Here is a 113571-nt window from a genome sequence, read left to right on the forward strand (position 1 = left end):
GGATCTTCCGCGAGAAGCCGGCGGTCGCGCTTCAGAACCCCATGCGTTTCATCGAGAAATTCGGCAAGCACATAAGGCCCGCTCAGCGAGCGCATATTGTCATCGAGATAGACCGGCAGGGTGCCCGCCGGATTGAGCGCCAGAAACTCCCGCCGTCTTTCCCACGGTTGCTCCTCCACGAGATCGGTCTGGAACCCGTATTCCGCAAGGATCAGACGAACGAACCGGGATGCGGTCGACATCGGAGAGTGATAGAGAGTTGGCATCGGTACTCAATTTTTACGATTGGTTGTCATGATCGGCATTTGCCGGAAAACTTTTTCAGTTTCGCTTCATCAAGACGCTATAAGAGCTTGGCTACTTTAAAACAAGTTTAACGCAATTGCCTTCCATTGCCACTTTCCCCCTGAAAAGAAGGATACCTCATGGGTGACCAATCGATCATCAGCGCGCTTCTGCTGGGCATTATCGAGGGTCTGACGGAGTTCATCCCCGTTTCCTCCACGGCGCATGTGCTGCTGGCCGGGCATTTCCTCGGCTTCAAATCACCCGGCAACACCTTTGCCGTCCTCATTCAGCTCGGCGCGATCCTTGCGATCCTTCTTGTTTATTTTCAAAAGCTTGTGTCTATAGCCTTGGCCCTGCCGACAAACGCCAAGGCGCGTCGTTTCGTGCTGGCCGTCGCTCTCGCCTTCCTGCCGGCGGCGATAATCGGCGCCCTGGCGCATGATTTCATCAAGACCGTGCTGTTTGAAACGCCGATGCTCATCTGCGTGGTGCTGATCATCGGCGGCGTCATTTTGCTTGCGGTCGACCGCATGCCGCTGAAACCGAAATATACCGACATCATGGATTATCCGCCGTCGCTTGCCTTCAAGATCGGCCTCTTCCAGTGCCTTGCGATGATTCCCGGCACGTCGCGATCCGGCGCCACAATCGTCGGTTCGCTGCTGATGGGCACGGACAAGCGCTCCGCCGCCGAGTTTTCGTTCTTTCTGGCGATGCCGACCATGCTCGGCGCTTTCACTCTCGACCTTTATAAAAACCGCGATGCGCTGAGCTTCGATGACGGCGCGCTGATCGCCGTCGGTTTCATCGCCGCTTTTGTCTCCGGCCTCTTTGTTGTTCGCTCTTTGCTGGATTTTGTATCGCGGCGGGGCTTTGCACCCTTCGCCTGGTGGCGCATCGCCATCGGTTCGCTGGGGCTGATTGCGCTTCTGGTTTTCGGCTGAACCGAGGACGGGAATAACCCCGTCCGCGATGAATGAACAGAAACAGAAAAAGCGCCCCGGAGAACCGGCGGCGCTTTTTCTTTGAAACTTTTAAAAGCCGATCAGTTGGTGCTGATCGAAGCCGTTGCGCAGGGGTCGACGCCATAGGCGGGAGCGCAGCCGCTCTTGCCCGCTGCAACCGTTCCCGGCGCCATGAAAGAACCCGCCAGAACCACTAAAGCCGCACACGCAAAAAAGAGTGCGATAGATCTGCCCATTTTATTATTGCCTTTCAGACGTTCGTTCGCGCGGATCGTGCCGCCGTGTGTGAAGTGAGGGTTCGGGATATGTTTGGAATGTGGCGAATATCAATAAAGCAGCTTGTTGAATACCGGGTTAATGCGAAGTCTTTTCCACAGTTGCGCTTGTGCCACGCTTGCCTGTGGCGGCCGGATGGCCGTTAACTTTTACCCGGCTTTAGAAATCTGCTTTAGTTCATTCTACACCTCCCCTGCAGTTGAGGGGAAAATGCACGAATAGCGGTTTGGTTGCAATTGAATTGCGCAAAAACAAAAAGCGGGAATGGCTCCCGCTTTCGTTGAAATTGCTGGCGCTGCAGGCCTGAGCTTCAGGCCGCTTTGCCTGCGTTTGAGAACTGGCCGTGGGTGCGATATTGCACCATGTAGGACGGCAGGATGGAGGCGACCCGAACGGGGGTGATGCCGATACCCTCCAGCGTCAGGCCGTTCTTTTCCGCGTCGGCGGAAACGACATTGTCCTTTTTCAGCATGGTCACCTGATCGACCGTCAGCGGCGGCTTAATCAGCGGCACCAGCGAAGTGAGCTTGGCGACCGTTGAGGCGATACCGAAAGGCAGGTCGACGAAAGGACGCTGGCGGTACGTTGCGGCTAGAACCGCCTCGAGACAGTCGCGGAACGTCATGATGTCCTGGCCACCCAGTTCGTAAATGGCGCCGGGCTTCAGCTTGCCATCGACGCTGCGGGCGACGGTTTCGGCGACATCCTCGACATAAACCGGCTGGAATTTGGTTTTTCCGCCGCCGATCAGCGGCAGGAACGGCAGGTTACGGGCCATCTTGGCGAATTTGTTGAAGAAATCGTCTTCCGGTCCAAAAATGATCGAGGGGCGCAGGATCACGGCGCCGGGCAGGATGGAATGGATGGCGGCCTCGGCGCGGCCCTTGGTGCGGCCATAACCGGTCTGCGAATTGGCTTCCGCGCCGATGGCGGAAATATGCGTTAGCGTGGCGCCAGCATCACGGGCCGCTTCGGCAATGGCTTTCGCGCCGAATTCCTGGACGGCGTCAAAGGTGTTGCGACCGCTTTCGGTCAGGATGCCGACACAATTGACCACATGATCAGCATCTTCCACGGCTTTGACGATGGAGTCGCGATAACGCAGGTTCGCCTGGGCGAAGGAAATCTGGCCGACATTGCCGAGCGGCTGCAGGAAGCCGGCAAGATCGGGGCGGCGTACGGCGACGCGGATGCGATAACCGCGCTTCGCAAGTATCCGCACGACATGCCGCCCGACAAAACCCGAACCGCCAAAAACGGTAACGAGGGGTGGAAGGTTGGCCAAGGTCATGGGAGGCTCCTCAGAAGCTGTCGATAAAGCGTTTTTCAGTCTCTTAGCCCAAAGCCGCGCGCGCGTGAAGAGATGTTGTCGCAGGGCAGGGGCCGGTTTTGGAAATGCGGTTGACGGCCGTCAAATTCCTTCGACGATCATCAATTCCGCATCTGCTACTTCCTGGCGGATTTTTGCCGCCGCCTGGTATTCGGGAGAGTTGTAGCAGTCAATCGCATGCTGGACGGAGGGGAACTCGATGATAACGTTGCGCGCACGCGCCTTGCCTTCCAGTTCTGTCACCGAACCGCCGCGAGCCAGAAAATTGGCGCCGAACCGCTCGAAGGCGGGCTTGGCTGTGGAGACGTAGTCCTTGTAACGCTCGCTGTCGCGCACATTGACCTGAGCGATCCAATATCCCTTTGCCATTTCATTTCCTCCTGTCGTTACTGATTGGCCGGAAAGCTGGCGCGCAGCATGTCATCAAGAATGGCGCGGGCCGCCGTCTTCGGATCTTCCGCCCGAACGATCGGGCGGGCGACGACCAGATGGCTCGAGCCGGCCTTGATGGCGTCGTAGGGTGTCATCACCCGCTTCTGATCACCAAGATCTGCGCCAGCCGGGCGAATGCCGGGGGTAACGACAGCAAGATCCGGGCCGAGAATTTCGCGCACGGCTGTCGATTCCTCTGCCGAACAGACGATGCCGCCCATACCCGCCTCGCGCGCCTGTTCCGCCCGGCGCAGCACCAGCGAACGGGCGTCCGAGGCGTAACCGGCTTCGGCCAGATCAACGTCATCCATCGAGGTCAGCACGGTGACGCCAAGCAGGCAGAGGCCGGAACCTTCCGCAGCCTTCACTGCGGCGCGCATCGCTTTGGGGTAGGCGTGCAGGGTGAGCATCGACATGCCCATGCGGGCGATGTTTTCGACACCGGAAGCGACCGTGTTGTCGATGTCGAGCAACTTCATGTCGAGAAAGACCTTCTTGCCGCTCTGGACAAGGTCACGCGCGAATTCGAGACCGCCGGCGAATACCAGCTGATAACCGATCTTGTAGAACAGAACCTCATCACCGATTTTCGAGACGATCTCTTCGGCCTGCTGCACAGTCGGAACATCCAGCCCGACGATGAGTTTTTCGCGCGCGGTCATTGTCTTATCCCTGCCATGTTTCCATTGCCGTCCAGTCGCATGTGGGTGACGCGGCTGCAAGTGAAAATTCGGCGATGGAAAAGTGGAACAGATTGCCGCCGCCGGGCGGCTGGTCCTTGCTGCGGCTGATGCCGCGGCCTTCAATATGGCATTTCAGGAGCGTACCCACGCCGCCATGACCAACAAAGGCGATCGGCTGCTGCGGGTCGTGTCGATCGAGAACGGCTTTGACGGCCTCAACGATCCGTGCCTGCGCATCGATGGCGCGCTCCCAGCCGTGAAAACTTTCCTCGGGGTTGGCGAAGAACCAGTCCGCCGCCTTCTCGAATTCCGACGGCGGCAGGAAGCCGGTGGCAGACCGGTCGTTTTCATGCATCGCCTCGACGATTTCTATCCCAGCTCCGGAGGTTTCGGCGAGGATGCGGGCGGTTTCAATCGCCTTGGTTTCGGCGCTGGAAACAATGCGGCGTAATGACCGCGCCCAGGGCAGGCGGCTCGCCTCCCGTGCCCGTTCGGCCCCCCTCTCCGAAAGCCCCCATTCGGGAACGGGGACATCCGCATCGATCTTGACCTGGGGGTGGGTGATGTAGAGCGCATGCATGAAAATCGGTCCTCAAAGGCGATGGAAAGGGCAAATCAACACCCTAACCATTCGTCGCGACCGGGAAATGACGGCCTTGCCTATCCTGTCGGGCAATCAGGCCCGCGTATAGGTCCACAATTGCGCCGGCGGAATATTGCGCACGATAAAATCGAAATGGCGGATATGGTAGAGGTGCGGCTGCGCGACGATCGGGGAGATCGGACCGTAGGATATCTGCACGACGGGACGCCCATGGGGCACACGCTTCAGCAATTCGTCGAGAAGCTTGATACGGGCGGCCATGGGGAAATTCAGCATCGGCACGGCGGAGACGACGCTGTCGAACATCTGACCCTTGTGCTCGCCAAGCGTCGTATCGAGATCGAAGGCGTCGCCATTGATGAAATTGACGCCCGGATAGCTTCTGAGCAGCTGATTGTAGAAATCGGTCGAATATTCGATGGCGGTCAGGTTCTCCGGCTTGATGCCGCGCGCCAGAATGGCCTTGGTGATGACACCCGTGCCCGGGCCGAGTTCTAGAACCGGCAGGCCGGAATGGGGATTGATGACACTCGCCATTTTTTTCGCCGTAATCGACGACGTCGGCACAATGGCCCCGACTTTTTTCGGCTGGCTGACCATACCCTTGAAAAAGCGGATTTCTTCTTCAAATTTCTGTTCAAGCCGTTGCTTCAGGTTAAGTGCCATAGTTCCCTCAGATGCTTTTGGTCATTGTCAAAAAACTGTTACGCAATGTTGATCCCATTTGGCGCAAAAACAAGGCAAAATGTCGTAACTGGAAAAATTCGCCCTACGGTTTGAAATGCGCCGTCGTCGAATCAAAAAAAGCCGGTGAAGGGTTTCACCGGCTTTTTGATGAAATTTGCAGAAAATTCCCGTTTCAAACGCGCATCGGCATCAGAACATAAAGCGCATCATCGCCGGCGGTGTCGCGAACGAGCGTCGGCGAGCCAGCGTCGGCCAGCAGGAAAATCGCATCGTCGCCGGAAAGCTGCGAGGTGATGTCGAGGAGATATTTGGCGTTGAATCCGATTTCCATCGAATCATTGTCATAACCGACGGCCACTTCTTCCGTCGCACTGCCCGAATCCGGGTTGTTGACGGTCAGCGTCAGCTGGCCGTTGGTAAGCGCGAGCTTCACGGCGCGGCCGCGCTCGGAAGAAATGGTGGAGACGCGGTCCACGGCCTGTGCGAAGGTCTGGCAATCGACGCGCATTTCCTTGTCATTGCCAGTCGGGATCACGCGCTGGTAATCGGGGAAAGTGCCGTCGATCAGCTTCGACGTCAGGACGACAGAACCGATGGTCAGGCGGATTTTCGCATCCGAAACTTCGACGGTGACTTCCAGCTCAGGATTGTCCATCAGCTTCTGCAGTTCACCGACGGTCTTGCGCGGAATGATGATGCCGGGCATGCCTTCGGAACCGGACGGCGCATCCACATCGGCGCGCGCCAGGCGGTGACCGTCGGTGGCGACGGCGCGCAGCTTCAGCTCGCCATTGCTTTCGATGGTGTGGAAGAAAATGCCGTTCAGATAATAACGCGTTTCTTCCGTCGAAATCGCAAATTGCGTCCGGTCGATCAGCATCTTCAGATCGGTCGCCTTCAGTTTGAAGGTGTGGCTGAAAGTGCCGGCGGTCAGGTCGGGGAAATCCGTCTCCGGAAGGCATTGCAGCGAGAACTTCGAACGGCCGGAGGCAACGGTCATGGAGGAGCCGTCCGGGTTGGTCGCCAGAAGCACTTCGGAACCATCAGGCAGCTTGCGCACGATTTCATAAAGCAGGTGCGCCGGCACGGTTGTGGCGCCCACCTGCTCCACCATGGCCGGGGTCGCTTCGGTGATTTCCAGATCGAGGTCGGTCGCCTTCATGTCCAGATTGGCGCCGGATGCGCGCAGGAGGACGTTGGACAGGATCGGAATCGTGTTGCGACGCTCGACAACCCGGTGGACGTGGTTCAGCGATTTCAGAAGGTTCGACCGCTCAAGAGTAATACGCATGGACGCTACCGCTTTCAACCGTTGCGAACCGGCCACCGCCGGATCGGCAAGAAGAGTCTTCACCGGCCGCAAAGCCGGACAATGTGGACGGGCAAAATGGCAGAGTTATTGCAGAAAATGCAAGAGCCGAGTGCGTCTGCCGCCGCTCATTTTGCTGCTATACAGCATGATCCACAGGCTGGAACCATCCATGGAGCTTGTTCGCCGGTTTTCTATTGCCCATAAAGAGGGAAAACCGGAGCGACCGGCCGGGAATGATCGGCCAGAATGATTGGAAGCCGTGTGACGGAAGAAATATCGAACAGCGACAACAGAGATATGAAGAGCTTCAGGATCGGGACGGCCACCATTGCCGCGCGGCCGCTGGAGCCCGCCCTCTATCTCGTGGCCACGCCCATCGGCAATCTCGGTGATATCACCATTCGCGCGCTGGAAACGCTGGCCTCCGCCGATGTTCTCGCCTGCGAGGACACGCGCGTCACCCGTATCCTGCTCGAACGTTACGGTATCCGCACCCGCCCGCTCTCCTATCACGAGCACAACGCCAACGAAGCGGGACCGAAGCTCATCGCAGCTCTCGAGGCCGGAAAGTCCGTGGCGCTGGTATCGGATGCCGGAACGCCGCTGGTTTCCGATCCCGGTTACCGCCTTGGTCAACTGGCGCTTGAAGCCGGACATCGGGTCGTGCCGGTGCCGGGCGCATCCGCGCCGCTTGCCGCCCTCGTCGGTTCGGGCATGCCGAGCGACGCCTTCCTGTTTGCTGGCTTTCTGCCCGTGAAGGATCGCGGCAAGCGCGACCGTTTTGCCGCGCTGGCGAAAATCCCGGCCACTCTTATCTTCTTTGAATCGCCGCACCGTATCGGCGCTTCCGTTAAGGTCGCGTCGGAGGTGCTCGGCCGCGACCGCCGCGCCGTGGTCTGCCGCGAACTGACGAAGACTTTCGAGGAATTCCGGCGCGGTACGCTTGGCGAACTTGCAGATTATTACGATGGCGACCGCGTGGTGAAGGGCGAGATCGTGCTTCTGGTAGAGCCGCCCTCCTATGATGAGATCCCCGACATCGAGGATGTCGAGAAGCTTCTGAAGGATCTCGTCGCCACCATGTCGGCCGCCAAGGCCGCGGGGGAAGCGGCGAAGCTGACGGGCCTGCCGCGCAAGGAGCTTTATCAAAGGCTGCTGGATATGAAGGAAACGGATGGCCGTTGAGGGGCGAAGCAATAAAAGGCGCAAAGCCGAGCGACGCGGCCATGCCGCGGAATATTGGGCGGCACTTTACCTGCTGCTGAAGGGATATCGCATCCTCGCCATTCGTTATCGCACCCGGCTGGGGGAAATCGACCTCATCGCCCGCAAGAAGGACCTCGTTGCCATCATCGAGGTCAAGGCGCGGTCCTCAGGCACCGGTGCGGTTGATGCTGTCGGCTTCCATTCGCAGCAGCGCATCCGGGCGGCCGCCGATCTCTGGCTCGCCCGCCGCAAGGACGGCGCGCGGTTTTCGCTGCGTTTCGATATTGTCGCGATCCTGCCGCACCGCCTGCCGCAGCATTTCATCGACGCCTTTTGAGGGGAGGAAACAATGTCCACCGAGCGGGAAAAAATGGCCGCGGGCGAATGGTACAGCTGCATGGATGCCGAGCTGGATATATTGCGCTGGCGGGCGCGAAAGGCCGTCCACCAGCACAATACGATGCCGCCGGATGAGCGCGGGGCGATTGCACCGCTGCTGCGTGCTCTCTTTAATTCTGTCGGGGAAGGCGCATTTCTTGAAGCGCCGTTTCATTGCGCTTACGGTTTCAACATCACGCTGGGCAAGAATGTCTATCTCAATGCCGGCTGCACCATTCTCGATTCCGCGAAGGTCGCGATAGGCGACGGCGCGATGCTGGGGCCTGCGGTGCAGATTTATTGTGCGGAACACCATCTGGATCCGGTGCCGCGGGCGCAAGGCATTGAAATCGCAAAGCCCGTGACGATCGGGCGAGATGTCTGGATCGGCGGCGGAGCGATCCTTCTGGCGGGCATCACCATTGGTGACGGTGCGATTGTCGGTGCCGGGTCGGTGGTAACGCGCGATGTGCCGCCGGGCCTGACGGTGGTGGGAAATCCGGCGCGGCCCATAAAGCGCATAGCCGACTGAGATTTTTGCCATCCGCTGTAATAAATCTGACATGTAACTGTCAAAGAGGCGTCATGGAACGCCTCTATTCGCATCCTCACCCCAATAAATGGTGGAGAGGATTTAGTAATGTTGAAGAAGATTTCCATGGCCGCAGTGGCCGTCAGCATTTCGGCGACGTCTTCCATGGCTGCTACCAACATCACCTGGTGGCACGGCATGGGCGGCCGTAACGGCGAAGTCATCAACGAAGTTTCGCAGAAGTTCAACGAAGCCCAGAAGGAATGCGCTCTGACGCCGGTTTCCAAGGGCTCCTATGAAGAAGCGCTGGCCAGCGGCATCGCTGCTTTCCGTTCGGGCGAACAGCCGAACATCCTTCAGGTTTTTGACGCTGGCGCTGCCACCATCATCAACGCCAAGGGCGCTGTCATTCCTGCCGAAGACCTCATCAACAAGGCCGGTTACAAGTTCGACCGTGACGCCTTCATCAACGGCGTGCGTTATTTCTACGCTGCCGCTGACGGCAAGTTTGTCGGCATGCAGTTCAACTCCTCCGCTCCCATCATGTACGTCAACGACGAAGCCCTGAAGAAGGCCGGCGTCGAAGCCCCGAAGACCTGGGAAGAGTTCGAGAAGGTTGCGCCGAAGCTGAAGGAAGCCGGCTACATTCCTCTCGTTCAGTCGCAGCTGACCTGGCAGTTCACGGAGAACTTCTTCTCCCGTAACAACATCCAGTTCGCAACCAATAACAACGGTTACGACAGCGTCACCGACACTAAGCTCAAGGTCACCGACCCGAACCTCGTCATGATGTTCGACAAGCTGAAGGACTGGAAGGACAAGGGCCTGTTCGCTTATTACGGCGCCGGCTGGAACGACAACCAGAAGCCGTTCGAAGAAGGCAAGGTCGCCTTCTGGATCGGTTCTTCGGGCTCCTTCGGCGGCCTGCAGAAGACGGCGACCATGCCGTTCTCGGCAACCTTCCTTCCCTACTGGGGCTCCATCAAGGGCGCTGGCACCAACTCCTTCATCGGCGGCGCCGCCCTCTTCGCAATGTCGGGCAAGTCTGAAGCCGAAAACAAGTGCGTGGCCGACTTCTTCCAGTTCCTGACCTCGCCGGAAATCCAGGTCTTCTACCACAAGGCGACCGGTTACGTCGCCATCACCAAGGCCGCTTACGAAAAGGCCAAGGCTGAAGGCTACTACAAGGAAAAGCCGGTTGCGGAAGTCGGTATCCAGCAGCTGTCGCTGCCGGGCGGCGAATGGTCGAAGGGTTACCGCCTCGGCTTCTACCCGCAGATCCGCGCCGTCATGGAACGCGAATATAACCGCATCTTCTCCGGCGAAGTCACGCCGAAGGCTGCTTTCGAGATCATCGAGAAGGAAGGCAACGACCTTCTGGCCCGCTTCGCCAAGACGGCTGGCTGATCGATCTTTTCGAAACCAATGACCGTTGTCGAGCCTCCTTTCCAACGGAAGGGAGGCTCGCTTCTGGATAAGGAGGCGCAAGCGTGGCCTATACATCGTCTCAACCGCGCCGGTTTTTCTCCGGTCGGTCCGCAAAGGCTGGAAAACCCGCCAAGCCCGCAGAAGCCGGCATGAAGCGCGTGCAGTTCTCCTCGTCCTTTGTGCCCTATCTGTTTCTGGCGCCGCAGCTTGCGGTGATTTTCATCTTTTTCTACTGGCCATCGGTTCAGGCCATACATTCGTCTTTCTATATCGAAGACCCGTTCGGGTTTGGCGCTTCCTTTGTCGGACTTGCCAATTATTCGGATGCGATCTTCAGCCCCGAATATCTCAGCATCGCCAAATTCACGGTTGTCTTCACCGTGCTGGTCACTTTCTTTTCGCTGGCGCTCGGCCTGCTGCTCGCCGTCAAGGCGGATGCGGTCATTCGCGGCAGCTCGACATACAAGACGCTGCTGATTTCCGTCTATGCCATCGCGCCGCCCGTCGCCGGCCTCATTGGCATGATGTTTTTCGACCAGCATATAGGCCCCTTCGTGAAGATGGCTGCGTTTCTCGGCTGGGACATGAAGGTCGGCCTCAATTATTTCGATACGGCCTTCGCCATGATCGTCGTCGCGGTCTGGAAGCAGATCCCCTACAACTTCATCTTCTTCCTGTCCGGTCTCCAGGGTGTGCCGGTCTCCGTGCGGGAAGCCGCCTCCATCGACTGCCGCTCCGGCTTTCGCCGGTTCTGGACTGTCATCATGCCGCTTCTGGCACCCACGGCCTTCTTCCTGCTGATCATCAACATCACCTATGCGCTCTTCGACACGTTCGGCGTCATCGACGTGATGGTGAAGGACAAGGCAGCCAACAACCCGATCACGCTGGTCTACAAGGTGTTCCTGGACGGTTTCCGCGGCAATGACATCGGCGGCTCTTCGGCCCAGTCCGTCATCCTGATGCTGGTCGTCTTTGTTCTCACCATCATCCAGTTCCGCTTCATCGAAAAGCGCATCCACTACAATTGAGGGAAAGCCAATGTACAAGACAAAACCCCTCGATCATCTGGTGCTGATCATTGGCGCGCTGTTTCTGATTTTGCCTGTTATCGTTGCCTTCATGACGTCCACCCACACGGCGGCGGAAATCCACCGCACCGGTCTGGCGATCGTTCCCGGCGACAATTTCATCGAGACCTACGAAAAGGTATTGACCCAGAAGGGTGGTTTCACCGGACAGGTGACGGGCCTCAACATGGTGCTGAATTCGCTGATCCTCGGCATCGGTTTTGCCGTCGGCAAGATCGTCCTGTCGATGACGGCGGCCTATGCGATCGTCTATTTCCGCTTTCGTTTTGCAACGCTCGCCTTCTGGATCATTTTCACCACGCTGCTTCTGCCGCTCGAAGTGCGCATCATGCCGTCCTACGAGGTGATGAGCAAACTTGGTCTTCTGAACTCTTATACCGGCCTCATCGTGCCGCTTCTCGCTTCGGCGACGGGCACCTTCTATTTCCGGCAGTTCTTCAAATCCGTTCCCGAGGAGCTGCTTGAGGCCGCCCGCATCGATGGTGCGGGGCCGGTGAAGTTCTTCATCGACGTTCTCATTCCGCTGTCGCGCACCATGATGGCGGCGATCTTCATCATCATGTTCGTTTATGGCTGGAACCAGTATCTCTGGCCCATGCTGATGACGACGGATGAAAGTTTCTTCACCCTGATGCGTGGCATCAAGTCGATCCTGCAGGTCTGGGTCGGTTCGCAAATTCCCGATTACAACGAAGCTTTCGCGCTCGCCGTGCTGGCCATGTTGCCGCCGGTGCTGATCGTCGTCATTTTCCAGCGCTGGTTCATCAAGGGCCTGACCGAAAGCGATAAATAAGGAGACCGAAATGGCCGCGATAGAAATCAGTCAGGTCTGCAAGGATTATCATGGCGGCGTGCGCGCCGTGCACCACGTCGATATCGATATCAAGGATGGCGAGTTCATTGTTCTCGTCGGTCCCTCCGGCTGCGGCAAGTCCACGCTTCTGCGCATGGTTGCCGGCCTGGAGGATATTTCCGAAGGCACGGTGAAGATCGGCGACCGGGTGGTCAACCAGACCGATCCGGCCGATCGCGATATTGCCATGGTGTTCCAGAACTACGCACTTTATCCGCATATGTCGGTGCGCGAGAATCTGGAATATGGGTTGAAGAACCGCAAGACGCCGAAGTCGGAGATCGATGCGCGCGTGGCGGAAGCTGCGCGTATGCTGCAGCTCGAACCCTATCTGGATCGCAAGCCCCGCGCCCTTTCCGGCGGCCAGCGGCAGCGTGTCGCCATGGGGCGCGCCATCGTGCGCAAGCCGGCGGCCTTCCTGTTCGATGAGCCTTTGTCCAACCTCGATGCCAAGCTGCGCGTTTCGATGCGCGGCGAAATCAAGCGTCTGCAAAAACGCCTCGGCACCACCTCGATTTACGTCACCCATGATCAGCTGGAGGCCATGACGCTGGCCGATCGCCTTGTTGTGCTGAATGGCGGTCGTATCGAACAGATCGGCGCGCCGCTTGACGTCTACCACACGCCCGCCTCCACCTTTGTCGCCAGTTTCATCGGCTCTCCCGCCATGAATCTGCTGAATGCCGAACTACATGGCGATAGCCTCGCCATCGGTCCGGCGCTCTTTGCGCTCAGTGGTTTCGCGCCTGCCTCCGGCCCGATAACGGTGGGCATGCGGGCGGAGGATTTCCGCCTCGCTACGGCAGGTGAGCAGGGCTTCCCGCTTCGGGTCGATTATATCGAGGAACTGGGTTCGCAGCGTCTCATCCACGGCATGATCGGCGACCAGAGCCTGACAATTGCTTTCCCGCCCGATGTCGAGGTTCCGTCCGCGCTCTCCGTCACGATCGCGCCGGAAAAACTGCACTTCTTCTCCAGCGAAACCGGCAAGCGCATTGCCGGCAAAGCCGAGCAGCTGGCGACGCAGCCCGCGCAAATGGCGACGGCCTGAGCGCACCGCAGAAATCGGCGCGATGACTAAAATTGCGCCGATTGTCAAAACCGCTTTGTTACGATCCCGATGATAGAAGACCTCCAATATTTCACGGGGGTTTTCTAATATGTCCTTCAAAATGATGTTCGCTGCCGCAGCAACCATGGCGGTCCGCACGGTGCCGATATTGCCGGCCTATTTGCGCCGGTCAAAAGACGAGACTGTCGTCAGCGCATCCTGCACCGATCTGCGGCTTCAGCCGGCCCCCATCAATCCGGACTGGATCATTTCCGGTAACCCTCAGGCGCGTGCAGCGGATCACTCCAGAAGCGGCGACCGTGCTTCCAGCACCGCCATGTGGGATTGCACGGCGGGTGAGTTCCGCTGGTTCTTCGGATGGGATGAAACCGTCTATATTCTCGAAGGCGAAGCGCATGTAACGGCAGAAGACGGTTCGATCAGCATCCTGCGGGTCGGGGATGTCGCCTATTTCCCTGCGGGAACATGGGCCACCTGGCGGGTGGATGACTATGTCCGCAAGGTCGCTTTCATGCGCCGTCCGTTCCCCAAGGCGCTGGCTCTCGCCTATCGCGTCAAGAACAAGCTGTTTGCCGGCCGCTCCTATAAGCTGGCCGCCTGAACCCATAAAACCTTCCGGTGGGCGGGGCCGGTGCGGCGCCGCCGACGGAATTGTGAAGGTTCAATAAAACTCACACAAACCACCGCTTGCAGCAGTTGCCTTTGAATGGTCGCTGCCCTACATCTTCAGGGTTTTCTGAAGTATTTCCGGGTTTCTCCCGGTCATGCGGGAAGCTTGAAAAGACGAGGTAATGGGCACGGCGGGCCGGGAAAGCGTCCGCATGCTGCAAGAGGAACATGCGCATGGCGAAGATCAAGAACGTCGCGATCCAGATGGATCATGTCTCCGGCATCAATATCGCCGGTGACTCCACCTTCGCCATGAGCCTTGAGGCGCAGGCACGCGGATACCGGCTGTTCCATTATACGCCCGAGCGCCTTTCCATGCGCGATGGCAAGATTTACGCCACGGTGGAGCAGATGGAACTGCGCGACATCAAGGGCGACCATTTCTCCCTGTCGGAGCCGGAGCGTGTCGATCTCTCGACCATGGATGTCATCCATCTGCGTCAGGATCCGCCCTTCGACATGGCTTACATCACCTCGACCCATCTGCTGGAACGCATTCATCCGAAAACGCTTGTCGTCAACGATCCCGCCTGGGTCCGTAACTCGCCGGAAAAGATTTTCGTCACCGAATTCGCCGACCTGATGCCGAAGACGTTGATCACCAAGGACGCGGAGGAAATCGCCCGCTTCCGCAATGAAATGGGCGATATCATTCTGAAGCCGCTTTATGGCAATGGCGGCGCGGGCGTCTTCCATTCCGCGCGCGACGACCGCAATTTCTCCTCGCTTCTGGAGATGTTCGGGCAGATGTTCCGCGAGCCTTACATCGCCCAGCAATATTTGCCTGACGTCCGAAAGGGCGACAAGCGCATCCTCCTGGTGGATGGTGAACCGGTGGGCGCAATCAACCGCGTACCGGCGGAAAACGATGCCCGCTCCAACATGCATGCCGGCGGCCGGCCGGAACCGACGGAACTGACGGCGCGGGAGAAGGAAATCTGCCGCCGCATCGGTCCGGCCTTGCGGGAGCGCGGTTTCCTCTTCGTCGGCATTGACGTGATTGGCGACTATATGACGGAAATCAACGTCACCTCGCCGACCGGCATTCGTGAGGTGCGCAAATTCGGCGGTGCCGATGTCGCAAGCCTTTTGTGGGACGCGATTGAGAAAAAGCGCGAAGCTCAGGATTTCTGACGCGACCTGTTGTTGGTCCAGCTTTGTTCCATCAGTACAACTAGATACAACTAAAATACATCGTCAGCGGGAGATTGTTCGCTGGATGTTCTTGTTTTATTCTTTGCCCTGTGGCACGTTGCTTGCGGGTGGCTGCAACAGGGCATGATGCTCTGGTGATGCGGCCGGTTTGCGGGGGCAGGCCATGGTGGCAAGGGTTAATACGGTTGCATTTCAGGGCATAGAGGGTGTGCCCGTCGAGGTGCAGGTCATGGTCGCACCCGGAAAAGTGGGCATCCAGATTGTCGGCCTGCCAGACAAGGCGGTGGCCGAAAGTCGGGAGCGGGTGCAGGCCGCCCTGCATGCCTCGGGTCTGGCCTTGCCGGCAAAAAAAGTCACCGTCAATCTCGCGCCTGCGGATTTGCCCAAGGAAGGGTCGCATTTTGATCTTCCCATTGCGCTTGGCCTCATGGCTGCTTTAGGGGCGATACCGGCGGACCTGCTGGGACGTTATGTTGTTCTCGGCGAACTCAATCTTGATGGCACCATCGGTATGGTTTCTGGCGCCCTGCCGGCGGCTATCGGCGCCAATGCGCTCGGCAAGGGGCTGATCTGCCCGGCTGAAAGCGGGCCGGAAGCGGCCTGGGCCGGAGCCGGTATCGATATTCTCGCCCCGCGCAGTCTCATTGCACTCGCCAATCATTTTCGCGGCACCCAGCTTCTGTCGCGCCCGACGCCTGCCATCCGCGCCAATCCGGTCAATCTGCCTGATTTAGCTGATATCAAGGGGCAGGAGAGCGCCCGGCGCGCGCTGGAGGTGGCCGCTGCCGGCGGCCACAATCTGCTCATGGTCGGCCCGCCCGGCTCGGGTAAATCCATGCTCGCAGCCCGCCTGCCTTCCATCCTGCCGCCGCTGGAGGCGGCGGAATTGCTGGAAGTGTCAATGGTCCATTCCATCGCCGGCCAATTGTCCGGCGGCAAGCTTTCGGACCGAAGGCCGTTCCGCACGCCGCACCATTCCGCCACCATGGCGGCGCTGATCGGCGGAGGGCTGCGCGCCAAACCGGGCGAGGCTTCGCTTGCCCATCACGGCGTCCTTTTTCTGGATGAGTTCCCGGAATTTTCGCCGCAGGTGCTGGATGCGCTTCGCCAGCCGCTGGAGACGGGCGAATGCATCATTGCGCGAGCCAATCATCGCGTCAGCTATCCGGCGGAAATCCAGCTCGTTGCGGCCATGAACCCCTGCAGGTGCGGCATGGCGGGAGAGCCGGGTTTCAGCTGCGCCCGAGGCCCGCGCTGTGTGACCGATTATCAGGCCCGCATTTCCGGACCGCTGCTGGACCGTATCGATATCCGCATCGACGTTCCCGCTGTCTCCGCCGCCGATCTCATTCGACCCATGGCGGCTGAGCCGAGTGCAATGGTGGCCGCCCGTGTCGCACGGGCGCGCCTTGCACAGCAAGAGCGCTACGCGGCGGCGGGATTTGCCGCCATTCGCACGAATGCTCGCTGTACGACGACCTTGATAGAAAAATATGCCGAGCCGGATGCGTCCGGGCTGCAGTTGCTGCGCGACGCCGCCGAGCGGATGAAGTTTTCCGCGCGCGGTTATCATCGCATTCTCAAGGTTGCCCGTACGCTTGCCGATCTGGATGGCAAGCAGACGGTTGGCCGCATCCATGTGGCGGAAGCTGTGTCCTATCGTATCGCAGGCGAAAGGCTGACGGCGGCGGCGTAGGAGGTCGCCCTTGGTGCTTTGCCTCAGAAACCATTGTGCCGCCAGCGGGGCCAGCGGCACATCGGGATATTCGCTAATCCGATGCGGGATCGCGCCGCGCTCGAAAGCGTGGCTTAAAGCCCAAGGCCTTCGAAAAGCGCCGTCGAAAGGTAGCGTTCCGCAAAGGAAGGAATGATGACGACGATGTTCTTGCCGGTATTTTCCTCACGCGCACCGACCTTGATGGCTGCCGCCAGCGCCGCACCCGAGGAAATGCCGACAGGCACGCCTTCCAGCCTTGCCGCCAGACGTGCGATTTCGAAAGCCTCATCATTGGTGACGGTGACGATCTCGTCATAAATACCGGTGTCGAGGATGGCGGGCGCAAAACCGGCGCCGATGCCCTGAATCTTGTGGGGGCCGGGGTTGCCGCCGGAAAGAACCGGGCTGTCGGCGGGCTCGACGGCAATCACCTTCACTTCGGGCTTGCGCGATTTCAGCACCTGGCCCGTGCCGGTGATGGTGCCGCCGGTGCCAATGCCCGAGACGAGAATATCGACCGTGCCTTCGGTGTCGTTCCAGATTTCTTCCGCCGTCGTCCTGCGGTGAATATCCGGATTGGCAGGGTTTTCGAACTGCTGCGGAATGATCGCGTCAGGCAGGGTCTCGGCCAGTTCCTGCGCCTTGGCGATGGCGCCCTTCATGCCCTTCGGGCCTTCGGTCAGCACCAGTTCGGCGCCGAGCAGGGCCAGCATTTTCCGACGCTCAACCGACATGGTTTCAGGCATGGTCAGGATCAGCTTGTAGCCCTTCGCGGCGGCGGAAAAGGCGAGGGCAATACCCGTGTTGCCGGAGGTCGGCTCCACCAGTGTGGTCTTGCCGGGGGTGGTCTTGCCCTGCGCTTCCAGAGCTTCGATCATGGCGACGCCGATGCGGTCCTTCACGGAAGCGATGGGATTGAAAAACTCGAGCTTGGCGAGAAGGTTGGCCTTCACGCCCTTCTCCTTCGCCAGCTTGTCGAGCCGCACGATCGGCGTATCGCCGATTGTTTCCGTAATAGAGGAATAGACGCGTCCGCGTCCGGGCTTTCTGGCTTCGGGCATGGTGTTCTCCTGTGTAAAGACCGCAAGATTTGAGCGGCAGAATAGGAGCAATAGCTTTCTCAAGCTAGCGAACGTTCGTCCTAATATCCCCGAATTACAGGAATAATTTCACGATAAATCGCATAAATGCACGAATTTGTTTTACGTGCTGCGGATCGCGATCATGGTCGCCGTTCCCGCCAGAATACCCGCCGCCGTGCGGTTGAGGATCGTCAAGGCGCTCGGCCTTTTCAGGAGGTTACGCGCCTTGGCCGCAAGCAGGATGTAAGGCAGGAGAACCGCCATCAGCACGACAAAGGTGATGGCGAGAAGTGTCGCATATTCCGAAGGGCCGATCATGCGGATATCGATCAGCGTCGGCACCAGCGCCACGTAAAACAGCATGGTTTTGGGATTGCCGAGTGTGATCAGCAGGCCGGAGAGAAACGACATCCGCATGCTGGTGCTTTTCTTCGCCTTCAGCTCCTGTGGCAGCAGGCCGGCGGTCCAAAGCTTCCAGGCGATATAGAGAAGATAGGCAGCGCCCGCGAATTTCAGCACCATGAAGGCTTCCTGAAAGGTCTGCGCGACGAAGGCCAGCCCCAGGATCACACCGGTCAGGTAAATCATGTCGCCCAGCACCAGCCCGAGACCCATGAAGAAGGTTTCCCGAAAGCCTGAACCCAGAGCTCGCGCCACGATCGCCGTCATGCCGGGGCCGGGAATGGCGGCGGCGATGAAGAGGGCGGTAGCATAAGCGAAAAGGGTCGTCAGCGTCATGATAGTGTTTCCCGGAAAATCCGCCAAATCCATAGCGAAATTGCCCGGCAAAGACAATCAGTCCACTCCCTCTGTCCTGCCGCAACGGCAGAACACACGGTCTGATCAAGCGGGCTGCCCAGCGTAGCGGCCAAGCGGTGTGGCTAAACGCCGGTGGAGCCGAAACCGCCGGCGCCCCGCGCCGTCTCGGAGGTCTCCGTCACCTCGCTCACGACAACCTGGGTTACCGGCGCGATCACCATCTGCGCGATGCGCATGCCGCGTTCGATGATAAAAACGTCTTGCCCCAGATTGGCGAGAATGACCTTCACTTCGCCGCGATAATCGCTGTCCACTGTGCCGGGAGAGTTGAGGCAGGTGATGCCGTTCTTGATGGCGAGGCCGGAGCGGGGGCGGATTTGCGCCTCGTAACCCTGCGGAACCTCGAAGATGAAACCGGTCGGGACCAGCGCGCGTTCACCCGGTTGCAGGGTCAGCGTTTCACCGGCGGGCACGGCAGCGCGCAGGTCCATGCCGGCGGCGCCACGGGTTTCGTAGGACGGCAATTCGAGGTCTGTGCCATTGGCGAGACGGACGAGACGGAGAAGGGGGCTATTGTCATTTTGAACGGTCATGCGGCATTAGTTTGCCGAGATCGCGGCAAGGTCAATTGCAAATGCGGGCCTGAAACGCTAGATAGCCCGCAATTCCACAGGATTTGTCAGATGGCCGAAACACTTGCCGAGGCGGTCTCCCGCCGCCGCACCTTTGCTATTATCGCGCACCCGGACGCGGGTAAGACCACGCTTACCGAAAAACTGCTGCTGTTCGGCGGAGCGATCCAGCTCGCCGGTGAAGTAAAGGCGAAGAAGGATCGCATCCAGACCCGTTCGGACTGGATGAAGATCGAGCGTGAGCGCGGCATTTCGGTCGTCACCTCGGTCATGACCTTCGAATATAACGACCGGGTCTTCAATATTCTCGATACGCCCGGCCACGAGGACTTTGCCGATGATACCTACCGCACGCTGACGGCGGTGGATGCGGCGATCATGGTCATCGACGCCGCCAAGGGTATCGAGCCGCGCACACTGAAGCTCTTCGAAGTCTGCCGTATGCGCGATATTCCGATCATCACCTTCATCAACAAGATGGACCGCGAAAGCCGCGATCCCTTCGAGATTCTGGATGAGGTCGAGGAAAAGCTCGCGCTCGATACTGCGCCCATCACCTGGCCGGTCGGTCGCGCCAAAACCTTCTGCGGCGCCTATAATCTCGCCGAAAATACCTTCCGCGGCAACGATACCCAGGTTGACGGGCTGCCGGTCAACGGTCCGCAGGCGGTTGCCGATCGCCTGCCGGAAAATGAACGTCAGCTTTTTGTCGAAGAAACCGAGCTTGCGCTGGAAGCCTGCCGTCCTTTCGACCGTCAGGCGTTCCTCGAAGGCCACATGACGCCGGTGTTCTTCGGTTCGGCGCTGCGCAATTTCGGTGTGCGTGACCTCATCAATGCGCTTGGCGATTTCGCCCCGCCGCCGCGCGATCAGGTGGCGGATACGCGCACCGTCCATGCGGCTGAAGAGAAAATGACGGCCTTTGTCTTCAAGATTCAGGCCAATATGGATCCGAACCATCGCGACCGTATCGCTTTCGCCCGCATCTGCTCCGGCAAGCTGGAGCGCGGCATGAAGGCGCGGCTTGCTCGCACCGGCAAGCAGATGGGGCTCACCGCGCCGCAATTCTTCTTCGCTTCGCAGCGCCAGCTGGCAGATACCGCCTTTGCGGGCGACGTGGTAGGCATCCCGAACCATGGCACACTGCGCATCGGCGATACGCTGACCGAGGGGGAAAACCTCGTATTTCAGGGCGTGCCGAACTTCTCGCCGGAAATCCTGCGCCGCGTGCGTCTGGAAGACGCCATGAAGGCGAAGAAGCTGAAGGAAGCCCTGCAGCAGATGGCAGAAGAGGGCGTTGTGCAGCTCTTTTCGCCGGAAGATGGCTCACCGGCCATTGTCGGTGTTGTCGGCGCGCTGCAGCTCGATGTGTTGAAGGAGCGCCTGATGGGCGAATACGGCCTGCCGGTCTCCTTCGAAATGTCGCGCTTTTCGGTCTGCCGCTGGATTTCCTCCGATCAGCCGGCGGAAATGGACAAGTTCCTCAACGTCAAGCGCGGCGATATCGCCCGCGATCTGGACGGCGACCCGGTGTTTCTGGCGCAGGACGCCTTCTCTCTACGTTACGAATCCGAGCGTTTCCCGGCAATCAAAATGGTTGCCATCAAGGAATATCACGTCGCCAAGGCGGCGTGATATCAGCCGGATTGCACTTTGAATGCCAAGGGCTTAGTTTCCCCTGAAACGGGAAACTGGTCCGGCATCATGACGCTTTCAGGCAGACATATCCTCCTCATCATCTCCGGCGGCATCGCAGCCTATAAGAGCCTCGATCTTATTCGTCGTCTGAAGGAGCGTGGCGCTAAGGTGACGCCAGTGATGACGAAGGGCGCGCAGGAATTCGTCACCCCGCTTGCCGTCGGCGCGCTGTCCGCCACCCATGTCTTCACCGAGCTTTTTTCACGGCAGGATGAACAGGATGTAGGCCATATCAGGCTGGCGCGCGACTGCGATCTCGTGCTGGTGGCTCCCGCCACAGGCGATCTGATGGCGAAGATGGCGCACGGTCTGGCCGACGATCTCGCCTCCACGATTCTTCTCGCGACGGATCGCAAGGTGCTGGTCGCACCCGCCATGAACCCGAAAATGTGGTCGGCAAAGCCCACGCTCCGCAATGTCGAAACGCTGAAAAAAGACGGTGTGTTTTTCATCGGCCCGATGGCTGGCGAGATGGCGGAGAAGGGCGAGGCTGGTTTTGGCCGCATGGCCGAGCCATTGCAGATCGTTGAAGCCGTCGCCGCACTGCTGGATGAGGGGCGAAAGCCTCTGCAGGGTAAAACGGCCATCGTCACCTCCGGTCCCACGCACGAGCCGATTGATCCCGTGCGCTATATCGCCAACCGTTCCTCCGGCAAGCAGGGCCATGCCATTGCGGCGGCTCTGGCGGAACTGGGTGCAAAGGTCACGCTGGTTTCCGGTCCCGTCACGATTGCCGATCCGGCAGGTGTTGAAACAGTTCATGTCGAGCGCGCCGAGGAGATGCGCGATGCGGTGATCTCGAGGCTGCCGGCGGATATCGCCGTCATGGTCGCCGCCGTCGCCGACTGGCGGGTGACGGGTTCATCGGAACAGAAGATCAAGAAGCAACCGGGCGATGCGCCGCCGGCGCTGCAGCTGACGGAAAATCCCGATATTCTCAAAACCGTCGGCCATCATGAAAAGCGCCCGACGCTGGTGGTGGGTTTTGCCGCTGAAACACAGGATATCGAAAAGAACGGCCGGGCGAAGCTGGAACGCAAGGGGGCGGATTATATCGTCGCCAATGATGTCTCGGCGCAAACCGGCATCATGGGCGGGGACCGCAACAGCGTGAAAATCATTTCAGCGGACGGTGTCGAGGCCTGGCCGGATCTGGACAAGACCGAAGTCGCAAAACATCTGGCGGCACTGATCGCGGAGAAACTCGCATGAGCCTGTTCGATCGCAAGACATTCGACAGGGTGCTTGGTGAATGGCCGGGCGTACGCTTCGTCGATCAATGGGACTCGCATGTGGCAAAGGTAGGCGACAAGGTCTTTGCCGTGCTCGGCGAGCGGGAGGACTGGCGGCTGGTGGTGAAATGCTCGGAAGAGAGCTTCGAAATATTGACCTCACTCGAAGGCATTGCTCAGGCGCCCTATTTCGCCAAACGCAAATGGGTCTCGATTGCCGATCATTCACCGCTCGAACAGGAAGAACTGGAGCACTATGTGCGCCGTTCCTATGAGCTTGTCGCCGCCGGCCTGACAAAAAAGCTGCGGGGCGAACTCGGCATCGTGATCGATACCGCACCCCGTCTGTAATTTTCCGTCAGTTGACCTTCTTGTCCTTGCCGATGATCTGGCGGACGCCTTCTTTGGTGAAGGGTTGCAGAAGCTGCGGCACGAACCCCTTTGCGATCTCACCCTTGATGCCGATATCCGTGGACGAGGGCCGGTCCGGGTTGTGGTAGGACCCGAAGATGAGATCGAAGATGACGAGGTTTTCGCCGTAATTGGTGTTGCCTTCCGGAAGCTGCTTCGAATGGTGCCAGCGGTGCAGGCGCGGTGTGCTGAAGATGTAATCGAGCAGCCCCGTTTTCATGTCGACGTTGCAATGGGTCAAAATACCGATGAAGGCGGTCACGGCGCCGAGCCACCAGAAAACCTGAAGCGGCGCACCCATGAAATAGAGCGGAATCTGGCTGAGCGCGATCTTGAACAGGGAGTCGGCCACATGGAACCGACCGGTATTGACGACCCAGAGCCGAACGACGCTGTGATGCAGGGCATGGAACCGCCAGAAGAATACCGTTTCATGCGCGATGCGGTGGGCCCAGTAGAGACCGAACTCGGCAATCGCCACCGCAAGCGCGACCTGGACGATCATTGGCAGATGGGACGGCCAGAGGTCGAACCGCATCGCCGCCAGCGGCTGTAGAACATTCGCGGCGACCATCGGGAAGATTGCCGCGGCGGCGGCAGCGAGTTGCACGAGCCCCTTCGTCAGAAGCGTGTGACCGATGCTGTTGATGGTCTCGCCGTCTCCCTCAAGCCATTCGACCTCATAGGGAATATAACGCTCGAGGAGAAACAGGCTGAGAACAGCGCCTGCATAAACCGTCAGGAAGGCTGCGATCGGATGGTTGCTCGCAAAAGCGAAGTAGGAACCCACAAGGCCGCCGGCGAAAACCAGTGGCCAGGAGGTATAGGAAAGGGTTTCTTTTAATACTTGCGCTTTTGCCATCAAAATCAAATCCCGTCCGGCGTATCCGTCTCTACCATCGGCGCACTTTCGCGCAGGGTCAGAGCAGCCGTTACCCGCATCGATCACCTGTCTAGATCAAAGATCAGGTCCTTATCGCTCCAATGCATTACACAAACATGGCACATCGCGGTGCCGAAATGCTCAGCTTACCCTGATCGCAATATAGAGAAGCGTCAGCGCAATCACCCAGAGCGCTATCCGCCCCCATTTGGTATGTCGCGCTTCCGCCTTGCCGATGGCTTCCGCCGTCTGCGCATCAAAACGCAGGCCGTTCTCGCTCATATACATCAACTCGGAATGCAGCTTTTCCGTCTTGGCGGCAATCTCCGGTGCCGCCTCGGCGAGCTTGAGGGCGGCTTTCACGCCATCCTTCAGATCGGTGACGACGCGTTTCGGGCCGAGATTGTCCCTTATCCAGCCGCCAACGACCGGGTCGGCCGCCTTCCACATGTTGAAGCGCGGATTGAGCATGCGCGACACGCCTTCCACCACCACCATGGTCTTTTGCAGCATGACGAGTTCCGGCCGCGTCTCCATGTCGAAGAGTTCGGTCACTTCGAACAGCAACGTCAGCAACTTGCCCATGGAGATCGTCTCGGCCGGCTGGCCGTGGATCGGTTCGCCAATGGCGCGGATCGCCTGCGCGAAACTGGCTTTGTCGTGGTGGCCTGGCACATAACCGGCCTCGAAATGCACCTCAGCCACCCGCATATAGTCGCGGGTAATGAAGCCGTAGAGGATCTCGGCAAGGAAGCGGCGTTCCTTTTTGCCAAGGCGTCCGGCAATGCCCATATCGACGGCAACGATCTCGCCCTCCGCATCCACGAAGAGATTGCCGGGATGCATATCGGCGTGGAAGAAGCCGTCGCGCAGCGTGTGCCGCAGGAAGGACTGGATCAGCGTATCGGCGAGCTTGTTCAGGTCGTGGCCGGCGGCCTTCAGCCCCTCGATGTCAGACATCTTGACGCCGTCGATCCATTCCATGGTGACGACATCGCGGCCGGTGCGCTCCCAATCGACCTCGGGAACGCGGAAGCCGGGATCGTCCTTGGTGTTCTCGGCAAGTTCGGAAAGGGCGGCGGCCTCGAGCCGCAGATCCATCTCGATCTTCGTCGTCTGCTCCAGCGTGCGCGTCACCTCGACGGGGCGCAGGCGGCGGGCGGAGCGGACGAAACGCTGCTGCAGGTCGGCGATCAGATACATCGCCTCCAGATCGTTCTGGAAACGCTGGCGCACGCCGGGGCGGATGACCTTGACGGCCATCTTGCGCGGGCCTTTTGGTGTGTCCACCATTGCCGGATGGACCTGGGCAATGGAAGCCGCGGCGATCGGATCGCCGAATTCCCTGTAGAGTTCAGACACCGACCGTCCGAGCGAGCCCTCGATATTGGCCTTCGCCGCAGCCGCCGGGAAAAAGGCCATGCGGTCCTGAAGGCTCGCGAGATCGTCGGCGAAGTCGGCGCCCACCACATCCGGCCGGGTCGCAAGAAACTGACCCATCTTCACATAGGAGGGCCCGAGCCGCTCCACAGCCACCGCCAGCCGGTCGCTGCGCTGCGCCCGTTTCGCCTTGCTGCGGGCGAATGGCTTCAGCAGCGCTTTTAATAATTGGGCGGGAGCAGGTAGGTCGTCGGAGGGCAGGGCCAGCACGACGCCTTCGCGCACGAGAACCCAGCCAACCCTTGCGAGGCGGAAATATGCGCCCAAAGTACTCATGCTTATGCTTGTCTCCTGCTTTTACCGGCCATGGTCTTAAAGCTTCCAGCCGGAATGCAGGGCGGCGATGCCGCCGGTGTAATTGGTGTAGGTCACGCGGGAGAAGCCGGCGGTGCGGATCATCGTCGCGAAATCTTCCTGATTGGGGAATTTGCGGATCGATTCGACCAGATATTGATAGGGCTCGGCATCACCGGTGATCATCTTGCCGAATTGCGGAATGGCGTTGAACGACCAGGCGTCATAAACACGGTCGAGCAGCGGCATATCGACTTCGGAAAATTCCAGCACCAGCAGCCGCCCGCCGCGCTTCAACACGCGATGTGCTTCTTTCAGTGCGACATCGATGCGCGGCACATTGCGAATGCCGAACGCGATCGTATAGGCGTCGAATGTATTCGCCTCGAAGGGCAGCTCCTCGGCATTGGCCTCCACAAAGGTCAGATTGTCGGAAAGCTTCTTTTTTGCCGCACGCTCCTCGCCGACGGCCAGCATCGAGCCGTTGATATCGAGAACGGTGGCATGCGCCAGACGGTTGGAGGCCTCGATGATACGGAAGGCAATATCGCCGGTGCCGCCCGCAACGTCCAGAATCTTGTAGGACGGGTCCTTGCGCGGCGAAAGCGAAGAGACCATCGCGTCCTTCCACAGCCGGTGCAGACCGGCCGACATCACGTCATTCATGATGTCGTAGCGCTTGGCCACCTTATGGAAGACCTCGTTGACCAGCCCCTGCTTTTTGCCTTCGTCCACCTTGTGGAAGCCATAGGACGTTTCCATGCCGCCTTGGGCAGTGGTACGGGCGTCAGTCATCGTCTGTCTCCATATTTATTGCGTGGCGGACCATAGCGGAAACGCCATGGCAACGCTATCTGTTGCCGCATCGCCTGGGCGCGACATTTCGCGTGCACTGTATAGACCACATGGTCCTAACGATAAACTGCCGGATAAGCCAGATGCCAGAATTGCCAGAAGTCGAAACCGTCAGACGTGGCCTTGCGCCCGCCATGGAAGGGGCAATGGTCCGCCGCCTCCATCTCGGCCGCCCGGATCTGCGCTTTCCTTTCCCGGAGGATTTCGCGGGGCTGATCGAGGGCAAGACGATCATATCGCTCGGACGAAGGGCGAAATATCTTCTCATCGAGCTGGAAGACGGGCTGACGATCGTGTCCCATCTCGGCATGTCCGGTTCGTTTCGTATCGAGGCGGAAACGGATGAGGCTGGCAAGACGCCGGGTGCGTTTCATCACGCCCGCTCGAAGGACGGCAAGCATGACCATGTCGTCTTTCATCTGGATAAAGGCGAAGAGCGCGTCTGCGTCATCTATAATGATCCGCGCCGCTTCGGCTTCATGCATCTGGTGGAGCGCAACAAGCTCGATCTTTACCCGGCCTTTGCCGAGCTTGGCCCGGAGCCGACTGGCAATGCGCTGAGCGCGGATTATCTGGCCAGCCGGTTTGAAGGCAAAAGCCAGCCCCTGAAAAGCACGCTGCTGGACCAGAAGGTCATTGCCGGCCTCGGCAATATCTATGTCTGCGAGGCGCTGTGGCGCGCGCATCTTTCGCCCCTTCGGGCCGCGGGAACGCTGGTGACGAAAGGTGGCAAGCCCAAAGCGCAGCTCATCGATCTGACGGAGAAAATCCGCGATGTCATCGCCGACGCCATCGCCGCCGGCGGCTCCTCACTACGAGACCATATACAGACGGACGGAACGCTCGGTTATTTCCAGCATTCCTTTTCGGTCTACGATCAGGAAGGCCAGCCTTGCCGGACACCCGGCTGCGGGGGTACGGTTGAAAGGGTGGTGCAGGCCGGTCGTTCGACCTTTTATTGCGCCGCCTGCCAGAAGTAATGCTGCCGGAGTAACGGAGAAGGGGAGACTGCCGTGGACTATGAAACGATACTGGTCGAGAAACGCGATGAGGTGGGTGTCATCACCCTCAACCGCCCCAAGGCGCTCAACGCTCTCAATTCGGTGCTCCTGAAAGAGCTGCGGCACATTCTGTCTTCGTTTTCCGCCGATGATTCCATCGGTGCGATCGTTATTACCGGTTCAGAAAAGGCATTTGCGGCGGGCGCGGATATCAAGGAAATGCAGGGGCTGGATTTTGTCGATGCCTATGTCGGCGATTTTCTCGGTAGCTGGGACGAAGTTGCAGCCACCCGCAAGCCTGTCATCGCCGCCGTTTCCGGCTTTGCGCTGGGCGGCGGCTGCGAGCTGGCGATGATGTGCGATTTCATCATCGCTTCTGATACGGCGAAGTTCGGCCAGCCGGAAATCACCCTCGGCGTCATTCCGGGCATGGGCGGCTCGCAGCGGCTGACACGGGCGGTCGGCAAGGCGAAGGCCATGGACCTGGTTCTGACCGGCCGCATGATGGATGCGGCGGAAGCCGAGCGCGCCGGTCTCGTGTCGCGTGTTGTGCCGGCTGCCAACCTGATGGACGAGGCGGTGGAAGCGGCAACCCGCATAGCTTCCCTGTCGCGTGCCTCCGTGCTCATGGCCAAGGAAAGCGTCAACCGTTCCTTCGAGGTGCCGCTTTCGGAAGGTCTGAGATTTGAAAGACGCTCCTTCCAGTCGCTCTTTGCGACAGTGGATCAGAAGGAGGGCATGGCCGCCTTCGTGGAAAAGCGCAAACCCGCTTTCCGGAATCGCTAAGGATTCGGAATATCGGCGCTTTTAAGCGTTTTGCGCGTTGACGGGCGTAAGCTTTAGCGGTATATGCCCGCCCACGGTTAAGGAAAGCCATCCGGCTTGTCCGAAATTACTCCCGCATTCTTGGGTTACGTGAGGTCTTCGAACGACCCGATCCTATGGTTGCGGAATTTGGTTTGAATTCGAAGAGAGGCATACATGGCCAATACAACTTCGGCGAAAAAGGCGACCCGCAAGATCGCTCGCCGTACCGCAGTCAACAAGGCTCGCCGTTCGCGCGTTCGCGGCTTCATCCGCAAGGTCGAGGAAGCCATCGCTTCCGGTGATCTCGCAGTCGCCACCGAAGCTCTGAAGGCAGCTCAGCCCGAGATCCAGCGCGCCGCCACCCGGGGCGTTCTGCACGGCAACACCGCATCCCGCAAGGTGTCGCGTCTCGCACAGCGCGTTAAGGCTCTTTCCGCCTAATCCGGCTAATCACAAATAATTATTCAAAAAGCCTGGTCTTTTGACCGGGCTTTTTGTGATTCTAACTGCCCGTTAACCATTGCTGCCGTAACGTGACAAACGCATGTCAGATGGACGACAGGAAATTTGCAGTAAAAACAACAGCTTGCTGGAGGTCTCTGGAAAACTCAGGGGCTTTCTCTACGGAAGTCGCGGCTAGTTTTGAGTCAAGAAGATTTTTATTTTTTTGCCAAAATCAGCTCTCAAAAATTGCCAAAATTGAATCTCATTGATTCATAAGCGATTCTGCTTCGCACCCTGTCGATGATGCAAAACGGCCTTTGCGAGTCAATGGCCGATCTGAGTTTTTGCAGAAAAAACGCCATTGATCTCTCCCCACGATCCTGCCTAAATGCATTTCAACAAGGGGTGCGGATCTCAGTCCACAAATTATCTCGATGATCGTATCGACGATATTCACCTTCTTGCTGACGGGTCTTTCGAGGTCCGTTTTTTCAGGTCATGGAGCTTTTTGTGCCGTTTCGGTCTCCGGAACGGGCGGGGGTTTTTTGTCCTCAAGAATGCGCCTTAAGGTTGTAACGAAAGGAGCGTTTTTAGCGTGTCGCAGGCCTCTCCATGAGGGGGAGGGAAATGGGATAACCGGCTCGCAAACAAGTAGTCGCCTTTGGCGTTCTTTCGAGGGGAACGCTTGGGGGCAGAAATAAACGAGGGGGATCCCTGGCGGTCGATCTTTGATCGTCAGGCTATGATTGGCAATTTGAAAGGCGGCAATATGCAATTGAATTTGGCGATGGGTGCGGTGGCTGATGGGGACCGCGCACCAAAGACGCGTGATGCAGCTTGCTCAGATGCGGCAGGGGACAAATCGGCAATGACGCACGATGCGCTGTTTGAACGTTTTAGCGCGCGGCTCAAGGCACAGGTTGGTCCGGAGGTCTATGCAAGCTGGTTCGCGCGGCTCAAACTCCATACCGTTTCGAAAAGCGTCGTCCGTTTTACCGTTCCGACGACCTTTCTGAAGTCCTGGATCAACAACCGTTACATGGACCTGATCACCAACCTCGTCCAGAGCGAGGATCCGGATGTGCTGAAGGTGGAGATTCTCGTCCGCTCGGCCAGCCGCCCGGTCCGTCCGGCTCAGACCGAGGAGAGGGCGCAGCCCGCTGCGGAGGTTGGTGCGGCTCCGCGGAACAAGTCCTTTATTCCGTCTCAGCCCGCAACGACGCCCGCCGCGCAGCCCGCGGCTTCGCAGGCGACCTTGCGTCAGGGCGGTTCCGGGCCGTTGTTCGGCTCGCCGCTCGACACACGTTTCACCTTCGACACCTTTGTTGAAGGCTCGTCCAACCGCGTCGCGCTTGCGGCGGCAAAGACGATCGCCGAAGCCGGCGCCGGCGCTGTGCGCTTCAACCCGCTGTTCATCCATGCGGGTGTTGGTCTCGGCAAGACGCATCTTCTGCAGGCAATCGCCAATGCCGCCATCGACAGCCCGCGCAATCCGCGCGTGGTCTATCTGACGGCCGAATATTTCATGTGGCGTTTTGCGACCGCGATCCGCGACAATGATGCGCTGACGCTGAAGGACACGCTGCGCAATATCGACCTGCTCGTCATCGATGACATGCAGTTCCTGCAGGGCAAGATGATCCAGCATGAATTCTGCCACCTGCTGAACATGCTGCTCGACAGCGCCAAGCAGGTCGTTGTCGCGGCTGACCGTGCGCCATGGGAGCTGGAATCGCTTGATCCGCGTGTCCGTTCCCGTCTTCAGGGCGGCATGGCCATCGAGATCGAAGGTCCCGATTACGACATGCGCTACGAAATGCTCAACCGCCGCCTCGGCTCGGCGCGCCAGGACGATCCGTCTTTCGAGATTTCGGATGAGATCCTGACCCATGTGGCCAAGAGCGTGACGGCGAGCGGACGCGAACTGGAAGGCGCCTTCAACCAGCTGATGTTCCGTCGCTCTTTCGAGCCGAACCTCTCGGTCGACCGTGTCGATGAACTGCTGTCACATCTCGTCGGGACGGGTGAGGCCAAGCGCGTGCGCATCGAGGATATTCAGCGCATCGTCGCCAAGCACTATAATGTGTCGCGGCAGGAGCTGGTGTCCAACCGTCGCACCCGCGTCATCGTCAAGCCGCGCCAGATCGCCATGTATCTGGCCAAGATGCTGACGCCGCGTTCTTTCCCCGAGATCGGTCGCCGTTTCGGCGGTCGCGATCACACCACGGTTCTGCATGCCGTGCGCAAAATCGAGGAGCTGATCTCCGGCGACACCAAGCTTGGCCATGAGGTTGAGCTGCTGAAGCGCCTGATCAACGAAAACAACGCATAAAAGAAGCGGCCCTCGGGCCGCTTTTTTATTGTCTTCTTGTTTATGGGTTAAAGTCGGATTGACGCTGGCGTCAGCAGGCGAGATCGGCTACCACGGCATCCAGAATAAGCATGCCTGATGGTGTGCAGCGCAGGCGGGAATTGCCGAGCCTTTCCACGAAACCATGCTGTAGCAGGAACTCTTCCTTCTCCGGGTCGAGATCGCGGCCGGAAAGGTCGCTCCAGCGGGCGAGATCAATGCCCTCGCGCAGGCGAAGGCCCATCAGCAGCAATTCGTCTGCCTGTTCGTCGACGCCGAGCAGTTCCTGATCGACCATGCCGTGGCCTTCCCGCTCCACGGTTTCGAGCCAGTTTTCCGGGTGGCGTTCGGTCGCGGTTGCGAGCTTGGAAGCGCCCCTCGTCAGGCGTCCATGCGCGCCTGGGCCAATGCCGGCATAATCACCATAACGCCAGTAGGTGAGGTTGTGGCGGCTTTCGGCGCCGGGCCGTGCGTGGTTGGAAACCTCATAGGCCGGCATGCCGTAACGCTCGGTGATTTCCTGGGTCGCCTCATAAAGCACAGCCGAATGCTCGCCGTCAGGCACGATGAGCTTGCCGGCCTTGTGCAGGCCGTAGAAAGGCGTACCTTCCTCAATGGTCAGCTGGTAGAGCGACAGATGGTCGACCGCGTAGGAGACAGCCTCCTTCAGCTCCGCGTCCCATTCGGCCACCGTCTGGTTCGGGCGGGCATAGATGAGATCGAAGGACATGCGCGGAAAAATCTCGCGCGCCAGGCGAATGGCTTTCAGGGCATCGGCAACATCATGCAGGCGGCCGAGGAACTTCAGGTCGCGGTCGTTGAGCGCCTGCACGCCGAGCGAGACGCGATTGACGCCCGCCGCGCGATAACCGCGAAAACGTTCCGCCTCGACGCTGGAAGGATTGGCCTCCATGGTGATCTCGATACCATCGGGCACATGCCAGAAGCGTGCGACGCCATCGAGAAGCGCTGCGACCGTCTGCGGGTCCATCAGGGACGGCGTGCCGCCGCCCATGAAGATGCTGGTCACAACGCGCGGGCCGCTCAGCGTGCGCATATGTTCCATTTCACGGAGAAAGGCAGCAGTAAACCGTTCCTGATCCACCGGCCGGTGGCGGACATGGCTGTTGAAATCGCAATAGGGACATTTGGCCGCGCAGAAGGGCCAATGCAGATAGATCCCGAAACCGGGATCGCCCGTATCCGGCAGAAGCGATGCGCCGGGGGCAGAAAGTTGATGCTCCCCGACCATCGGGTTCATGCCTCCAGGCAGGTTTCTACGAATTTCTTGAAGGCGCGGGCGCGGTGCGACAGTGCAAAGGCGTCGCCATGTTTCCAGCCGTGTTTTTCATCCGAGCTCATCTCGCCGAATGTAGTGTCATAACCTTCGGGCTTAAAGATGGGATCATAACCGAAGCCGCTCGTTCCGCGTGGCGGCCAAACGACAGCGCCCTCCACCTCGCCACGGAAATATTCGACATGCCCGTCCGGCCAGGCAAGGCACAGCACGCTGACAAAGCGGCCGGTGCGGTCTTCCAGCTTCGATGCGCCACGCTCGGCAAGCGCATCCTCGACCTTCTGCATGGCCATGGCGAAGTCGCGGGTGCCGTCGGCCGTCTCCGCCCAATTGGCGGTATAGACGCCAGGCGCACCGTCAAGCGCGTCGATGACCAGACCGGAATCGTCGGACAAGGCCGGAAGACCGGATGCCTTTGCGGAGGCAAGCGCCTTGATGGCGGCATTTTCCTCGAAGGTGGTGCCCGTCTCGTCCGGTTCTGAGAAATTCAGCTCCGCCGCCGATTTGGCGGAAAAGCCGAAAGGCCCGATCAGATCGGCGATTTCGGCGATCTTGCCCTTGTTGTGGCTGGCGACGACGATCGTTCTGGTATCGAGCTTGCGCATCACGTTTTCCTGTCGGCTCAGGCGATAGCCTGTTTCTGAAGGGCGACCAGTTCGCTGCATCCGGCCTTGGCAAGACCTAGCAACGTCAGGAATTCTTCCTCGGAGAAGGGCGCGCCTTCCGCCGTTCCCTGAACCTCGACGATGCCGCCGGAACCGGTGATGACGAAATTTGCATCGGTCTCGGCGGAGGAATCCTCGAGATAATCGAGATCGATCACCGGCTGGTTGGCGAAGATACCGCAGGAGATCGCCGCGATATGGTCCTTCAGAACCTTCTCGACCTTGATCATGTTGCGGGTTTCCATCCACTTCAGGCAATCGTGGAGCGCAATCCATGCGCCGGTGATGGAGGCGGTGCGAGTGCCGCCATCGGCCTGAATGACGTCGCAGTCGATACTGATCTGGCGTTCGCCGAGCGCCTGCAGGTCAACGACGGCGCGCAGCGAGCGGCCGATAAGGCGCTGGATTTCCTGCGTGCGGCCGCCCTGCTTGCCGGAGGCGGCTTCGCGCTTCATGCGCTCATGGGTGGAGCGCGGCAGCATGCCATATTCGGCGGTGACCCAGCCCTTGCCGCTGTTGCGCAGCCATGGCGGCGTCTTTTCTTCCAGGCTTGCGGTGACAAGCACATGCGTGTCGCCGAATTTTACCAGACAGGAACCTTCGGCATGTTTCGAGAAATTGCGCTCGAAGGAAACCTTGCGCATCTGGTCGGTTTTTCTGCCTGAAGGCCGCATATGATCCACTCTCCATGTTGGTTCCTGCCTTCTAAGGTGCGCCCCGGGCTTTTGCAAAGCCAATTTCCATTTTGCCGCGGCGTTGCAACGCATTATATTGATGCGAGCTGGTTTGAACGACAAAGAACGGACGAAATGGGTTTTTCCGCACCGCTATCAAAAGATCAGGCATCATTGCTGGATGAACGGTCTCGGGAAATTTTCCGGCGCATCGTCGAAGGTTATCTCGATACGGGCGAGCCGCTCGGATCCCGCAGCCTGTCGCGGCTGTTGCCGATGTCGCTTTCACCCGCTTCCGTCCGCAATGTCATGAGCGATCTTGAGGAACTGGGCCTCATCTATTCGCCGCATATCAGCGCCGGGCGTTTGCCCACCCAGACGGGGCTGCGTTTCTTCGTCGACGCCTTCATGCAGGTGGGTGATCTGCCGGCGGAGGAGCGGGCAAACATCGACCGGCAGATTGGCCCGGTCGCCGGCCACGAGCAATCGCTGGAAGGGCTGCTGACGGAGGCAAGCCGCATGCTGTCAGGCATGTCGCGCGGCGCCGGCCTCGTGCTGACGGCCAAGAATGACGTCATCCTCAAACATGTGGAATTCATCCGGCTGGAGCCCACCAAGGCGCTCGCAGTTCTAGTCGGCGATCACAATCAGGTGGAAAACCGCATCATTGAGTTGCCCGCCGGCATTTCGTCATCGCAATTGATCGAGGCGGCAAATTTCATCAATGCCCATCTGTCCGGCCAGACGCTGCAGGAATTGCGGACACAGTTCCAGAAGCAGCAGGCGGAACTGCAATCGGAACTCGGTACGCTGGCGCAGGATCTCATCGAGCGCGGTCTGGCCGTCTGGGCGGGGGACAATGAGGAGGGCAAGCTTGGCCGCCTCATCGTTCGCGGACGCTCCAACCTGCTGGAGGGTCTCGCCGGTGAAGAGGATATCGATCGGGTACGCCTGCTGTTCGACGATCTCGAGCGCAAGGAAAACCTTATCGAAATTCTCAACCTTGCGGAAAGCGGTTCCGGGGTCAGGATTTTCATCGGCTCTGAAAACAAGCTGTTTTCGCTCTCCGGTTCTTCTCTGATCGTCGCGCCCTATCGCGATGAGGACAACCGTGTGGTGGGTGCGGTCGGCGTTATCGGCCCCACCAGGCTGAATTATGCCCGTATCGTGCCGATGGTGGATTATACCGCACAGATCATGGCGCGCCTTTCCCGCAAGCAAAGATAGGACAAGCCCGCAAAGGTCAGAGAATGCGGCGAGCTTTTCGCCGCAAGCCTTGATTTTTGCCCGTCAAAGCTCGATATCGGGCGCAACCAACAATATTCAAATCTGGAGAACGTCATGACCGACGATACAAAAAAGCCCGGACCTGACGCGGACGTCGCGGAAGAGTTTGTCGATCCTGCCCTGGCAGGTGAAGAACAGGCCGAAACGGCAGAACCCGATCCGGTCGAGCTGCTCAAGGCTGAGAACGCCGATCTGCGCGATAAATTCCTGCGCCTTGCAGCCGAGATGGACAATCTTCGCCGTCGCACCGAACGCGATGTCAAGGATGCCAAGGCCTATTCCCTGGCCGGTTTCGCACGCGACATGCTCGCCGTTTCCGATAATCTTCGCCGCGCGCTCGAAGCCATTCCCGATGAGCTCAAGACCAATGGCGAAGCCGGTCTCAACGGCCTCATTGAAGGCGTCGAGATGACGGAACGTTCGATGCTGTCGACGCTGGAGCGCCACGGCGTGAAGAAGATCGATGCCGAGGGCCAGAAATTCGACCCGAATTTCCATCAGGCCATGTTCGAAATTCCGAATACGGCGGTTCCGAACAATACGGTGCTGCAGGTGGTTCAGGCTGGTTTCACCATCGGCGACCGCGTGCTGCGCCCCGCCATGGTCGGTGTCGCCAAGGGCGGCCCGAAGGTGGAGACCGCCGCGTCTGCCGAGCCGGGCACCTCGTCTCTCAATGAAAAAGACGCGTAAGACATTTGTCCTTACGTCATAAAAAACGCGCCTTCAGGGCGCGTTTTTTATTGCCGTTAAATTGAGGGGCGGCCTGTGATCAAGCCGCCGTTGCCTGTTCCTGATTGAGGAAGGCGTAGATTGCCGTATCGGAATCGGTCGCACGCAGCTTGGCCACCAGCTCAGGGTCACGCAGGGCGCGTGCAATTCTGGACAAAGCCTTCAGATGATCCGCGCCGGCGCCCTCGGGCGCGAGCAGCAGGAAAACCAGATCGACCGGCTGGTCGTCCAGCGCCTCGAAATCGACCGGCGTTTCAAGGCGTGCGAAAACGCCGGTGATCTGATGAATGCTGTTGAGCTTGCCATGCGGAATGGCAATGCCGTGGCCCACACCGGTGGAGCCGAGCTTCTCACGCTGGAGGATGACGTCGAAAACTTCCCGTTCCGAGACTCCGGTAATTCTGGCTGCCTTTGCGGCCAGCTCCTGAAGCAACTGCTTTTTGGAATTCACCTTGAGGGCGGGAATAATCGCATCTTGTTGCAGCAAATCTGCCAACGCCATTCTCTTTTTCCTTCATGCCATCGAGACGATGCAGGAGGCAGATGCATTTTCGCGCTCTGCCTCCCACGTCTTGTCAGACTGTTCAGCTCTTGATCGTTTCCGCGTCGATCCAGCCAATATTGCCGTCATGACGCCGGTAAACGATGTTGAGATATTCCTTGCCGGGGCTGCGGAAGAGCAGAACCGGTTCGTCGGTCATGTCGAGCGCCATCACGGCGCTGGCGACTGACATTGTCTTAATCTGTTTCGAACTCTCCGCCACAATGGTGGGTGCGTAATCCTCGGGAACCTCGTGGTCCTCATCGGGAATAGCATCCATCACCGTATAGGCGATTTCCTGTGACACGCCATTCGAACCATTGTGATGGTCCTTCAGCTTGCGCTTGTAACGACGCAGGCGCTTTTCGATCCGCTCTGCGGCGGCGTCGAAACTGGCTTGCGGATCATTTGCCTGACCCGCCGCATGCAATACAACGCCCGTATCGAGATGCAGCTTGCAATCGGCGGCAAAACGCGATCCCGACTTCTCCACGGTCACTTGGCCTGAATACCCCCCATCGAAGTATTTGGTAACTGCCAGACCTATATTGTCCTCAATCCGCTGACGGAAAGATTCACCGATCTCCATATGTTTACCAGATACACGCACACTCATGGAAATTTTCCTTTTTGTAGTGATTTGCGAGTACCAGCTTACGTCAAGCCGCGCGCGCATCCAAGCGTTTCGAAGACCTTAAAAAGCCTCCATTTGAATTTTACGCCCATGGACGGTGGAGATGAATCCGTTACAAATGACCTTGCTTACGTGTGCGGCGGGCTTCTAGCCCCTGGCGTGGCAAGAGTCAATGGTGCGGCAAAAAACCGCCACAAACGTGAACGGCTCGTTGCTCAGAAGGCGGAAAGCTTGGCCAGCGCCTTCTTTTCCCGGCGCCTCTGAACGGAGGAGGGGATGTTCATCGCCTCGCGATATTTGGCGACTGTGCGGCGGGCGATATCGATGCCGCTCTTTTTCAGATTGTCGACGATGTCGTCGTCGGAAAGGACCGCCTCGGCGGCCTCCTGCGCGATCATGGCCTTGATGCGGTGACGCACCGCTTCCGCCGAATGGCTGTCTCCGCCTTCAACGGCGCTGATCGAGACGCTGAAGAAATATTTCAGTTCGAACAGCCCGCGCGGCGTCAGCATGTATTTTTTGGATGTCACCCGGCTGACGGTGGATTCATGCATCTTGATGGCGTCGGCCACCGTCTTGAGGTTCAGCGGGCGCAGTTGGTCGACACCATTGACGAGGAAGGCATCCTGCTGGCGAACGATTTCCGTCGCCACTTTCATGATTGTCCGGGCGCGCTGGTCGAGGCTGCGGGTCAGCCAATGGGCCGTCTGCATACATTCGGCCAGAAAATCCTGATCCTCGCCCGCACGCGCCTTATGTTTCGATACCTCGGCAAAGTAACTCTGGTTGATGAGCACGCGCGGCAGGGTCTCGGGATTGATTTCCACCAGCCAGCCACCGGTGGAGGAGGGGCGAACGATAATATCTGGAACGATGGTCTCCGAAACCATCGAGTCGTAACCTGCGCCGGGGCGAGGGTTGAGCGTGCGGATTTCCGCCAGCATGTCGAGGAGGTCTTCCTCATCGACGCCGCAGATTTTTTTCAAAGAGGCGAAGTCGCGTTTCGCCAGAAGTTCCAGATTATCGACGAAAGCCCGCATGGCCGGATCAAGCCGATCCTTCTGGGCAAGCTGGATCGCCAGACATTCGCTCAGGGAACGGGAAAATATACCCGGTGGGTCGAAGCCCTGGAGAGTCTTCAGGACGTGCTCTACCGCCGACGGCGCCGCTCCCAGTCGTTCAGCGACATCATCGACGGCATCCGCCGCAATATAGCCGGTCTCATCGAGCTGACCGATCAGTGCATCGGCGATCATCCGGTCCTCGGCGGCTGATATGGCGAGCGGCAATTGCTGATTGAGATGGTCGCCGAGGCTCTGTCTGGCCGCGACGAAATCATCGAGGTCATAACTTTCCCCGGACTCCTGGCCGGGCATGGATTTCCATTGGCCGGCCAGTTCGGGCGCGTCGGCTTTTCTGGGCTCCGCATCGTCGGGAAAGACGTTTTCGAAGCTGGTATCCAGTTGCTCGCCGAGATTTGCGGCGCGATCGCCATACCAGTCGTCACTGTCTGATGTCACCGTGGCGGATCTCTCCGAGCCTTCGCCGTCCGCGTCGCCGAAACTCTCCGCCTCTACCGGGGTATCGCTGCTCAAATCGCCATCGTTTGCCGCAATTTCCAGCAATGGATTGCGCTCCACCTCCTGCGCGATGAACTGCGTCAGCTCGAAATGCGTCATCTGAAGCAGCTGGATGGACTGCATCAGCTGCGGTGTCATCACAAGAGACTGGTTTTGACGCAGCAAAAGGCTGGCAGACAATGCCATGGCGGACGCGAAACTCCCCTTACAGCTTCTCCATGGCCACAGTTTTCATAAATTTTGCGGAGGCGATGGAACTTGGCCCAAAAATTGCTTTTTTATCTTGTTTGGTCAAGCGTCAGGGCGGGGCGCGATGAAGAATCTTTCGCGCGCCGGTCACGATGATTTTTAGGTCGAAACGACCTAAAATCTTAAATCATGATCTAGATCATATAATTAGAGCGGGATTTCAAGCGAAAACCGCACACACTTTTCGCTATCCCGCTCTGGGTTCAAAGGCTAAAATTATTGCCGAGATAGAGACGGCGTACATCCGGATTGTTGACAATATCATCCGGACGCCCATGCGTCAGAACCTCGCCGGCATGGATGATGTAGGCGCGGTCGATGAGACCGAGCGTTTCACGGACGTTGTGGTCGGTCACGAGAACGCCGATGCCGCGCGCTGTCAGGTGTCTCACCAGATTCTGGATATCGCTGACCGAAATCGGGTCAACGCCCGCGAAAGGTTCATCGAGCAGCATGAAAGTCGGGTCGGTCGCAAGAGCGCGCGCGATTTCCAGACGCCGCCGCTCGCCGCCCGAAAGCGCCACGGCAGGGGATTTGCGCAGCTGCGCGATGTGAAACTCTTCCAGCAGCTCATCGAGCTTGTGGTTGCGCTTGGCTGCGTCCGGCTCATGCACTTCCAGCACGGCGCGGATATTTTCCTCGACCGTGAGGCCGCGGAAAATCGAGGCTTCCTGCGGCAGATAACCGACGCCGAGACGGGCGCGACGATACATCGGCATGGTGGTGACATCATTGCCGTTGATGGCGATCTTGCCGGTATCGACAGGCACCAGGCCCGTGATCATGTAAAAGCAGGTGGTTTTGCCGGCGCCGTTCGGGCCGAGCAGTCCCACGGCCTCGCCACGGCGCACGACCAGTGAAACGCCGTTAACGACACGGCGCGTATTATAGGTCTTCGTCAGACCATGCGCGATCAACGTGCCCTGATACGGCGTCTTGTCGGCCGGGGAGGCCGCGTCCGAGGACCGGCTGCGCCCGCCGCCGAATATCTTTGAAATCGAGGGTATCTTCACGAGGAAAGACTACTGTTTTTTCTGGGACTTCGGATCAAGCATGATCCGAACAGGGCCGCCGCAGCTTTCGAGCTTGGCCTGTCCTGTATTCATCAGGACGGTCAGCTTGCAGCCGGTGAAGACATTCGTGCCCTCAGACAGCACGACCTGCTTGCCCGTGAGAATGAAGGTCTGCGCCGCCATGTCGAACTCACCGTGATCGGCCGTCGCCTTCTGGGTCTCGGACGTCAGATAGACATTATTGTCGACGAAGATTTTTTCGATATTGGCGTCGCCGCTGGTGAGCGATGAACCCTCGCCCTTGTAGTTCACCGTCATCTTGCCGGCCTGAAGGGTGGTCGTTCCCTGCACCACCTTCACATTGCCGGTGAAATAGGCCTTGCGCTCCTGATCGCGAATCTCGAGCTGATCGCTTTCAATCGCGATCGGCTGGTCGCCGGAGAGCTTGACGCCCTGCATGTTGCTGGTGGTGTTCTGGGCGAAAGCCACAGTTGCAAGACACGAAAAAACAAGACCTGCGGCTGCGAGGCCGGCGGATTTGCCAAGGGAAACGGGACGGGAAATTTGCATCATCTGGACCGGGCTCTCACTTGCCTTCATTCTTGATATTGGATGCAGCGATACGTGCCCGTACCTGCCCCGAAAATGTAATTGTCTTGCCATTATCGGCGATGTCAATCGATTGCGCAACAATCGAGCCGTCGTTTGTTTTGATCGAAACCGGCTCCTGGCTGCTCATTTTCCCGGCCTTCAGATCGACATCCGCAGACTGGAACTTCGCTTGTATGCCATTGCTGAGATTGATGTCAAAAGGGGCGGTCATCTTCAGCTTGTTGGTGGCCCGGTCGAAAATGCCTTCCTGGGCGATAACCTGCGCCACGCTGTCGTTCACCGGCACGGCTGCCAGCACTTTTTCAAGCATCATGAGATTGGGGTTGGCGATGTCCTGCAACGCACGGTCGGCGTTCATGGAATAATCGATCCCCTTCTCGTTGCGGCCCGCAACGGCAGGTTTTTCCATCACGATCTTGCCGTCTTCAATTCGCGCGCTCTCCAGCGAGACCTCATCGGGCGCCCAGGTTCGGATAACCGAGACGGCGATGAAGGCGAGCGAAACGATCGCTGCGCCAAGCGGCAGAATGATTTTCAGCCGTTTCACGCGCGCAGAATGCCTCAGCGCGGTGTCATAGGCACCGTTCTGGTCATTGGGCAGCGAGAATGCTGGCGCGGGTTCGCGGAGTCTTTCGAGCATAAGAGTGGGTCCGGAATGCTTCCCCGGCGCCATTCTGGCGCACAATCGAAGCTTGTGTCTCTATCTAAATGTCTTTGGCATGAAGTGCTTTGTCCTGCCAATATGGTTTTTGTCTGGAGAGGTGCAAGGGAAATGCGAATTTTATCGTAATTCTGGTTTCCTTATTGTTTCCTTGCGGCTTCGCGTTAGAAGAACCATATGGCCTGAAGCACAAAAGCGGACGACAGAGGTTTCTATGGACAATATGGCGATAGCGGATCGCAGGCGGTTACGCCGCAAGCTGACTTTCTGGCGGATTGCCGCCGTTCTCCTGTTCGTCGCCGGCGCTTTCGGTCTTTACCGGTTTTTATGGGATGGACCGCAGCAAAGCGCGAAGCCCCATATTGCCCGCGTGGAGGTCTCCGGCCTGATCACCGACAATACCGAACTTCTCGAGCGGCTCGACAAGATCGCCAAGAGCGACAATGTCAAAGGGTTGATCATGTCGATTTCCTCGCCGGGCGGCACCACCTATGGCGGTGAGCGCATCTTCAAGGCCATTCGAGGCGTGGCGGAAAAGAAGCCGGTTGTCTCGGATGTGCGCACGCTTGCCGCTTCCGCAGGTTACATGATCGCGTCCGCGGGTGATGTCATCGTTGCCGGCGAAACCTCAATCACCGGCTCGATCGGCGTGATCTTCCAGTATCCCCAGCTTGGCCAGCTGATGGAAAAGCTCGGCGTTTCGTTGCAGGAAATCAAGTCGTCGCCGATGAAGGCGGAGCCTTCGCCGTTCCACGAGGCGCCGGAAGAGGCAAAGTCGATGATCCGCGCCATGGTGATGGACAGCTATGGCTGGTTTGTCGACCTTGTGGCTGATCGCCGCAAGCTGCCGCGCGAAGACGTGCTGAAACTGGCAGATGGATCGATTTTCACCGGCAGACAGGCGCTCGCCAACAAGCTGGTCGATACGCTGGGCGGCGAAAAGGAAATTCGCAGCTATTTCGAAACACGCGGTGTTGCCAAGGATTTGCCGATCGTCGAATGGCGCGCGCCGTCGTCCCGTTCGCCTTTTTCGCTTTTCAGTGTTGCGCAAATAGCGAAGTTTCTGGGATATGACGATTTAATTCCCTTCGCAGGCCCCGGCCAGCTCGGTGCGGACAAGTTGTTTCTTGACGGTCTTGTTTCCGTTTGGCAGGTTGAGCCGCGTTAAAAATCCAATTCTTTCAGGGGGCAACCGTGATCAAGTCTGAACTGGTGCAGATCGTTGCTGCGCGTAACCCGCACCTTTATCACCGTGACGTGGAAAACATCGTCAATGCGGTGCTGGATGAAATCACCGATGCCCTTGCGGCAGGAAATCGTGTTGAGCTTCGTGGTTTCGGCGCATTTTCGGTCAAAAACCGTCCTTCGCGTTCCGGCCGGAACCCGCGCACGGGTGAGTCGGTTTTCGTCGAGGAAAAATGGGTGCCTTTCTTCAAGACGGGCAAGGAGCTGCGTGAGCGCCTGAACCCCGGTATGGGCGACGAAGAGGACGATTGATCGTCCCTGCCCCTGGCGACTGAAAAGGAGCCGGTGGAACGCCTGCTGCGATGGAGTATTGTCGGATGTCGAAAAAAATCATCAATCTCATCATCCTGCTTCCGCTGGCGATCATCCTCGTCATCCTGTGCGTGGCCAATCGCCAGGCCGTGACGCTGGCGCTCAATCCGTTCCGGCCGGAAGACGGCGTTCTGTCCTTCACTGCGCCGTTTTTTGTCTTCCTGTTCCTGGCGGTCATTTTCGGCGTGCTGCTGGGATCGGCGGCCACCTGGTTTGCGCAGGGCAAGCACCGCAAGCGCGCCCGTATCGAGGCAAAAGAGGCCGTTCGCTGGCATGACGAGGCGAACCGGCAGAAAGCCGCTGTCACCAGCCATGTTCCAAATGCCGGCCAGCTCCCGGCAAAGTGATGTAGCCGACATTCGTTCTGGCTCTAGGCGAGCGGCAAATGGAATGGTATTTGCTGCGCGATAAGACGCGGGCAGAAGCGGAAAGATTTCCATTGAAGAAAAAAGACAGCCGGCCGGGCAATCGTGCGCGTGCCGGGAGCGAGAAAAAACAGGTTCATGCCGCAAAGCCGGCACGACGGGCGGAAGTGGCACCGAAAAAGCGCGAGCCGGACGCAGTCCGCAGCGTGCCAAAAGCTGCGCCGAGGGAAAAGGTCGCTGCCGCGACAGCCGTTGAGCAGGCGCCCGCGCGGCCGCTCAAGCCTCGCACCGGCGAACGTCCCGCAGAACAGGTTCCGGTCATTCTGGAATCGAGCGGCGCCGGCGATTTTCACCTGATCGACAGCGGCAACGGCCTGAAGCTCGAACAATATGGCGATTACCGCGTCGTTCGTCCCGAGGCGCAGGCCCTGTGGCAACCGTCGGTTCCCGATCGTGTATGGCAGAATGCCGACGCCATTTTCACCGGTGATACCGATGAGGACGGCATGGGCCGCTGGCGCTTTCCGAAGGAAGCGCTCGGTGAGACCTGGCCTCTCTCCCTGCTCGGGGTCGATTTTCTTGGTCGTTTCACGGCCTTCCGTCACGTCGGCGTCTTCCCGGAACAGATCGTCCATTGGGAATGGCTGAAACATGCCGTTGAGACCGCCGACCGGCCGCTGAAAGTGCTCAACCTCTTCGGTTACACCGGCGTCGCCTCGCTGGTTGCGGCGGCAGCGGGCGCGGAAGTGACCCATGTCGACGCCTCCAAGAAAGCGATTGGCTGGGCGAAGGAGAACCAAGCGCTTGCCGGGCTCGAACAGGCGCCGATCCGCTGGATTTGCGAAGACGCCATGAAGTTCATCCAGCGTGAGGAGCGTCGCGGCAGCACCTATGACATCATTCTCACCGACCCGCCGAAATTCGGCCGCGGCACCCATGGTGAGGTCTGGCAATTGTTCGACCATCTGCCGCTGATGCTGGATATCTGCCGCGAAATCCTTTCGCCCAAGGCGCTCGGCCTTGTGCTGACGGCCTATTCGATCAGGGCGAGCTTCTATTCGATGCATGAGCTGATGCGCGAAACCATGCGTGGCGCCGGTGGCGTCGTGGCGTCCGGCGAGCTTGTCATTCGTGAAGCCGGGCTTGATGGCAAGACGCCGGGCCGCGTGCTTTCCACATCGCTGTTCAGCCGCTGGGAGCCGAAATGATAAAGGATATGCGTGAAAACACCGCGCGCCGGGTTGGCCAGGTCAAGGAAGTGACCAGCCTTGCCAACCCCATCATCAAGGACATCAAGGCGCTCACCCAGAAAAAGGGCAGGGAAGAGACCGGCACCTTCATGGCGGAAGGCCTGAAGCTGGTCATCGACGCGCTCGAGCTCGGCTGGACGATCAAGACGCTGGTTTATGCCAAGGCCGCCAAGGGAAAGCCGCTGGTGGAGCAGGCGGCGGTGAAGACGGTCGCCACGGGCGGGCTGGTGCTCGAAGTCAGCGAAAAGGTCATCGCCTCGATCACCCGCCGCGACAATCCGCAGATGGTCGTCGGCATTTTCGAACAGAAATGGAAGCCGCTGAAGGATATCCGCCCGGAAAAGGGCGAAACCTATATCGCGCTCGACCGGGTGCGTGATCCCGGCAATCTCGGCACCATTATCCGCACCGCGGATGCGGCGGGCGCTTCAGGCGTCATTCTCGTCGGCGACTGCACGGATCCGTTTTCGCTGGAAACGGTGCGCGCCACCATGGGTTCGGTCTTCGCAACGCCCGTTGCCCGCGCTTCGGTCGAAGAATTCCTGTCCTGGAAAAAATCGGCGCAGGTCAGCGTCGTCGCCACCCATCTGGCGGGTTCGGTTGATTATCGAAAAATCGATTATGCCGGCAAGCCGGTCGTGATTTTAATGGGCAACGAACAATCCGGCCTGCCGCCGGAACTCGCCGGAAAGGCCGACCAGCTGGCGCGCATTCCCCAGCAGGGCCGCGCCGACAGCCTCAATCTCGCCATCGCAACCGCCGTCATGCTGTTTGAGGCGCGGCGACATCTCCTCGAACTCGCACCGGTGACGTAATGGCCAAAGCGGCATTGTTCTCGAAATTCGGTCCGGCCTTTGCGCTGATCGTTGCCGCACTGGTGCTGGACCAGATTGTCAAGCAGCTGGTCGAAGCCTATCTGCCGCTGCAGGAGATGGTTCCCGTTGCTCCATTTCTGGCGCTTTACCGCACCTACAATCTCGGCGTGGCCTTTTCGATGCTGGAGGACATGCACGGCTGGTTCATCGTCAGCATGCGACTCGTCATCGTGGTCTTCGTTCTGTGGCTGTGGCGCAAGACGGCGGCGGACCGCACCTTTGCCCATCTCGGTTTCGCATTCATCATCGCAGGTGCTGCCGGCAATCTTCTCGACCGCTTTTTCTACGGTCACGTCATCGACTATATCCTGTTCTACACGCAGACATGGTCCTTCGCGGTTTTCAATCTGGCCGACAGTTTCATAACCATCGGCGCAGCCTGCGTCATTCTCGACGAGTTTTTGCACGCCCGGGCGGCTAAAAAGTAAAATTTTAGGGTTTCAGCCAAACATATCAAAACCGCTGCCGTGGTAGTGGTTGCCTATGAGCGAACTGGCAAGACTTCGACAGAAAGTTTCAGATGGCCTGGCCGCCACGGCGGCGCAGCCGGAAGAGCGTGTCGAAAAGACAACGCGCCATGCGGATGAAGAACATGCGACCGATGCCAGATCGATTGCGCTCTATGTCGCCGTTTCGCTATCGGTTGGGGCTTTTTCCGCAGCCCTGATCGCGCTTGCGGTGCCCTATGCGGTTACTGTTACGCTGGCAACTTTCTTTGGCGCCGTGCTTGTCGGTGTCCTGCTTTACGCGCTCTTCGGCGAATCCTCCCGGCATCCCGTGGCTCTGGTCGCAGATTCCGATCTCCGGCTGCGACAAACGCAAAACCGCTCGCTGATTGCCGAAATGCAGGAATTCATGGGCGATATCGTCGTTATCCGCGACATGAACCGGCGCATTGTCGAGGCGAACCGGGTTTTTCGGGAAATGACCGGCTGTGCGGCCCCCGAAGGATTGAGCTGCGAGGAAATCGGCATTGCCTTCCGCCCGGGTGACAAGGTCCATGCCTATGACGTGGAGATCGCGACGCCTTTCGGTCAACGCATCTTTTCCTGGCATGATGTCGTGACACGAGATCTCGAAAGCAGCCGGCTTCTCATCAGCAGTATCGCCAGAGACGTGACCGAAGAGCGGCTTGCGCTCGGTGAGCGGGAAGATGCCCGGTTGCGGGCCGAAAAGGCCGATGCCGAAAAGGCGAGGCTGCTTGCCACCGTAAGCCACGAAATCCGCCTGCCGCTTTCCGGCATGCTCGGGATGAACCATCTTCTGTCGCAGACGAAACTCAACGAAGAGCAGCGCAATTATCTCGATGGCATGCGGCAGTCCGGCCAGTCGCTGGTGCAGCTGGTCGAGGACCTGCTGGATTATTCGACGATGGAAGCGGGGCGCTTCAGGCTCAATCCGCGTGCGGAAAACCTGCGGCGCCTGATCGAGAGCATCGTTGAGATGCTGGCCCATCGGGCCCATGAAAAAGGCATAGAAATCACCTCCTTCGTTACGCCTGACGTGCCCGATCATCTTGATTTCGATCCGGCAAGGCTGCGTCAAGTCCTCTTCAACCTTCTCGGCAATGCCGTCAAATTTACGCGGGAAGGCGGCGTCGCCATCCGGGCGCGGATGGTCGATAACGAATTGCACATCACTGTCGAAGACACCGGTCCGGGCATGAGTCAGGCCGAGCAGGACCGTATTTTCGGTGAATTCGAACAGGCAGGCCCGCTGTCGCAGCGAAGCGCCGGCACTGGTCTTGGACTTGCGATTTCCGCCCGTATCGTGCGGGAATTCGGCGGCAGTCTCACGGTTTCCAGCCGAAAGGGCAAGGGCAGCACTTTCAAACTGGCGTTCCGGCCGGGCGGCGCACCTGCCGAAATGGCGGATCCCGGGCGGCTTCATTGCCTGCGTCATACAAATGTCCTGCTCATCGCGCCAAAGGGCGTGGCGGCGGCGGTGACGATGGAGGCTATCGAGGCTTTCGGCGGTCAATGTATCCTCATCCATCAGCCTGAAGATCTTGAAAAACTGCGGAAAGAGTCTGCCATCCGGGCGGACGATCTCACCGATATCATCGTTGACCGACGCATTTCGGCGCTGTTCAGAGACGCGCTGAAAGATTGGCCGCAACAGAATGTTCGCCGCACGCTGCTGGTCAGCCCGGAGGAACGACCGTCGACCATGCATGTTTCCTTCGATGCCTGGTTGATCCGGCCGCTGCGCGAAAAATCCCTGATCGATGTCCTGTGCGGCCGTCTGCGCGGCATAGAGCGGCGGGACGCGATCAACGACAACCACCCGGATGTGGGATTTTCCTCGCGGGTGGCGGAGGGTGCGAGCGGTATCGAGATACTCGTGGCCGAAGACGATGCCGTCAATCAGCGCATCGTCCGCGCCGTTCTGGAAAAAAGCGGCTATATCGTCCGTGCTGTCGAGGACTTTGAGGCGTTGCGGCAATCGGTGGTGCCGGGCGTGTCCCGTCTGCCTGACCTCATCGTCTCCGATCTCAACATGCCGGGCGGCGAGGGGCTCGATGTGCTTCCCGACCTTCTCCATGCGCTGAAGGGGGAAAGAAATATTCCCGTCATCGTGCTCAGCGGAGATACGAGCGACGCGACCGCCGAAATCCTGCTGCAGGCCGGCGCCGGCGCAGTTTTGACCAAGCCTGCCGACCCGCGACGGCTGGTAGAGGAAATCCACCGACTGCTGGAGGCGAAACGCCTGTTGCCATCATAACTTGACAGACTCGCGCTGGTGACATTTTGTCACTATTCTGTCGTCAATTAGTGATTTATGACAGGAAAATTCTTTGGTGGCGGAGCGATTCCCCATGGTTGCCGAAATCCTCAATCACGACATTTGTGAAAGCAATGTTGTCGTTCATCCTCGCCCTGAGACCGCTCAGGACAATGAGGGTCTTTTCGGTCGTATAGGCACGCTGGAAACACGGCTCGCCAGAAATGAGCGCGAGATCGATGCCGCGCAATCCGTGCGTTACCGGGTTTTCGTCGAGGAAATGAAGGCGCGGCTTCCCGCCGAAGCGATGCGCCGCAAGCGCGACATCGACGCCTGGGACAGTGTCTGCGATCACCTGCTCGTCCTCGACAAGGCGATCGAAGGCGATAGCGAAGACCAGATCGTCGGCACATACCGTCTGCTGCGGCAGGAAACGGCGCTCGCCAATAACGGGTTCTATTCCGCCAGCGAATTCGATATCGCCGGACTGGTCGCACGCCATCCGGGCAAGCGTTTCATGGAGCTTGGCCGCTCCTGCGTGCTGCCTGAGTATCGCACCAAGCGCACGGTCGAGCTGCTGTGGCAGGGCAACTGGGCCTATGCCGTGAAACACCGCATGGATGCCATGATCGGCTGCGCTTCCTTCCCCGGCGTGCAGCCGGAGGCCCATGCGCTTGCCTTGTCCTTCCTGCATCATAATTGCGTGGCCAAGGGCGAGTGGGCGGCCTCCGCCCTTCCCGAGCTTTACCATGAGATGGACCTCGTGCCGGCCGAAGCGCTGAACGCCCGCAAGGCGCTGAACGCCATGCCGCCGCTGATCAAGGGCTATATGCGTCTTGGCGCCATGTTCGGCTCCGGCGCGGTTGTGGACCATGCCTTCAACACGACGGACGTTCTCGTGGTTCTGCCGGTATCGTCCATCGCCGGCCGCTATATCAGCTATTATGGCGGTGAGGCCGAGCGCATCAACGGCTGACCGGCTTATAATCGGGACCTTTCGGGATGTTCCTGTGGGCAGCGGCTCGGTGCGTGTTGTGCAGGGGCGGGCATTGCCGCTAGTGTCGGCGCTCCTTTTCCGCAACACGATATGACATCGGCAGGCCATTGACGGACGTTCTGACAACCGCTTCCCTGATCTCGGAAGAGAGCCGTGCGACGGCCACTCCGATGATGGAGCAATATATCGAGATCAAGGCGAACAATCCCGGTTCGCTGCTGTTCTACCGCATGGGCGATTTTTACGAATTGTTCTTTGACGATGCGGTCGAGGCTTCCCGCGCGCTCGGCATCACGCTGACGAAACGCGGCCAGCACATGGGGCACGATATTCCCATGTGCGGCGTTCCCGTCCACGCGGCGGATGATTACCTGCAGAAGCTCATCCTGCGCGGTTACCGCGTCGCCGTCTGCGAGCAGGTGGAAGACCCCGCCGAGGCGAAGAAGCGCGGATCGAAATCCGTGGTCAAGCGTGATGTGGTGCGGCTTGTCACACCCGGCACGCTGACCGAAGAAAAACTGCTGTCGCCGACGGAATCCAACTATCTGATGGCGCTCGCCCGCATTCGCGGCAGCGCCGAGGCGCAGTTCGCGCTCGCCTGGATCGATATTTCCACCGGCGTCTTCCGTCTGGCGGAAACAACGCTGACGAGGCTTCTCGCCGATATCTGGCGCATTGATCCGCGGGAGTTGATTGTCGCCGACAGCCTGTTCCATGACGAGGAACTGCGACCGGTCTTCGATGTGCTGGGCCGCGTGGCCTTGCCGCAGCCGGCTATTCTCTTCGATAGTGCGACCGCGGAAGGGCGCATCGCCCGTTATTTTAACGTTTCGACGCTGGATGGTTTCGGCACGTTTTCACGCGTGGAAATGGCCGCAGCCGCAGCCGCCGTGGCCTATGTCGAAAAGACCCAGATCGCCGAGCGCCCGCCTCTCGGCGCACCGGAGCGTGAAAGTGCCGCTTCGACCCTTTTCATCGATCCAGCCACCCGCGCCAATCTGGAACTGGTGAAGACGCTCTCCGGCGACAGGGACGGATCGCTGCTGCATGCTTTGAACCGCACTGTCACGGGCGGCGGTGCACGGCTTCTGGCTGAGCGGCTGATGTCGCCCTTGACCGACCCGGAAAAGATCAATGCCCGCCTCGATGCCGTGGCTTATCTCATCGATGACGTCTCGCTATGCGACGGCCTGCGTGACGCCTTGAAACATGTCGCGGACATGCCACGCGCACTTTCACGTCTGGCGCTGGAACGCGGTGGCCCACGCGATCTCGGCGCTATCCGGCAGGGACTGGTTTCGGCCGAAAAAATTGCAGCCATTCTTGATGATGGGCTGCTGCCGGATGAGCTGGCGATGGCTCTCAAGGATTTGCAAGCCCTGCCGGGCGCTCTTGAGGCGATGCTCGGCTCGATGCTGGCTGACGATCTGCCGCTTCTGAAGCGCGATGGCGGTTTCCTGCGCGAAGGCGCCAATCCCGAACTCGATGAGGTACGGGCGCTGCGCGACCAGTCGCGCCGTGTGATCGCCGGGCTGCAACTGAGATATGCCGACGAGACCGGCATCAAATCGCTGAAGATCAAGCACAACAATGTGCTGGGCTATTTCATCGAGGTGACGGCGGGCAACGCCGATGTGATGATGGCGACGGATGAGGCCAAGGCGCGCTTCATCCACCGTCAGACCATGGCAGGCGCCATGCGCTTCACCACAACAGAGCTTGCCGATCTTGAAAGCCGCATCGCCAATGCCGCAGCGCAGGCATTGACCATGGAGCTGGAAGCCTTCGCGCGTATGGTTGAGGCCGTGGTGCAGCAGGCGGAAGCGATCAAGGCCGGTGCAGTCGCCCTCGCCGTCATCGACGTCGCCTCGAGCCTCGCGTATTTGGCGACCGAACAGGCCTATTGCAGGCCGATCGTCGACGCCTCCATGACCTTTGCGATCCGGGGCGGGCGTCATCCGGTGGTGGAACAGGCGCTGCGGCGGCAGTCGGCAGGACCCTTCATCGCCAATAATTGCGACCTGTCGGCTGTGAACGGCGGCAAGAATGGTGCGATCTGGCTGCTGACGGGCCCGAACATGGGCGGTAAATCGACCTTCCTGCGCCAGAACGCGCTGATCGCCATCCTTGCGCAGATCGGTTCCTTCGTGCCGGCGGAAGCCGCCCATATCGGCGTCGTCGACCGGCTGTTTTCCCGCGTCGGTGCGTCCGACGATCTGGCGCGCGGCCGCTCGACCTTCATGGTGGAGATGGTGGAAACGGCAGCCATCCTCAATCAGGCGACGGATCGCTCGCTGGTCATTCTCGATGAGATCGGCCGCGGCACGGCGACCTTCGACGGTCTTTCCATAGCCTGGGCGGCGGTCGAGCATCTCCACGAGGTCAATCGCTGCCGTGGTCTCTTCGCCACCCATTTCCATGAGCTGACGGTGCTGTCAGAAAAACTCGGCCGCCTTTCCAATGCCACGATGCGGGTGAAGGAGTGGGAAGGTGACGTCATCTTCCTGCACGAAGTCGGGCCTGGCGCTGCGGATCGTTCCTATGGCATTCAGGTGGCGCGGCTTGCGGGCCTACCCGCATCGGTGGTGGAGCGCGCCCGCGAGGTGCTGACGAAGCTCGAAGATGCCGACCGCAAGAACCCGGCCAGCCAGTTGATCGACGATCTGCCGCTATTCCAGATAGCGGTTCGCCGCGAGGAAACACGCAAGGCCGGATCATCGAAGCTGGAGGAGGCTCTGAAAGGCTTCAACCCCGACGAAATGACGCCGCGTGAGGCATTGGACGCGCTCTATGCGTTGAAGAAAGAACTTGGCAAGGCTTGAAGGGATAGATTGCCTGTCCATCGCCTTTAAAACTCGCTATAGGACACTCCCATCGCAAGTGGTGGGATTTCCCACAGGACATGGATACCGGCATAGATGGCCATCAAGGACCTGGATTTTTCCGACATTCTCGATGTATCGGCGCTGAAGCGCGAATGCGACATCATCTTCAAGGAAGACGGCAAACGCATTGCCGATATTCGCTCCGATCTGTTGCCGATCTTTCGCAAGGCCAGCACGGAAGGCCGGGAAAAGGCCAAGGAACTGCTGAAAGCCGATGGCAGTGGCATCGATTGCGCCAGACGCATTTCCTGGCTTCAGGATCGGCTGATCGAAATCCTCTATGATCTCGCCTGCCAATATGTCTATCCGAAAGATACGCCGCAGATAGCGGTGGCCGCAGTCGGCGGTTATGGTCGTGGCACGCTCGCTCCGGGATCGGACATCGATCTCCTGTTCCTGCTGCCGGCCAAGAACACACCTGACATGCACAAGGCCGTGGAGTTCGTGCTCTATCTCCTCTGGGACCTCGGTTTCAAGGTCGGCCATGCCACCCGCACGGTGGATGAATGCATCCGCCTGTCCAAATCCGATATGACGATCCGAACCGCCATTCTGGAAGTGCGGGCGATCTGCGGTAAAAAATCCCTGACCGACGATCTTGAAAAACGCTTCGAGTCGGAAGTCGTCACCGGCACCGGCCCGGAATTCATTGCCGCAAAGCTGGCCGAGCGCGACCAGCGCCACCGCAAGGCGGGCGATACGCGTTATCTGGTGGAGCCGAACGTCAAGGAAGGCAAGGGCGGGTTGCGCGACCTGCACACGCTGTTCTGGATCGCCAAATATTATTATCACGTCCGCGATACGGCCGATCTGGTGAAGCTCGGCGTCCTGTCGCGGCGCGAACTCAGGCTGTTCGAAAAGGCTGATGATTTTCTCTGGGCCGTCCGTTGCCAGATGCATTTCATCACCAACAAGGCGGAAGAGCGCCTTTCCTTCGACATACAGCGCGAAATTGCCGATGCGCTCGGCTATCAGCCGCGCCCCGGCCTTTCCGCCGTCGAGCGTTTCATGAAGCACTATTTCCTCGTGGCGAAGGATGTGGGCGACCTGACCCGCATCGTCTGCGCAGCACTTGAGGATCGCCAGGCAAAGGACGTGCCGGGCCTTTCCGGCGTTCTCAGCCGCTTCGCCCATCGTGTGCGCAAGATTCCCGGCTCGGTGGAATTTGTCGAGGACCGGGGGCGCATTGCGCTCGCCAAGCCTGATGTCTTCAAGAACGACCCGGTCAATCTGATCCGGCTCTTCCACATCGCCGATATCAACAATCTGGAACTTCACCCGGATGCGTTGCGCGTCGTCACCCGCTCGCTGTCGCTCATCAATGACGCTCTTCGCGAGAACGAGGAGGCGAACCGGCTGTTTCTGTCGATCCTCACCTCACGACGCGATCCGGCGCTGACGCTGCGGCGCATGAACGAGGCCGGCGTGCTCGGCAAATTCATCCCCGAATTCGGCAAGATCGTCGCGATGATGCAGTTCAACATGTATCATCACTATACGGTGGATGAGCACCTGATCCGTTCCGTCGGCGTGCTGTCGGAAGTGGACAAGGGAACGGCCGTCGACGCCCACCCGCTTGCCAACCAGCTGATGCCGAGCGTTGAGGAACGTGAGGCGCTTTATGTCGCCGTCCTGTTGCATGACGTCGCCAAGGGCCGGCAGGAGGATCACTCGATTGCCGGCGCACGCGTCGCCCGCAAGCTCTGCCAGCGCTTTCGTCTGACCGGCAAGCAGACAGAAACCGTTGTCTGGCTGATCGAGCAGCACCTTCTGATGTCCATGGTCGCCCAGACGCGCGACCTGCATGACCGCAAGACCATCACCGATTTCGCCGACAAGGTGCAGTCCATGGAGCGGCTGAAGATGCTGCTCATTCTGACGGTCTGCGATATCCGCGCTGTCGGTCCGGGTGTGTGGAACGGCTGGAAGGGGCAGCTGCTACGTTCGCTCTATTACGAGACGGAACTGCTGCTGTCCGGCGGTTTTTCGGAAGTCTCCCGCAAGGAACGGGCGCAGATCGCCCGGCAGGCGCTTTACGACGCCCTCGACGATTGGGGCCAGAAAGCGCGGCGCAAATACACCAAGCTGCATTATGAGCCCTATCTGCTGACGGTGGCGCTGGAAGATCAGGTGCGACACACCCGCTTCATCCGCGAGGCCGACAAGCAGGAAAAGGCGTTGTCGACCATGGTGCGCACCCACTCCTTCCATGCCATCACCGAAATCACCGTACTGGCGCCGGACCATCCGCGCCTTCTGTCGATCATCACAGGCGCCTGTGCTGCGGCCGGCGCCAATATCGCGGATGCGCAGATTTTCACGACCTCCGACGGGCGGGCGCTGGATACGATCCTGATCAATCGCGAATTTCCGATCGACGAGGATGAGACGCGGCGCGGCAACAATGTCGGCAAGCTTATCGAAGAGGTTCTCTCCGGCAAGCAGCGCCTTCCGGAAATGATCGCCACGCGGACCAAGAGCCGCAGGAAGAAAAGCGCTTTCACCATTCCGCCCTCGGTCATCATTTCCAACGGGCTGTCGAACAAGTTCACCGTCATCGAGGTCGAGTGCCTCGACCGGCCGGGCCTTCTGGCTGATATGACGGCGGTCATTGCCGATCTGTCGCTTGACATTCACTCTGCCCGCATCACCACCTTTGGCGAAAAGGTCATCGACACCTTTTATGTGACTGATCTCTTCGGCCAGAAGGTAACGAACGACAATCGCCAGGCCAGCATTGCGCAGCGCCTGAAGGCCGTGATGAGCGAACAGGAAGACGAATTGCGTGACCGCATGCCGAACGGCATCATCGCCCATCCAGACGTGGCGGCCCTGCCTGCCGCGCGCACGGCAAAGGCTTGAGGCGCCCATGAGTCTGATCGGCAAGTTCGCCACCGTCGGCACCGCCACGCTCGGCAGCCGCATCTTCGGCTTTCTCCGAGAAACCCTGATGGCCGCCGCCGTCGGCACCGGGCCGGTGGCCGACGCCTTTAATGCCGCCTTCCGTTTTCCTAACACCTTCAGGCGGCTTTTTGCCGAAGGCGCGTTCAATTCGGCCTTCGTGCCGCTTTTCGCCAAGGAAATCGAGGCGAATGGCATGGAGGGCGCAAGGCGCTTTTCCGAAGAGGTCTTCGGCGTTCTGTTCACCGTGCTTCTGGCTTTGACGATCCTGATGGAACTGTCGATGCCGTTCATCGTGCGCACCGTGATTGCGCCGGGCTTCCTCGAAGACCCGGTGAAATTCGACAACACCGTCCGGCTCGCGACCATCATGTTCCCCTATCTCGCCTGCATGTCGCTGGCGGCGATGATGGGCGGCATGTTGAATTCGCTGCACCGTTATTTCGCTGCCGCGATTGCGCCCGTTTTTCTCAACATCATCCTCATCGGCGTGCTCGCCTTAGCATGGTGGAAGAATTATGATCCCCTGCAGGTGGGTTACGCCTTGTCCTGGGGTGTCATGGTGGCAGGGGTGGTGCAGCTTGCCATCGTGTGGATCGCAGTGCGCAATGCCGGCATGCGGATCGGTTTCCGCAGGCCCCGGCTGACGAAGAACGTTCAACGTCTTCTGGTCCTTGCTCTACCCGCCGCGATCACCGGCGGCATCACCCAGATCAATCTGCTGATCAACACCAATATAGCCTCCGCCGGCGAGGGTGTGATCTCGTCGCTTGCCTATGCGGACCGGATTTACCAGCTGCCGCTCGGTGTCGTCGGCATCGCCGTCGCCACCGTGCTTTTGCCGGAGCTGGCGCGGGCTTTGCGCGGCGGGCATATGGTCGAGGCGGGAAGCCTGCAGAACCGCTCGGTCGAATTCGTGCTGTTTTTGACGTTGCCCGCTGCCGCTGCCCTTCTCGTCATGGCGGAGCCCATCGTGCGTTTTCTCTATGAACGCGGCAATTTCTCGCCTTCAGCCACTATCACCGTTGCGCAGATTCTCGGCATCTATGGTCTCGGCCTGCCGGCTTTCGTGCTGATCAAAGCCTTCATTCCCGGCTTCTTCGCTCGCGAGGACACCCGTACGCCGATGATCTTCGCGGCGATTTCCGTGGTGGTGAACGTCTCGCTGGCGCTGACGCTGTTTCCGCGTCTCGGCGGCCCGGGCATCGCCATTGCCGAAATCACCGCCGGCTGGGTGAATGCCGCTTTGCTGTTCGGCATGCTTTTTTGGCGCGGCCACTGGCAGGTGGATATTCCGCTGCTCACCCGCATTCCGCGCCTGCTGCTGGCCGCTGCCCTCATGGCCGGTTTCGTGCACTATGCGCTGACCTGGCTGACATTCGAACTGTCTTCCGCCTCGTCCATTTTCATCCGGGCCGGCACCATCATGGCTCTCGTTTTCGCAGCCATGCTGGTTTATTTCGTGCTGGCTTTCGTTTCGGGCGGGGCTGACATCGGCATGGTGAAGAGAGCCATTCGCAAGCGCGGCAAAAAGAACGTCGAGACGGAGGCGGGCTGATGTCCTTTGCTGAAAACCGCCGCATCGCACTCGTCACGCTTGTCGTGGATGACTACGATCGCGGGAAGGCTTTTTATTGCGACGTTCTCGGGTTTGAATGCCTTTCCGATCAACCGCTTGGCGACGGCAAGCGGTGGCTGGTGGTGAAGCCGCAAGGGACCGAGGGCGGCGCCTTGCTGCTTGCCGAGGCGGATGGGGAACCGCAAAGGCTTGCCATCGGCAACCAAACGGGTGGGCGCGTCGGATTTTTCCTGCATACCGACAATTTCCAGCGCGATTACGAGACCATGCTTGCTCGCGGCGTGCGCTTTCTGGAGGAGCCGCGCCATGAGGTTTACGGCTCCGTTGCGGTCTTTGTTGACCCTTACGGAAATCGCTGGGATCTTCTGGAACCTCTCGGCTGACATGCCCTGAAACTGCTTGATTGCTGGGGGCTGCGGGTGCATAAGCGCGCGTGCAATTCCAACCATGGGGCGGGGCCCTCCACAAGCCTTTTCGAGGACGACAATGAACGCATTCAAGCCGCTGGTTTTCTCGGGCGTCCAGCCGACCGGCAATCTGCATCTCGGCAACTATCTCGGCGCGATCCGCAAGTTCGTGGCGCTGCAGGAAGATAACGACTGCATCTATTGCGTCGTCGACATGCATGCCATCACCGCCCAGCTCGTTCACTCCGACCTGAAGGCGCAGACCCGATCGATTGCGGCCGCCTTCATCGCAGCCGGTATCGACCCCGTGAAGCACATCGTCTTCAACCAGTCGGCCGTGCCGCAGCATGCGGAACTGGCATGGGTGTTCAACTGTGTGGCGCGCATCGGCTGGATGGAGCGCATGACCCAGTTCAAGGACAAGTCCGGCAAGAATGCCGAGCAGGTCTCGCTTGGCCTGCTCGCCTATCCGAGCCTGATGGCCGCCGACATTCTCGTCTATCGCGCCACCCATGTTCCTGTCGGTGACGACCAGAAGCAGCATCTGGAGCTCGCCCGCGATATCGCCCAGAAATTCAACATCGATTTCAGCGATCATATCCGCAAGGCCGGGCTTGGCCTTGACATCACGGTCGGCGATGAGCCGGTGCACGCCTATTTCCCGATGGTGGAACCGCTGATCGGCGGCCCCGCGCCGCGCGTGATGTCGTTGAAGGACGGCACCAAGAAGATGTCGAAGTCCGATCCCTCCGATCTGTCGCGCATTAATCTCATGGATGATGTCGATGCGATTTCGAAGAAGATCAGGAAGGCAAAGACCGACCCGGATGCGCTGCCGAGCGAAGTGGAAGGCCTGAAGGGCCGTCCCGAAGCCGAAAACCTCGTCGGTATCTATGCCGCCCTGTCCGACAGGACCAAGGCCGATGTGCTCTCGGAATTCGGCGGACAGCAGTTCTCGGCCTTCAAACCGGCCCTCGTCGAGCTTGCCGTCAATGTGCTGGCACCGGTCAACAATGAGATGCGCCGCCTTCTCGATGACCCGACCCATATCGACGCCATCCTCAGCCAGGGCGGCGAGCGGGCGCGTGCCATCGCCGAAAAGACGATGAACGAGGTGCGCGATATCATCGGCTTCCTGCGCTGACAGGTCGCTGCTGCGCGGATGCGGCGGGCGGTTTGCGCCTGCCGTGATTTGATATAATCTCCGCCCGAACCGTCGGGCGGTTTCTCGGATCACGGCGGACCTAGGGAGTGCAGAATGGTTTCAAAACGGCTGTCGCGTCTGGAAGGGCATCGTCGCAAGTTTCTCGCTGTTATCGATGACACACCGGAATGCGAAAGGGCCGTGCACTATGCCGGTCGTCGCGCCAAGAACTCCAACGGCGGGTTGGTGCTGCTTTACATGATCCCGGAAGGCGATTTCCAGCAATGGCTGGGTGTCGAGCAGATCATGCGGGCCGAGGCGCGGGAGGAGGCGGAAGCCACACTCGCCAAGATCGCCCAGAAGGTTCGTGAAACCATCGGCATCGAGCCGGAAGCGGTGATCCGCGAAGGCAGCGCCACCGAGCAGATCCACGGGTTGATCGAGGAAGACCGCGATATCGCGATTCTCGTTCTGGCGGCGGGATCAACAAAAGAAGGGCCGGGGCCACTCGTTTCCTCCATTGCCGGGCGAGGGGCAGCCTTCCCGATCCCCGTCACCGTGCTGCCGGATACGTTGTCGGACGAGGAAATCGACGCACTCTGCTGACCCCGGGGTTCGGGCAAGATTTAGGGGCTGACGATTTCTTGAATGTAATTATCATGTCAGGGCTTGAAGTGAAGCTTCGCCGGGCGTATTTTTTGGAAGAATTCTAAATTACGGGGCGTGAACGGCGACCTCGAAGGAGAAGACGATGTTCATTCAGACGGAAGCCACGCCGAACCCCACGACGCTGAAGTTCCTGCCGGGCAAGGTGGTGCTGGAAAGCGGGACGGTGGAGTTTCTCAATCCTTCGCAGGCGCAGGCTTCGCCCCTGGCGGAGCGCCTCTTCACCATTCCGGGGGTTACCGGCGTTTATTTCGGTTTCGATTTCATCACCGTCACCAAGGACGGCGCGGAATGGCAGCACCTGAAGCCGGCCATTCTGGGCGCGATCATGGAGCACTTCATGTCCGGCCGCCCCATCATGGGTACGGCTATCGCGGCCGAAGTATCGGATGAAGAAGGCGAGTTCTTCGAAGAGGGTGACGAAACCATCGTCGCGACCATCAAGGAACTGCTGGATACCCGCGTCCGCCCTGCCGTGGCGCAGGATGGCGGCGACATCACCTTCCGTGGTTTCCGCGACGGCACGGTGTTCCTGAACATGAAGGGCGCCTGCTCGGGCTGCCCGTCCTCCACCGCCACGCTGAAGCATGGCGTTCAGAACCTGCTTCGCCATTTCGTGCCGGAAGTGCGCGAAGTCGAAGCGGTATAATGCTGTAAAGCCAGGTCATGATTGTTCTCGCACTCGACACCTCAGGTGTGGATTGTTCCGCCTGCATCTATGACAGCATCTCAGACAGGGTGCTCGGAGAGGTCTGCGAAACGATCGGCAAGGGCCATGCCGAAAGACTAATGGCCGTGATCGACGGGGCTCTGGAGCAGGCGCAACTGTCGCTCCAGAATGTCGAACGTATTGCCGTGACGATCGGGCCGGGGTCTTTCACCGGTATCCGTGTCGGTGTCGCCGCTGCGCGTGGTTTTGCCCTGTCGCTCGGTATCGAGGCGATGGGTGTGACCACACTTGAGACGCTCGCCTTGCATCATCTGCTCGAAAATCCCGACCGGCCCGTGGCCGTCGGGCTCGATGCGAAACGCGGCGAAACCTATCTTCAGGCATTCGGCACGGACGGATCACCGCTCAACGAGGCGGCGCTTCTGTCTCTGGATGACGCCAGGGGTGTTCTTTCCGGTTTCAGTGGTTCCGTCATCGGCTCCGCCGCGCCGCTGTTTGCAGGAGAGGAAAGCGGGTCCGGGCCGGATCATTTTCCGATTGCCTCCGTTGCCCGTGCTGGCGCGCGCAAGCAGGCAGGCCAGCCGAAACCCGCGCCGCTTTATCTGCGTGGACCGGATGCCCGGCCGCAGACCGGTTTTGCGCTGGCACGCCAGGACGTTGCCTGATACGGCATGCATGAGTGCATGTTTCTGATTCTCGATTTTTGTGATGTTTGACGACTATCTGACCTGGAAACCCTATTTCGAGATCGTGCCGATGCAGCATGAGGATTGCGCCGCGGTGTCGGACTTGCACGCCTTGCGCTTTCCGCGCCCGTGGAACGACGGGGAGTTTTCCGGACTGCTGACGCAAGGATCGGTTTTTGGTGCTGTGGCACGCCAGACCAACGCATTTTTCAGCAAACCGCTCGGCGGTTTCGTGCTGGCGCGGGAAGTGGCGGGCGAGGCGGAAATCCTCACAGTTGCCGTGGCCGACAAGTTCGCACGCGCGGGTCTCGGCTGGCGCCTGATGCAGTCGACCATCCGCGAGGCGATGATGCGTGGCGCTGAAACCATGTTTCTCGAGGTGGACAATAACAATGTCTCCGCTCTCGGGCTCTACAGGAAGCTCGGTTTCAAAACCGTCGCGGAACGCAAGGCCTATTACACCGCCAAGGATGGAACGAAGTCGACGGCGCTTGTCATGCGCCGCGATCTTCGCTAGTTCCCTGCGACAGGCATTTTTCGGCGAGAGCCCCGAAATTCAACCGGAATACTCAAAGGCCAGAAGACGTGATAGACCTTTCGAAAACGCTGGAGGAACTTTGTGCCGAGCGCGGCATGCGGATGACCGACCAACGCCGCGTCATCGCCCGCGTCCTTCAGGAATCGGCAGACCACCCCGATGTCGAGGAACTTTACCGCCGTTCCTCCGCCGTGGATCCGCGCATCTCGATTTCCACCGTCTACAGAACGGTGAAGCTGTTTGAGGATGCCGGCATCATCGAACGTCACGATTTTCGCGATGGCCGCTCGCGTTACGAGACTGTGCCTGAAGAACATCACGACCATCTGATCGATCTGAAGAACGGTGTGGTCATCGAGTTTCATTCGCCCGAGATCGAGGCCCTCCAGGAAAAGATCGCCCGGGAACACGGTTTCAAGCTCGTGGATCACCGGCTGGAACTTTACGGCGTGCCGTTGAAGCCCGGCGAACACTGAGACGCCGGTGAACAAGCGCACGGTCCAATCATGATGTGGCTGCGGACAGCCTATATCGCGGTCGTTCTCCTGATCGTCACGCTCGTCTTGCTGCCGCTGCAATTGCTGGGCCTTGCCTTCGACTGGCGGATTCGCCGCCGCATTCCGCGCATCTGGCACCGCATTGCCTGCCATGTTCTGGGCATCCGCGTTCACGTCCACGGGGATGTGGAGCGCGCGAAACCGTTGATGCTGGCGGTCAATCACGCCTCGTGGAAAGACATCCTCGTTTTGGGCAGCATTGCCGACGTGGTATTCATCGCCAAGACGGAGGTGCGTGACTGGCCGGTTTTCGGCTGGCTTGCCCGGCTGCAGAAAAGCATCTTCGTTCAGCGCGAGCAGAAGCGCAGCACCGGCGCGCAGGTGAGCGAGATCGCCAGCCGCATGGCCGATGGCGAGATTGTCGTCCTGTTCCCCGAAGGGACCACCTCGGATGGCAACCGCATGCTCGCCGTCAAATCCTCGTTGTTCGGCGCGGCTTCCACTGCGGCTGAACAGGTTCCGGGCAAGCTGGTGTATGTGCAGCCGGTCGCTATCGCCTATACGCGGGTGCATGGCATGGCCATGGGTCGTTACCACCGCGTCATTGCCGCCTGGCCGGGCAGCATCACGCTCGTGCCGCATCTGCTCGGCATCATCAGGGCCGGTGCCATTGATGTCGACGTGACATTCGGTGACAGCGTTCCGTTTCACAGCGCTGACAACCGCAAGCGACTGGCGACCGATGTTGCCGCCACCATCCGCTCCATGCTGGCCTTCAGCCTGCGCGGCGGCTGGCGGAATTCGTGAGATCGTAGCTTTTCCGGCATTTTTCTGTTTAATCTGGCCGGGAAAAACACTAGATAGCCGCCATGACCCAGGAAACGCTTGGCCTTGACGCCCAATCCATGATCGCCCCCGAGGGCTCGAACAGCCGCAAGGTTTTCATCAAGACCTATGGCTGTCAGATGAATGTCTACGATTCCGTCCGCATGAGCGATGCGCTTGCGAAGGATGGTTACGTTCAGACCGAGGATATGGGCGAGGCCGATCTGGTTCTGCTGAACACCTGTCATATCCGCGAAAAGGCGGCTGAAAAGGTCTATTCGGCGCTTGGCCGCCTGCGTGACATGAAAAAATCCCGCGAAGAGCAGGGCCGCGAATTCATGATTGGCGTTGCCGGTTGCGTGGCACAGGCGGAAGGCGAGGAAATCCTGCGCCGTGCGCCTGCCGTCGATGTCGTCATCGGCCCGCAGACCTATCATCGCCTGCCGGATGCGCTGAAGCGCGTACGCGGCGGCGAGCGCGTCATCGAAACCGAATACGCCGTCGAAGACAAGTTCGAGCATCTTCCGGTCGCCGAAAAGGCGACGCTGCGCACGCGCGGTGTCACGGCGTTTCTGACGGTGCAGGAAGGCTGCGACAAGTTCTGCACCTTCTGTGTCGTGCCCTATACGCGCGGTTCGGAAGTCTCGCGCCCCGTGCGCCAGATCGTCGATGAAGCGATGAAGCTCGTTGATGCCGGCGTGCGCGAAATCACACTGCTTGGCCAGAATGTGAATGCCTGGCAGGGCGAAGGCCCGCAGGGCGAGAAATGGGGACTTGCCGAATTGCTGTATCGGCTGGCGGAAATTCCCGGCCTTGCGCGGCTTCGCTATACCACCAGCCATCCGCGCGACATGGATGATCGCCTGATTGGCGCGCATCGCGATCTGCGCATCCTGATGCCCTATCTGCACCTGCCGGTGCAGTCTGGCTCCGATCGCATTCTGAAAGCGATGAACCGTCGCCATACGGGCGAGGAATATATCCAGCTTATCGAAAAAATCCGCGCCGCCCGCCCTGATATCGCCATGTCGGGAGACTTTATTGTCGGTTTCCCCGGTGAGACGGATCGCGATTTCGAAGATACAATGGCGATGGTCGAGACGGTAAAATACGCGCAGGCCTTTTCGTTCAAATATTCCACCCGTCCCGGCACGCCGGGCGCTGATCTCACGGATCAGGTTGCGGAAGAGGTGAAGGCCGAGCGTCTGGAGAGATTGCAGGCGCTGTTGCTGCGGCAGCAGAAGGAATTTGCGGAATCGCTGGTCGGAAAAACCATGGATGTGCTGTTGGAAAAGCCCGGTCGCATGCATGAGCAGTTGATAGGTCGCTCTCCATGGCTGCAATCCGTGAATCTTGATGCAAAGACGTTGAAAATCGGTGACATTGTTAATGTACGAATCACCGCAACGGGTCCAAACAGCTTGTTTGCCGAGGTGGCAGAGAGTTAGAGTGAGGAGCCGACACTGATTGGGACAGGAGCCTGACCGCTTGAACGCACATGAATTGGTATCACCTTCATCGCGCCAGCCACGCCAAGCCGCGACCGACGCCAATCACTTTGTCCTCACGTTCGAGAATAACAGGATAGCGGGAGAGCTATTCGGTCAGTTCGATCAGAACCTGAAATTGCTGGAACAGCGCCTCAATATCGATGCGCGCCCGCGCGGCAATTCCGTTGCCATCACCGGCGATGTGGTCGCTACCAACCAGGCCCGCCGCGCGCTGGATTTCCTCTACGAGCGCCTGCTTAAGGGCGGCACCGCCGAAGTTTCCGACGTGGAAGGCGCGATCCGCATGGCCATGGCCGCAGACGACCAGCTGACCTTGCCGACGATGGAGCGCAAGGCGAAGATTTCCATGGCGCAGATTTCCACCCGCAAGAAGACCATCGCTGCCCGCACGCCGACGCAGGATGTCTATATGCGGGCGCTGGAACAGTCCGAGCTGGTTTTCGGCGTCGGTCCCGCCGGCACCGGCAAGACCTATCTGGCAGTGGCGCATGCGGCCCAGCTTCTGGAGCGTGGCGCGGTCGACCGCATCATCCTCTCACGCCCCGCCGTCGAGGCAGGCGAGCGTCTGGGCTTCCTGCCCGGCGACATGAAGGAAAAGGTCGATCCCTATCTGCGCCCGCTTTATGACGCGCTTTATGACATGATGCCGGGCGACAAGGTGGAGCGGGCCATTCAGGCGGGTGTCATCGAAATCGCGCCGCTGGCCTTCATGCGCGGACGCACGCTTGCCAATGCCGCCGTCATTCTGGACGAAGCCCAGAATACGACGACGATGCAGATGAAGATGTTCCTGACCCGTCTCGGCGAAAACGGCCGCATGATCGTGACGGGTGACCCGAGCCAGGTGGATTTGCCGCGCGGCGTGAAATCCGGTCTTGTCGAGGCCTTGCAAATCCTCACCGATGTCGAAGGCGTGTCCGTCGTGCGCTTCAAGGATGTCGATGTCGTCCGTCACCCGATGGTGGCGCGCATCGTCCGGGCTTACGAATCCCACACGGCCGTGCCGGACGAAAGCCTCGTGAAGGGCGACTGACGCAAAGCAATGACAGCTCTGGATATTCAAATCAGCGTCGAGGCCGAAGGCTGGTCCTCGGAAGAGGACTTGGCTACCTTTGCAACCAAAGTGATGGATGAGGCGGCCGATTTTCTGAAGCGGGAAGAGGATCAACCCTTCCCGAAAATGCCCGTGGAACTTTCGCTGGTCTTCACCGACGATGAAAATATCCGGGAAATCAACGCCGAGTGGCGCGACAAGGACAAGGCGACCAATGTCTTGTCTTTTCCCGCTTTTCCGCTGGAGCCGGGCGGTATGCCGGGCCCGATGCTGGGCGATATCGTCATCGCGCGCGAGACGGTTGAACGCGAGGCTCTTGAACTTGACAAGAGTTTCGAGGATCATCTGACCCATCTTCTCGTCCACGGGTTCCTCCATTTGTTCGGTTATGACCACATGGACGAGGAAGAAGCGGAAGAAATGGAGTCGCTTGAGACTCGCATTTTGGCGGTGCTTGGCCTATCTGATCCCTACGCGGGTCAGGAACCGCTTTAAATATTGTCTGGAGCCATGAACGAACATTCTGCACGACCTGCCAATGAGGGCAGAGAAAACGGCGAGCAGTCCTCTTCGGAGGAGGGCAGTAGTCACTTACGTCACGACTACAACGCCAAGCCGAAATCGACCATCTGGTCACGCATCGCACGGCTGCTGAAACCATCCCAGGGCGAGCGCCTGCGCGAGGATCTGACCGACGCGCTGATGGACGATACCGAAATCGGTGCGGCCTTTTCGCCTGAAGAACGGGCGATGCTGAACAATATCCTCCGTTTCCGTGAGATCAGGGTCGAAGATATCATGATCCCGCGGGTCGATATCGATGGTCTCGACCAGAACATGACGATCGGCGATGCGCTGATCCTCTTCGAGGAAACCGGACGCTCCCGCATGCCGGTTTATGACGAGACCCTGGATAACCCGAAAGGGATGATCCACATTCGCGATCTTTTGGCCTATGTCGCCAAGCAGGCCCGCAACAAGCGCCGCGCCGGATCGCGAAGCGTCGCTTATGGCGAAGTGAAGGCGCCGCGCTCACCGCGGCCGAATTTCGATCTGGCTCGGGTCGATCTTGAACAGACGGTCGCCGATGCCGGGCTCGTGCGTAAAATTCTCTTCGCGCCGCCCTCGATGCTCGCTTCCGATCTTCTGAAAACGATGCAGGCGCAGAGAACGCAGCTTGCGCTTGTTATCGATGAATATGGCGGCACGGACGGTCTCGTCAGCCACGAGGATATCGTTGAGATGGTCGTAGGCGACATCGATGACGAGCACGACAAGGATGAGGCGATGTTCTCGCGCCTTTCCGCCGATGTGCTTGTTGCCGATGCGCGCGCGGAACTTACCGAACTTGCCGAGGTGATCGGGCCGGAATTCGACGTGCGCGAACATCTCGAAGAAATCGACACGCTCGGCGGCCTCATCTTTTTCGCACTCGGCCGCATTCCGGCCAAGGGCGAGGTGGTTCGTGCGGTACCGGGCTTCGAGTTCCAGATTCTCGATGCGGATAGCCGGCGCATCAAGGGCGTTCGTATCGCCCGGGATCACGGCTCCGAAGGTGAGGATGACCGCGCTCCGGGCGAAGCCAACGGGGTTATTGCGCTGCCCGCGCCCGATGTTCGCCTCATCACGCACCAGCAGAACGCCGATTAGGAGAGATGACGGGATGCCCCGTCATCTCCGCCACGCAGCAATTTGACAGTTCGGAGCGGCCAAAAGGCCGCACGGTGCTCCGGCCGCCATCCCTCCTGTGGACTGCGAATCTTTTTTCCTTTACGTCGAGTCTGAGGGGAAATTCCGTGGCTGCGGGCTTTTCCACATGCGCATAAACGGAGATGGCATGGAGCGTCTTGCAGGCAGGGTAATGCTGGCCGGCGGCATGAGCCGCGCAGTGATGGCGATTGCTGCAGGTGCTGTCGGGGCGCTTGCCTTGCCTCCATTCGGCTTTTTCGCGGCACTATTTCTGTCTTTTACCCTGCTAGTCTGGCTCGTGGACGGCTGCACGGGAAAGCCCGGCGGCGGTCTCTTCAGCCGTATTCTGCCGGCTTTCGGCATAGGCTGGTGTTTCGGGCTTGGTTATTTCGTGGCCGGCCTGTGGTGGCTGGGCAATGCGCTTCTGCTGGAGGCTGATGAATTCGCCTGGGCGCTGCCGCTTGCCATCCTGGGTCTGCCGGCGTTTCTGGCGCTGTTTTACGGTTTTGCGGTTGCCGCCGCCAATCTCCTTTGGTCGGATGGCCTTGGCCGCATCGCGGCGCTTGCCGCCGCTTTCGGTTTTACGGAATGGCTGCGCAGTTTTCTGGCGACCGGCTTTCCCTGGAACGCCATCGGCTACGGCATCATGCCCATCCCGATCATGATGCAGTCGGCGCATCTGCTCGGTCTTTTCAGCATCACGACGCTGGCGGTTTTCATCTTCGCCTCACCGGCGCTGCTCGGTACGAAAAAAGGCATGGGACCGGGGCTGGCGCTGGCGGGTCTGCTGCTGGCCGCCCACTTCGGTTATGGCTTTTATCGCTTGCAGACGCCGGCGGAGATCCCGGCGGACGCCCTGACGGTGAGGATCGTTCAGCCTTCCATCGATCAGTCCCGCAAGATGTTGAACGACGACCGCGCCGAGATTTTCAGCGAGCATCTGCGGTTGACGGCCCTGCCGCCGGGCGAAGGGAAAAAACGCCCTGATATCATCGTCTGGCCGGAAACTTCCGTGCCGTTCATCCTGACGCAAAATCCGGATGCTCTGGCGGAAATTGCCAGAACACTCGAGGATGGCCAGGTGCTGTTCACCGGCGCCGTCAGAATGGAAGATCAGGGGGCCGGCCGGCCGCCGCGTTATTATAATTCGGTCTATGCGATCGACAGCCAGGGTGAGATCATCGGTGCGACCGACAAGGTGCATCTGACCCCCTTTGGCGAATATGTCCCCTTTGAAGGCATCCTGCGGGAATTCGGCATCGATAATGTCATTGCCCTGCCGGGAGGCTTTTCTGCGGCCTCTTCGCGCACACCGCTCACGCTGCCTTCGGGCAAGACCTTCTATCCATTGATCTGTTACGAGATCATTTTTCCGGGTGAGATGACGCCCGGGCTGGCCGGCTCGGCCGCCATCCTGAACGTGACGAATGATGGCTGGTTCGGTGATACGCCCGGCCCCTATCAGCATTTTCTACAGGCAAGGGTACGGGCCGTTGAGACGGGCGTGCCGGTGATTCGCGGCGCCAATACCGGAATTTCTGCCGTCATCGACCCCTATGGCCGCATTATTGCAGGGCTGGACTACGGTCGGGTCGGAATTGTTGACGCCACTTTGAGTGGTGGGTCAAACGACGCCTTTACCTACGACACACATCGGACGTATTTCTGGTTGATTTTTTCCATCTTGATAATCGTCGCGGTATTGCCTGCGTGGAGTTTTGCGCGGCGCCAGAATTGACCGCGAACCCCCACAATTGCATAGTGAATACGTCAGTCGTAAAACAAGTTTAGCCGTTGTCGAAATACCGGCTCATTTCTTCGAATAGTACTGAAGCGAGATATCAACCCTTTCCGAGTGTCAGGACCGCATGATGACCGAGAATAAGAAAAAGCCTAACCCCATCGACATTCATGTCGGAAGCCGAATTCGCCTTCGCAGAACCATGCTCGGAATGAGCCAGGAGAAGCTGGGTGAAAGTCTCGGAATTACCTTTCAGCAAATCCAGAAATATGAAAAAGGCACCAACCGCGTCGGCGCCAGCCGCCTGCAAAATATTTCCGCGATCCTCAATGTACCGGTTTCCTTTTTTTTCGAAGATGCGCCCGGCGATCAGGTCGGCGGTACGACCGGCATGGCGGAAGCGTCGAGCTCCAATTACGTGGTCGACTTTCTGTCCTCGGCTGAAGGTTTGCAGCTGAACCGCGCATTCGTGAAGATCGCCGACCCCAAGGTTCGCCGTCGCCTCGTTGATCTCGTCAAGGCGCTCGCCGCCGAGGGCGATGCCGAGTAGAGCCTGGCCGCATAGCGCAGAAAATTTCCGGCACGGGATGCCGGGCACTCAACGGTCCGCAAGGACCGTTTTTTTGTGCCGGATTGGAAAGGAATTCTCACATAAAGATATATTTATGTGGTTGTGTCCTTGTTTTTCGCGCCTGAAATGACTAACAAACTCCAAGACCGTTCTTTGAGGGGAATCCCGCATGCGTGCCAATTACCTGTTCACCAGCGAGTCCGTGGCCGAGGGTCATCCGGACAAGGTTTGTGATCGTATTTCTGATGAAATCGTGGATCTTATTTATCGTGAAGCGTCCAAGACGGGTGTCGACCCGTGGACCGTGCGCATCGCGTGTGAAACGCTTGCGACGACCAACCGCGTTGTTATCGCCGGTGAAGTTCGCGTTCCCGATACGCTTTTGAAGAAGGACAAGGACGGCAAGATCATCAAGGATGCCGCTGGCCATCCGGTCATCAATCCTTCGAAGTTCAAGTCTGCCGCCCGCAAGGCGATCCGCGACATCGGCTATGAGCAGGATGGTTTCCACTGGAAGACCGCCAAGATCGACGTTCTCCTGCACCCGCAGTCGGCGGATATCGCGCAGGGCGTGGACAATGCTTCCGACAAGCAGGGCGACGAGGGCGCCGGCGACCAGGGCATCATGTTCGGTTACGCCTGCAAGGAAACGCCGGATCTGATGCCGGCGCCGATCTATTATTCTCACCGTATCCTTCAGTTGCTCGCCACCGCCCGCAAGAGCGGCGAAGGCGAAGCGGCGAAACTCGGCCCCGACGCCAAGAGCCAGGTGACGGTTCGTTACGTCGACGGCAAGGCTTCGGAAGCTGTATCCATCGTTCTGTCCACGCAGCATCTCGATGCAAGCTGGGATTCGAAGAAGGTTCGCGCTGTTGTCGAGCCCTATATCCGCGAAGCTCTGGGCGACCTGAAGATCGCCGACGATTGCCAGTGGTATATCAACCCGACCGGTAAGTTCGTCATCGGCGGTCCCGATGGTGATGCGGGCCTCACCGGCCGCAAGATCATCGTCGACACCTATGGCGGTGCTGCTCCCCATGGCGGTGGCGCATTCTCCGGCAAGGACACGACCAAGGTTGACCGTTCCGCCGCCTATGCTGCCCGTTATCTTGCCAAGAACGTCGTGGCTGCCGGCCTTGCCGAGCGCTGCACGATCCAGATTTCCTACGCAATCGGCATTGCTCAGCCCCTGTCGATCTATGTTGATCTGCATGGCACCGGCAAGGTCAGCGAAGATCAGGTCGAGAACGCGATCCGCAAGGTCATGGACCTTTCTCCGTCGGGTATCCGCCGTCATCTCGACCTCAACAAGCCGATTTACGCCAAGACGTCCTCCTACGGTCATTTCGGCCGCAAGGCCGGCCGTGACGGCTCCTTCTCCTGGGAGAAGCTCGATCTGGTAAAGCCGCTCAAGGAAGCTTTGAGCGCTTGAAGCATTTCCAGTAAAAGTGCGTAGCGGTTTTACGTCCGGAAAATGCGTCAACTGGATATCGCGCTTGTTATTTGACGGCGATTGAGAGATACCGTCGCCAACTTTTGTAACCCGCACAGTGCCTCATGTGGCGCTGTGCGGGTTAAATCTATTTGTTCTTGAGAGTATGAGATGACGGAAGAACGGCGTTCGCGCGCAACGGAAGCGTTTTTTGGCAGACGCAAGGGCAAGCCCCTGCGCAATCAGCAGGTCGATACGATCGAGAACCTGCTGCCTTTGCTGAAAATCGATCTGGAAAGCGCTCCGCCGCAAAATCTCGCCGCTCTTTTTCCGGCGGATGTACGATCAATCCGTCTGGAGATCGGTTTCGGCGGTGGCGAGCATCTCGCCCACCGCGCGGTCGAAAACCCCGAGACGGGTTTCATCGGGGTCGAGCCCTTCGTTAACTCCATGGCCAAGCTGCTCGCCACGGTGCGCGAACGCGAGCTGATGAATATTCGGCTCTACGACGATGATGCGACGCAGCTGCTCGACTGGTTGCCGGAAGGGTTGATCGATCACATCGATCTGCTTTATCCCGATCCGTGGCCAAAGAAGAAGCACTGGAAGCGCCGTTTTGTCTCGGACGTCAATCTCGCCCGGTTCCATCGCGTGTTGAAACCCGGCGGAAAATTCTGCTTTGCGTCGGATATCGATACATACGTCAACTGGACGCTGCAGCATTGCGCCCGGCATGGCGGTTTTGAGTGGACGGCGACGAGCGCTGACGACTGGCGCACGCCCTATGCCAACTGGCCGGGCACGCGTTACGAAAACAAGGCGAAAAGAGAAGGCCGCAGCTCGGCCTATCTCACCTTCATTCGTCGTTGAGCGGCTGATCCCTCAGAGCGCGGCATCCACTTCCGCTGCCAGCGGAATGGAAGGCTGGGCGCCGGCGCGCGTGCAGGCGAGCGAGCCTGCAACGGCGGCACGCTTCAGCGCCCTTTCGAAATCCATCCCCTGATCGAGGCTGGCGGCGAGATAACCGCAAAAGGTATCGCCCGCGCCAACCGTATCAACCGGCTCGATCTTGAGGCCGGAAGCCCTGTAGACCTTGCCGTTGCGCATGGCGATCACGCCGTCCGCCCCAAGCGTTACGATCAATGTCTGGCCGGTCCTGTCGTGAAGGGTCTTGAGTTCGTTTTCCCGCTCGGTGCTGGAGAGGCCATTCTTGCCGATCAGCAACTCGAACTCGGTTTCATTGGCGATGACGATATCGGCGAGACCGGCGAGACGCGGCCCGTCTTCGGTCAGCGGCGCTGTGTTGATGACGGTGGTGATGCGTTTTGCCTTGGCGGCCGTCAGCGCCGCTTCGATGGCTGCGGCCGGTATCTCGAACTGCAGCATCAGAATATCGCCCGCGGCCATGTCGGATACGGTCTTTGCGGCATCGGAGGCGGAGACCTCGCCATTGGCGGCGGGAATGACCGAGATCATGTTCTCTCCGCCTTCACCGATCAGGATCACCGCCGTTCCCGTCGGGCCGGGCGCAGTCTTGACCAGAGACAGGTCGGTGCCGGCGTCGCGCAGCAATGTCAGCGCCGGTGCCGCAAAGGTATCGTCACCCGCAGCCCCTGCCATCTTGACTGTGGCGCCTGCACGCCGCGCAGCCAGCGCCTGATTGGCTCCCTTGCCGCCGGCGGCCGTGGAGAATGTCTCTCCCGTTACGGTTTCACCGGGCTTGGGCAGGCGTTTGGCGGTCGCGACGAGGTCCATATTGATGGAGCCGAAAACAGTAATCATGGGGCGCTGGGTCCATATGAAATTTGAGCAAGGCGGCGACTTTGCCCGAGACGATCACTCGTCGTCAACTACCCGCAATTTGGCTGCGCCGGCTCTGTTTTCGGCGAAGCGACGCGCCTGCTCGATTTCACCATGCGGGGCGTCTTTTTCCGTTGGCGAGAAATCAAGTCCTTCGATCTTCTGGCCGCGTGCCAGGACCTTGTCGGAGGAGATGAGCATCATGTCGACGTCCTTCTGTGCCAGCCCGAAATGGGCCTGCAGCTTGCGCGTCCGGTCGTCCAGCCGCCGCACATCGTCCATCAGAAGAGCAACTTCCCCCTGGATGAGATGCGCCTGCTCCCGCATCCGCTGGTCCTTCAGCACGGACTGGATGACCTGCACCGACAGCATCAGAAGCGACGGCGAAACGATGACGACACGGGCGCGGTGAGCGCGCTGCACCAGATATTCGAAATGCTGGTGGATGTCGGCGAAGATCGATTCGGACGGCACGAAGATGAAGGCGGTATCCTGTGTTTCGCCACGGATGAGGTATTTCTCGGCCACATCGCGAATATGCACTTCCATATCGCGGCGGAACTGCTGAACGGCGGCGCGTTTGGTTTCCGGTGTCTCATCCGCCTTGATGGCGTTCCATGCCTCCAGCGGAAACTTCGCGTCAATGACGAGCGGCGGCGCATTGTTCGGCATCTTGATGGTGCAGTCCGGCCGGTAACCGTTCGAAAGCGTCGGCTGAAGCTGGAAAGCGCCGGCGGGAAGGGCGTCGGCGATCAGAATTTCCATGCGTGCCTGTCCAAAGGCGCCGCGCGTCTGCTTGTTGGAAAGGATGGCCTGCAGCCCGACCACGTCCTTGGCCAGATCCTGAATATTGCCCTGCGCGGCGTCGATGACCGCCAGGCGCTCCTGCAGTCGGCTCAGATTTTCATGGGTTGAGCGGGTCTGTTCCGTCAGTGTTTCGCCAATGCGCTGTGACATGCCGTCGAGGCGCTGGTTGAGCGTCTGGCTCATCTCGGTCTGACGGGTGCCGAGCGTTTCCGCCATGGCGGCGATCCGGCCGTGCAGTTCGGACTGCGTTTTCAGGAGGTCGGAGACTTCACCGTCGGCTCCCGCTTTTTTCACGCGGTTTGTCGTGACCAGCCAGGTTGTGACCAGACCGAAAACCAGAGCCGCGAGCAGCGCGCCGAAGCTGATATCGACGGAGCCGGCCCGCAGCGCGGGATCAAGGAGAACGGAGAAATCTATACTCATGATTAAATCTAGCAGATTTCCAGTGATTCGGAAGATCAAAACAAGAACATTCCTGTGGCGGAAATGAGTCGGGCGGGGTGGATGCCCGAGGCGATTTGAACCTCGTATTTTTTATTTCCTCCGCGCAAGAGATACGTTATGGGAAGCCATGACCATCAAACCGCTTATCATTTTGCCCGACCCCGTGCTGCGCCAGCAGTCGAAGCCCATCGAAAAGGTGGATGCAGAGGTGCTGCGTCTTGCCGACGACATGCTGGAAACCATGTATGACGCGCCGGGTATCGGCCTTGCCGCTATCCAGATCGGCGTGGCGCGCCGCATGCTGGTGATCGACGTTGCGCGTGAAGGTGAGGAAAAGACCCCGATCGTCTTCATCAACCCGGAAATCCTCAAGGTGTCGGACGATGTCTCGACCTATGAGGAAGGCTGCCTCTCCATTCCCGACTACTATGCCGAGGTCGAGCGTCCCGCCTCGCTCACGGTTCAATATGTCGGCCGTGACGGCAAGCAGCAGACGGTCGAGGCGGATGGTCTGCTCGCGACCTGCCTGCAGCACGAGATCGATCACCTCAATGGTGTTCTGTTCATCGACCATATTTCGCGGCTGAAGCGCGACATGGTCATCAAGAAATTCACGAAAGCGGCCCGCGCAAAGATCTGATCCGTCCTCTCTGGACCGGAATGGACGACAGGGCAGGGGGCGACAATGGCTCTTCGCATCATTTTTATGGGCACGCCGGATTTTTCCGTTCCCACCTTGCGTGCACTGGTGGAAGCGGGCCACGAGGTTGTCGCTGTCTACACCCAGCCGCCGCGTCCCGGCGGCCGCCGTGGTCTCGATCTGCAGAAGTCGCCGGTGCATCAGGCTGCCGAACTGCTGGGGTTTCCGGTGTTTACGCCCGTGAATTTCAAGGCTGAGGAAGACCGTCAGCAGTTCCGGGAATTCAATGCTGATGTGGCGGTTGTCGTGGCTTACGGGCTGCTGCTGCCCGAAGCGATCCTCTCCGGCACGCGTCTCGGCTGTTACAATGGTCATGCCTCGCTGCTGCCGCGCTGGCGCGGTGCTGCCCCCATTCAGCGGGCGATCATGGCCGGCGACCCCGAAACCGGCATGATGGTCATGAAAATGGAAAAGGGGCTCGATACCGGTCCCGTCGCGCTGACCGCGAAAGTCGCGATCGGCGATAACATGACGGCCGGCGAGCTGCATGACAGCCTGATGCTAACAGGCGCGCGGTTGATGCGGCAGGCGATGGACAAGCTGGAAGCAGATGACCTGCCGCTCGTCACGCAGGCGGAAGAGGGTGTTCTCTATGCTGCGAAGATCGACAAGGGCGAGACTCGCATCGATTTTTCTCGGCCCTCGCAGGATGTGCATAATCACATTCGCGGCCTTTCGCCGTTTCCCGGCGCATGGCTGGAAATGGACATTGGCGGCAAGACGGAGCGCGTGAAGGTTCTCGCCTCCGAACTGGCAAGCGGCATGGGAGAAGCGGGCGCAGCGCTTGACGATGCTCTGACCATTGCCTGCGGCAGCGGGGCCGTGCGGCTCACCCGCCTGCAGAAGGCGGGCGGCAAACCGATGTCGGCGGCCGATTTCGTGCGCGGCACCCCCGTTCCGGCCACAACGAGGCTCGGCTGATGCCACGTTTCCGCATGACCGTCGAATATGACGGCACGCCCTATTATGGCTGGCAGAGACAGGATAACGGCCCCTCGGTTCAGGGTGCGCTGGAGGCTGCGGTTCGCTCGCTGACGGGAGAGAGCGTCTCCATTCGCGGCGCCGGCCGCACCGATTCCGGTGTGCATGCCGTTGGGCAGGTTGTCCATGTCGATCTATTGCGCGACTGGGAGCCCTACAAGCTTCGCAACGCCGTCAATGCGCATCTCGCCATGGCGGGCGAAGCCGTGGCCGTTCTCGACGCCGCTTCTGTGACCGAGGATTTCGACGCCCGTTTTTCCGCCCTTCGTCGGCACTATCTCTACCGCATCATTTGCCGCAAGGCCCGGCTGGCGCTGGAGCACAAGCGGGCATGGTGGGTGTCGAAGGACCTGGACCATGAGCGTATGCATGAAGCCGCCCAGATGCTCGTCGGCCGGCATGATTTCACCACCTTCCGCTCGGTTCATTGCCAGGCGAACAGCCCGGTGCGTACGCTCGACCGGCTGGATGTGACGCGCAATGGCGATCTTATCGAGATTCGTGCGACGGCGCAGAGCTTCCTGCATAACCAGATACGCTCTTTTGCCGGCACGCTGAAACTGGCGGGCGAGGGCACGATGACGCCGCAGGACGTGCGTGCCGCACTGGAGGCACGGGACCGCAAAGCCTGCGGCCCTGTCGCACCGCCGGACGGTCTTTATTTCATGCAGGTCGATTATCCCGACGTCATTCCGCCGCGCCGGCGTCCCGAAGTCGACATGTCCGAGGATGCGGACTGACGTCTAAATCTGCGCCATTCTCAGGCGGGATAGACACCGAGAAAACGTTGCAGCGCTTCCGATAGAAGCATGGCCGGCACCAGCAGTGTCATGACGATGGCCGAGACGAGCAGCGACTGATCGCGGATGAAGAACCGCACGATCCGCGAAAAGGCGAAGACCAGTGACAGCAGCAGCGCCAGCCAGAGAACGGCGATCAATCCCTGCAGCGGCGGCAGGAAGAACGCGATCAGTATCAGAACCGCATAGGCATAGGAAAATGGCAGCGACAGCCAGTTCATGGTGGTGACGAGCGGCGCGAATTTTTCCCGAGCGCCGAAGGCGTATAGCAGCATGCCGATCAAAAGCAGAGGCACGACCCAGCAGATAGCCTCAACCATGGCAAGGCGGAAGAAAAAGATGAATCCCGTTCCGGTGCCGGGCGGGTAGCTGGCGAGGAAGGCAGCGCGCAGCCACAGCCATGAAACCAGCATGGCCGGCAGGCACCAGAGGGCGGAATAGAAGGATCGCCACATGCCGCGCTCGGAGAGATCAAGATAACGCGCACCGTTATGATCACCCAGCAGCAGAAGCCACAGGCCGGTCAGATAAAGCCTTACTTCACTTGCCGTCGGCATGGGCGAACCAGCGTTCGATAAAGGTCTCGTAAATGCGCGTCAGCGTTTCGAGATCGGCAACGGCCACGCGTTCATCGACCATATGCATGGTCTGCCCGACGAGGCCGAATTCCACGACAGGGCAATAGTCCTTGATGAAGCGTGCATCGGATGTGCCGCCGGTGGTCGAAAGCTTCGGTTCCCTGCCGGTAACGGCTTCAACCGCGCCTGAGAGCGACGAGATAAGCGCATTGTTCCGCGTCAGGAAGACATGGGACGGGCGGTCGGCCCAGACGATCTCATATTTCACCGGTGCGCGTTCGGGGCGAAGCTCACCTTCGGCCGCAGCGGCGTCGAGGCGGCGGATGATTTCCGCGCGCAGGCTCTCCGCCGTCCAGGTGTCGTTGAAACGGATGTTGAAGGCCGCTGTCGCCCGCGCCGGGATCACATTGGTGGCGGCATTGCCGGTATCGACGGTTGTCACCTCCAGATTGGATGGCTGGAAATCATCCGTGCCGTGATCGAAGGGCGGATGCATCAGCGCATGGGTCAGCGGCAGCAGACCGCGAATGGGGTTGTCGGCGAGATGCGGATAGGCGGCGTGACCCTGAACGCCATGGACGGTGATCCGGCCTGAGAGCGATCCCCGGCGGCCGATCTTGATCATGTCGCCAAGCTGGTCGGGATTGGTCGGCTCACCCACCACGCAGGCGTCCCACGTCTCGCCCCTGGCGGCGGCCCATTCCAGCAGTTTGGAGGTGCCGTTGATCGACGGGCCTTCTTCGTCGCCGGTAATCAGGAAGGAAACGGAACCCTGCGGCTTGCCGTGTTTTTCGATATGACGGGCGATTGCCGCCACGAAACACGCGATGCCGCCCTTCATGTCCACCGCCCCGCGACCGAACATTTCACCGCCGGCAATCTCTGCGGCAAAAGGCGGATGGCTCCACGCCGCCTCGTCGCCCACGGGAACGACATCCGTATGGCCCGCAAACATCAGATGCGGACCCTCGGTGCCGAGCCGGGCATAGAGGTTTTCCACGTCAGGCGTTCCCGCCTCACTCGCCACCATCCTGTCCACCGCAAAGCCGAGCGGTGAAAGCAGGCTATCGAGCAGGGAAAGCGCGCCGCCTTCGGCAGGCGTCACCGAAGGGCAACGGATGAGGGCGGCGAGATTGGCAAGGGGATCGGTCGTGGTCATGGCAGTCGCTTTATATCAGTCGCGCAGAAGCTCGTTGATGCCGGTCTTGGAGCGGGTCTTTTCATCGACGCGCTTGACGATCACGGCGCAATAGAGGCTTGGGCCAGGCTCGCCGTTGGGGAAAGGTTTGCCCGGCATGGTGCCGGCAACGACGACGGAATAGGGCGGCACTTCGCCATAGGTGATCTCGCCGGTGGCGCGATCGACGATCTTGGTGGACTTGCCGATGAAGACGCCCATGCCGAGAACCGCGCCTTCGCGCACGATGCAGCCTTCCACGACTTCCGAACGGGCGCCGATAAAGCAATTGTCCTCGATGATCGTCGGGCCCGCCTGCAGTGGTTCCAGAACGCCGCCAATGCCAACGCCGCCGGAGAGGTGCACATTCTTGCCGATCTGCGCGCAGGAACCGACAGTCGCCCAGGTATCGACCATTGTGCCTTCATCGACATAGGCGCCGAGATTGACGAAGGAGGGCATCAGCACAACGTTCTTGGCCACATAGGCGGAGCGGCGCACGACGGCGTTCGGCACGGCGCGGAAACCGGCGGCGCGGAACTGGTTTTCACCCCAGTTTTCGAACTTCGACGGCACCTTGTCCCACCAGGTGGATTCGCCCGGGCCGCCGGTGACGATTTCCATATCGTTCAGACGGAACGAGAGGAGCACGGCCTTTTTCAGCCACTGGTTCACCTTCCAGTTTCCGTCCGCCTGCTTCTCAGCAACGCGTGCCTTGCCGCTATCGAGAAGTTGAAGAGATGTGTCCACGGCGTCGCGAACCTCGCCCTTCGTCGATACGTTCACGCTATTGCGGTTGTCGAACGCCGTTTCGATGATGGTTTCGAGGGAGGTGAGATCCGTAAGGCTCATGGAAAATTCCTTAAAGTCGCGTGGTGTTCATGGTCACGGATGGTACCGCGCCGCTGGAAGGCTTTGGTCATTTGATCTAAGGGAGTGTTGGAAAGGCGTCAATGTGATTTGGGTGATTTGGCGCGTCAGACGAAAGGCATGGAAATGACACGACTGAAAAACGGCAAGTTGCGACGTAAGGACGGGGTATGGGACCCGTTGAAGCGCAGCGCCGTGGACAAGCAGCAGGCCGAGGTCGTTCAAAAAACACCGCAGTCGGACTCCCCGTCCTATCGCCTCGCCTATGTGGACATGGATTTTCTCTGCCGCGAGGAATTGCGCCCCGTCAGGCTTCAATTGGAACTTCTGAAGACGGAAATGGCGCTCACCGAGCGCGGCATTAAATCCACCGTCGTCATGTTTGGCGGCGCGCGCATTCCCGAACCCGGCGGCGAAGCCTGGGCGGCACGCAACGAGACGCAAAAGCGCAATCTGGAACAGTCCTCGGTCTATTACGACGAGGCGCGCAAGTTCGCCCGTCTTTGCACCGACTATGCCGCGAAATCGGATCACCTTGAATATGTCGTGGTCACCGGCGGCGGTCCGGGCGTCATGGAAGCGGGCAATCGTGGTGCGGCCGATGTGGGTGGCCCGTCCATCGGCCTTAATATCGTCCTGCCGCACGAGCAGGCGCCGAACCCCTATGTGACACCGGAACTGAGCTTCAACTTCCACTATTTCGCCATTCGCAAGATGCATTTCCTGATGCGGGCGAAGGCGGTGGTGATCTTCCCCGGCGGTTTCGGCACGCTGGACGAATTGTTCGAAGCGTTGACCCTGATCCAGACGAAGCGCATGGAGCCCATTCCTCTCATCCTGTTCGGTGAGAAATTCTGGCGATCGGTGATCAATTTCGAGTTCCTGGCGGATTTCGGTACTATCGCGCCTGAAGATATGAATCTTCTGCATTTTGCTGAAACGGCCGACGATGCATGGAAAATCATCTCGGCTCACTACGAGCACTGATTATGCTTGGCGCGACGAAGTAATTTTAGGGCTTAATTAGCAATCTTCTTCTAGTTTTGCCTCGTCGCGCTGCAGCGCACTGTCCCATGGGGACGGGCCTCCATGACGGAGATTTATCATCCGTTGACGTCAGCCTTTTCGGGCGGGCGATTTGATCGAGGCCAAAATGTTCAATTTCAAAGTGAAGTCGCTTGCGACCAAGCTGATCCTCGTAACCGGCTGCGCCATCACCACGGTTCTCGTTGCATCGAATTCCTTCCTCATTTCCCAGACGAGTGAGCGCGTGCACGCGCTGACCATGGATCAGGCCAATACCGAAGCGCGCGCCATCGCCAACGTCATCGCCGCCGATGTGGGTGAACTCGGCAGCGCCGCGCGCTCCATGGCCGGTGTCATCGGCCGTGCGCATCAGGCGAAATCAATGGATCGCCCCGGCATCGTCAACATCCTGAAGGCCAATGTCGAGCAGAACGCCTTTGCCTTTGGCAGCTGGTTCTGTGAGCAGCTCGGCCTTTTTGACGGCCAGACGACGGAGATCGCCAACAGGCTCGATCTCGGCACCAATGCGACCGGCGCCTTCGCTCCTTACTGGTCGAAAACCCAGAAGGGCGAAATCCAGTTCTCGACGTTCAAGAATGACTATGCCGCGGAATGGTATGCGCTTGCCGCCAAGTCCGGCAAGGGCGCGATCACGCAGCCCTATCTCGCCGAAGGCACCGAAGTGCCGACGACGATGACGTCGCTTGCCTATCCCGTCATGTCTGATGGCAAGATGATCGGCGTGGCTGGTGTCGATATCTCGCTGGCCTCGCTGTCGCAGAAGCTGCAGGCGCTGCATCCTTTCGAGACCGGCCGCGTGACGCTCGTTTCGCAGGGCGGCCAGTGGCTGGTGCCGCCGACGCCCGAGCAGAACATGAAAGCCTATGACGGAGACGGTGCAAGCACCGTTCAGGCGGCAATCACGTCAGGCAAGCAGGGCCTCATCGAAAATCTCGGCGTTGATACGGACGCGCCCTATAACCGTCTCGTCTATCCCTTCGCCGTTCCCGGCCTCAACGCGACCTGGGTGGTGCTGGTGGATATTCCCCATCAGGCCCTGAACGCACCGGTTCAGGAGCAGACCTACATGATGATCATCGGCGCGATCGTCATTCTCGCCGCGGTCATCACCGCGCTTTATTTCGCCGTGCGTTATTTCGTCCGTAATCCGCTTGCTTCGCTGGTTTCCGATGTCAGGACGCTGAGCGACGGCCGCTACGATGTGCCGGTTTCCGGACAGGAGCGCCGGGATGAGACGGGCGCCGTCGCTACCGCGCTGGAAGGTTTCCGTGCGAAGCTTGCCGGCATTCGCGAGATGGAGGCTGAAGCCGACGCCCAGCGCGGTCACGCCGAGACGGAGCGCCAGCGATCCGAATTCGAGCGCAATGAGAACAGCCGCATGCAGCAGCACATTGTCGGCGTGCTGGGTGCTGGCCTCAATGCGCTCTCGCAGGGCAATCTCACCTACCGCATCGAGGACGAATTCCCGGGCGAATATGCGAAGCTGCGCGAGGATTTCAACTCGGCGCTTGCGAGCCTCGAGGAAACGGTTTCCACCGTCAACGCAACCGTCGTCAGCATCGGCAACGGCACGGGCGAGATCACCCGCGCCGCCAGCGATCTTTCGCACCGCACGGAACAGCAGGCCGCAAGCCTCGAAGAAACCGCTGCCGCCCTCAATCAGCTGACCGCACAGGTCAATTCCAGCGCGGAAAACGCTGCACAGGCGGCTGGCGCCGTCAGCCATGCCTGCGACGACGCCGGCAAGTCAGGCGAAGTCGTGCAGCAGGCCGTGAATTCCATGGAAGGCATCGCGCAATCCTCGGCCGAAATCTCCCGCATCATCGGTGTTATCGACGAGATTGCCTTCCAGACCAATCTTCTGGCGCTGAATGCGGGCGTCGAAGCCGCCCGCGCGGGTGATGCCGGCAAGGGCTTTGCCGTCGTCGCACAGGAAGTCCGCGAACTGGCGCAGCGGTCCGCCACCGCCGCCAAGGAGATCAAGGGCCTCATCAACACTTCGGCTACCCAGGTGGGCGAGGGCGTCCAGCTGGTCGGCAAGGCCGGTGAGACGATGAAAAAGATCGCCGATCAGGTTCTGCAGATCAACCAGCTGATACGGCAGATCTCTGCCTCCGCCAGCGAACAGGCGGTAGGCCTCAAGGAGATCAATTCCGCCGTCACCCAGATGGATCAGGTGACCCAGCAGAATGCGGCGATGGTGGAAGAAACCACGGCGGCCAGCGTGACGCTGAACAGCGAGGCCGAAACGCTGAAATCGCTCGTTGCCGGTTTCTCCGTTTCCGGCGGCCATTCCAGCCAGCAATTGCGCGCCACTGCTGCGGTGATGCGCGCGCCCGCCGTGCCGGCGCAGGTATCGGGCCGCCCGGCCGCGCCGCGCGCCCGCCCAAGAACCAGCGGCGCAAACGCGCTGGCGCAGGATGACTGGACGGAGTTCTGACGCGCCATTTCCGCCTCAAATAAAAAGGGCCGCTGGTATCGCCAGCGGCCTTTTTTGTCCGCTTCCGTCAGAGACGGGCGAAACGTTCCGTCAGCAACTCGAAGAAGCCGTCGGCATCCACATTGCGCATCACGCGGGCATTGGCGGGCCGTGCGGTAACATTCCACCAGTCCACCACGGTCATGCCCATGGTCAGTTCTGAATGGACCTCGATTTCGACGTTGCACTCGCGACCCTGAAACAGTTCGGGTTTGACGAGATAGGCAATGACGGTCGGATCGTGCAGCGGGCCGCCATCCGAACCGTATTTCTCGATGTCGAAGCGTTCGAAGAATTCCAGCATTTCCGCCATGGCGATGGCCGGCCGTGTGCCGATCTCGCGAATGCGGCTGACCCGGGCCTTGGTCGTCAGCAACTGATGGGTGACGTCGAGCGGCATCATGACAACAGGCATGCCGGATCGGAAGACGATGTCGGCGGCCTGTGGGTCGACATAGATGTTGAATTCCGCCGCCGGTGTGATGTTGCCGCCCTCGAAGAAGCCGCCCCCCATCATCACCAGTTCCTTGACGCGGTCGGCGATCTCAGGCGCCTTCAGGAGCGCCAGCGCCACATTGGTCAGCGCGCCGAGCGTGCAGAGCGTTACGGTGCCGGCGGGTTCCCGCATCAGCGTTTCGATGATGAAATCGACCGCGTGCTGCTTTTGCGCCTCCATGGACGGTTCGTCGAGAACCGGGCCATCGAGGCCGGTGCTGCCGTGAACATGTTCGGCGGTGATGGGCTTGCGTACCAGCGGCTTCTCGGCGCCCTCATAGACTGGAATATCGGTGCGCCCGCACAATTCGCAGATGATGCGGATGTTGCGGCTGGTCAGCTTCAGCGGAACGTTGCCGGCGACGGCGCACAATCCGAGAATGTCGATTTCCTCCGGGCTGGCGAAAGCGAGCATGATTGCCGCTGCGTCGTCCTGGCCGGGATCGGTGTCGATGATGATTTTTCTGCGTTCTGCCATGTCTTGCCCGCCGTTGAGATGAGCGCTTTTTTCGAGCGGCGGGTGCTCACTTGTCAAGTCTCATTCCTGCGGCTTGCCTTTGCCCCGCGTTTCGTCTTGCGCATCGTGGTTCGGCTTCCCATATTGCTGGGGCCGGTGCTATTGACCGGCAAGGTTGCCGGAAGCGGGACCGCGAAACGTCGCTTGGTTGCAAGGACAGAAGAGACATGAGCCGCATGACGCCATTCACCCACCCGCTTCTGCTGGGTTTTGATGCCATGGAAAAAACGCTGGAGCGTATGGCGAAGGCCAATGACGGCTATCCTCCCTACAACATAGAGCGCCTGCCCGGCAGCGAAGATATGCCCGAACGCCTGCGCATCACCATCGCAGTCGCCGGTTTTTCGCAGGATGATCTGGATGTGACGACGGCCGATAACCAGCTTGTCATTCGTGGTCGCCAGCAGGAACAGGAGAAGCGCGATTTTCTCTATCGCGGCATCGCGGCGCGCCAGTTCCAGCGGGTTTTCGTGCTTGCCGATGGCATGCAGGTCAGGGAAGCGCGCCTGCGCAACGGCCTTCTTTCCATCGATCTGGTCCGCCCTGAAATTTTAAACGTGGTGAAGAAAATTAATATTTCCGTCTCAGAGTAGAACGTGAACGCCAGAATCCGGCACGAATCGCTAGGCGTGAAGAAGGAGGCTGAAATATGCTTTTAAAAGAAGCGCATGCGCGTCTCACCCAATCCCAGCTCGCCCATATCGGCGAAGGAGAAGTGGGATATATCCGCAAGATCCGGGCGGAAGACGTCAGCCGCTGTTTCCCGGAAGCGCCTGATCTCGATCCGCAATTGGATCTTTGGGCACTGTTCGGTGCGGATGGTACGCCGATCCTCCTTACGGACAACCGATCAAGTACGTTTTTCAAGGCTGCCGAAGACGATCTCAAGACAGTCAGCCTGCATTGAATAAAAAAGCCCGCTTTTAAGCGGGCTTTATGCTTAGTGGATCAGAGGAACGGGCGCTCCGGCATGTCGTCGATGGAGATGACGCCGTCCTTGTTCCTGTCCAGCCGTTCGAACATCTTTTCGCCGGCGGCGGTGAATTCGGCCTTGCTGACCTGACCGTTCTCGTCGGTATCGGCCCAGCGGATCAGCGCGTAGCCTGCGCCCTTGCCGCCATGCTTGCCCCAGCCCTGATGGCCGAAACGGCCGCCGTGCTCGCGCTCTGCGCGCTTGCCCTCGGGACCCTTGCCTTCATCCGCCTTGGCTTCCTCTCGCTCGGGGCGCGGATGGGCGGCGCGGAAGGCTTCCATCTTCGCCTGACGGTATTCGCGCATCTCCTTCGGCGTGATCGAGCCGTCCTTGTCCTTGTCGATCTCAGTGAAGAGCGCGTCCTGACGGGCGGCGAATTCCTCCTTGGAAATCTTGCCGTCCTTGTTGGCGTCGGCAACCTTCAGCAGGTGAACGAAAGCCGCTTCCGGCCGGATCGGCATGCGATCCTTGTGGCCCTTGCCGGGCGCAGCGAAACTGGCCGTTGCGGCCGTGCTGAGCACAAGGGCTGCGCCAAGAGCAGACAGGGCGATTTTGCGTGTGGTCATCGTCATTACCTTTCTTTGGTGTCCCTGAAGAAAAGATAGTGACGTCCAGCAAGCCTCACCACTTAAACATCCGTAAGGTGGATGAAGCTTCGGTAATGTTCGCTGCTCAGCGGGTGATGGTTTTCGTCAGGAACCCGGTCAGGTCGTCGGTAATGTAGTCGATATGCTCATCCGTCACGGCCGGGATTTCCCAGCGTTCCATGATGACGCCCTCAAGATTTGAAGGCACGAGCAATACGGTCTTCATGCCCAGCGCCTTGGGGGCGGCAAGATTGCGCGGCAGATCCTCGAACATGGCGGCTTTTTTCGTGTCGAGTTTCGAAAGTGCTGCGAATTTCTCATAGGTCGCGCTGGCTGGTTTCGGCAGGTATCCCGCGGCGACGATATCGAAAATATCCTCGAAATGATCGAGAATGCCGAGCGCGCCAGCGGCGGCCTGCGCGTGTTTCACGCTGCCATTGGTGAGGATGAACTTGCGACCAGGCAAAGCCTTGATTGCCTCACCAAGTTCCGGATGCGGTTTCAGCGCCGAATAATCTATGGCGTGGGCGCGTTCCAGAAACTCGTCCGGGCTGATGCCGTAATGGATCATCAGGCCCTGCAGCGTCGTGCCGTGGTCGTGATAATACCGTTTCTGCAGCACCCGGGCTTCCTCGGGGTCAAGCTTCAGAAGTTCCGCCACATAGGCCGTCATGTTTCGATCGATCTGCGAAAACAGATTGATGTGATGCGGATAGAGCGTGTTGTCGAGATCGAAGACCCATTCGCTTACATGGTCGAAATCGGCGGCTTCGGGCAGGTTTTTCGGCTTTGTGTCCATGGGCTGCTTTATGCCCTTTTCGAATGACGAAGAAAATCGAAAAGACGACGATTGGTCAGAAAATCGGGCTTGGCTGCGGCCTCCGGCGCATGATACCGCCAAAGCCATGGAACTCTGGATAGGCATAACCTTCGCAAGCGCGTTCTTGCAGAACCTGCGCTCGACCCTGCAAAAGCACCTCAAGGGGATGATGGGCACCACGGGCGCGACCTTTGTGCGCTTCGTGTTCGGCATGCCCTTCGCTCTCGCCTATCTCGCTTTTCTGCATTTCGGGCTCGGTCGCCCGCTGCCGGTGCCCAACATGTCCTTCGCTTTGTGGGCGACTGTCGGAGCCATGGCGCAGATCGCCGCCACCTTCCTGCTGGTGCACCTGTTCTCCTTCCGCAATTTTGCGGTGGGAACAGCCTATTCCCGCACAGAGCCGGCGCAGGCGGCGCTGTTCGCGCTTATCTTCATCGGTGAAAGCGTCAATGGCGGTACATTGGCGGCCATCGCCATCTCGGTCGCCGGTGTCATGCTGATTTCGGTGGCGCGCACGGAAGTCACGCCCGCTTCCTTCTTCACCTCGATCTTCAGCCGGACGGCGGGCATCGGCCTTGCCTCGGGCGCTTTCTTCGGCCTGTCGTCGGTTGCCTACCGATCGGCGTCGCTCGCGCTTGCGCCGAGCCTTCCCGTTCCTGACGCGATGATGCAGGCGGGCTTCACGCTCGTCGTCGTCATCGTCATGCAGACCGTGTCGATGTTCCTGTGGATCATCTGGCGCGAGAGGGAAGAATTGCGACGCATTGCCAGGGTGTGGAAACCGTCGCTTGCAGTCGGTTTCGTGGGCGCCACGGCCTCATTCGGCTGGTTCACGGCAATGACCCTGCAGCAGGCCGCCGTGGTGAAGGCATTGGCGCAGGTGGAGATGCTCTTCGCCTTCGCCTCGACCGTGCTTTTCTTCAAGGAGAAGATCAACCGGCTCGAACTCTCCGGTTGCCTGCTGATTGTCGTGGGTGTGCTGTCGCTTCTGGTCTTCGGCTGAAAGCCAGCCGTGGCGGACAGATTTGCCGTCCGCCACCTGAAGCATGTCAGGGCACGATGAGCGTGCCTGCGCCTTCCGTGAAGATTTCCAGAAGGACGGAGTGGGGCGTCTTGCCGTTAAGGATCACCACGCCCTGAACACCAGCCTTGATGGCGTCGATGCAGGTCTCGACCTTCGGGATCATGCCACCGGAAATCGTGCCGTCCTTGATGAGCGCACGCGCCTGCGAGACGGTGAGTTCCTTGATGAGTTCCTTGTTCTTGTCGAGAACGCCGGGAACGTCGGTGAGAAACAGCAGACGCGAGGCGTGAAGCGCACCGGCAATCGCGCCGGCGAAGGTATCGGCGTTGATATTGTAGGTGGCGCCATCGCGGCCAGGCGCGACCGGGGCGATGACCGGGATCATTTCCGATTTGGCGAGCAGGTCGAGCAGGGTGCGGTCGACTTCGGTGACTTCGCCGACGAAGCCGAGATCGAGCACGCGTTCGATATTGCTGTCAGGATCGATGACGGTCTTTTTCGCCTTTTCGGCGAAGACCATGTTGCCGTCCTTGCCGCACAGGCCGATGGCCCATTCGCCTGTCTGGTTGATGAGGGCGACGATTTCCTTGTTGATCGAGCCGGCCAGAACCATTTCGACGATCTCGACCGTCTTGGCGTCGGTGACGCGCAGGCCGCCCTCGAATTTCGATTCGATGCCCATCTTGGTCAGCATCGCGCCGATTTGCGGGCCGCCGCCATGCACGACGATCGGGTTTATGCCTGATTGCTTCAACAGCGCGATGTCTTCCGCGAAAGCCTTGCCGAGCGTGGAATCCCCCATGGCGTGACCGCCATATTTCACCACGATGGTCTTGTTCTCGTATTTCTGCATAAAAGGCAGAGCCTGTGCGAGCAGCCGCGCCTGAGTTTCGCTTTCGGAAGACGTCATCTAAAAACCTCGGTCTGTGGTTGCGGCTGTTGAGAGCCTGTCATCGCTCTAAAGCAAGTCTTTGACGGATGAAATAACCTCTCGGCCTTATTGTGTCGGCAGCAGTCAAATTTCTTTTTTTTGGCGTTCCGGGCCCTGTAATGCGATTGACATAAAGGCCCAATGGGACCAGCCTTGCAGGGGAAAGGGGAGGGGTGAATTCAGGGCGACAGAAGATGTCGCGCGCCGCGCAAGCGATGCTGACCTGAACGACCGAGGAGCGAGAGACCACATGACGGCACCCGATCGAGACAAGCAAAGCGGTTTGCGGGACGAAGTCCTTGCGGGCGAATATGTGCTGGGTGCCTTGCCGCCTGAGAGCATGGCGGAGCTTGCCAAGCGCATCAAACGCGACCGCCAGTTCGCGGCCATGGTCAGGCGCTGGCGGGACAATCTGGCGGAAACCGAATATCGTGAAAACGCGAGCGTCGCCGCCCTGCTCGAACGGGATCCAAGCCGCTCCGGCCTGCCATTCAGGAGCCAGCCGCTACGGGGTGGCAGCATGTTCGCTGCCATATTTTCGGAGGTCTGGCATTCGGTGCGCTTCTGGCGCCTTCTGGCATTGACGGCGATGCTCTGGACCGCCGTTCTGCTTTTCACTATCGCCTGAGCGGCGCGCCTCTCAAAGAGAGATCGTTCTGACGATCTCGGCCCGCAGGCTATCCAGCCCAAACGATTTTTCCGAGGACGTGGCGAGAACTTCCGGATAGGCGGCAGGGCGCTTGCGGATTTTTTCAAGCGTTTCGCCGATTAGCCGAGGAACGCCGACATCCTTGATCTTGTCCGTCTTCGTCAGCACGATCTGGTAGGACACGGCGGCCTTGTCGAGCAGGGTCAGAACCTCTTCGTCATTCTTTTTCACGCCGTGGCGGGAATCGATCAGCACGTAAACGCGCTTCAGCGTCGCACGGCCGCGCAGATAATCGAAGACAAGCTTCGTCCAGGCGTCAACATGATCCTTGGGGGCCTGTGCATAACCATAACCAGGCATGTCGACCAGCGCCATCGGCGGCAGGTCGCCCGCTTCGCCGGAATAACCATCCGGAACGAAGTAGTTGAGTTCCTGCGTGCGTCCGGGCGTGTTGGACGTGCGGGCAAGCCCCTTGTGGCCCACCAGCGCATTGATGAGCGAGGACTTGCCGACATTCGAACGACCGGCGAAGGCAATCTCCGGCGGGCCTTCGGGCGGCAGGAATTTCATTGCGGGGACGCCGCGAATGAAAATCCAGGGTCGCCCGAACAGGGGCTTTTCGGTTGCCGTGCCGGTCTCACTCATTTCGATTGCACCGGCTTTCGCTTGAACAGCCCCTTGATATTATCGAACAGTTCGATCTTGGCGCCCTGACGCTTCATGATGACGGCCTGCTGGGTGATGGAGAGCGTATTGTTCCATGCCCAGTAGATGACCAGACCGGCCGGGAAGGAGGCCAGCATGAAGGTGAAGATCAGCGGCATCCAGTTAAAGATCATCGCCTGCGTCGGATCGGGGGGTGTCGGGTTCATGCGCATCTGCAGGAACATGGTGATGCCCATGACCAGCGGCCAGACGCCGATCATCAGGAAGTGCGGCACGTCGTATGGCAGAAGGCCGAACAGGTTGAAGAGCGACGTCGGATCGGGCGCGGAAAGGTCGTGAATCCAGCCGAAGAACGGTGCATGCCGCATTTCGATCGTGACGTAGATGACCTTGTAAAGCGCGAAGAAGACCGGAATCTGTAGAAGCATCGGCCAGCAGCCGGCAACCGGGTTGATCTTCTCTTCCTTGTAGAGCTGCATCATCGCCTGCTGCATGGCCATGCGGTCATCGCCATGCTTGGCTTTCAGCTCTTCCATCTTTGGCTGCACGCGCTTCATGTTCGCCATGGAAGCATATTGCTTGCTGGCGAGCGGGAAGAAGAGCGCCTTGACGACGATGGTGGTGAGCAGGATGGCCACGCCGAAATTGCCAAAATAACGGAAGAAGAAATCCATCATTTTGAACATCGGCTTGGTGATGAAGTAGAACCAGCCCCAGTCGATCAGAAGGTCGAACTTCGGAATGGAATATTCTTTTTCATAGCGATCGACCAGCGGCACTTCCTTGGCGCCGGCGAAGACAAGGCTCTTCAGCTCGATGGACTGGCCGGGTTCGACCGTCATCGTGTCGCTCTTGAAATCCGCCTGGTAGCTCGGCTGATTGCCGGTGATATGCGAAAAGCGGGTTTCGAACGGCGTTGTCTGCGGCGGAACGATGGCTGCAGCCCAATATTTGTCGGTAATGCCGAGCCAGCCGCCGGTCGCCTTGGCAATAGTTACCGGTGCTTCTTCAACATTCTTGTATTTTTCTTCCGTCAGGCTGCCGTCTTTGCCCGAAACGCCAAGAAAGCCTTCATGGATGACGAAGACGGGCGGGATCGCCGGCTTGTTGTTGCGCGTCACACGGCCATAGGTGGCGAAGGACACCGCAGCCTGTCCCGGGTTCTCGACCTTGTCGGCGACCGAGATCATGTAATGCTCGTCGATCGAAATCGTACGGGAGAAAATCACGCCCTTGGAATTGGTGTAGGTGAGGGTGACCGGGGTGGTTTCCGTCAGCTTCTCACCGCTTGCAAGCGTCCAGACGGTGGTCGGACCGGGAACGCCGCCGACTTCCTGTGCAGCAACAAAACCGAGTTCGGTGAAGTAGCCGTCCTTGGTGTCGGAGGGCGAGAACAGCGTGATGATCGGGCTCGAGTCATCGACGGTCTCATGGTAATCCTTGAGCCGGATGTCATCGAAACGGGCGCCGGTGAGATTGATCGAACCGGCGATGGCGTTGGTGTCGATGGCCACACGCTGGGTTCTTGCAATCGACTCGTCACGGGTCGCCGTTGCGGCGGTCTGCGGCGAGGAGGCGGGCGGTGTGCCTTCGACGGCTGCACCAGGCGCGGCACCAGGTGCCGGCTGCTGTTGCTGCGTCGTCTGCTGCTGCGCCTGGCGGGCCTCTTCGGCGCGGCGCTGCTGCTCGATACGCGGATTCATGTAAAGGAATTGCCAGGCGAGGACGATGACAACCGAAAGGGCTATCGCGATGAAGTAATTGCGGTTCTTTTCCATCATTCTTTCCTGGAGCGGGTCTCCTGGGACCGTTTCGGTTTCGCCGTTCCTTCAATGCGCTCGGCAAGGAGAGACTGAAGTTTCGGGAAGGCCGTATCGAGCACATCCCTGCGGGCGACAATCACATAGTCATGACCGGGCTTCATTGCGACCCCGGCAGAAAGCCTGACGGCTTCCCTGAGACGGCGGCGCATGCGATTTCGCTCGACCGCGTTGCCTTGTCTTTTTGTTACGGTAAAACCGACGCGAGGCTCGGTTTCCGGGGCTTTCCGGTCAAGCACTTCCAGAAGAAAGGTGCTTCCCCGCCGTTTTTCCCCCGCCTGAACGGCAAGAAACTCCGACCGGTTTTTAAGCCGGCCGGGGTGTTTTTCAGTCTTGCTCATGTGCCCACGACTTTCATCGGGCCACAGGCTCGGCAATTAAGCCGACAGACGTGCGCGGCCGCGCGCACGGCGGGCTGCGAGAACCTTGCGGCCGCCGGCGGTAGCCATGCGGGCACGGAAACCATGACGACGCTTGCGAACAAGCTTGGACGGTTGGTAAGTACGCTTCGACATTTATTTAATACCGCGGTGTGCGGCCCTTCTTGAATTTGCAATTATTTGCAAGAGCGTTTCGTTTTTTGCACGGCTAACCCCGCCTGGGCGAGCTTTCAATGGCCGAGCGTGCGCGGCTTATAAGGGCATAGGCCGAGCAAAGTCAATTGCCGAAGGGGTTTTCGCGGTTCACCTTTTGCGGAAAACGCACCGCAATCTCCTTCGCCGACTGTCGATTGAGGCTGATTCCGACGCGCAATCGATAAAATCCGAAATTCTTTCTTAACGCCGGATTGATAAATCTTGTGACGCGAAAAGTTATGCCAGCTTCCCATTTTCATTGCGCGGCTGGTTTTTGTTGGGGGAACGAAATTGAGAATTCGCGGTCGTATCAATCTACTTGTCGGGCTTATGAGCCTCGTTGCCTGCACCATCGGCGGGCTTTCCATCTATGCGATCAACGAGTTCCGGGTCAGGTCGCATCATTTCGAGGAGACTGCCGAAAGGGCCTACAAGGGCGAGGCGCTTAACCGTCTGGTGACAGCAGTCGTCATGGAGGCGCGCGGCGTCTATGCGGCGGCGGATGTGGCCGCAGCCACCCCCTTTGCCGACGGCATGGTCAAAAACCTTGACGCCATGGAAAAGCTGATTGCCAGCTGGGCTCAGCTCGTGCCGGCGGAACAGCGGACGAGTTTCGACAAGCTTGTCGGCCGGTCCAAGGAATTCCGGACCTTCCGTCTGGAGACTGTCCGGCTGGCGAAGGAGAGCGGGCCGCAGGCAGCCGCCCAACAGGGCAACAATGAGGCGAACCGCGCCAACCGCAAGGCCTATCAGGCGGAGATCGATGGTGTCGTGAAAAACGACATTGCCGAACTGGAAGTCGTAAAGGCAGGAATGGATTCTTTCAGCACCGCCATATTCTGGGTGATCGTCGCCGTGACGGTTGCAGGTGTCGGCGCAGGCGCCGCCTTCGGCCTCTACATCGGAACGCGGCAGCTCAGCGCGCCCATCCGCAGGGTTTCGCAGGTGATGAATGCGGTGGCCGATGGAAATCTGGACGCGGAAGTCCCCTATCTCGGCCGCAACGACGAGATCGGTGAAATGGCCGCCGCCGTCGAGGTCTTCAAGAACAACGGCCGCGAGGTGCGCCGCATGAATGCGCAGGAGACCGCCATGCGCGCCAAGAGCGACGACCTGCAGGCCGGCATGGCCGTCGTCGTCGACGCCGCGGCCCAGGGCGATTTCAGCCGCCGCATCAACAAGGATTATGGCGACGAAAACCTCAATCGTTTCGCCGCGACGATCAATTCGCTCCTCACGGGGGTCCATAACGGCGTATCCGAGACCAGCCGCGTCATTGAAGGTCTGGCGCGGGGTGATCTGACGGAGAAGATGGACGGCGAATTCCGCGGTGTGTTCGCCGAACTCCAGGAGAACGTCAACCAGACGCTGACGAAGCTGCGCGAGACGATGAGGGAGGTGCGCGGCAGCACGGAGGGCATCAGCGGCAACGCAAGTGAACTGCGCTCGGCGGCCGACGACCTGTCGAAGCGAACGGAACAGCAGGCTGCGGCGCTGGAGGAAACCTCCGCCGCCCTGGACGAAATCACCGCCGTTGTTCGCAATTCCACCGACCGTGCGCAGGAAGCCAGCGCCATGGTTGCCGAAACCAAGCAGAAGACGGAGGAATCCGCCAGTGTCGTGCGCGATGCCGTCTCCGCCATGGATCGCATCGAGCATGCCTCGCGGGAAATCAGCCAGATCATCAACGTCATCGACGAGATCGCCTTCCAGACCAACCTTCTCGCGCTGAACGCCGGCGTGGAAGCGGCGCGTGCTGGCGAAGCCGGCAAGGGCTTCGCCGTCGTCGCGCAGGAAGTGCGGGAACTGGCGCAGCGTTCCGCAACGGCTGCAAAGGACATCAAGGCGCTGATCACCAAATCCGGCCAGGAGGTCGGACGCGGCGTGTCGCTGGTGCAGAAAACCGGCAGCGCACTAAGCGAGATCGAGACCCGCGTTCTGACGATCAATGAGCACATCCATTCGATCGCGACGGCGGCCAGGGAGCAGTCCACCGGACTGCACGAGGTGAATACCGCCATCAACCAGATGGATCAGGTGACGCAGCGCAATGCCGCCATGGTGGAGGAGACCTCGGCCGCAACTCACAAGCTGAGCAGCGAAGCGGATCATCTCGTGACGCTGGTGACCCGTTTCAATGTTGGCGCCGAAAATGCACAGCGCAGCCACCATTTCAAGCAGCCTGCAAGACCGGTGACGGCATCCGCCGGACCGGTTGCGGTCTCCGGCAGGACGGCGGCGGTGGCGTCTCCGGCCCGCAAATTGATGAACAGCGTCAGTCGTGCGCTCAACGCCCAGCCCGCTGCAGCACCGGCGCATGGCGACTGGCAGGAATTCTAGGCGACCTGCGGTTCCGCCTCAAACAGGCTTATGTTGCGAACGCCGCCCCTTTCGGGCGGCGTTTGTTTTCCGGCAATGAAAACGTTTGTTTTGCAGCGCATTGGAAAAATATCCATTAGGTCCTATTATCTTCGCTGCATATAAACCGAGCCGTTCCACGCAAGCAGCGGCGCGCATACAGGATCATGGCCCGGTGTTTTCTAAAGGCGTAGACAGCTTGGACCGCACGCAAGACGATCCGGTGCACTGCATGCCGGGATTGACCGCCGGTCTTTCCGGGCGGCTGCTGCTGCTCACGGTCATTTTCGTGATGATCGCCGAAGTGCTGATCTTCGTGCCTTCCGTCGCCAATATGCGTCTTTCCTGGCTGCGGGACCGTCTGAATACGGCCGCCGCCGCCGGCGCGGTGATTGATGGCTTGCAGGCCGAACTGCCGCGAAGCGTGCAGAACGACACGCTGATGGCAACCGGGGCGAAGCTTATCGCGCTGCGAAAGGACGGCACCTCGCGTCTGCTTGCCGTGGCGGAAACACCGCCCGGTGTCGACGAGCAATATGATCTTTCCGATGTTTCGCAGGTGGCGGCGGTGCGGGATGCCTTCTCCACCCTGCTGTTTGGCGGCAACCGTGTCATCCGCGTTTTCGATGTGGTGGGCGACAGCGATACCATCATCGAGCTGGTGCTGGGCGAAAACAAGCTGCGGGCGGCGATGCTTGCCTATGCCCGCAACGTTTTCCTGATTTCCATCGTCCTGTCGCTGATCACGGCCGGCCTGATATTCATCTCCATCAACCGCATCATGATCCGGCCGATACGTCGGCTGACGCTCGGCATGCAGAATTTCTCCGAGGATCCGGGTAATCCCGAGCGGATTTTCGTGCCCGAGGAGGGGACGGACGAACTGTCGGTTGCGGGCCGCCACCTTGCGGATATGCAGACCGAACTGCAGAAAACCCTGCGCCAGCAGAAGAACCTCGTGGATCTCGGCCTTGCGGTGTCGAAGATCAACCATGACATGCGCAACATCCTCTCCTCCGCGCAGCTGATGTCCGACCGGCTTGTGGATGCCAAGGACCCGATGGTCAGGAGCTTCGCGCCGAAGCTTCTGCGCACCATCGACCGTGCCGTGGCCTATACGGGCGAGGTTCTGGCCTATGGCCAGGCGACCGAAGGCGCGCCGAAACGCAAGATGGTGCAGTTGAGCCTTCTGGTGCGGGATGTGCGCGATATTCTGGCGCTCGATCCCGACAGCGGTATCGAGTTTCACGACAGCGTCCCCTCGGATCTCACGATCGATGCGGATTCCGAACAGCTTTTCCGGGTCATCCATAATCTCTGTCGCAATGCCGTTCAGGCTCTGCAATCCGATGCCACGAATGCCGCGCCGAGACACCTTTCCATCCTGGCCCAGAGAGCCGGCAGCGTCGTCAGCATCGTCATCGACGACAATGGGCCGGGAATGCCGCGCAAGGCCAAGGAAAACCTGTTTTCCGCTTTCAGGGGGTCTGCCCGCTCCGGCGGCACCGGCCTTGGGCTGGTCATTGCCCGCGAACTGGTGCTTGCTCATGGCGGCACCATCGCGCTCGTCGAAAAGCCCGGTCCCGGCACGCAGTTCCGCATTGAAATCGCCGACCGCGCCGCCTCCGTGCAGGCCGCCAGAACCGCCTGAAAAACCCGCACCGCAGCAGGCCCGTGAAATCATTATCTCCGCCGGAATGGACATGGTCTCAGGCCCGTGGAAAATGAGGCGCATGGAATTTTCAATATAATCAATAAGATACAGGAATTGCTGCGGAAAAATGACAATTTCCAAACGAAATCGCTTGCATTCGGAATGAGGACGTTTTAGAGGATCGCCACGCCACCGGAAACGACCGGAACGGCACGCACCCGTAGCTCAGCTGGATAGAGCACCAGACTACGAATCTGGGGGTCAGGAGTTCGAATCTCTTCGGGTGCGCCATTTTCTTTCCTAAAAAACAGGTCCTGAAACACGCGATGTTTCTCGCTTGCCATGTGGCTTGAAACGGTAAATCCGTTCCGCCAGATGCTTCGGCCGCTGCGACACCCGGCAGGACCGAAGGAATTCCGAACCTTCCGAATATATGTTAAAATCATCCGGTCATCGATGGCCCGGGGTGAAAGCCATGTTGGAAGCGGACAAGGTATTTGCGGGTTCGATTCCGGAAAATTACGACCGCTATATGGTGCCGTTGATTTTTGCGCCGTTCGCCGCTGATCTGGCGCGACGGGCGGCGGCCCTGATGCCGATTGATATTCTGGAGGTCGCCGCGGGAACCGGTGTCGTCACGCGAGAACTGGCTCCCCGATTATTGCCTGCCGCAAACTATGTGGTGACCGACCTCAATCGGCCGATGCTCGATTTCGCCGCGTCGCGGGAGGCCCCGGATCACCGCATAAAATGGCAACAGGCGGACGCCCAGACGCTGCCTTTTGAAAGCGCTGTTTTCGACCTCGTCTTCTGCCAGTTCGGTGCGATGTTTTTCGGTGATCGCCTGTCGGCCTATCGAGAGGCAAAGCGGGTGCTGAAGCCCGGTGGGCATTATTTATTCAACGTCTGGGATCGTATCGAGGAAAACCACTTCGCGAATGATGTGACGAACGCCCTGGCGCGCCTGTTCCCCGATGATCCGCCGCGCTTCATGGTCCGTACCCCGCATGGTTATCATGATGTGGCCGTGATCCGCCGCGAACTGGAGGATGCCGGGTTTTCCCGCGTGACGATCGAGACGGTGGCGGCGCAAAGCCGCGCCTCTTCGCCGCGTATTCCAGCGATCGCTTATTGTCAGGGAACCGTTCTGCGGACGGAAATCGAGGCAAGGGCTCCCGGAAAGCTGGATGCCGCGACGGATTATGTCACCACGGCCATTGAAACGCGTCATGGCGGCGGTGAGGTTGCCGCCAAAATTCAGGCGCATGTGATTCTCGCCGCCGTATAAATCGGCGCCTCAAGGCTGGTTTCCGAGTCCATGAATAAGCGCCGGGAATATTCTGTAATGTCCCCCTCAATATTAGTGGTTTTGGATAGAGGCCTATACAGCAAGGTTTTCCGATCACCCGACATTTCCGGGCTTTCGAGTGTCATCGAACTTTCCCCGAACCTTCGTCATATTGTCATACAATAAAAGCATATGCGCTCCAGAAAAGGAGCGCAGAATGACGCCACAATCACTTGAACTTTCGGGCATCGGCAAAGGCTTCGGGGCCGATGATGTTCTGAAAGAGATCGATCTCTCAATCCGTCCAGGCGAGTTTTTATCCCTCGTTGGTATGTCGGGCTGCGGCAAGTCCACGCTGTTGCGTATCATTGCGGGCCTGGAAACGCCGGATCGCGGTTCGGTTTCGATCGGCGAGCAGGATGTGACGGAGATTGATCCGAGCGATCGCAATCTGGCGATGGTTTTCCAGTCCTACGCCCTTTATCCGCATATGAGCGTGCGCCAGAACATCGCGACGCCGCTCAGGATGCGACGCCTGCCTTTTGCTGCACGCCTGCCGCTGATCGGACGTTTTGCGGCGCCCGCTGAAACATTGAAGCAGATCGATGCCGCCGTCGAACAGGCGGCCGAGACCCTGCAGATCGCGCATCTGCTGGATCGCAAGCCGGCGCAGCTTTCCGGCGGCCAGCGTCAGCGTGTGGCGCTCGCCCGGGCGCTGGTGCGTTCGCCTGCAGCCTTCCTGATGGATGAGCCGCTCTCCAACCTCGATGCGAAACTTCGCGCGCACATGCGTGAGGAACTGGCGGGCCTGCACCGCCGGCTTGGGGCAACCTTCATCTACGTCACCCATGACCAGATCGAAGCCATGACCATGTCCGACCGCATCGCCCTGATGTCGGAAGGCCGCATCGAGCAGCTGGGCACGCCGGACGAGCTTTACCGCAAGCCCGCGACGCTGACGGTCGCGCGTTTTATCGGCACGCCTTCGATCAACCTGCTGCCGGTCGAAATCGATACGCAGGGCAAGATCACGGCTTTTGGGCGCGATCTCGGCATTGAAGGTGCCGGCCGCGATGCTGGCCCGGCGACGCTCGGCCTTCGTGCCGAAGACTTGCGTCCGGGCGAAGAGGGTTTTGCCGTGCGCGTGGTGCGCAGTGAAACCCACGGCGCCGATCGTTTCGTGAGCTGCCGCCTGCTGAGCGACGAGACCGTCGCCATCACCCTGCGTCAAGTCGCGGGCGAGGCGCTGGGTGCCGATGCGAATGGCGTCATGAATCTCGGCTTTGCGCCGGAACGCGCGCATCTCTTCGCGGCCGATGGGCTGCGTCGCAAGGTGACGGTGCGCGAACGGGTGCCGGCATGACGGCGGTTGATTTCTCCTCGGCTGCACGGGCGACGGCTCGCCGGCGGCTGTCGAAGGCGGACCGGCGGATGATCTGGCGCGGCCTGATGTTCGCAGCCCCCGCAAGCCTGCTGCTTCTGGCGATCTATATTGTGCCGATGCTTGTTCTGGCAGGTTTTTCCGTCACCGATTATCAGCTGGGTGCGCTTTCCACGCGTTTTGTCGGTCTTGGAAATTTCATCAAGGCGTTTCAGGATCCGGTTTTCCTGCGCGCCCTGGCCAATACCGCCATCTATGCGCTCATCGTTATTCCCTTCGGCGTCTTTCTGGCGCTCGGCGTGGCTTTGCTCGTATATAACCGCAAGCGCAGCCGCGCTTTCTGGGAAGTGGCTTATTTTCTCCCCGTCACCGCAACACTCGTCGCCATGGCGACCGTGTGGCAGTTCCTGCTGCACCCTTCGCTTGGTCCGGTGAATGCGGCGATCAAATGGCTTGGTCTCGAACCGGTCGCCTTCCTCTCCAATCCCGTCCTCCTCATTCCCACCATGGCGCTGATGGGCGTCTGGCAGATCCTCGGATTCAACATGGTGCTGTTCCTTGCCGGCCTCACGGCCATTTCGAAGGATCTGCACGAGGCGGCGCGGCTGGATGGCGCCAAGAACCCGGTCGACCGCTTCCTGACCGTGACTTGGCCGATGCTTGGGCCGACGACCATGTTCGTGGTGGTCACCACCTCCATTTCGGCCTTCAAGGTGTTCGAGACGGTGGCTGTGCTCACCAAGGGCCGCTTCGGATCGGAAACCCTGCTGTTCGATCTCTATCTCGAAGGTTTCGAATATTCGAACACCGGTTATGCCGCCGCGCTGACGATTATCTTCCTCGCGATCGTGCTGGTCCTGTCTATCGGCCAGACGCTGCACATGGACCGGAAGGTGCATTACTGATGGCCGCACTCCGCAAATATCTCCCACATCTCGTGCTTGCCCTTGGCGCTTTCGTGATGCTCCTGCCGTTCTACTGGATGGTGCTGACTTCGATCCGCTCGCCGGCGGAAATATTCGATGTCTCGCTCTGGCCGATCCCGCAAAAATTCGACGCTGTCGATAATTACGCCCGGGCGGCGGGTCAGGTGCCGATGGCGCGTTTCATGCTGAACGGCGTCATCGTCTGCGTCGGCATTCTCGTCGTGCAGGTGCTGACATCGGTTCCGGCTGCCTATGCGCTGGCAAAGCTCCGGTTCCCGGGCCGCAAGCTGCTGCTGGGCCTCGTTATTGCGGCGCTCTGCGTTCCCATTCAGGCGCTTGCATTGCCGCTTTTCGTCGGTCTGGCCAAGACGGAACTTCTGAATACCTATTTCGCGATGATGATGCCGTTCTTCCTTTCGGTCTTCGCCATCTTCCTGTTCAACCAGTCCTTCCGCAGCTATCCGAATGAAATCATCGAGGCTGCCCGCATGGACGGGTTCTCGGAAATGGAGATTTGCTGGGGACTGGTCCTTCGCGGGTCGCTGCCTTCGCTCGCCGCCTTCTCGATCTTCTCGCTCGTTGCCCACTGGAACGACCTGTATTGGCCGATGATCGTGGTCTCCGACACCAATCTCGCGCCGCCGCCGCTTGGCATGATGCTTTTCGCGGATGTCGAATCCGGCGCGAATTATGGTGCGCTGATGGCGGGCGCCACACTGATTACCGCGCCGATGGTGCTGTGCTTCCTCCTCGCACGACGGCACTTCATCGCCGGTATTACCATGACCGGCGTCAAGTGACGCCGTTCAGACTTCCTCCTCCCAACCTCTCTGGAGACTGACATGAAACTCAACCGACGCGCTGTGATGGGCGGTCTGGCTCTCGGCATGGCTTTTGCGGGCCTCGCTCAGCCGGTTCTGGCCAATGAAATCACGCTCAACGTTCTCTACAACCTGCCGGGCTTCACCAAGTTTCATCAGCCGCTGGCCGATGAATTCATGAAGAAGAACCCTGATGTGAAGATCAGCTTCCTCGCTCCGGCCGCCGGTTACAATGAAGGCCAGCAGCAGGTTCTGCGCTCTGCCGTCACTGGCAATCTGCCTGACGTTTATTTCTCGGGTTACAACCTGACGGCGGAACTCGTTCACACGCTTGCACCGCGCAACCAGATCACGGATCTCGGCCCGTTCATTCAGGCTGAAGGCGGCCAGGCCTTCCTTGACAAGAACTACAGCCCCAAGATGGCCGCACTCGGCCAGATCGACGGTAAGCAGTACGGCCTGCCGGTCAACGCCTCCTCGCCGATCATCTACATCAACTCCGACCTCGTCACCAAGGCTGGCGGTGATCCGGACAAGATGCCGACGACCTTTGCCGAGCTCATTGCTCTTGCAAAGAAGATCAAGGCTCTTGACCCCAAGTTCGCCGGCATGAGCTACGACATCAACGGCTGGCCGGATGACTGGTTGTGGCAGGCGCTCATCGTCGAACAGGGCGGCAAGCTCGTCGACGAGAAGGCGAAGACAGTTGGCTTCGACAACGAGATCGGCCTCAACGCCCTGAAGATGACCCGTCAGTTCGTCACCGAAGGCGGCCAGAACCTGCTCGACTGGGATCAGTCTCGCCAGCAGTTCGGTGCAGGCCTCACCGGCTTCATCTTCTCGACGCCCGCCCACGTTCAGACGATCCAGGGTCTGGTCGGCGACCGCTTCAAACTGAAGACGGCGACCTTCCCGCTCGACAACAAGGAAAAGGGCGGCGTTCCGACCGGCGGCAACTCGGCTGTTATCCTGACCCAGGAAAAGGCCAAGCAGGATGCTGCCTGGAAGTACCTGAAGTGGATCACCGGTCCGGAAGCGCAGAACACCATTGTTCGCATCACCGGCTACCTGCCGACCAACAAGCTGGCCACCGGCCCGGACTTCCTCGCTCCCTATTATGTCGAGAACCCGAATGTGAAGACCGCGTCGCTTCAGGCTGACCGTTCTCTGCCCTGGGCAGGTTATCCGGGTGGCGATTCCGTTCGCATCTGGCGCACGCAGCGCGACATCATCGGCACCGTCATGCGCGGTGAGGTGACGCCGGAAGCCGGTCTCAAGCAGATCGTCGAGCAGACCAACGCCCTGCTGAAATAAGCAGAGCCATGAAAGAGGCTGCGGGGAAATCCGTTCCCGCAGCCGTTTTGCGCAGAAAGACTTGTCATGAAGATCATCCAGATTACCGATACCCATCTCGTACCGCCCGGCATTGCTGTAAACGGCGTGGACCCGGAAAAGCAGCTGCGCGCGGCGGTGGCCGATATTGTCGAAAAACACGCCGACGCCGATCTTCTTGTCATGACGGGTGATCTTTGTAATTACGGCGAGCCGGAAGCCTATGAGCTGCTGCGCGACATCCTCACGCCGGTCTCCATGCCGGTGAGGCTGATGCTCGGAAACCACGACCGCCGACCGGAATTCGTGGCCGCCTTTCCCGAGCAGCCGCGCGACGACAATGGTTATATCCAGTCCTTCATCGATACGGATTTTGGTCGTTTGCTGTTTCTCGACAGCCACGAAGCTGATGTCATAGGCGGCATGTATGGTGCGGATCGTCTGGCATGGCTGGAGAGTGCGCTGGAAAACCCGAGCGATCTTCCGGTGACGGTTTTCATTCACCACCCGCCGATGGATTGCGGCATCCGCCATTTCGAACATATCGGCATGCATGATGACGGTGCTGTCATGCGCCGCCTCTCCGCCCATCCGGCCGGTATACGTCACATCATTTTTGGCCATATCCATGTACCGATGGCGGGCACGACGGCCGAAGGCATAGCTTACAGCTCCGGTCAGGCCTGCGCGCACCGTTTCATCACCGATATTGATGGTGTCGATCCGCTGTGGACGGGCGGCAATCCCTGTTACCGGGTCATAAGCCTCGGCGCATTCGGTCTGCGTGCCTATGATGCGGAAGTGGGGCAGGTCGTGCTCGGTCAGGCGCCTGTCTGCGAAGGCCCCTGACACCGGACGATTTCAGTGTAGCAGAGAGATGACATCCGCCTCGCCGCCTGTTGTCCGTGCTGAGGGAGAGGTTTTTGCCAATTACAAGGCTGCGGTGGTGAGAAGACCCCGCGGCCTGTCGCGCCGATGCGTCACTTGAGGTTTGTTGAACGGATTTGATGCGCGAGAGCCATGGTTCCGTGCACACCCTTGATCTATGTCAGTTTCATCGATGAAACTGCACGCCATAGTCGCCGAGAGGTGGCCAACAGAATGCCGTGCCATCGTGATGACAGATCATGGAGAAGTGCATGCTTGAAAAGCGTATCCGCAACGCGTCCCTCTTGAACAGGATCGTCAGCGCCGAAGAGGCCGCCAGCCTCATTCAGGACGGCATGACGGTCGGCATGAGCGGCTTCACGCGGGCCGGCGAAGCGAAGGCCGTGCCGCTGGCGCTGGCCGAACGCGCCAAGACGAACCCCATGAAAATCACCCTGATGACCGGCGCATCGCTTGGCAACGATCTCGACAAGACCATGGTCGAAGCGGGCATGCTGGCGCGCCGCATGCCGTTTCAGTCCGATCCGGCTTTGCGCAGGGCGATCAATGACGGCAAGGTGATGTTCATCGATCAGCATTTGTCCGAAACGGTCGAGCAATTGCGCGGCGGCCAGATCCACGGTGTCGATATCGCTATTGTCGAGGCTGTGGCGATCACGGCGGAAGGCGGCATCGTGCCAACCACTTCCGTCGGCAATTCCGCGAGCTTCGCCATTCTGGCCGACAAGGTCATCGTCGAAATCAACTTGTCGCAGCCCGAGGTGCTGGAGGGGCTGCATGATATCTTCATTCCCGCCAAGCGCCCGACCCGCATGCCCATTCCGGTGGTGGCAACGGATAGTCGTGTCGGCCTGCCCTTCATCCCGGTGCCGCCGGAAAAGATCGCGGCCATCGTGCTGAGTGACAAGAGCGACAGTTTTTCAACCGTGCTGCCGCCGGATGACGAGACCAAGGCCATTGCAGGCCATCTCACCGAGTTCCTGTTGAACGAGGTGCGTCACGGCCGCATGACCCATGAACTCCAGCCGCTTCAGGCCGGTATCGGCACCATTGCCAATGCTGTCATGCATGGTTTCATAGATACGCCGTTTCACGATCTCAAAATGTATTCGGAGGTCCTGCAGGATTCGACTTTCGAACTGTTTGATGCGGGCAAGCTGACCTTCGCCTCGGGTTCGTCGATTACCCTGTCTTCCGCCATGAACGAGCAAGTGATGCCGCGACTGGCGGAGTACAAGAGCAGGTTGATCCTGCGCCCGCAGGAGGTCAGCAATCACCCGGAAGTCATCCGCCGCCTTGGCATTATCGGTATCAACACGGCGCTGGAGTTCGATATTTACGGAAACGTCAATTCCACACATGTCGGCGGAACGCACATGATGAACGGCATCGGCGGTTCGGGGGATTTCGCCCGCAACGCCTATATGTCCATCTTCGTCACCAAATCGATCGCCAAGGGCGGGGCAATTTCCAGTGTCGTACCGATGGTGAGCCATGTCGATCATACCGAACATGATGTCGATATCCTCGTCACCGAGACCGGGCTTGCCGATCTGCGCGGTCTCGCACCTCGCGAGCGTGCGGCGGTTATCATCGCGAATTGCGTGCACCCCCATTACCGGGATGCGCTGACGGATTATTATCAGCGGGCGGTGGCGCGGGGCGGGCACACGCCGCATCTCATCGAAGAGGCGCTATCCTGGCATGAGGCTCTGCGCGAAAGGGGCACGATGCTGCCGCAGAAATAGGCCTGCGTTTTTTTAAAGGCGCCCCCGCCACCGGCTCAACCGCCATACAATTGGGTCTGTTTGGACACACCGGGGCGGAAATTGTCCGCTCTTGGGTCAGGTTGCTGGCGTGGCGGTTCCGCCTCCGGTAGAAAATCCTCTCCCCCGGCTGCTTTCCGGCTGCCTCTGGGTTGTAGGAGAGTGATGTGATGCCCATTCGCTTCGTGGCCATAATCGCCATTGTCGCCCTGCTCGCCGGTTGCGGGGGGCGTCCGATCGGGGTCATGACGCCGACGGGGCAGACCGTGGCGGGAACCACGCCGGTCAATCTTCTCGTCGCCACCACCCGCGCGCCATCGGAAAACGCCGCCGTGCTTTTTGGCGGCGAGCGTGGAACGGGTCTGAAGGTGGATGCGGTGACGGTTTCCATTCCGCCCAACGCCAACCGCAAGGTCGGGCAGGTGCAATGGCCGAAGAAGCTGCCGCCGAATCCGCTGAAGGATTTCACCACGGTGGCGGTGGAGCCCATTCGCTCGGAAGCCGAGACCAGAAGCTGGATCGGCAGACATATCCAGAAGGACCGGCGGGTGCTGGTCTTCGTTCACGGTTTCAACAACCGGTACGAGGAATCCGTTTATCGTTTCGCGCAGATCGTCCATGATTCCGGCACTGACGTCGTGCCCGTCGTCTTCACCTGGCCGTCGCGAGCGAGCATCTTTGACTATAACTACGACAAGGAAAGCACCAACTACTCGCGCGATGCGCTGGAGGAGATGCTAACCCGCCTCGCCAAGGACAGGTCCATCGGCGAGGTCACGGTCATGGCCCATTCCATGGGCACCTGGCTTGCAGTGGAGGCGCTGCGCCAGATGGCCATCCGCAATGGCCGTGTCGATCCGAAGATCGGTAATGTCATCCTCGCGGCGCCGGATCTTGATGTGGACGTGTTCAGCCGGCAATTCGCAAGCCTCGGCAAAACCCCGCCGAAATTCACACTTTTCGTTTCGCAGGATGACCGCGCGCTCAGCCTGTCGCGCCGCATTTCCGGCAATGTCGACCGTCTCGGCCAGATCGACCCATCCGTCGAGCCCTATCGCAGCGAGCTTGAAAAAGCCGGTATCACCGTTCTCGATCTCACCAAGCTGCAATCCGGCGATCGTCTGAACCATGGCAAATTTGCCGAGAGCCCCGAGGTCGTGCGTCTGATTGGCGACCGCCTTATCGCCGGGCAGACGGTAACGGATTCCGACGTCGGTCTCGGCGAAGCTCTTGGCGCTGTCAGCATTGGTGCTGCGCAGACCGTTGGAACGGCGGCCAGCGTGGTGGTCAGCGCACCGATTGCAGTCTTCGATCCTCGCACGCGGGAAAATTATGGCAGGCAGGTGGAACGACTGGGCCGCTCCATGGAAAACACGGTCGGATCGGTGGGGGATACGGCCAGCTCCGTAGTGGACGATCAGGCGCTTCAATCGTCAAGGGTGAACTGCGATGCTGCTGCCAACCGAAACCGGGCGGAATGCCGTAACCGCTAAGCTACGATGCGAGAAAGGGCGCGGAAACGCTAAGCGTTTTTGTCATCACATTCTCGCAGATTTGTATACAGCTTGTATTTTTATCTGTATGGTCCGGTTAATAACCCCACTTCCGGAGTAAGACCCATGCGTTGGAAACGCACCCTCCAGCTTCTCGATGTCCATTGCGAAGGCGAAATCGGTCGTGTCGTCACTGGCGGCGCGCCGAAAATTCCCGGCAATACCGTGGCCGAACAGCTTCACTGGATGAATACCGATCCGCAGGGTGAGGCGTTGCGCCGCTTTCTGACGCTGGAGCCGCGCGGCACGCCCATGGGCTCGGTCAATCTTCTCCTGCCGCCGAAACATCCGGATGCGCATGCGGCTTTCGTCATTCTCCAGCCGGATCAGGCGCATGCCAGCTCGGGCTCGAATTCCATCTGCGCAACGACAGCGCTGCTGGAAAGCGGCATGGTGGAAATGCAGGAACCGGAAACCGTCATCATTCTGGAAACGGCTGCCGGTCTGGTAAAGGCCACGGCCACCTGCCGGGACGGTCGTTGCGAAAAGGTCAAGCTGACCATGGTGCCGTCCTTCGTGCACGAGCTGGATGTCAGCATCGACACGCCGGAATGGGGCAGGGTGACGATGGATATCTCCTATGGCGGCATTTTTTATGCGCTGGTCGATGTCCGCCAGATCGGCCTCACGATCGAAAAGGCCAATGCCGCAAAGCTGGTCTCGGCGGGCATGATCCTGAAAGATTTGGTCAACCGCGAAATGACCGTCGTCCATCCGGAAATCCCGGCCATCTCAGGCGTCGCCTATGTGATGTTCCGGGATGTGGATGCGGACGGTTCCATCCGCACCTGCACCACCATGTGGCCGGGCCGGGCGGATCGCTCGCCCTGCGGCACCGGCAACTCCGCCAATCTTGCCACGCTTTATGCGCGCGGCAAGGTGAAGGTGGGAGATGAATATAAATCCCGCTCGATCATCGGTTCGGAATTCGATGTCGGCCTTTCCGCCGTCACCGAGGTGGCGGGCCGCCCGGCCGTCATTCCCACCATCGCCGGGCGCGGCTTCACCTTCGGGCTGCATCAGGTCGGCCTCGATCCCTTCGACCCCCTGGCGGATGGTTTCGCCATGACCGATGTCTGGGGGCCGGAAGCGGGCAACATCTGAGGCATGTCTCAAAAAAATGACATTTACAGCCGCTCGATGGACTTTGGCGGCTGTTTTCCCGTGGCAAAAGATGATAAGCGGGCGCCAATTCCGTCATACTCCGAGGTATCCCGATGAAGTCGCTCACCCTGCGCCGCCCTGATGACTGGCACCTGCACCTGCGTGACGGGGCAATGCTGGAAGGAGTGATCGGGGATACGAGCCGCCATTTCGCCCGCGCCATCATCATGCCGAACCTGGTGCCGCCGGTCGTCACCACGGTCGATGCCCGCGCCTATCGCGAACGCATTGTCAGGGCCATTCCGGCAGGCGATCGTTTCGAGCCGCTGATGACCCTCTATCTGACGGAGGACACGCAGGCCGACGATGTGGAAGAGGGTAAAAAAAGCGGTCTCGTCACCGCCGTAAAGCTCTATCCGGCTGGCGCGACCACCAACTCCCACGGGGGTGTGCGCGATTTCAACAAGGCCATGCCGGTTCTGGAACGCATGGCGAAGATCGGTCTGCCGCTCTGCGTGCATGGCGAGGTGACGACGCCGGAGGTCGATATTTTCGATCGCGAGAAAGCCTTCATCGATACGGTTCTGGAACCCCTGCGCCAGCGTCTGCCAGAGTTGAAGGTGACCATGGAGCACATCACCACCCGCGACGGCGTGGACTACATCAAGTCGTCCAAGTCCAATCTGGCCGGCTCCATCACCACGCACCACCTCATCATCAATCGTAACGCCATTCTGGTCGGCGGTATCAAGCCGCATTATTATTGCCTGCCCGTTGCCAAGCGCGAGGAGCACCGGCTGGCGCTGCGGGCTGCTGCGACTTCGGGCGACGCCCGCTTCTTTCTCGGCACGGATTCCGCCCCGCATGTGGACCCGCTGAAGGAATGCGCCTGCGGCTGCGCCGGCATTTATACCTCGATCAATACCATGAGCTGCCTTGCCCATGTCTTCGAGGATGAAAACGCCCTCGATAAACTGGAAGCCTTCGCGTCGCTCAACGGCCCGGCCTGGTATGGTCTTGCGCCGAACGAGGAGACGATCACGCTGGTCAAGCGCGAGGAAGCGGTGTCGTTTCCCGCCAAGATCGAAACGGGCGCCGGGCCGGTGACCGTGTTCGACCCGATGTTCCCGCTCCATTGGGATGTAAGCTGATTTTTTTATGACCGCCGGCACTGCCGGCGGTTTTGTTATGGTCCCCAGGCATTCGCCCTTCGGCGCCGCCTGCGGATGCCTGCAATGCTGAACCGAGATGTTGTGCTTTCCGAAAACCGATCCGGGTTTTCGGAGCGATAAACCAAGGCCGAAAAAGGAGAACGCCTATGAACCATTTCACATTCACTGACCGCACCGTCGTTGCGGAACTGGTTGCGAAGATGTTGTGGGAAATCAAGGCGGTCCATTTTAATTCCGAAAGCCCCTACACCTTCGCTTCGGGCATGAAGAGCCCGGTTTACATCGATATGCGCAAGCTCATCTCCTTCCCGCGCATCCGCTCGGCGGCAATGGATCTTGCGGCGGCGGCTGTCATGCGCGAAGCCGGTTTCGAGAAGTTTGACTGTGTGGCGGGTGGTGAAACGGCGGGCATTCCTTTCGCGGCTTTCCTTGCTGAGCGCCTTGGCCTGCCGATGATCTATTGCCGCAAGAAGCCGAAAGGCCATGGCCGCAACGCCCAGATCGAAGGCCATATGCCTGACGGCGCACGGGTTCTCGTCATTGAGGATCTGACGACGGCCGGCGGCTCGATGTTCACCTTCATCGACGCCATCCGTGCGGCGGGCGGTATCGTCGACCACGGCATCGCGCTCTTCTATTACGGCATCTTCGAAGAGGCCGAAGCGCGCTTCGCCAACGGCAATGTCAAGCTGCATTACCTGACGACCTGGCGCGATGTTCTGGCGGTCGCCCGCGCCGAAAAACTGTTTGACGAAGAGACCCTGTCCGAGGTCGAGGCTTTCCTCGATAACCCCCTGCCGTGGTCGGCAAAGCGCGGCGGTGTCAGCGAATTGCCGCAATCGTGATTTCGGATGCGGCCAGCCCGGTTTTGCGGCTGGCCTTCCGATCGATCTTCGTCTAAATCGATTTAAGTCCATTTGATTTGCTGTTTGAGGAGGACCGTAATGATCCTGTGTTGTGGTGAAGCCCTGATCGACATGCTGCCCCGGCAGACGACGCTGGGCGAGGCTGGTTTTGCCCCCTATGCAGGCGGAGCGGTCTTCAACACGGCGATTGCGCTGGGGCGTCTCGGCGTCCCGTCCGCCTTCTTCACGGGTCTTTCCGACGACATGATGGGCGATATCCTGCGGGCAACCCTGCGGGCGAGCAATGTGGATTTCAGCTATTGCGCAATGCTTTCGCGGCCGACCACGATCGCCTTCGTCAAGCTCGTCGATGGCCATGCCACATACGCTTTTTATGACGAGAATACCGCCGGCAGGATGATTACCGAGGCCGATCTTCCGGCGCTTGGCGCGGATTGCGAGGCGCTGCATTTCGGCGCCATCAGCCTCATTCCGGAACCCTGCGGCAGTACCTATGAGGCGCTGCTGGTACGCGAGCACCAAAGCCGCGTCATTTCGCTCGATCCGAATATCCGCCCTGGTTTCATCAAGGACAAGCAGGCGCATATGGCCCGCATCCTCCGTATGGCGGCGAAGTCTGACATCGTAAAATTCTCCGACGAGGACCTTGAATGGTTCGGAGTGGAAGGCGACGAAGAGACGCTCGCACGCCACTGGTTGCATCATGGCGCAAAACTCGTCGTGGTTACCCGGGGCGCCAAGGGTGCCGTTGGTTATTCGGCCAATTTCAAGGTGGAAGTGGCGTCCGAACGGGTAGAGGTAGTCGATACGGTCGGTGCGGGCGATACATTCGATGCCGGCATTCTCGCTTCGCTGAAAATGCAGGGCCTTCTGACCAAGGCGCAGGTTGCCTCGCTGACGGAAGAGCAGATCAGGAAGGCTTTGGCGCTGGGTGCGAAGGCTGCGGCGGTCACGGTCTCGCGGGCCGGCGCGAATCCACCCTTTGCGCATGAGATCGGTTTGTGATGGGCGCGGTTGAACCATTTTGAACAGGTGGTTCAACACTCTTCCCGCCGCTAAAGCGGTAAAAAACCGTTATTTCGATATTATGAAGCTTGTGTCCGCTGTTTTTTCACGAAACAAGCATCGCATGAGCGTTCCCAAGTCCCATCCTTTTGATTTCGACCCGACCTATGGCATGCAGCGTGAACAGTTGCTGGCCATCACCCCGCCCGAGGCGCCGCCGGGCTTCGATGATTTCTGGAAAAAGCGCTATCGCCGCGCACTCGCCACAGATCCTCGACCGGTACTGCGCAAGAGCAGGCTCAGCGACCCCCGCTGGCATGTCCTCGATATGACCTACACCTCCACCGGCGGTTTTCGTATCGGCGGGTGGCTGCTGCTACCGCGCGAAGGGCAGGTGCGTCGCGGCCTCGTTGTGGGTCATGGTTACGGCGGTCGTGAGGCTCCTGATTTCGACGTGCCGGTGGAAGAAACAGCCGTGCTGTTTCCCTGTTTTCGCGGGCTTTCGCTGAGCGCCTGTCCGCCGATCTCGTCCGACCCGGCCCTCCATGTTCTCTATAATATCGACAGGAAAGACGATTACATCATTGGCGGCTGCGTCGATGATCTGTGGGTTGCCGTTTCCACGCTCATAAGCCTTTATCCCTGGCTGGACGGGCAGGTGGGGTATAGCGGCATCAGTTTCGGCGGCGGAATCGGCGCCCTGGCCATTCCTTTCGACGAGCGTATTGATCGCGGTCATCTGGTGGTCCCCACATTCGGACATCGGCCGTTCTGGCTGACGCTGCCCACCGTCGGCAGCGCGGATGCGGTTCAGACGTACCAGAAGACCCATGCCAATGTGCTTGAAACGCTGCGCCTGTTCGATGCCGCCTGCGCCGCCGCCCGCATAAAAGTGCCGATGCTGGTCGCGCCTGCGCTTTTCGATCCGGCAGTGGCGCCGCCTTGCCAGTTCGCCGTGGCCAATGCGCTGCCACAATCAAAATTTAATGAAATCTTCATCCTCGACGCCGGACATTTCGATTACCCTGACAGCGCATCGCAAGATGCGGTCCATAAGGACAAGGTCAGACGGTTTTTCAAGGTGTCATGAAACGCGAATATCTCCGCTGGTATAGTCAAAGGCTCCATCGCGACATGGAGCTGTTAATATTCGGACATTCTGGCGCCAAGGTGCTGATGTTTCCCACCCGCGACGGGCGTTTCTTCGAATATGAGGAACTGGGCCTTGTTGGCAGTCTGGCCGACAAGCTGGAGGCGGGCCACCTTCAGCTTTATTGCATAGAGGGGCTGGCCAGAGAGACCTTCTATGCGGCCGGGCGTCATCCCGCCGATCGCATTCGCCGGCATACCGCTTTCGAAGAGTATATTCTGAACGAAGTGCTGCCGCTGATGGCCGAGAAAAACCCGAATAGTGACACGATCGTGCAGGGCTGCAGTCTCGGTGCGTTTCAGGCCGCCAGCCTCGTCTTTCGCCACCCGCATCTGTTTCGCAAGCTCGTCGCCTTTTCCGGTCGTTATGATCTGACGATGAAGGTGGAATCCTTCGGTGATCTGTTCGACGGTTATTACGATGACGACGTCTATTTCCACATGCCGAGCCATTTCCTGCCGGGCCTCGCCTGCCCATGGCGGCTTGATCACCTGCGGCGTATCGACATGGTCTTCACCATCGGCGATGCCGACCCGTTTCTGGACAACAATCACCATCTGAGCCGGGTCCTGTCGGACAAGCAGGTGGGGCATCAGATGCACGTCTGGGACGGCCGCGCCCACCGTGCGGGTGCGTGGCGCAAGATGGCGGCGCTTTATATTTGAAGTAAAAATGGAAATAGAAAATCACGACGAGGATTTAAAATACGCAATGGATTTAATTTTTAATTATTTTTCTAAAATAAAAGAATTTTTAGAAAATAATACTTACAAAAATATTATGGGCGCTCTGATTGTATTTTTCTCTGCTCCGTTTTTTTTGGAAGTAATCGGTCTGAAATGGGTTCCCTCCCTTGACTGGGTTTCGCAGATCAACACCGTAGCGACCATTATAGGTGTTGTGACGGCCGCTTGGTCTTTTGCAGCCGCAATGTGTTCGGAAAAAGAAGTTACCGATTGGGGGAAGTTCACCAGGGTACTGACAATTATATTTTCTCCCATCTTCTTTTATTTTTTGGCAAGGAACGCGACGGTCGTTGTGGTGCCGATGTTTTTTGCGCTGGTCGCAGGACACGAAGTCGAGCTTCCCTTCATCGTTTCCGACACTGACGCCGGTCGAAGGGGCTGTTCCGATGCGATAGAAATAGCGGATCAGCTAATATTGCATGAAGAGATTTGCAGGATTCCCTTGGAGATTAGACTTAGTTTAAATGCCGGTGACAAAGTCATGGTCGTTGGCCGTGGCAACGATTTTGGCGTGTTTCCGAAACGTGTTTATCGAGTTGAATAGTTAAAACCCCCGCACATTAGGCATCAAGCAACGCCTGCAAGTCGGGTTCAAGAATGCCCATTTTATTCCGGCGTGAAAACGAAGCGATATTTCACAGTGTAACAACCTCGCTTCTCAGCCTTGTGACAACGTTTTGTCTCGCGAGAATGAGCCGGAAGCTTCCTTCCGGCTCCTATCAAAATGGTAAATCTCACCCCGCCAGTCCCGCCAGCGCCTTCACCAGACCCTGTGTCGAGCTGTCATGGCCGGCAGCGCTTTCCTTGCCTTCAACGACGGGAAGCAGGCCGGTCGCCAGTTCCTTGCCAAGCTCCACGCCCCACTGGTCGAAGGAGTTGATGCGGAACAGCACGCCTTCCACGAAGACGCGGTGTTCGTAGAGCGCGATCAGGCGGCCAAGCGCAAAGGGCGTCAGCTTGTCGTAGACGAAGGTGATGGACGGACGGTTGCCGGTGAAAACGCGGTGCGGCGCGATGAAATCGGCGAGCTTGTCTTCCATGCCCTTGGAGGTGAGCTGGGCTTTCGCTTCGGCGAGCGTGCGGCCTTTCATCAGGGCTTCCGACTGCGCCAGGCAATTGGCGATGAGAAGCTGGTGCTGATGGTGCAATTCGGGCTCAAAACCGTTGGCGGCGATCATGAATTCCGCCGGAATGACGCTCGTGCCCTGGTGGATGAGCTGATAGAAGGCGTGCTGGCCGTTGGTGCCGGGCTCGCCCCAGACAACTGGGCCGGACTGGCCTTCGACCGGCGTGCCGTCGATGGTCACACCCTTGCCGTTCGATTCCATGTCGAGCTGCTGCAGATAGGCGGGGAAACGCGAGAGCCGCTGGTCATAGGGCAGGATTGCCCGGGTCGGATAGTTCAGCACGTTGCGGTTATAAAAACCGATGAGGCCGAGCAGCATCGGCAGGTTTTCGCGGATTGGCGCCTCCCGGAAATGCCTGTCCATGGCGTGTGCGCCATCCAGGAACTTGCCGAAATTATCCGGGCCGATGGCAAGCATCAGCGGCAGGCCAATGGCCGACCAGATCGAATAACGTCCGCCAACCCAGTCCCAGAAACCGAAGATGCGATCGCTTTCGATACCGAAGGCGGCGACCTTGTCCAGCGCGGTCGAAACGGCGGCGAAATGGTGCTTTACGGCCTCTTCACCCAGCTTTTCGGCGATGAAGCGGCGCGCGGTGGCGGCATTCGTCATCGTTTCGATAGTGGTGAAGGTCTTCGACGCGACGATGAAGAGCGAGGTCTCGGGATCAACCAGCTTCAGTGTGTCGGCAATATGTGCGCCATCGATGTTGGAAACGAAATGCGCGCGCGGGCCATCATGGAAAGGTGCGAGCGCCAGCGTCGCCATGACCGGGCCGAGATCGGAGCCGCCAATGCCGATATTGATGACATCCGTAATCTTCTTGCCGGTCGCGCCCTTCAGCGAACCGGAACGGATCGCATCGGCAAATTTGCCCATGGCCACCAGAACGGCGTTCACATCAGGCATCACGTCCTTGCCGTCGACGAGAACCGGCGTGTTGGAGCGATTGCGCAGCGCGGTATGCAGCACGGCGCGATCTTCGGTGAAGTTGATTGCCTTGCCGGAGAACATCTCCTCGCGCTTGGCCTCGACACCGCCTTCGCGTGCGAGCTGCTCGAGAAGCGTGACGATCTCCTCATTCACGGCGCATTTGGAATAATCCATCAGCAGGTCATCGAATTTGGCGCTGAAACGGCTGAATCTCTTGTCGTCGGCCGCAAAGGCGGCGCGAAGATCGGTTGCGGCTGTGCTGCTCGCCGTTGCTTTCAGTTTTTCGATGGTGGCCTGCATCTTGTGCTCCTCGGCTTCCGTGGAAGGATGAGGAAACTATTCTTTTTCAGGCGGCCAAATCAAGGCGACTTTGAGAAAAGAAAAGGGCCGGGATGAAAGAAAGAGCCGGTCGCCCGGCTCTCCCCATTGGCTGAAACAATCAGTTCAGATTGCGCAATTCGCGCCGCAAGATTTTGCCGACATTCGATTTCGGCAGCTCAGTGCGGAACTCGATGATTTTCGGCCGTTTGTAGTTCGTCAGGTTCTTGGCGCAGAACGCCTTGAGCTCCGCTTCCGTCAGGGACTGGTCCTTCTTGACCACGAAAAGTTTGACCGTTTCGCCCGAATGTTCATCCGGAACACCGATTGCCGCGCACTCCAGCACGCCCGGATGGCTGGCGGCCACTTCCTCCACCTCGTTCGGATAGACGTTGAAACCGGAAACGAGGATCATGTCCTTCTTGCGATCGACGATCTTGGTGTAACCGCGCTCGTCCATGAACCCCATGTCGCCGGATCGGAAGAAGCCGTCCGCGGTCATGGCCTTTGCGGTTTCATCCGGCCGCTGCCAGTAACCGGCCATGACCTGCGGACCGCGGATGCAGATCTCGCCGACTTCCCCTGTTGGCAGGCTGTTGCCGTCTTCGTCGCGAATATCGATTTCGGTCGAGGAAATCGGCAGGCCGATGGTGCCGCTGAATTCCGTGGAATCGAGACGATTGACCGTTGCAACGGGTGATGTCTCGGAGAGGCCGTAACCTTCGGCAATCGGGCAGCCGACGATCGAAAGCCAGCGCTCCGCAACGGGCCTTTGCACCGCCATGCCGCCGCCGAGAACCAGAATGAGGGAGGACAGATCGAGCTTGCGGAAATCCTCGTTGTTCATCAGCGCGTTGAAAAGCGTGTTAATGCCGGGGAAAACATGCGGCTGATAATGCGCCAGCTCCTTCACGAAGCCGGGAATATCGCGCGGATTGGCGATCAGCAGATTATGGCCGCCGAGTGCAATGCCCATCAGCGAATTCACCGTCAATGCGAAGATATGGCAGAGCGGCAGCGCGCAGATGAAGTTGAGAACTTCCGGGCGATCTTTTTTGCCATTGAAGGCCGCGTCCAGCCACAGGCTGATCTGAACCTTGTTGGCCAGAAGATTGGCGTGGGTGAGAACCGCACCCTTGGATACGCCCGTTGTGCCGCCGGTATATTGCAGGAAGGCGATGTCCTGCGCCGTGAGGCTGACTGGCTTCAACGAAAATCCCTGACCTTCCTTCAGCATCGCCTTGAAGCTGATGGAGCCGGGGATGGTATAGGCGGGCACCAGTTTCTTGACCTTGCGAACCACCAGATTGACGATATGTCCCTTGAGGCCGAGCAGATCGCCCATCGCCGCGACGACCACATGCCGGACGG

110 protein-coding genes and 1 tRNA gene (2 of these 111 only partly in view) are annotated in these 113571 nt (G+C 59.4%); 74 read left to right on the forward strand and 37 right to left on the reverse strand.

From position 1 onward, the window contains the following. Nucleotides 1-266 carry the 5' end (the start) of a glutathione S-transferase family protein gene (locus WDZ78_RS14435; protein ID WP_010970800.1) on the reverse strand. Its footprint begins 427 nt before the window's first position, so the window shows 266 of its 693 coding nt (coding positions 1-266); the start codon lies at nt 264-266; the stop codon falls past the left edge of the window. Nucleotides 267-425: 159 nt separating this feature from the next. Between WDZ78_RS14435 and WDZ78_RS14440 the strand changes: the two genes are divergently transcribed. Next, nucleotides 426-1232 carry an undecaprenyl-diphosphate phosphatase gene (locus tag WDZ78_RS14440; RefSeq protein ID WP_425673403.1) on the forward strand — a complete coding sequence of 269 codons (807 nt, stop codon included), beginning with the start codon at nt 426-428 and terminating at the stop codon, nt 1230-1232. A 607-nt stretch (nt 1233-1839) separates the two neighbouring features. On the opposite strand, the gene WDZ78_RS14445 is transcribed toward WDZ78_RS14440, so the two are convergent. The 6 genes from WDZ78_RS14445 to dnaN form a co-directional block, all read right to left on the reverse strand. Continuing rightward, nucleotides 1840-2820 carry a complex I NDUFA9 subunit family protein gene (locus WDZ78_RS14445; RefSeq protein ID WP_425673404.1) on the reverse strand — a complete coding sequence of 327 codons (981 nt, stop codon included), beginning with the start codon at nt 2818-2820 and terminating at the stop codon, nt 1840-1842. Between the two features lie 120 nt (nt 2821-2940). Next, a complete protein-coding gene (locus tag WDZ78_RS14450; protein WP_425673405.1) occupies nt 2941-3228 on the reverse strand; it encodes a DUF1330 domain-containing protein in 288 nt (95 codons plus the stop codon). A gap of 17 nt (nt 3229-3245) precedes the next feature. Beyond that, the gene (gene pyrF, locus WDZ78_RS14455; protein WP_425673406.1) at nt 3246-3953 is read right to left on the reverse strand and encodes an orotidine-5'-phosphate decarboxylase; all 708 of its coding nucleotides are present in this window, start codon (nt 3951-3953) and stop codon (nt 3246-3248) included. Nucleotides 3954-3957: 4 nt separating this feature from the next. Beyond that, a complete protein-coding gene (locus tag WDZ78_RS14460; RefSeq protein ID WP_020011096.1) occupies nt 3958-4554 on the reverse strand; it encodes a histidine phosphatase family protein in 597 nt (198 codons plus the stop codon). A 96-nt stretch (nt 4555-4650) separates the two neighbouring features. Beyond that, a complete protein-coding gene (gene pmtA, locus WDZ78_RS14465; RefSeq protein ID WP_425673407.1) occupies nt 4651-5244 on the reverse strand; it encodes a phospholipid N-methyltransferase PmtA in 594 nt (197 codons plus the stop codon). Between the two features lie 193 nt (nt 5245-5437). Beyond that, on the reverse strand, nt 5438-6556 hold the full coding sequence (dnaN, locus tag WDZ78_RS14470) for a DNA polymerase III subunit beta (protein WP_425673408.1): 1119 nt from the start codon (nt 6554-6556) through the stop codon (nt 5438-5440). A gap of 267 nt (nt 6557-6823) precedes the next feature. Here dnaN and rsmI point away from each other — a divergent pair, with 267 nt between their 5' ends. The 10 genes from rsmI (at nt 6824) to WDZ78_RS14520 (ending at nt 16657) form a co-directional block, all read left to right on the forward strand. Further along, a complete protein-coding gene (gene rsmI, locus WDZ78_RS14475; RefSeq protein WP_425673409.1) occupies nt 6824-7762 on the forward strand; it encodes a 16S rRNA (cytidine(1402)-2'-O)-methyltransferase in 939 nt (312 codons plus the stop codon). Further along, nucleotides 7752-8120 carry a YraN family protein gene (locus WDZ78_RS14480; RefSeq protein ID WP_425673410.1) on the forward strand — a complete coding sequence of 123 codons (369 nt, stop codon included), beginning with the start codon at nt 7752-7754 and terminating at the stop codon, nt 8118-8120. The genes rsmI and WDZ78_RS14480 overlap by 11 nt, the downstream gene beginning before the upstream one ends. A 12-nt stretch (nt 8121-8132) precedes the next feature. Beyond that, entirely contained in the window at nt 8133-8693 is a 561-nt protein-coding gene (locus tag WDZ78_RS14485; protein WP_425673411.1) for a sugar O-acetyltransferase, read from the forward strand. Nucleotides 8694-8801: 108 nt separating this feature from the next. Continuing rightward, nucleotides 8802-10100 (forward strand): extracellular solute-binding protein, encoded by a 1299-nt coding sequence (locus WDZ78_RS14490; protein ID WP_425673412.1) that lies wholly within the window; start codon nt 8802-8804, stop codon nt 10098-10100. A gap of 83 nt (nt 10101-10183) precedes the next feature. Beyond that, entirely contained in the window at nt 10184-11152 is a 969-nt protein-coding gene (locus tag WDZ78_RS14495; RefSeq protein ID WP_020011090.1) for an ABC transporter permease subunit, read from the forward strand. 10 nt (nt 11153-11162) lie between these two features. Beyond that, on the forward strand, nt 11163-12005 hold the full coding sequence (gene ugpE, locus WDZ78_RS14500) for a sn-glycerol-3-phosphate ABC transporter permease UgpE (RefSeq protein ID WP_020011089.1): 843 nt from the start codon (nt 11163-11165) through the stop codon (nt 12003-12005). Nucleotides 12006-12015: 10 nt separating this feature from the next. Next, nucleotides 12016-13116, forward strand: a complete 1101-nt coding sequence (locus WDZ78_RS14505; protein WP_425673413.1) for a sn-glycerol-3-phosphate import ATP-binding protein UgpC — start codon at nt 12016-12018, stop codon at nt 13114-13116. Between the two features lie 109 nt (nt 13117-13225). Further along, nucleotides 13226-13738: a cupin domain-containing protein gene (locus WDZ78_RS14510; RefSeq protein ID WP_425673414.1), complete on the forward strand. Its 513-nt coding sequence runs from the start codon at nt 13226-13228 to the stop codon at nt 13736-13738. A 242-nt stretch (nt 13739-13980) separates the two neighbouring features. Continuing rightward, nucleotides 13981-14940, forward strand: coding sequence for a glutathione synthase (gene gshB / locus WDZ78_RS14515; RefSeq protein WP_026363806.1), 960 nt, complete (start codon nt 13981-13983; stop codon nt 14938-14940). A gap of 184 nt (nt 14941-15124) precedes the next feature. Further along, the gene (locus WDZ78_RS14520) at nt 15125-16657 is read left to right on the forward strand and encodes a YifB family Mg chelatase-like AAA ATPase (RefSeq protein ID WP_425673415.1); all 1533 of its coding nucleotides are present in this window, start codon (nt 15125-15127) and stop codon (nt 16655-16657) included. Nucleotides 16658-16770: 113 nt separating this feature from the next. Here the strand turns inward: WDZ78_RS14520 and cysK are convergent, their stop codons facing one another. From cysK to dut, 3 genes are all read right to left on the reverse strand, one after another. After that, nucleotides 16771-17739 carry a cysteine synthase A gene (gene cysK / locus WDZ78_RS14525; protein ID WP_425673416.1) on the reverse strand — a complete coding sequence of 323 codons (969 nt, stop codon included), beginning with the start codon at nt 17737-17739 and terminating at the stop codon, nt 16771-16773. Between the two features lie 141 nt (nt 17740-17880). Then, the gene (locus WDZ78_RS14530; protein ID WP_425673417.1) at nt 17881-18498 is read right to left on the reverse strand and encodes a LysE family translocator; all 618 of its coding nucleotides are present in this window, start codon (nt 18496-18498) and stop codon (nt 17881-17883) included. 143 nt (nt 18499-18641) lie between these two features. Continuing rightward, nucleotides 18642-19112 (reverse strand): dUTP diphosphatase, encoded by a 471-nt coding sequence (gene dut / locus WDZ78_RS14535; RefSeq protein WP_425673418.1) that lies wholly within the window; start codon nt 19110-19112, stop codon nt 18642-18644. A gap of 90 nt (nt 19113-19202) precedes the next feature. On the opposite strand from dut, the gene WDZ78_RS14540 reads away from it, so the two are divergent. From WDZ78_RS14540 to WDZ78_RS14550, 3 genes are all read left to right on the forward strand, one after another. Continuing rightward, nucleotides 19203-20786 (forward strand): peptide chain release factor 3, encoded by a 1584-nt coding sequence (locus tag WDZ78_RS14540; RefSeq protein WP_003503817.1) that lies wholly within the window; start codon nt 19203-19205, stop codon nt 20784-20786. 69 nt (nt 20787-20855) lie between these two features. Continuing rightward, complete coding sequence (gene coaBC, locus WDZ78_RS14545; RefSeq protein WP_425673419.1) at nt 20856-22061, forward strand: bifunctional phosphopantothenoylcysteine decarboxylase/phosphopantothenate--cysteine ligase CoaBC; 1206 nt, start codon at nt 20856-20858, stop codon at nt 22059-22061. Next, the gene (locus WDZ78_RS14550; RefSeq protein WP_003503813.1) at nt 22058-22432 is read left to right on the forward strand and encodes an MmcQ/YjbR family DNA-binding protein; all 375 of its coding nucleotides are present in this window, start codon (nt 22058-22060) and stop codon (nt 22430-22432) included. Before coaBC ends, WDZ78_RS14550 begins: the two co-directional genes overlap by 4 nt. A gap of 7 nt (nt 22433-22439) precedes the next feature. Here the strand turns inward: WDZ78_RS14550 and WDZ78_RS14555 are convergent, their stop codons facing one another. The 3 genes from WDZ78_RS14555 to ubiE all read right to left on the reverse strand — a co-directional run bounded on the left by WDZ78_RS14555 (nt 22440) and on the right by ubiE (nt 25904). Then, on the reverse strand, nt 22440-23354 hold the full coding sequence (locus WDZ78_RS14555) for a sterol desaturase family protein (RefSeq protein WP_425673420.1): 915 nt from the start codon (nt 23352-23354) through the stop codon (nt 22440-22442). 162 nt (nt 23355-23516) lie between these two features. Beyond that, complete coding sequence (ubiB, locus tag WDZ78_RS14560) at nt 23517-25091, reverse strand: 2-polyprenylphenol 6-hydroxylase (protein WP_020811191.1); 1575 nt, start codon at nt 25089-25091, stop codon at nt 23517-23519. A 36-nt stretch (nt 25092-25127) separates the two neighbouring features. After that, nucleotides 25128-25904, reverse strand: coding sequence for a bifunctional demethylmenaquinone methyltransferase/2-methoxy-6-polyprenyl-1,4-benzoquinol methylase UbiE (ubiE, locus tag WDZ78_RS14565; protein WP_020011077.1), 777 nt, complete (start codon nt 25902-25904; stop codon nt 25128-25130). A gap of 143 nt (nt 25905-26047) precedes the next feature. On the opposite strand from ubiE, the gene mutM reads away from it, so the two are divergent. The 4 genes from mutM to dnaA all read left to right on the forward strand — a co-directional run bounded on the left by mutM (nt 26048) and on the right by dnaA (nt 30548). Further along, nucleotides 26048-26944: a bifunctional DNA-formamidopyrimidine glycosylase/DNA-(apurinic or apyrimidinic site) lyase gene (mutM, locus tag WDZ78_RS14570; protein WP_020011076.1), complete on the forward strand. Its 897-nt coding sequence runs from the start codon at nt 26048-26050 to the stop codon at nt 26942-26944. Between the two features lie 33 nt (nt 26945-26977). After that, entirely contained in the window at nt 26978-27751 is a 774-nt protein-coding gene (locus tag WDZ78_RS14575) for an enoyl-CoA hydratase (protein ID WP_425673421.1), read from the forward strand. Between the two features lie 195 nt (nt 27752-27946). Then, complete coding sequence (gene rpsT, locus WDZ78_RS14580) at nt 27947-28213, forward strand: 30S ribosomal protein S20 (RefSeq protein ID WP_003493474.1); 267 nt, start codon at nt 27947-27949, stop codon at nt 28211-28213. An 871-nt stretch (nt 28214-29084) separates the two neighbouring features. Beyond that, nucleotides 29085-30548 (forward strand): chromosomal replication initiator protein DnaA, encoded by a 1464-nt coding sequence (dnaA, locus tag WDZ78_RS14585; protein WP_026363804.1) that lies wholly within the window; start codon nt 29085-29087, stop codon nt 30546-30548. A 70-nt stretch (nt 30549-30618) separates the two neighbouring features. Here dnaA and hemW read toward each other — a convergent pair whose 3' ends face one another. Genes hemW through rph form a run of 3 tightly spaced genes read right to left on the reverse strand, consistent with a single transcriptional unit; the run spans nt 30619 to nt 33202 of the window. Next, nucleotides 30619-31818, reverse strand: coding sequence for a radical SAM family heme chaperone HemW (gene hemW, locus WDZ78_RS14590; protein ID WP_003503800.1), 1200 nt, complete (start codon nt 31816-31818; stop codon nt 30619-30621). 5 nt (nt 31819-31823) lie between these two features. Then, on the reverse strand, nt 31824-32468 hold the full coding sequence (gene rdgB, locus WDZ78_RS14595; RefSeq protein ID WP_003503799.1) for an RdgB/HAM1 family non-canonical purine NTP pyrophosphatase: 645 nt from the start codon (nt 32466-32468) through the stop codon (nt 31824-31826). Between the two features lie 17 nt (nt 32469-32485). Beyond that, the gene (rph, locus tag WDZ78_RS14600; RefSeq protein ID WP_003503798.1) at nt 32486-33202 is read right to left on the reverse strand and encodes a ribonuclease PH; all 717 of its coding nucleotides are present in this window, start codon (nt 33200-33202) and stop codon (nt 32486-32488) included. A 135-nt stretch (nt 33203-33337) separates the two neighbouring features. Here rph and hrcA point away from each other — a divergent pair, with 135 nt between their 5' ends. Both hrcA and grpE read left to right on the forward strand, forming a co-directional pair. Continuing rightward, nucleotides 33338-34429: a heat-inducible transcriptional repressor HrcA gene (hrcA, locus tag WDZ78_RS14605; RefSeq protein WP_003503796.1), complete on the forward strand. Its 1092-nt coding sequence runs from the start codon at nt 33338-33340 to the stop codon at nt 34427-34429. A gap of 114 nt (nt 34430-34543) precedes the next feature. Then, nucleotides 34544-35179 carry a nucleotide exchange factor GrpE gene (grpE, locus tag WDZ78_RS14610; RefSeq protein ID WP_020011071.1) on the forward strand — a complete coding sequence of 212 codons (636 nt, stop codon included), beginning with the start codon at nt 34544-34546 and terminating at the stop codon, nt 35177-35179. A 79-nt stretch (nt 35180-35258) separates the two neighbouring features. On the opposite strand, the gene ptsN is transcribed toward grpE, so the two are convergent. The 6 genes from ptsN to lptC all read right to left on the reverse strand — a co-directional run bounded on the left by ptsN (nt 35259) and on the right by lptC (nt 40487). Then, the gene (gene ptsN, locus WDZ78_RS14615; protein WP_003503792.1) at nt 35259-35720 is read right to left on the reverse strand and encodes a PTS IIA-like nitrogen regulatory protein PtsN; all 462 of its coding nucleotides are present in this window, start codon (nt 35718-35720) and stop codon (nt 35259-35261) included. An 82-nt stretch (nt 35721-35802) separates the two neighbouring features. After that, complete coding sequence (gene hpf, locus WDZ78_RS14620; RefSeq protein WP_026363803.1) at nt 35803-36375, reverse strand: ribosome hibernation-promoting factor, HPF/YfiA family; 573 nt, start codon at nt 36373-36375, stop codon at nt 35803-35805. Between the two features lie 233 nt (nt 36376-36608). After that, on the reverse strand, nt 36609-38159 hold the full coding sequence (gene rpoN / locus WDZ78_RS14625; protein ID WP_026363802.1) for an RNA polymerase factor sigma-54: 1551 nt from the start codon (nt 38157-38159) through the stop codon (nt 36609-36611). Between the two features lie 266 nt (nt 38160-38425). Beyond that, nucleotides 38426-39235 carry an LPS export ABC transporter ATP-binding protein gene (gene lptB / locus WDZ78_RS14630; protein ID WP_425673422.1) on the reverse strand — a complete coding sequence of 270 codons (810 nt, stop codon included), beginning with the start codon at nt 39233-39235 and terminating at the stop codon, nt 38426-38428. Nucleotides 39236-39244: 9 nt separating this feature from the next. Further along, a complete protein-coding gene (locus WDZ78_RS14635; RefSeq protein ID WP_003503784.1) occupies nt 39245-39808 on the reverse strand; it encodes an LptA/OstA family protein in 564 nt (187 codons plus the stop codon). 13 nt (nt 39809-39821) lie between these two features. Next, complete coding sequence (gene lptC, locus WDZ78_RS14640; RefSeq protein WP_425673423.1) at nt 39822-40487, reverse strand: LPS export ABC transporter periplasmic protein LptC; 666 nt, start codon at nt 40485-40487, stop codon at nt 39822-39824. Nucleotides 40488-40722: 235 nt separating this feature from the next. Between lptC and sppA the strand changes: the two genes are divergently transcribed. The 27 genes from sppA to trmB all read left to right on the forward strand — a co-directional run bounded on the left by sppA (nt 40723) and on the right by trmB (nt 69942). After that, the gene (gene sppA, locus WDZ78_RS14645) at nt 40723-41676 is read left to right on the forward strand and encodes a signal peptide peptidase SppA (protein ID WP_425673424.1); all 954 of its coding nucleotides are present in this window, start codon (nt 40723-40725) and stop codon (nt 41674-41676) included. A gap of 2 nt (nt 41677-41678) precedes the next feature. After that, nucleotides 41679-42005 (forward strand): integration host factor subunit beta, encoded by a 327-nt coding sequence (locus tag WDZ78_RS14650; protein ID WP_219256707.1) that lies wholly within the window; start codon nt 41679-41681, stop codon nt 42003-42005. Nucleotides 42006-42070: 65 nt separating this feature from the next. Next, complete coding sequence (locus tag WDZ78_RS14655; RefSeq protein WP_020011065.1) at nt 42071-42412, forward strand: LapA family protein; 342 nt, start codon at nt 42071-42073, stop codon at nt 42410-42412. A gap of 92 nt (nt 42413-42504) precedes the next feature. After that, entirely contained in the window at nt 42505-43638 is a 1134-nt protein-coding gene (locus WDZ78_RS14660) for a class I SAM-dependent rRNA methyltransferase (protein ID WP_026363800.1), read from the forward strand. After that, on the forward strand, nt 43635-44495 hold the full coding sequence (locus tag WDZ78_RS14665; RefSeq protein ID WP_425673425.1) for a TrmH family RNA methyltransferase: 861 nt from the start codon (nt 43635-43637) through the stop codon (nt 44493-44495). The genes WDZ78_RS14660 and WDZ78_RS14665 overlap by 4 nt, the downstream gene beginning before the upstream one ends. Next, the gene (lspA, locus tag WDZ78_RS14670) at nt 44495-44983 is read left to right on the forward strand and encodes a signal peptidase II (protein WP_003503773.1); all 489 of its coding nucleotides are present in this window, start codon (nt 44495-44497) and stop codon (nt 44981-44983) included. Before WDZ78_RS14665 ends, lspA begins: the two co-directional genes overlap by 1 nt. A gap of 55 nt (nt 44984-45038) precedes the next feature. Then, nucleotides 45039-47279 carry an ATP-binding response regulator gene (locus tag WDZ78_RS14675; protein ID WP_425673426.1) on the forward strand — a complete coding sequence of 747 codons (2241 nt, stop codon included), beginning with the start codon at nt 45039-45041 and terminating at the stop codon, nt 47277-47279. A 94-nt stretch (nt 47280-47373) separates the two neighbouring features. Then, nucleotides 47374-48255, forward strand: coding sequence for a GNAT family N-acetyltransferase (locus tag WDZ78_RS14680; protein ID WP_425673481.1), 882 nt, complete (start codon nt 47374-47376; stop codon nt 48253-48255). Nucleotides 48256-48446: 191 nt separating this feature from the next. Continuing rightward, complete coding sequence (mutS, locus tag WDZ78_RS14685; RefSeq protein WP_425673482.1) at nt 48447-51098, forward strand: DNA mismatch repair protein MutS; 2652 nt, start codon at nt 48447-48449, stop codon at nt 51096-51098. Nucleotides 51099-51194: 96 nt separating this feature from the next. After that, entirely contained in the window at nt 51195-54023 is a 2829-nt protein-coding gene (locus tag WDZ78_RS14690) for a [protein-PII] uridylyltransferase (RefSeq protein ID WP_425673427.1), read from the forward strand. A gap of 7 nt (nt 54024-54030) precedes the next feature. Beyond that, nucleotides 54031-55620 carry a murein biosynthesis integral membrane protein MurJ gene (gene murJ / locus WDZ78_RS14695; protein ID WP_425673428.1) on the forward strand — a complete coding sequence of 530 codons (1590 nt, stop codon included), beginning with the start codon at nt 54031-54033 and terminating at the stop codon, nt 55618-55620. Then, entirely contained in the window at nt 55620-56024 is a 405-nt protein-coding gene (locus WDZ78_RS14700; RefSeq protein WP_020011056.1) for a VOC family protein, read from the forward strand. The genes murJ and WDZ78_RS14700 overlap by 1 nt, the downstream gene beginning before the upstream one ends. A 103-nt stretch (nt 56025-56127) precedes the next feature. Then, nucleotides 56128-57192: a tryptophan--tRNA ligase gene (trpS, locus tag WDZ78_RS14705; protein ID WP_425673429.1), complete on the forward strand. Its 1065-nt coding sequence runs from the start codon at nt 56128-56130 to the stop codon at nt 57190-57192. Between the two features lie 114 nt (nt 57193-57306). Further along, nucleotides 57307-57798: a universal stress protein gene (locus WDZ78_RS14710; RefSeq protein WP_003503758.1), complete on the forward strand. Its 492-nt coding sequence runs from the start codon at nt 57307-57309 to the stop codon at nt 57796-57798. A gap of 145 nt (nt 57799-57943) precedes the next feature. Beyond that, complete coding sequence (locus WDZ78_RS14715) at nt 57944-58507, forward strand: NifU family protein (RefSeq protein WP_003503755.1); 564 nt, start codon at nt 57944-57946, stop codon at nt 58505-58507. Nucleotides 58508-58524: 17 nt separating this feature from the next. After that, nucleotides 58525-59193, forward strand: a complete 669-nt coding sequence (gene tsaB / locus WDZ78_RS14720) for a tRNA (adenosine(37)-N6)-threonylcarbamoyltransferase complex dimerization subunit type 1 TsaB (protein WP_425673430.1) — start codon at nt 58525-58527, stop codon at nt 59191-59193. 43 nt (nt 59194-59236) lie between these two features. Next, nucleotides 59237-59731, forward strand: coding sequence for a GNAT family N-acetyltransferase (locus WDZ78_RS14725; RefSeq protein ID WP_425673431.1), 495 nt, complete (start codon nt 59237-59239; stop codon nt 59729-59731). Between the two features lie 68 nt (nt 59732-59799). Continuing rightward, nucleotides 59800-60228 (forward strand): Fur family transcriptional regulator, encoded by a 429-nt coding sequence (locus tag WDZ78_RS14730; protein ID WP_020011052.1) that lies wholly within the window; start codon nt 59800-59802, stop codon nt 60226-60228. A gap of 30 nt (nt 60229-60258) precedes the next feature. After that, nucleotides 60259-61056, forward strand: coding sequence for a lysophospholipid acyltransferase family protein (locus tag WDZ78_RS14735; protein WP_099085709.1), 798 nt, complete (start codon nt 60259-60261; stop codon nt 61054-61056). A gap of 62 nt (nt 61057-61118) precedes the next feature. After that, entirely contained in the window at nt 61119-62522 is a 1404-nt protein-coding gene (gene miaB, locus WDZ78_RS14740) for a tRNA (N6-isopentenyl adenosine(37)-C2)-methylthiotransferase MiaB (protein WP_334426748.1), read from the forward strand. A gap of 40 nt (nt 62523-62562) precedes the next feature. After that, nucleotides 62563-63618: a PhoH family protein gene (locus WDZ78_RS14745; RefSeq protein WP_026363799.1), complete on the forward strand. Its 1056-nt coding sequence runs from the start codon at nt 62563-62565 to the stop codon at nt 63616-63618. Nucleotides 63619-63627: 9 nt separating this feature from the next. Next, entirely contained in the window at nt 63628-64134 is a 507-nt protein-coding gene (ybeY, locus tag WDZ78_RS14750; protein WP_425673432.1) for an rRNA maturation RNase YbeY, read from the forward strand. A 15-nt stretch (nt 64135-64149) separates the two neighbouring features. Continuing rightward, nucleotides 64150-65289 carry a hemolysin family protein gene (locus WDZ78_RS14755; RefSeq protein WP_020011047.1) on the forward strand — a complete coding sequence of 380 codons (1140 nt, stop codon included), beginning with the start codon at nt 64150-64152 and terminating at the stop codon, nt 65287-65289. 187 nt (nt 65290-65476) lie between these two features. Next, nucleotides 65477-67066 carry an apolipoprotein N-acyltransferase gene (gene lnt, locus WDZ78_RS14760; RefSeq protein WP_425673433.1) on the forward strand — a complete coding sequence of 530 codons (1590 nt, stop codon included), beginning with the start codon at nt 65477-65479 and terminating at the stop codon, nt 67064-67066. 133 nt (nt 67067-67199) lie between these two features. Continuing rightward, nucleotides 67200-67619 (forward strand): helix-turn-helix domain-containing protein, encoded by a 420-nt coding sequence (locus tag WDZ78_RS14765; protein ID WP_026363797.1) that lies wholly within the window; start codon nt 67200-67202, stop codon nt 67617-67619. Between the two features lie 190 nt (nt 67620-67809). Further along, nucleotides 67810-69072: a methionine adenosyltransferase gene (gene metK / locus WDZ78_RS14770; protein ID WP_425673434.1), complete on the forward strand. Its 1263-nt coding sequence runs from the start codon at nt 67810-67812 to the stop codon at nt 69070-69072. A 171-nt stretch (nt 69073-69243) separates the two neighbouring features. Continuing rightward, entirely contained in the window at nt 69244-69942 is a 699-nt protein-coding gene (trmB, locus tag WDZ78_RS14775) for a tRNA (guanosine(46)-N7)-methyltransferase TrmB (protein WP_425673435.1), read from the forward strand. Nucleotides 69943-69954: 12 nt separating this feature from the next. On the opposite strand, the gene WDZ78_RS14780 is transcribed toward trmB, so the two are convergent. Then, nucleotides 69955-70854, reverse strand: coding sequence for a ribokinase (locus WDZ78_RS14780; protein WP_425673436.1), 900 nt, complete (start codon nt 70852-70854; stop codon nt 69955-69957). 54 nt (nt 70855-70908) lie between these two features. After that, complete coding sequence (locus tag WDZ78_RS14785; protein WP_425673437.1) at nt 70909-72102, reverse strand: DNA recombination protein RmuC; 1194 nt, start codon at nt 72100-72102, stop codon at nt 70909-70911. A gap of 148 nt (nt 72103-72250) precedes the next feature. On the opposite strand from WDZ78_RS14785, the gene def reads away from it, so the two are divergent. The 3 genes from def to truA are packed head-to-tail and all read left to right on the forward strand — an operon-like array spanning nt 72251 to nt 74544. Continuing rightward, nucleotides 72251-72763 carry a peptide deformylase gene (def, locus tag WDZ78_RS14790; RefSeq protein WP_003503724.1) on the forward strand — a complete coding sequence of 171 codons (513 nt, stop codon included), beginning with the start codon at nt 72251-72253 and terminating at the stop codon, nt 72761-72763. A 45-nt stretch (nt 72764-72808) separates the two neighbouring features. Then, nucleotides 72809-73744 (forward strand): methionyl-tRNA formyltransferase, encoded by a 936-nt coding sequence (gene fmt / locus WDZ78_RS14795; protein WP_425673438.1) that lies wholly within the window; start codon nt 72809-72811, stop codon nt 73742-73744. Further along, entirely contained in the window at nt 73744-74544 is an 801-nt protein-coding gene (truA, locus tag WDZ78_RS14800) for a tRNA pseudouridine(38-40) synthase TruA (RefSeq protein WP_425673439.1), read from the forward strand. The genes fmt and truA overlap by 1 nt, the downstream gene beginning before the upstream one ends. Before the next feature lie 20 nt (nt 74545-74564). Here truA and WDZ78_RS14805 read toward each other — a convergent pair whose 3' ends face one another. The 3 genes from WDZ78_RS14805 to dapD are packed head-to-tail and all read right to left on the reverse strand — an operon-like array spanning nt 74565 to nt 77211. Beyond that, nucleotides 74565-75161: a hypothetical protein gene (locus WDZ78_RS14805; RefSeq protein ID WP_425673440.1), complete on the reverse strand. Its 597-nt coding sequence runs from the start codon at nt 75159-75161 to the stop codon at nt 74565-74567. After that, nucleotides 75145-76341: a succinyl-diaminopimelate desuccinylase gene (dapE, locus tag WDZ78_RS14810; protein ID WP_425673441.1), complete on the reverse strand. Its 1197-nt coding sequence runs from the start codon at nt 76339-76341 to the stop codon at nt 75145-75147. The genes WDZ78_RS14805 and dapE overlap by 17 nt, the downstream gene beginning before the upstream one ends. A 15-nt stretch (nt 76342-76356) precedes the next feature. Continuing rightward, nucleotides 76357-77211: a 2,3,4,5-tetrahydropyridine-2,6-dicarboxylate N-succinyltransferase gene (gene dapD / locus WDZ78_RS14815; RefSeq protein ID WP_425673442.1), complete on the reverse strand. Its 855-nt coding sequence runs from the start codon at nt 77209-77211 to the stop codon at nt 76357-76359. Between the two features lie 138 nt (nt 77212-77349). Between dapD and WDZ78_RS14820 the strand changes: the two genes are divergently transcribed. Together WDZ78_RS14820 and WDZ78_RS14825 are read left to right on the forward strand one after the other, a co-directional pair. After that, nucleotides 77350-78216 carry an LOG family protein gene (locus WDZ78_RS14820; protein ID WP_020011037.1) on the forward strand — a complete coding sequence of 289 codons (867 nt, stop codon included), beginning with the start codon at nt 77350-77352 and terminating at the stop codon, nt 78214-78216. 166 nt (nt 78217-78382) lie between these two features. Beyond that, on the forward strand, nt 78383-80716 hold the full coding sequence (locus WDZ78_RS14825; protein ID WP_425673443.1) for a methyl-accepting chemotaxis protein: 2334 nt from the start codon (nt 78383-78385) through the stop codon (nt 80714-80716). A 67-nt stretch (nt 80717-80783) separates the two neighbouring features. On the opposite strand, the gene WDZ78_RS14830 is transcribed toward WDZ78_RS14825, so the two are convergent. Further along, nucleotides 80784-81728 (reverse strand): nucleoside hydrolase, encoded by a 945-nt coding sequence (locus tag WDZ78_RS14830; RefSeq protein ID WP_425673444.1) that lies wholly within the window; start codon nt 81726-81728, stop codon nt 80784-80786. A gap of 206 nt (nt 81729-81934) precedes the next feature. On the opposite strand from WDZ78_RS14830, the gene WDZ78_RS14835 reads away from it, so the two are divergent. Beyond that, a complete protein-coding gene (locus WDZ78_RS14835) occupies nt 81935-82360 on the forward strand; it encodes an Hsp20 family protein (RefSeq protein WP_020011033.1) in 426 nt (141 codons plus the stop codon). 56 nt (nt 82361-82416) lie between these two features. Continuing rightward, the gene (locus tag WDZ78_RS14840) at nt 82417-82674 is read left to right on the forward strand and encodes a DUF1150 family protein (protein WP_003503706.1); all 258 of its coding nucleotides are present in this window, start codon (nt 82417-82419) and stop codon (nt 82672-82674) included. A 41-nt stretch (nt 82675-82715) separates the two neighbouring features. Here the strand turns inward: WDZ78_RS14840 and WDZ78_RS14845 are convergent, their stop codons facing one another. Both WDZ78_RS14845 and WDZ78_RS14850 read right to left on the reverse strand, forming a co-directional pair. Then, nucleotides 82716-83312 carry an EF-hand domain-containing protein gene (locus WDZ78_RS14845; protein WP_020011032.1) on the reverse strand — a complete coding sequence of 199 codons (597 nt, stop codon included), beginning with the start codon at nt 83310-83312 and terminating at the stop codon, nt 82716-82718. Between the two features lie 100 nt (nt 83313-83412). After that, entirely contained in the window at nt 83413-84126 is a 714-nt protein-coding gene (locus WDZ78_RS14850) for a pyrimidine 5'-nucleotidase (RefSeq protein ID WP_020011031.1), read from the reverse strand. 106 nt (nt 84127-84232) lie between these two features. Here WDZ78_RS14850 and WDZ78_RS14855 point away from each other — a divergent pair, with 106 nt between their 5' ends. Next, nucleotides 84233-85150 (forward strand): DMT family transporter, encoded by a 918-nt coding sequence (locus WDZ78_RS14855; protein ID WP_026363795.1) that lies wholly within the window; start codon nt 84233-84235, stop codon nt 85148-85150. Between the two features lie 46 nt (nt 85151-85196). On the opposite strand, the gene argB is transcribed toward WDZ78_RS14855, so the two are convergent. Further along, nucleotides 85197-86081 (reverse strand): acetylglutamate kinase, encoded by an 885-nt coding sequence (gene argB / locus WDZ78_RS14860; RefSeq protein WP_003503698.1) that lies wholly within the window; start codon nt 86079-86081, stop codon nt 85197-85199. Nucleotides 86082-86352: 271 nt separating this feature from the next. Between argB and WDZ78_RS14865 the strand changes: the two genes are divergently transcribed. Then, nucleotides 86353-86730, forward strand: coding sequence for a hypothetical protein (locus WDZ78_RS14865; protein WP_020011029.1), 378 nt, complete (start codon nt 86353-86355; stop codon nt 86728-86730). Between the two features lie 12 nt (nt 86731-86742). Here the strand turns inward: WDZ78_RS14865 and yihA are convergent, their stop codons facing one another. The 4 genes from yihA to rpmH are packed head-to-tail and all read right to left on the reverse strand — an operon-like array spanning nt 86743 to nt 89752. Continuing rightward, the gene (yihA, locus tag WDZ78_RS14870) at nt 86743-87396 is read right to left on the reverse strand and encodes a ribosome biogenesis GTP-binding protein YihA/YsxC (protein ID WP_003503694.1); all 654 of its coding nucleotides are present in this window, start codon (nt 87394-87396) and stop codon (nt 86743-86745) included. After that, complete coding sequence (yidC, locus tag WDZ78_RS14875; protein ID WP_020011028.1) at nt 87393-89195, reverse strand: membrane protein insertase YidC; 1803 nt, start codon at nt 89193-89195, stop codon at nt 87393-87395. The genes yihA and yidC overlap by 4 nt, the downstream gene beginning before the upstream one ends. Beyond that, complete coding sequence (gene rnpA, locus WDZ78_RS14880) at nt 89195-89578, reverse strand: ribonuclease P protein component (RefSeq protein WP_003503690.1); 384 nt, start codon at nt 89576-89578, stop codon at nt 89195-89197. The genes yidC and rnpA overlap by 1 nt, the downstream gene beginning before the upstream one ends. 36 nt (nt 89579-89614) lie before the next feature. Beyond that, nucleotides 89615-89752, reverse strand: a complete 138-nt coding sequence (gene rpmH, locus WDZ78_RS14885) for a 50S ribosomal protein L34 (protein WP_003493611.1) — start codon at nt 89750-89752, stop codon at nt 89615-89617. 351 nt (nt 89753-90103) lie between these two features. Between rpmH and WDZ78_RS14890 the strand changes: the two genes are divergently transcribed. From WDZ78_RS14890 to WDZ78_RS14975, 18 genes are all read left to right on the forward strand, one after another. Then, nucleotides 90104-92152 carry a methyl-accepting chemotaxis protein gene (locus WDZ78_RS14890; RefSeq protein ID WP_425673445.1) on the forward strand — a complete coding sequence of 683 codons (2049 nt, stop codon included), beginning with the start codon at nt 90104-90106 and terminating at the stop codon, nt 92150-92152. A gap of 250 nt (nt 92153-92402) precedes the next feature. Further along, complete coding sequence (locus WDZ78_RS14895; protein ID WP_425673483.1) at nt 92403-93821, forward strand: ATP-binding protein; 1419 nt, start codon at nt 92403-92405, stop codon at nt 93819-93821. A gap of 217 nt (nt 93822-94038) precedes the next feature. Further along, nucleotides 94039-94115 (forward strand) — tRNA-Arg (locus tag WDZ78_RS14900). Between the two features lie 184 nt (nt 94116-94299). Continuing rightward, nucleotides 94300-95112, forward strand: coding sequence for a class I SAM-dependent methyltransferase (locus WDZ78_RS14905; protein WP_425673446.1), 813 nt, complete (start codon nt 94300-94302; stop codon nt 95110-95112). A gap of 217 nt (nt 95113-95329) precedes the next feature. Further along, on the forward strand, nt 95330-96475 hold the full coding sequence (locus WDZ78_RS14910) for an ABC transporter ATP-binding protein (RefSeq protein ID WP_425673447.1): 1146 nt from the start codon (nt 95330-95332) through the stop codon (nt 96473-96475). Beyond that, nucleotides 96472-97398 carry a carbohydrate ABC transporter permease gene (locus tag WDZ78_RS14915; RefSeq protein ID WP_425673448.1) on the forward strand — a complete coding sequence of 309 codons (927 nt, stop codon included), beginning with the start codon at nt 96472-96474 and terminating at the stop codon, nt 97396-97398. Before WDZ78_RS14910 ends, WDZ78_RS14915 begins: the two co-directional genes overlap by 4 nt. Beyond that, on the forward strand, nt 97398-98219 hold the full coding sequence (locus WDZ78_RS14920; protein WP_425673449.1) for a carbohydrate ABC transporter permease: 822 nt from the start codon (nt 97398-97400) through the stop codon (nt 98217-98219). The genes WDZ78_RS14915 and WDZ78_RS14920 overlap by 1 nt, the downstream gene beginning before the upstream one ends. 42 nt (nt 98220-98261) lie before the next feature. Further along, nucleotides 98262-99554 (forward strand): ABC transporter substrate-binding protein, encoded by a 1293-nt coding sequence (locus WDZ78_RS14925; RefSeq protein WP_425673450.1) that lies wholly within the window; start codon nt 98262-98264, stop codon nt 99552-99554. Between the two features lie 66 nt (nt 99555-99620). Beyond that, a complete protein-coding gene (locus WDZ78_RS14930) occupies nt 99621-100421 on the forward strand; it encodes a phosphodiesterase (RefSeq protein ID WP_425673451.1) in 801 nt (266 codons plus the stop codon). Nucleotides 100422-100711: 290 nt separating this feature from the next. Further along, nucleotides 100712-102208, forward strand: a complete 1497-nt coding sequence (locus tag WDZ78_RS14935; protein ID WP_425673452.1) for an acetyl-CoA hydrolase/transferase family protein — start codon at nt 100712-100714, stop codon at nt 102206-102208. Between the two features lie 188 nt (nt 102209-102396). Beyond that, complete coding sequence (locus WDZ78_RS14940; RefSeq protein ID WP_020011015.1) at nt 102397-103719, forward strand: alpha/beta hydrolase; 1323 nt, start codon at nt 102397-102399, stop codon at nt 103717-103719. 126 nt (nt 103720-103845) lie between these two features. Continuing rightward, complete coding sequence (locus WDZ78_RS14945; protein WP_003520015.1) at nt 103846-104883, forward strand: 4-hydroxyproline epimerase; 1038 nt, start codon at nt 103846-103848, stop codon at nt 104881-104883. A 113-nt stretch (nt 104884-104996) separates the two neighbouring features. Beyond that, the gene (gene pyrC / locus WDZ78_RS14950) at nt 104997-106034 is read left to right on the forward strand and encodes a dihydroorotase (protein WP_425673453.1); all 1038 of its coding nucleotides are present in this window, start codon (nt 104997-104999) and stop codon (nt 106032-106034) included. Between the two features lie 167 nt (nt 106035-106201). After that, entirely contained in the window at nt 106202-106900 is a 699-nt protein-coding gene (locus tag WDZ78_RS14955; protein ID WP_425673454.1) for an orotate phosphoribosyltransferase, read from the forward strand. 99 nt (nt 106901-106999) lie between these two features. Continuing rightward, nucleotides 107000-107926, forward strand: coding sequence for a carbohydrate kinase family protein (locus WDZ78_RS14960; RefSeq protein ID WP_425673455.1), 927 nt, complete (start codon nt 107000-107002; stop codon nt 107924-107926). A 124-nt stretch (nt 107927-108050) separates the two neighbouring features. Continuing rightward, nucleotides 108051-109016, forward strand: coding sequence for an acetylxylan esterase (locus tag WDZ78_RS14965; protein ID WP_026363792.1), 966 nt, complete (start codon nt 108051-108053; stop codon nt 109014-109016). Beyond that, nucleotides 109013-109741 carry an esterase family protein gene (locus WDZ78_RS14970; RefSeq protein ID WP_026363791.1) on the forward strand — a complete coding sequence of 243 codons (729 nt, stop codon included), beginning with the start codon at nt 109013-109015 and terminating at the stop codon, nt 109739-109741. Before WDZ78_RS14965 ends, WDZ78_RS14970 begins: the two co-directional genes overlap by 4 nt. 7 nt (nt 109742-109748) lie before the next feature. Continuing rightward, complete coding sequence (locus WDZ78_RS14975; protein ID WP_020011010.1) at nt 109749-110366, forward strand: hypothetical protein; 618 nt, start codon at nt 109749-109751, stop codon at nt 110364-110366. A gap of 190 nt (nt 110367-110556) precedes the next feature. On the opposite strand, the gene pgi is transcribed toward WDZ78_RS14975, so the two are convergent. After that, the gene (pgi, locus tag WDZ78_RS14980; RefSeq protein WP_020011009.1) at nt 110557-112182 is read right to left on the reverse strand and encodes a glucose-6-phosphate isomerase; all 1626 of its coding nucleotides are present in this window, start codon (nt 112180-112182) and stop codon (nt 110557-110559) included. A 139-nt stretch (nt 112183-112321) separates the two neighbouring features. Next, nucleotides 112322-113571, reverse strand: the 3' portion of a protein-coding gene (locus WDZ78_RS14985) for a long-chain fatty acid--CoA ligase (protein WP_425673456.1). Its footprint extends 463 nt past the window's final position; 1250 of the gene's 1713 nt are visible here — the last part of the coding sequence; its start codon lies off the right edge, out of view; it ends in the stop codon at nt 112322-112324.

Origin of the sequence: Agrobacterium sp. M50-1 (genome assembly GCF_049843495.1) — a bacterium.
In the GTDB taxonomy this organism is placed as follows: Bacteria; Pseudomonadota; Alphaproteobacteria; order Rhizobiales; family Rhizobiaceae; genus Agrobacterium; species Agrobacterium radiobacter.

Excerpts from the sequence above, each read along its gene's own strand:
- WDZ78_RS14530 (WP_425673417.1), bottom strand. The coding sequence starts at position 18,498 with ATGACGCTGACGACCCTTTTCGCTTATGCTACCGCCCTCTTCATCGCC.
- WDZ78_RS14555 (WP_425673420.1), bottom strand. The coding sequence starts at position 23,354 with ATGGCAAAAGCGCAAGTATTAAAAGAAACCCTTTCCTATACCTCCTGG.
- ybeY (WP_425673432.1), top strand. The coding sequence starts at position 63,628 with ATGACAGCTCTGGATATTCAAATCAGCGTCGAGGCCGAAGGCTGGTCC.
- coaBC (WP_425673419.1), top strand. The coding sequence starts at position 20,856 with ATGACGCTTTCAGGCAGACATATCCTCCTCATCATCTCCGGCGGCATC.
- argB (WP_003503698.1), bottom strand. The coding sequence starts at position 86,081 with ATGACGTCTTCCGAAAGCGAAACTCAGGCGCGGCTGCTCGCACAGGCT.
- WDZ78_RS14910 (WP_425673447.1), top strand. The coding sequence starts at position 95,330 with ATGACGCCACAATCACTTGAACTTTCGGGCATCGGCAAAGGCTTCGGG.
- WDZ78_RS14970 (WP_026363791.1), top strand. The coding sequence starts at position 109,013 with ATGAAACGCGAATATCTCCGCTGGTATAGTCAAAGGCTCCATCGCGAC.
- WDZ78_RS14850 (WP_020011031.1), bottom strand. The coding sequence starts at position 84,126 with ATGGACACAAAGCCGAAAAACCTGCCCGAAGCCGCCGATTTCGACCAT.
- dapD (WP_425673442.1), bottom strand. The coding sequence starts at position 77,211 with ATGAGCCTTACGGATCTCACCTCCCTCGAAACCATCATCGAAACGGCG.
- WDZ78_RS14510 (WP_425673414.1), top strand. The coding sequence starts at position 13,226 with ATGTCCTTCAAAATGATGTTCGCTGCCGCAGCAACCATGGCGGTCCGC.
- WDZ78_RS14440 (WP_425673403.1), top strand. The coding sequence starts at position 426 with ATGGGTGACCAATCGATCATCAGCGCGCTTCTGCTGGGCATTATCGAG.
- WDZ78_RS14975 (WP_020011010.1), top strand. The coding sequence starts at position 109,749 with ATGGAAATAGAAAATCACGACGAGGATTTAAAATACGCAATGGATTTA.
- tsaB (WP_425673430.1), top strand. The coding sequence starts at position 58,525 with ATGATTGTTCTCGCACTCGACACCTCAGGTGTGGATTGTTCCGCCTGC.
- WDZ78_RS14690 (WP_425673427.1), top strand. The coding sequence starts at position 51,195 with ATGGCCATCAAGGACCTGGATTTTTCCGACATTCTCGATGTATCGGCG.
- gshB (WP_026363806.1), top strand. The coding sequence starts at position 13,981 with ATGGCGAAGATCAAGAACGTCGCGATCCAGATGGATCATGTCTCCGGC.
- lspA (WP_003503773.1), top strand. The coding sequence starts at position 44,495 with ATGGCCAAAGCGGCATTGTTCTCGAAATTCGGTCCGGCCTTTGCGCTG.
- rpoN (WP_026363802.1), bottom strand. The coding sequence starts at position 38,159 with ATGGCATTGTCTGCCAGCCTTTTGCTGCGTCAAAACCAGTCTCTTGTG.
- pyrF (WP_425673406.1), bottom strand. The coding sequence starts at position 3,953 with ATGACCGCGCGCGAAAAACTCATCGTCGGGCTGGATGTTCCGACTGTG.
- WDZ78_RS14485 (WP_425673411.1), top strand. The coding sequence starts at position 8,133 with ATGTCCACCGAGCGGGAAAAAATGGCCGCGGGCGAATGGTACAGCTGC.
- WDZ78_RS14905 (WP_425673446.1), top strand. The coding sequence starts at position 94,300 with ATGTTGGAAGCGGACAAGGTATTTGCGGGTTCGATTCCGGAAAATTAC.
- dnaA (WP_026363804.1), top strand. The coding sequence starts at position 29,085 with ATGACGCACGATGCGCTGTTTGAACGTTTTAGCGCGCGGCTCAAGGCA.
- WDZ78_RS14925 (WP_425673450.1), top strand. The coding sequence starts at position 98,262 with ATGAAACTCAACCGACGCGCTGTGATGGGCGGTCTGGCTCTCGGCATG.
- yihA (WP_003503694.1), bottom strand. The coding sequence starts at position 87,396 with ATGAGTGAGACCGGCACGGCAACCGAAAAGCCCCTGTTCGGGCGACCC.
- WDZ78_RS14940 (WP_020011015.1), top strand. The coding sequence starts at position 102,397 with ATGCCCATTCGCTTCGTGGCCATAATCGCCATTGTCGCCCTGCTCGCC.
- WDZ78_RS14655 (WP_020011065.1), top strand. The coding sequence starts at position 42,071 with ATGTCGAAAAAAATCATCAATCTCATCATCCTGCTTCCGCTGGCGATC.
- pmtA (WP_425673407.1), bottom strand. The coding sequence starts at position 5,244 with ATGGCACTTAACCTGAAGCAACGGCTTGAACAGAAATTTGAAGAAGAA.
- WDZ78_RS14480 (WP_425673410.1), top strand. The coding sequence starts at position 7,752 with ATGGCCGTTGAGGGGCGAAGCAATAAAAGGCGCAAAGCCGAGCGACGC.
- WDZ78_RS14700 (WP_020011056.1), top strand. The coding sequence starts at position 55,620 with ATGTCCTTTGCTGAAAACCGCCGCATCGCACTCGTCACGCTTGTCGTG.
- rpmH (WP_003493611.1), bottom strand. The coding sequence starts at position 89,752 with ATGTCGAAGCGTACTTACCAACCGTCCAAGCTTGTTCGCAAGCGTCGT.
- rpsT (WP_003493474.1), top strand. The coding sequence starts at position 27,947 with ATGGCCAATACAACTTCGGCGAAAAAGGCGACCCGCAAGATCGCTCGC.
- WDZ78_RS14930 (WP_425673451.1), top strand. The coding sequence starts at position 99,621 with ATGAAGATCATCCAGATTACCGATACCCATCTCGTACCGCCCGGCATT.
- mutM (WP_020011076.1), top strand. The coding sequence starts at position 26,048 with ATGCCAGAATTGCCAGAAGTCGAAACCGTCAGACGTGGCCTTGCGCCC.
- rsmI (WP_425673409.1), top strand. The coding sequence starts at position 6,824 with ATGATTGGAAGCCGTGTGACGGAAGAAATATCGAACAGCGACAACAGA.
- WDZ78_RS14965 (WP_026363792.1), top strand. The coding sequence starts at position 108,051 with ATGAGCGTTCCCAAGTCCCATCCTTTTGATTTCGACCCGACCTATGGC.
- WDZ78_RS14785 (WP_425673437.1), bottom strand. The coding sequence starts at position 72,102 with ATGAGTATAGATTTCTCCGTTCTCCTTGATCCCGCGCTGCGGGCCGGC.
- WDZ78_RS14505 (WP_425673413.1), top strand. The coding sequence starts at position 12,016 with ATGGCCGCGATAGAAATCAGTCAGGTCTGCAAGGATTATCATGGCGGC.
- WDZ78_RS14735 (WP_099085709.1), top strand. The coding sequence starts at position 60,259 with ATGATGTGGCTGCGGACAGCCTATATCGCGGTCGTTCTCCTGATCGTC.
- trmB (WP_425673435.1), top strand. The coding sequence starts at position 69,244 with ATGACGGAAGAACGGCGTTCGCGCGCAACGGAAGCGTTTTTTGGCAGA.
- WDZ78_RS14945 (WP_003520015.1), top strand. The coding sequence starts at position 103,846 with ATGCGTTGGAAACGCACCCTCCAGCTTCTCGATGTCCATTGCGAAGGC.
- ptsN (WP_003503792.1), bottom strand. The coding sequence starts at position 35,720 with ATGGCGTTGGCAGATTTGCTGCAACAAGATGCGATTATTCCCGCCCTC.
- lptC (WP_425673423.1), bottom strand. The coding sequence starts at position 40,487 with ATGCTCGAAAGACTCCGCGAACCCGCGCCAGCATTCTCGCTGCCCAAT.
- yidC (WP_020011028.1), bottom strand. The coding sequence starts at position 89,195 with ATGGAAAAGAACCGCAATTACTTCATCGCGATAGCCCTTTCGGTTGTC.
- ugpE (WP_020011089.1), top strand. The coding sequence starts at position 11,163 with ATGTACAAGACAAAACCCCTCGATCATCTGGTGCTGATCATTGGCGCG.
- WDZ78_RS14765 (WP_026363797.1), top strand. The coding sequence starts at position 67,200 with ATGACCGAGAATAAGAAAAAGCCTAACCCCATCGACATTCATGTCGGA.
- rdgB (WP_003503799.1), bottom strand. The coding sequence starts at position 32,468 with ATGCGCAAGCTCGATACCAGAACGATCGTCGTCGCCAGCCACAACAAG.
- WDZ78_RS14635 (WP_003503784.1), bottom strand. The coding sequence starts at position 39,808 with ATGATGCAAATTTCCCGTCCCGTTTCCCTTGGCAAATCCGCCGGCCTC.
- WDZ78_RS14840 (WP_003503706.1), top strand. The coding sequence starts at position 82,417 with ATGCTTTTAAAAGAAGCGCATGCGCGTCTCACCCAATCCCAGCTCGCC.
- mutS (WP_425673482.1), top strand. The coding sequence starts at position 48,447 with ATGATGGAGCAATATATCGAGATCAAGGCGAACAATCCCGGTTCGCTG.
- WDZ78_RS14835 (WP_020011033.1), top strand. The coding sequence starts at position 81,935 with ATGAGCCGCATGACGCCATTCACCCACCCGCTTCTGCTGGGTTTTGAT.
- trpS (WP_425673429.1), top strand. The coding sequence starts at position 56,128 with ATGAACGCATTCAAGCCGCTGGTTTTCTCGGGCGTCCAGCCGACCGGC.
- WDZ78_RS14855 (WP_026363795.1), top strand. The coding sequence starts at position 84,233 with ATGGAACTCTGGATAGGCATAACCTTCGCAAGCGCGTTCTTGCAGAAC.
- dnaN (WP_425673408.1), bottom strand. The coding sequence starts at position 6,556 with ATGCGTATTACTCTTGAGCGGTCGAACCTTCTGAAATCGCTGAACCAC.
- WDZ78_RS14490 (WP_425673412.1), top strand. The coding sequence starts at position 8,802 with ATGTTGAAGAAGATTTCCATGGCCGCAGTGGCCGTCAGCATTTCGGCG.
- miaB (WP_334426748.1), top strand. The coding sequence starts at position 61,119 with ATGACCCAGGAAACGCTTGGCCTTGACGCCCAATCCATGATCGCCCCC.
- fmt (WP_425673438.1), top strand. The coding sequence starts at position 72,809 with ATGGCTCTTCGCATCATTTTTATGGGCACGCCGGATTTTTCCGTTCCC.
- WDZ78_RS14830 (WP_425673444.1), bottom strand. The coding sequence starts at position 81,728 with ATGGCAGAACGCAGAAAAATCATCATCGACACCGATCCCGGCCAGGAC.
- WDZ78_RS14920 (WP_425673449.1), top strand. The coding sequence starts at position 97,398 with ATGGCCGCACTCCGCAAATATCTCCCACATCTCGTGCTTGCCCTTGGC.
- WDZ78_RS14960 (WP_425673455.1), top strand. The coding sequence starts at position 107,000 with ATGATCCTGTGTTGTGGTGAAGCCCTGATCGACATGCTGCCCCGGCAG.
- WDZ78_RS14665 (WP_425673425.1), top strand. The coding sequence starts at position 43,635 with ATGATAAAGGATATGCGTGAAAACACCGCGCGCCGGGTTGGCCAGGTC.
- WDZ78_RS14725 (WP_425673431.1), top strand. The coding sequence starts at position 59,237 with ATGTTTGACGACTATCTGACCTGGAAACCCTATTTCGAGATCGTGCCG.
- ubiB (WP_020811191.1), bottom strand. The coding sequence starts at position 25,091 with ATGAGTACTTTGGGCGCATATTTCCGCCTCGCAAGGGTTGGCTGGGTT.
- hpf (WP_026363803.1), bottom strand. The coding sequence starts at position 36,375 with ATGAGTGTGCGTGTATCTGGTAAACATATGGAGATCGGTGAATCTTTC.
- WDZ78_RS14450 (WP_425673405.1), bottom strand. The coding sequence starts at position 3,228 with ATGGCAAAGGGATATTGGATCGCTCAGGTCAATGTGCGCGACAGCGAG.
- pyrC (WP_425673453.1), top strand. The coding sequence starts at position 104,997 with ATGAAGTCGCTCACCCTGCGCCGCCCTGATGACTGGCACCTGCACCTG.
- WDZ78_RS14805 (WP_425673440.1), bottom strand. The coding sequence starts at position 75,161 with ATGCCGACGGCAAGTGAAGTAAGGCTTTATCTGACCGGCCTGTGGCTT.
- WDZ78_RS14680 (WP_425673481.1), top strand. The coding sequence starts at position 47,374 with ATGGTTGCCGAAATCCTCAATCACGACATTTGTGAAAGCAATGTTGTC.
- WDZ78_RS14710 (WP_003503758.1), top strand. The coding sequence starts at position 57,307 with ATGGTTTCAAAACGGCTGTCGCGTCTGGAAGGGCATCGTCGCAAGTTT.
- WDZ78_RS14445 (WP_425673404.1), bottom strand. The coding sequence starts at position 2,820 with ATGACCTTGGCCAACCTTCCACCCCTCGTTACCGTTTTTGGCGGTTCG.
- truA (WP_425673439.1), top strand. The coding sequence starts at position 73,744 with ATGCCACGTTTCCGCATGACCGTCGAATATGACGGCACGCCCTATTAT.
- WDZ78_RS14715 (WP_003503755.1), top strand. The coding sequence starts at position 57,944 with ATGTTCATTCAGACGGAAGCCACGCCGAACCCCACGACGCTGAAGTTC.
- WDZ78_RS14675 (WP_425673426.1), top strand. The coding sequence starts at position 45,039 with ATGAGCGAACTGGCAAGACTTCGACAGAAAGTTTCAGATGGCCTGGCC.
- metK (WP_425673434.1), top strand. The coding sequence starts at position 67,810 with ATGCGTGCCAATTACCTGTTCACCAGCGAGTCCGTGGCCGAGGGTCAT.
- WDZ78_RS14540 (WP_003503817.1), top strand. The coding sequence starts at position 19,203 with ATGGCCGAAACACTTGCCGAGGCGGTCTCCCGCCGCCGCACCTTTGCT.
- WDZ78_RS14825 (WP_425673443.1), top strand. The coding sequence starts at position 78,383 with ATGTTCAATTTCAAAGTGAAGTCGCTTGCGACCAAGCTGATCCTCGTA.
- WDZ78_RS14845 (WP_020011032.1), bottom strand. The coding sequence starts at position 83,312 with ATGACGATGACCACACGCAAAATCGCCCTGTCTGCTCTTGGCGCAGCC.
- murJ (WP_425673428.1), top strand. The coding sequence starts at position 54,031 with ATGAGTCTGATCGGCAAGTTCGCCACCGTCGGCACCGCCACGCTCGGC.
- hrcA (WP_003503796.1), top strand. The coding sequence starts at position 33,338 with ATGGGTTTTTCCGCACCGCTATCAAAAGATCAGGCATCATTGCTGGAT.
- WDZ78_RS14955 (WP_425673454.1), top strand. The coding sequence starts at position 106,202 with ATGAACCATTTCACATTCACTGACCGCACCGTCGTTGCGGAACTGGTT.
- WDZ78_RS14780 (WP_425673436.1), bottom strand. The coding sequence starts at position 70,854 with ATGATTACTGTTTTCGGCTCCATCAATATGGACCTCGTCGCGACCGCC.
- WDZ78_RS14460 (WP_020011096.1), bottom strand. The coding sequence starts at position 4,554 with ATGCATGCGCTCTACATCACCCACCCCCAGGTCAAGATCGATGCGGAT.
- rph (WP_003503798.1), bottom strand. The coding sequence starts at position 33,202 with ATGCGGCCTTCAGGCAGAAAAACCGACCAGATGCGCAAGGTTTCCTTC.
- ubiE (WP_020011077.1), bottom strand. The coding sequence starts at position 25,904 with ATGACTGACGCCCGTACCACTGCCCAAGGCGGCATGGAAACGTCCTAT.
- WDZ78_RS14820 (WP_020011037.1), top strand. The coding sequence starts at position 77,350 with ATGGAAATGACACGACTGAAAAACGGCAAGTTGCGACGTAAGGACGGG.
- WDZ78_RS14520 (WP_425673415.1), top strand. The coding sequence starts at position 15,125 with ATGGTGGCAAGGGTTAATACGGTTGCATTTCAGGGCATAGAGGGTGTG.
- dut (WP_425673418.1), bottom strand. The coding sequence starts at position 19,112 with ATGACCGTTCAAAATGACAATAGCCCCCTTCTCCGTCTCGTCCGTCTC.
- pgi (WP_020011009.1), bottom strand. The coding sequence starts at position 112,182 with ATGCAGGCCACCATCGAAAAACTGAAAGCAACGGCGAGCAGCACAGCC.
- cysK (WP_425673416.1), bottom strand. The coding sequence starts at position 17,739 with ATGCCCGAAGCCAGAAAGCCCGGACGCGGACGCGTCTATTCCTCTATT.
- WDZ78_RS14865 (WP_020011029.1), top strand. The coding sequence starts at position 86,353 with ATGACGGCACCCGATCGAGACAAGCAAAGCGGTTTGCGGGACGAAGTC.
- sppA (WP_425673424.1), top strand. The coding sequence starts at position 40,723 with ATGGACAATATGGCGATAGCGGATCGCAGGCGGTTACGCCGCAAGCTG.
- grpE (WP_020011071.1), top strand. The coding sequence starts at position 34,544 with ATGACCGACGATACAAAAAAGCCCGGACCTGACGCGGACGTCGCGGAA.
- hemW (WP_003503800.1), bottom strand. The coding sequence starts at position 31,818 with ATGGTCGGGGAGCATCAACTTTCTGCCCCCGGCGCATCGCTTCTGCCG.
- WDZ78_RS14915 (WP_425673448.1), top strand. The coding sequence starts at position 96,472 with ATGACGGCGGTTGATTTCTCCTCGGCTGCACGGGCGACGGCTCGCCGG.
- WDZ78_RS14895 (WP_425673483.1), top strand. The coding sequence starts at position 92,403 with ATGCCGGGATTGACCGCCGGTCTTTCCGGGCGGCTGCTGCTGCTCACG.
- def (WP_003503724.1), top strand. The coding sequence starts at position 72,251 with ATGACCATCAAACCGCTTATCATTTTGCCCGACCCCGTGCTGCGCCAG.
- dapE (WP_425673441.1), bottom strand. The coding sequence starts at position 76,341 with ATGACCACGACCGATCCCCTTGCCAATCTCGCCGCCCTCATCCGTTGC.
- rnpA (WP_003503690.1), bottom strand. The coding sequence starts at position 89,578 with ATGAGCAAGACTGAAAAACACCCCGGCCGGCTTAAAAACCGGTCGGAG.
- WDZ78_RS14550 (WP_003503813.1), top strand. The coding sequence starts at position 22,058 with ATGAGCCTGTTCGATCGCAAGACATTCGACAGGGTGCTTGGTGAATGG.
- lnt (WP_425673433.1), top strand. The coding sequence starts at position 65,477 with ATGGAGCGTCTTGCAGGCAGGGTAATGCTGGCCGGCGGCATGAGCCGC.
- WDZ78_RS14935 (WP_425673452.1), top strand. The coding sequence starts at position 100,712 with ATGCTTGAAAAGCGTATCCGCAACGCGTCCCTCTTGAACAGGATCGTC.
- WDZ78_RS14755 (WP_020011047.1), top strand. The coding sequence starts at position 64,150 with ATGAACGAACATTCTGCACGACCTGCCAATGAGGGCAGAGAAAACGGC.